Below are 115,343 nucleotides of genomic sequence, written 5' to 3'. Positions count from 1 at the left end.
GCGGCAGCACAGAAAGGTGGCGCGTTTGAGAAGTCTCTGAAATCTAACCGTGTTGCGATGATGCGCCTACGTACAACGATGCAACTTGCACAGAAAAACTTCTTTGATTCGGGATTCGGCAGTCAGTTAACTGACACGTTTAACGGTCTGACAGACGCTATTAATAGCAACCAGGACGCATTTAAAACGCTGGGAGCCATTGCAGGTAAAGTGATTCAAGGTTTCACCGATGCAGGTGACACGGTCTATAACACCTTCATCCTCATTGAAGCGCTGATCAAGAGGTACGCCCCAGGACTATCTAAAACCTTCGAGGGATTCGGCAATACAGCAGCGTATGCAGCAGGTATAGCGATCTTCTCAGGTGCAATCTTCAAGTTAGCTGGTGCTCTTAAATGGCTTGTCAGCTTCGCGAATCCGTTGAAAAGTCTGCTTGGGACACTCGCCAAGGTTGGCGCTCTTGGTGGTATTGCCACACCGGGAACAGATAGCAACAAACCAACAAAAGGCGGTAAACAGGGTTTCTCTATCGGTCTCCCTGCGATCATTGCTGCTGTAAGCCTCAATGACCAACTTGATAAAATTCAGGCTGATCCTGATGCCTTTATAAAGCAAGTGCAGGCGAATAATGACCGACCAACCATGTGGACGGACATTAAAAAGTTTTTTGTTGACCATACACAGGGCTTTACCAATACGTTCACTGGGGCGAATACGCTCCCCGGAGTGTCACCGCTTCCAACGCCAACGTTTACACCGCCAACTCTAGAGAATATTGCACAGCGCCAGCCGTACAATTTTAACGTGAGAGGTGAGGCGAATATAAAATTATCGCCAATCGAGATTAATGTGAACGATGGAAAAATCACCGATCTGGTAGACGCACGGATCATGAGTAACGAGCTAAATAATCAGAACATGATACTCGGAGTTGCCCCGTGAAATTTGTTGCGAATGATTATCATTTATGATAAAATAATAACTTAAGGTGATTATATGCAAATAGCTGATTGCAGTTATGGTATGTGCGTACTACTGCCATTGTCGCTTCCCAACTCCTTAAGGATACAAAGTGGGCTTGTGGATAGCCCCTTTTCTTTTGCTGCTTCTCCACCTCTCAAGGGGAAGGCGATGTCAGGTCGCAGGCAGCAAAATAAAAGTACACCTCGACTAGATCGGGATGCCATTAAATCCGGCGCTCTCCTCGCCGGTCATCTTGTCACGATGGAAACTGACAACAGGTGTGCAATGTTTTGGGTTCCTACTCCTTACCCATTGGACGGCGTTGCACACCTCCCATCTCTCCACTCAGAAATTTCATCTCACCGATGATCCACCAACCGGGCAGGGATATTCCTGTTCCGGGGTCTTTTCTGTCTGGAACACGAAGTGAAAAACATCGCTTCGCGATTAGCAATCAAGATTGCTAACCCGTAAACGGGTGAAAGAAGGCCGCACAGTGCGGCCTCTTTTACGCCTGTAACAAATTCCGGCATATCTGCCGAATAACAATACCTGCCTGTATAGCAGGTGACTAAACAAGGCCGCTTGGCGGTGAACCTTCAGCACCGGAGGTGTTTGCCTGTAGCAAAGGGCATCGCCCCGTAAACCATAGGTTCATCACTTTGTGACCGAATAACTGATGGAGATACAAAAACATGGCTTTTGAATACGAAAGTAAAACCCCACAGGATGTATTGGTTTATACCGACTCTCCTGTTTTCCACAAACGAACTGTGATCCTTGATCTGGCTGCTGACGTGACTTGTGGTGATGTCATCGATCCGACCACAGGCGCGGCTTATGTCGCTGCTGATGGCGATGATTGCGCTGTAGCACTGCAAAATCAGGTCGCTGGTGATGCTCGTAGTCTGGTTATCAGTGACACCCAATGTGTGTTCAATCCGGCGGGGTTGGTTGTGGACACAGCCGCAAAAGATGCTGCTTACGCCGCACTTATCAAACAGGGTAATCGCATTGCCAATGCAAACACCACTATCGCAGCGATCTAATCAAGGAGAGATACCATTATGAAATTGAATGATTTTACTAACCTAAGCGGTCAGTTTGTTAAACCAAGCGGCGAGGGATTCCTTCTGTCCAGCCTGGGCCTGTTTACCAGCCGCCCAAGTGACACGCAGATCATCGCGCTCGATACCCTGGAAGATGTACAGCGCGAAGTAACCAAGTCGGTTGCCCGTTATGGTTCTGAGATGTCCGGTCTGAACTTCCCGAAAGCGGCTAACGTGACCGTTCAGGCTCCGTTACATGTCTACAGCTCCACCATCACCAGCCAGGATTGGCAGGGCAAGCGTCAACCCGGTGAAAACCGTCAAATGACCGCTGAAGATGTTGTGGCGAACCATACCATGAAGCATTACCTGCAAACCCGCCGGGATGTTGAATTCGCCATGGCGCAGAGTCTGCTGCACAACGTAACCGAAGCCACGCACCTACGCGAAGGCCCAACCATCCTTTGGAACGAGTTCTGGGGAATCGAACAGCCTCAGACAACGGTTAAGACAGGTGTTAATGCCAATGTCATCACCGAACTACAGAAAGCAACTACGCTTCTGAAGCAAAAACTTGGTGGTTGGTCATCCAGCATTAAGCAGATTTACCTGCTGGCGAGTCCGAGCCTATTCACTGCAATTCAGGCGAACCCAACCGCATATCAGGCCGCTCTGTTTGGTGCTACGTCCCGCGATATCGTGTTCCCGGATACTCTGGGCGCATATGACCGCTATAACATCGGGCGTGTAACTGTGGTTCAGATTGATGATCCGCTATACGGCATTGCAGACGGGGAAGGTTATATGCTGGCGTCATTCTCCAACATCGTAGAAGGTGACCTGTCACCATACATGACTTACCAGACTCCGGCGAGCCGTCATGCTGAAGTTGCTAATGGTCCGGTTTATCCGTCTTACCATTACGTTCTGCGTGATAAGTTCATGAACTATGAGGTGGTCAGTGAACTATCCCAGATTCAAATTCCTATGCGCCCGGACTTCGTTCTGAAGGTCACTATGGAAGATGCAGCGTAATAAGCATCAGCAGTAATTGGGGGCACATTGCCCCCGCTGCTGGCGAGGCAAAGAAGAGGAGATATATGAAATTACAATTGATAGGCCGCGGAAACCTGCCTTTGCTCACGTTCATTATGGACGGTGGTTCTGATGACTCCATTTTGAATATCAGCGCGTTAAGTCGAAAACTCGGTTGTAGTCGGTCATCATTTATTGACCGTTGTCGTGACTACGGTCTGGACAGTGCAATCAGGTACTACCTTGAAGAGCAAAGAAAAAAGAAATTGAAAGAATAGAAGCCGGGTTAATCCCGGCTTTTTTGCAATATTTCGACGTTAATCAGTGCTGTTAGTGGATCATCTTGGGACAGTTTTTTTTGCAACCCTGCATCATATATGGAGTGGACACTGGCAGTGAGGCAAATACCGTTGGTCAAATCCCATGCTTCTTGATCATTGCACTCTGAAAAAGGTTTGATGTGGCAGGCTTCGAGAGCATATCGGGTTCCAGTTGCTTGGCATCTGTAATTGGCAAGAGCTCTCACGGCGTTTGCCCATTTTGATTGTTGTATCCTTTGTTTCGCCATTACCTTTTTTGTCTTCTCTGATGCTGGCATCTCAAATATTTCTAAAACTTCAGGTATTAATTTTCCACCGCAAAAGTCTCTAGCGGAATCCTCATTTATCGCTTGAAGATGGACGTTTCCCATCAGTGTTAATTCAAGGAAGTATGCAGAGTACCAATGCTCATTGGAGGATTGTAATACACACCAAAAACCATCACGCCTGCCGAAATTACTACTCAGATATAAGCTGATCCAGTCTCCATCAGGATAACGAAGCCGAATAAATCCCTGAAACCTAAAAGCCGTTATACCAGTTTCCAGATCATTGACTGGAACGGTGACTTTTTGGTTGTATAAATCGATCATCCTCTCTGGATACTTACCATAATAAAAAGTATGTGCCACTGGTTACCTCCCTGTTCCGAGTTCACTATATTATACCTTCGTAACTTACCAACTCTACATACTCCGATAGCTCTTTCATCCCCGCGCCCTTGCTATACGTCCTGAAACTCTCTGTTGTGCCCCGCTCATGGCCCACAATCAAGGCCACACGGTCTTCTGGTGTGCCTTGCCGATCAAGTTGACTGATGAACATTCCCCGCAGGCTATGAAAAACTTTCCTTTCTGTACCTTTCTCACCCAACGCCTTACGTTTAGCTCGTGTAAATCGCTGTGTATGCCACGTTGAGCGCTTGCCGTCTGCACGTTCTGTGATGCTGGCATGGTAGAACATAAAGCCGTTGTGGTTGTTCTGGATGAGGTTTTTAACGAGTGTCGTCAACCGGCTATGAATTGGAACCAGGCGAGCCGCATTACGTGTTTTACCTTCCGTCACCTCGAAACACCAAACCCCCTCGACGGTTTTGATATTGCTGATTTGCAATGAACAAATTTCGTTCAGCCTTAAGCCTGTAAACATTGCGACGGTTGCAACAGCTTTCATCTCTTCATCAAGCAGCGCGAGCACCTTAGCCAGTTCATCACAAGTAAACGGCTCGTAGCTTTCCCGATCGTGGCGCACGTCCAGCTTATGACCTGTAAAAACATTCTCTTTAGGGGCATCGTGATAGCGGTTCTGAGCCAGTGCCACAAGTTGTGACAGGCAACCAAGGTAATTAGCCAGTGTTTGGCTGGCTTTCTCCTGCTTGGCTCTGTCTAACCAATCGGTGACCATAGTTCTGTTGATTTCCTGCAACTGGAAATCTTTACGCCGGAAATGAGCCGTGAAGACTTCAACCGCCTTAATGTACTTGCTCAAGGTAGACAGCTTGCGCCTGTCACTGTGTTGGACAATAAATTCATCACGTAACTGGACAAGAGAGGGACATACACGGGCCGTGGCAAAGTTGATCCCATCATTCTGGCTTACATGCTGGTTGATAGAACGAAGTTCCACTAAGACTCGATCAACACAGTTACCCTGTGGTTTTGGCTTAAGTTTGTCCCTGAGAGCAAAAAATTCGTGCATGACTTTGTCACGAATGATTCGTGCCTCTCTGATATCTGCCGTGCCTGTTGTACGCATGAACGCTGTTCTATTCCCAAACAGGGAACGCATATAAGGCGGGATGGTGACTTTAACGGAGTACACCGAAGAGTTTTCTTTAACAAGATACGCATTAGGCTTGTATTTCATCTTTCCCCCGATCTATTATTCAGGGGCAACTGTGATCAGTTGTGTCAGTTTTGCTTTCAGGAGCAGCGCATTCGGCTTGCAAAAACAACAAGTTAACCAACTTGTTGGAATGCCGGAGCGTCGTAGGTTCGACTCCTATTATCGGCACCATTTGAAAGTATTCCTAAGTCTACCGAAACCAACTTAAAGCCTGTACACTGCGGTTTCTGGCGTTATTGCGGTTTGGTATCACATACCTATTGGGCTTGCATGGAAAGCGCATAAAGTCATGAAAGGCCGGTAGATGTCTCACAGCGTTTTTGTCACGTTGCCACTGATTAAAAGTATGCCCACTCCTGTCACCTTTAATTGCCTGGGTTGTCAGACTAATGGTATTAATCTTTCTCATCGTGAAACCCCAGGGTGTTTCACGATGAGCGTACTCCCGCACAAGCCCGCACGAAGCGGGCCGTACAGCACATTACATCACATCTTCAGCAAACGCGGCAGCTGGTTATCCAGCTCAAGCAGGCAGCTCTTCATAAAGCTTTCGGTTTGAGTGGTCACTTTTTGGTAATTATTTGCACTCCAGTCGCTCAGTGGCGCTTCAACAGGCGTAGGGGCGCATTCCGCAATCGTGAATGCAGAGAATATATTTCCGCTTTCCGGGCGTTTATAGAACAGGTTCAGCTGAAAGAGAGGTGGGGTCGCGATGGCGTCTTTATAGATCAGCGCCCAGGTTGCTTTACCAATATAGAGTGGCAGCCTGTAAACGTGGCCATTGCCCTTTTCGTTCAGCCATTTGCTGATGGTTTGTTTTGCTTTAGGGACAAACCAGCTGTTCGCTGGATTTTGCAGGGTTTCAATGGATGTCCCTTTATAGTTCTCTTTATCAAAGTCACCAGAGTTAATGTTACCGGTTAACGCGCCAGGAACAGCAAGCCCCATACCTCTTGCGGCATGCGTCGGGGTCACTTCTCGTAGTGTGTTATCGGCAATACGGTTGTCATTCAGTTCCGGTAGTGCAGAAACGCTTTAAATATCAATTGCCAGAAGACGAACTTTCATTTTCTCTCCATGAGATAATTTTACTCAGATGGCCGCGTGGATGACCCTGAGCAAAAAGGGCCGTTAATATTGCCCGGAGTTGTTGCCAGCCTTCGAAACAGGCTGACAAGTATCCTGATAAACATCGACCACATAGCCCTGTTCTTTAGTCAGCCAGCCATCTTCCTTTGACCCGCATCAATAATGTTGTCCTCTTCAGGGTTTCTGAGACGGCTTATCGCCTTTCGCCATGCTGGCAAAAACCGCGTCCCGGTAGATCCATGCATGAACGAGTGCAGCAGAAAGATGGACCAGCACCACTGCAAAAAGTACCCAGGCCAGAAGACTATGGGCGTCATGGCACCACGCATAAACAGCAGGACTGGCTGGAACGATAGGCGGCAGATTGATTCCCTCAAACATCACGATGGGGACTCCCGCTGCCGACAGCTGTGCCCAACCCAGTAGCGGCATGGTCAGCATTAACGCGTACAGCACCCAGTGCGACGCTTTGGCTGCAAAGACCTGCCATACGGTCAAATCGGCCGGGAGAGGGGGCGTTCGGCTAAACACACGGTTGACCAGACGAATCACCGCCAGCAGTAAAATGGCGATACCCAGCGGCCGGTGCAGGTCAATTAACCAAATCCGATGATGTAATGACGTCATCATGGCAGCGCCGATGAACAGCATGGCCAGGATCATCGCCGCCATCAGCCAGTGCAGGCTTCGTGCCAGGGTGTTGAAATGCTGTGGCGCGTGCTCTCGAATACCTTTATTCGTGTTCATTTAACCTCCTGCTTTTGCACGGCTTCGGTTGCTTTGCCGTAGCCGATTTCCCGCTCACGGCGACTGAACGAGTGCGAATAGGCAGCGGAACGCGCGTTTAAGATGGGATCATTCGATACCGCCACACCCGCAGGAACGATCGAGGGGTCAAAGTTAACGTCGCGGCACGCACCCTGGGATTGCGCTTCAACGCGAGTCACTTCCAGCGTGCCGGCCACGAGCTGCTTACGATCGTTCGGCCAGGGCTGTGAAGGGTCATCCACCGGATCGCCCGGTTGTGCGAGCTGTAGAACGTAATCCCAGTAAAGGGGCTTCTGATCCAGCCTCTGTTGCAGGTTTTCAAACAGGAAGTTGTCATCGGCTTTCTGCCGTTGTTCATCGCTCAACGACATGAAAGGATCGTGCGGGCGCATCATCCAGCGAACCGGTTGTCGATCCCCCTGCGAGTTCACCAGGTAGAAGGCGTTGATGCTGTAAAATGTCGCACCTGCGAAGCTGCCGGGTACGGGTTTTTGTGCCGCCCATTTAAGGTATTTTTCCGCTTCCGGGTACGCTTGCAAAAAGTCTGCGATACGTTTCGGATCCGGCTTGCCGGTGGCCGCGTCAACAGCGGTTGCTTTGCGCAAGGCAAGGAATCCTTCCGGGTTGTGGGTGGCGAAGTAAGGCTCGTTGTTCATCGCCATCCGCCATTGCTGTTTATCGTCCGTCTTCAGCAGCAGTGCCATGCTCAGGGTTTTCGTCGTGCTATCCGGAGCATGGGGATCGCCAGTACCAATGGAGAATCGTCCAACCACGGGAACTTCCTGCTGCGAGAAGAGGCGAGAGGATGACAGCGAAACTGCGGAACCATTCGGAACGAACGTTCCGGCAAAACAGATACCTTTGCCATGTGCGCGGCGAAAGCCTGGCGGAAATGGCGTTGGTGTTTCACCGACCAGTGCCTGACTGACTGTACGTGATCCAAACCATCCTGCTGTCCACGCAAATGCGCCTGCCAGTGTGCCAGCGACAACGGCGATCGACGCCAGCGCTCCCCAGGTTTTTTTGGACCTCAAATCCAGTTTCGACATAGACGTTTTTCCATTGCAAAACAGTAATGCACGCCACGCGCATATTACGTGTGTGCGCAACAGTAATTAAATTAAGGATGAAAGATGAGACGATTATTTTTATCTCATCGCGGCAGGACTAACCCAGTATTAATACCCGTCATGGAGGGTAATAGATTTAACGCGTGCGTCAGACCAGGTTAATTTGATTATATAAGACGTGTGCGTTAACAAAAGAATATCACGAAAAGTTTATCTTTTTTGCCTGGCTTCCGATATAGCGGCCTCACGGCACACATCCTGGACGGTCCGTCCGGCTTCGACGGGCTTCAGACGGCAATGATCTGGTGTTCAGTGAATCGGATCTTGCGCATAGCGATCTCCTCGGAGGGCAGGGGCAGGATTCTTCGAGAGGATTTAGGGAGCAGGCCAGGATATGTGCGGCAGTAAATTGACGCTGCCGCGTAAGGAAGCCTGCATCCCAGTGAATCACACATCTTGTATAAGCTCAAAACTGCATATGGCTGATAAGTCCCCTGTTGCGAGTTTTTGATTACCTTTGTAGATAAGATGTGTCGATTGTCTCCTCGATAATCGTTTCGTATTTTATTTTTGGATCATGCCGTCATGTTTCATTGCGTCTTTCTTCATCATACCGTCATGTTTCATTGCGTCTTTCTGCATCATGCCGTCATGTTGCATTGAATCTTTTTTCATCATACTGTCGTGTTTCATAGCATCTTTCTGCATCATGCCGTCATGTGACATGGTATCAGCCGCAAATGCGGAGCCTGCCATAATGAACATAGAGCTAGCCAGTACTGCGATGATGTGTTTTTTCATTATTTTCTCCTGAATATTACGAGTAGTGATGATAAGTCAAAGTATGTGAAGCTATTTAGCTACCACCAAACCAGTTATATCCCTGGTCCTCCCAATAACCACCAGGAAAGCGGTTTGTAACCTCTATCACTCTGATGTGTTTTGGATTTTTATAGCCTAGCTTGGTGGGGATACGTAATTTAATGGGATAGCCATACTGTGGCGGTAATGTTTTTCCGTCATAACCAAGTGCAAGCAATGTTTGTGGATGAAGGGCTGTTGCCATATCGATGCTAGTGTAATAGTCATCTGCACATTTAAAACTTATATATTTAGCCGAAAGATCGGCACCTATCGCCTTAAGGAAATCCTTGAAGGGCACCCCATCCCAGCGCCCAATAGCACTCCAGCCTTCTACACATATATGCCGTGTTATCTGGCTGACCTGTTTCAAATTATGCAACTGTGGCAACGTCCATGGGCGCTTATCCTGGATTAACCCGGACAGTTCCAGTTGATAACTATCACCATTTATATCCGGAATTTCATCCTCGCCATAAAAAGCATTAAAAGGAAATGGACGGGTAATCTGGCTCTCGTTATAAACGGGGGCTAACCGGGTTTGACTAAACAGCATCCCCTGAAGACGATCATTCATTCGCGACATGCGATTGAGTACTTCCTCCGCCTGACTGTTGTCGCTGAGATCGCAACCGGTCAACAGCGCGATTCCTCCCAACGTCAGCCCCATTTTAATAAAATGTCGACGACTTTCACCTGTCAGGCGATGCTCAAGAATATTTGTTGCTTCGTTTAACAAGTTACTTTTTTCGACTTGAGTGATGCTTTTTTTAATTCTGGACATGATCATCCCTCAGCGACCGCGAATCATAGCAATTAACGTTTTGGGTACCAGCACCACCATCAGCAAGTGGATGGCAATAAAGAACAGAACTAATGACATACAGCTAAAATGAATAAGGCGCGCCTGTTCATACCCGCCCATTAATTCGCGTAACAGAGGGAATTGTACCGACTTCCATATTACCAGCCCTGACAAGACCGTCAAAATACAGAGCAATATGACACCAGAATAAGCGAATTTTTGTATCATGTTGTATTGACTTAATTCCTGGTGACTCAATTTTCCCCGCAGCGTTAGAGTTATATCCTGTAATAATGATTTCAGGGAAAGTGGCCAATACATCCTGTATAGACGGCCCGTACAAATATTACAGATTAAATAGAAGATGCCATTCAACACAAACAGCCACATCGCCGCGAAATGCCATTGCAATGCTCCGCCAAGCCATCCACCCAGGGTTAAATCATCAGGAAAAACAAAATGAAACAGTGGCGATGCATTGTAAATTCGCCACCCACTGGTGATCATAATCAGCATAGCTAATGCGTTGATCCAATGAGAGATTCTCAGCCATAGCGGATGAATGATTTTCAACGGATTCTCTTTAGAATTTGTCATCTCATTCTTGCCTTAATATTCCGGTCTCTGATCTGCCCAATGGCACAATTAACACTTGCTAACCTACCACCTGGTAGGTAGGATGCTTGAATCCTAGTCTGCCTGTCACGGGGTGTCAAGAAGGAAAATGGATAGCGCAGAGATATTCACCGTTAAAATCGGGTGCCTCTATCAGAGATTGATTGATGGAATGTGGTTCGAAGGAAGATGCTGGTAAAGTACAAGCGCACGTTTAACAAGGGCTAACTGCGAGTTGATATATGACGACATACGATAAACTTATCCAACTGGCTGATACCTGTATTCAGCGAGATGGGTTTCATGGCTTCAGCTTTTCTGACCTTGCAGAGGGTGTCGGTATCAGAAAGGCCAGTATTCATCATCACTTCCCGACCAAAATAGACCTTGGGATAGCGTATTGTGAGTATAAAAACGCGCTCTTTATGCAGTTGAATGAACACTTGCAGACGATCCCGGCGGGTAAGCAAAGGCTCACGGGTTATCTTGAGGCCTTTTCAAACTGTGCGAAGCAGGGAGAAATGTGCGGTATCTATGCCATGCTTTCAGACAGCCACACTTTTCCTCCTGAACTACAGCAGGCGGTTGGTCGACTGGTACAAACTGAACTGGATATCCTTGAAGCTTTGCTTCTCTCCGGCGTGAAATGCGGCGACTTAACGTTAAACCGTCTTTCGGCCCAGGAGCAAGCCATTATTGTCAGCACAACGCTCAAAGGTGCATTAATGCTTAATCGCTTACCTCCTCATGATGCATACAGGAAAACGTCAGCCGCCTTGCTAAAAACATTAAGCGCAGGTTCTGAGTAAGACGTTGTTCGTTCAGAAGAATATTTTATTGTCAGCCATAGTAAGGGGATTTAGCGTGAACACCGATAACTTTTATGCGGATCTTTATCGCGATTTTAAGGCCCTGATGTCAGGTGAAACCGATTTTCTCGTCATGATGGCGAATACCAGCGCATTGCTCAATGACCGCCTCAATGACATTAACTGGATTGGATTTTACCTCGTTAAAGGAGACAGGCTTACTCTGGGTCCTTTCCAGGGGAAAATCGCCTGTACGCAAATTCCCTGGGGCGTTGGTGTTTGCGGTAGCGCCATAGCGCAAAACAAAATTCAGCGTATAGATGATGTTCATACCTTCGATGGGCATATTGCCTGCGACACAGCAAGTAATTCGGAACTGGTTCTGCCTATCATTGTTAAGAATCAAAAAGTGGGCGTTCTGGATATCGACAGCCCATCGTTTTCACGTTTTAAAGAAGAAGATGAACAGGGGATGTCTCTGTTAGTGAAGGCGTTTTCAGCATTAGCTGAAGAAACAGATTACATTAAATATTTTAGCACTCATGTAAGCTAAATCGCGAAGAGCATTATATTTTATCCTGAAAGTGTAATTATAAGGCTATAACATTCGAGGAACCTAAGATGAAAAATGTGAAAGTCGTTCTTATTACCGGCGCATTATCAGGTATCGGTAAAGCAACTGCGGAACTCTTTGCAAATAAAGGGTATAAGCTGGTTATTTCTGGCAGGCGTCAATCAGCTGGAGAAGAGCTTGAAAAGCAACTGCAAAAAGTTAATCCACTTACGCGATATAAAAACGCGGATATGAGCAATGAAGAAGATATCAAAGCGCTTATCGACTTTACTGTTGCTGAGTTCGGCTCATTGGATATCGCCATAAATGCTGCAGGTTTAGAAGGTATTCAGCAGAGTATTGTTGACGTGACTATGGATAATATTAAGTCAGTTTTCGATACCAATGTTTATGGTGTGGCAATTGCTATGAAGTATGAAGTTGCCGCAATGCTAGCTGCCAGGAGTGGCAGCATTGTTAACGTTTCCTCTGTCGCTGGACACAAAGGCATGCCGAATTCCAGTGTTTATGCTGCGAGTAAACATGCTGTTGAAGGATTCACAAAATCTGTTGCACTTGAGGTTGCTGCGCAAGGTATTCGAATCAACGCTGTTGCACCAGGGCCGGTTGAAACGCCGATGCTGGATCGTTTTGTCGGAAATGACAAAGAAGCGAAAAATGCATTTATCCAAAGTTTACCCTTTAAAAAGGCTTCTACGACTGAAGAGATCGCGAAGACGATTTTATTTATCGCAGATAGCGAAGTGGATACTCTGGTTGGCCAAATCGTCACTGTCGATAGTGGGTTCACCGCTTAACATTAGAAATATCGTTAAAGCTAAGACGTTGCTTCTTAAGCATTTGATATCATGAATGCAGAGTAAAGCCTTTAGACCCGATTTCCCGGTGTAGGGCGTGCGTATGACACCGGGAAATAATCGTTACGCGCCTTCTTTGTCGCTTCAGAAATGCGTCCCTCAGCCCTGTATAGTCATCTTCGCCTGAAGATATCACCTACCCGGCAGACGCCGGGCAGGCAAAAATTGACTTAAAATAGTAGCGAGTAACTCACACCAAACGTCCGCCCACGACCTTTATAATCGTAGAGTGACGCCGGGCCATATCCCGGGCTGTAGTAGAGTGGCGCGCGCTGACCCCAAACGGTGGTGTAATCACGATCGAAAAGATTCTCCACGCTGAAACTGAGTTTACCCAACGGGAGTTCATAACTACCGAGCAGATCAACGGTGGTGTAACCCTCAATTTTTTCCCCCTGATCGTCGCTCACGTCAAAGGAGGTGGTGCTTTGAACTCGCACGCTCCAGGGTTCGGGGGCCCAACCAATGTAGGCTGTCGCTTTTGATGGACTTGCGACTTTAACATCGTACTTTTCCCAACTCCCGTTTACTTTGGACTCCGTTTTCAGCACGTTGAAGTTCGCGCCAGTACTCCAGTCGGAATTCGGGATAAAGTAGTCGATCGCGCCTTCTACACCGTAAATACGGCGTTTGTCATCGACCACGCTTATGGTCAGATCCTTATTCGCCTGCACGCTCTTATCAGAAATCGAGTAGTAAGCCGCAATTTGCGTGCGCAGGTTATCGCCCGTAAAGCGCCAGCCCAGTTCATAGGAGTCGACCTTCACGCCTTCCAGTTCACTGTCGTCTACATTCACGCTATTGATAAGCGGAAGATGCCCGTCTACTGCGGTTCCATAAGTACCGCGCCCGTAATATTTACCGGGATCAGGCAGTTCCACGCCCTGAGAGAAGTTAAACCACGCCTGCTGCCGTTCGGTCAGGTGAACCAGTAGACCCGCATTAAACAGGAAGTTGTCATAATCCACCGAGCCGCCGGGGATCGCATCAGCAGACTGTGCCTTCCCGGCAGCAATCTGCTGCTGCTGTGCATAGCCGATGAAATCATCAATCTTATTCTCCGTATACTGATAGCGAACGCCGCCGCTGAGTGTGAAGATATCGTTGATGTCGTAGCTCGATTGCAGGAAGGCTGCCAGGTTGGTGATGTCATACCCAGGATAGCGTCCGGTCGTATAAATACGGTTATTATTCATCCCGCCAGACGCATTTGCCTGTGCCAGATCGAAAAACATCTGGTTAGAAGTAAAGCGTTCGTGATCCGCATCCAGCCCGTAGGTGAGCTGCAAGCCGTCCAGCGGTTGGCTGTTCAACGTAAGCTTTGCACCGTACTGGTCCGTGTCCTGCTGCGATGAAGAGAACGCGGTCGCCTGTTTATTGGCATTTACGGTCGGGAATGGATAGAACTTCAGCGACTCATCGCGATAATAGACCTGGCCGACTAACTCCTGACCGAGGAAGTCGCTGTTGGAATATTGCAGACTAATAAGGTGACGTTCTGTTCCAGGAATACGATCTGAACTCAGGCCGCTGCTGACGTAAGGTTTACTGGTGCCGCTAATTGCTGAAAAATCTTTGCCGAGATTCAACCCATAATCGTCGTCACCCTGGCTTTTATAATATTGAGTGATCAACTGAAGTTGTTGGGTATCGTCTATGCTCAGCGTACCGGTGCCCATCACATCCAGTCGGTCAGAATATTGCAGCCCTGTTTGGGTGTTATCGAGTAATGTCGCGTCGCCATTGCCATCAAACCAGCCGCCAAATTTTTGCCAGGCCACCGAGGCGCGCCCTGAGATGCGATCGTTCCCGCCCGAAATAGCGCTGGCAATACGTTCATCGTGATCTTTACTGCTGTTAAAGCCGCTCTTTATCCCGGTCTCAAACTCCATTTGTGTTTCCGGTTGGCCTTTCTTCGTTACGATATTAATAAGGCCGCCAGTACTGCCGCCCCCATAGAGCGCGGTGGCGCCGGAGATGACTTCAACGTGGTCGATATTGAAAGGATCAATTGAGTCCAGCTGGCGGCTGTCAGTGCGCGATGAGTTTAAACGTACGCCATCAATCAGCACGACCAGTGGACGGCCACGCACATTCATACCGTAATTGGTACGACTCTGGCTGCTCACGTCCAGCCCGGGGATCAACTGCGCCAGCGCATCTTTCAGTTCTTTACCGCCCTGAATCTGCTGCTCGAGTTCGGCGTTTTCAATCACCCAGGTCGTTTGGGCCATTTCTGCGACTGTTCGGTTCGCGCGGTTGGCGGAAACGACTAACGTGTCGTCGGCAGTCTGTTGTGCTACAGCGGGGGCCATGATGGCGAGCAGCAGCGGGTTGAGGGTCCAGAGTATCTGTTTTTTGGCTATCATCATTATTCCTTCACGCGGGCAAAAATACCTGCCCAAAGAGACCAGTAGCGAGTGGATGGTGCAGTTGATGGCTGCGGTTTTTGCCTGTTAACGCTGCGTCATGGGAGAAGCCCAGGCAATGTATGAGAATGAGTAAATCGCGTGGGCTGGCGAGGGTTCGAGCGGAGCGCCAGGCCCTGATGCCGGACGGAAGCTGGCCAATAACCCGGTGACGCCGTTGGGCTTTTATCGTGTGTAATAATCAGTAGGGAAGGGGCGCGTTCGCTGAAGTGCGATGTTGTCGTTTCACGAACAGGCTCGTTCAGAGAGCGCTGTAAAACGTTTCTCCGTGTGAGCATGTTCATGGGCAAAGTCATCATCAGGCAGATTCCATATCATGTGATAATGCGAATTTTGCCGATAGCGTTTCTCATTATCAATACCAATTGTTAGTATTGGTAAAAATAATTTTACAAATAAACACAATATGTGAACGTTTACGCAATCTTTTGCGGCGGAGAGTATTGCCGCTCGGTTAAAAAGACTATCAGATGATCGCCAAGGGGGGGACGTCTTAAAGGGAGGGTGTAAGCACGTCCTTGTGCTCAGGTCTCAGGCAAATGAGCGTTTCACTGGCATCCCATTCGCCACAAAATACGCCGCCAGACTCTTCGGCAACGCTTCTCGTCCGCGAATCATATCCGCCATTTTCTCACCAATCATAATGGTCGTGGCGTTCAGATTGCCGGTGATAATCTGCGGCATAATTGACGCATCGACTACGCGTAATCCTTCCAGCCCGTGCACGCGGCCTTCGCCATCCACAACGGACATCTCGTCGTACCCCATTTTGCACGTACCGCATGGGTGGAAGGCGGTTTCGGCGTGATTGCGCACAAACTCATCGAGCTGCTCATCCGTCTGGCATTCCGCGCCGGGGCTGATTTCACGTCCACGGTATTGATCCAGCGCCGGTTGATGCATGATCTCGCGGGTGATGCGAATCGCGTCGCGGAACTCCTGCCAGTCCTGTTCGTGCGACATGTAGTTAAACAAAATCGCCGGATGCTGGTGCGGGTCGCGGGATTTAATCCGCACATGCCCACGGCTTGGCGAGCGCATCGATCCGACATGGCACTGGAAGCCGTGCTCTTTCACTGCGTTCGAGCCGTTATAGTTAATCGCCACTGGCAGGAAATGGTACTGAATGTTCGGCCACGCAAATTCCTCACGGCTGCGAATAAATCCGCCTGCTTCAAAGTGGTTGCTGGCACCAACGCCGGTGCCGCCAAACAGCCATTCCGCACCGATTTTCGGCTGATTCCACCACTGCAGGGCAGGGTAGAGGGAAACCGGTTCTTTGCACTCATATTGCAGATACATCTCCAGGTGATCCTGAAGATTTTCGCCGACGCCAGGTAATTCATGCACCAGCGGAATATCAAACTCCGCCAGCAGTCCAGCGTTGCCGACGCCGGAGCGTTGCAGGATCTGCGGTGAAGCAATCGCGCCTGCACATAACAGCACTTCTTTTTTCGCCGCCGCGCGGGTCGGAATGGTGCTGTCGCCTTCCAGCCACTCGACGCCCACCGCGCGTTTGCCGTCAAAAATGATGTGATCGGTCATGGCGTGAGTTCGAATAGTCAGGTTCGGGCGCGATTTGGCCTGATCGAGATAACCCCGCGCGGTGCTGGCGCGACGGCCCTGTGGCGTGACGGTGCGGTCCATCGGGCCGAAACCTTCCTGCTGATACCCGTTAAGGTCGTCCGTGCGCGGATAACCGGCCTGCACGCCCGCCTCAATCATTGCTTCAAACAGCGGATTGACACCAGGTTTTGAGGTGGTCACGCTTACCGGGCCATCACCGCCGTGGTAGTCGTTCTCGCCCACATCGCGCGTCTCGGCCTTGCGGTAGTAGGGCAGGCAGTCGAGGTAGCTCCAGTTCTCCAGACCGGGTTCTTTCGCCCAGTTATCGAGATCCAGTGCGTTACCACGGATGTAACACATGCCGTTGATCAGTGATGATCCACCAAGCCCTTTGCCGCGTCCGCACTCCATGCGACGGTTGTTCATAAACGGTTCGGGTTCCGTCTCATAGGCCCAGTTATAGCGTTTACCCTGTAGCGGGAACGCCAGCGCAGCGGGCATTTGGGTACGGAAGTCAAAGCGATAGTCCGGGCCGCCCGCTTCAAGCAGCAGCACGGTAGTGTTCGGATCTTCAGTCAGACGTGTCGCGAGGACGTTGCCGGCAGAGCCGGCACCAATAATGATGTAGTCAAATTGCAAATAAACCTCCTGGTTAGAATATGGACTGGAATTTAGCCATCTCAACCTGGATGGACTTCACCTGGGTGTAACTCTGGAGCGTCATCACGCCGTTCTCGCGGCCAATGCCGGAGTGTTTGTAACCGCCAACGGGCATCTCCGCCGGGGATTCGCCCCAGGTGTTGATCCAGCAAATGCCGGCTTCCAGCTGATGAATGACGCGATGCGCGCGGTTCAGGTCCGCCGTCACGATGCCCGCCGCCAGGCCGTAGTCGGTATCATTGGCGCGGCGAATCACTTCGTCCTCAGATTCATAAGTGAGAAGCGACATCACCGGACCGAAGATCTCTTCGCGCACGATGGTCATTTCGTCGCGGCAATCGGTGAACACGGTCGGTGCAACCCATGCGCCGTTATCGAAGCCATCGCCTTTCAATACATCGCCGCCGCACAGTACGCGCGCGCCTTCCTCTTTGCCTTTGGCGATGTAACGCAGCACTTTATCGCGATGCGGGAAGCTGACCAGCGGGCCAAAATTGGTTTGAGGGTCGAAAACGTCGCCCGCGCGAATGCGTTCAACGCGCGTGAGAATCTTTTGCTCAAATGCGACTTTGCATTTCGCCGGAACGAACACGCGGGTGCCGTTGGTACACACTTGGCCGGAGCTGAAGAAGTTCGCCATCATGGCGATATCGGCGGCGAGATCGAGATCCGCATCGTCGAAAACGATCAGCGGCGATTTACCGCCCAGCTCCATGGTCACTTCTTTCAGGGAAGAGGCCGCCGCGTTAGCCATCACCTTTTTGCCGCTGGCGACGCCGCCGGTAAATGACACTTTGGCGATGCCCGGATGCTCGGTCAGATACTGCCCGGTTTCCGCACCTACGCCCGGCAGCACGTTAAATACGCCGTCCGGCAGGCCCGCTTCGCTGTAAATTTCGGCCAGCTTTAACGCGGTAAGCGGGGTAATTTCGCTCGGTTTGAATATCATCGCGTTGCCTGCGGCCAGTGCCGCAGCGGATTTCCACAAAGCAATCTGAATCGGGTAGTTCCATGCGCCAATTCCGGCGACCACGCCCAGCGGTTCACGGCGGGTATAAACAAACGACGTTTCGCGTAGCGGGATCTGGCTGCCTTCCAGCGCCGGGATCAGCCCGGCGTAGTACTCCAGTACGTCCGCGCCGGTAACGATATCGACGGTTGAGGTTTCTGAATACGCCTTCCCGGTGTCGAGGGTTTCCAGTTTAGCGAGTTCGTCATTGCGTTCGCGCAGAATATCAACGGCCCGACGCAGAATGCGCGAGCGTTCCATGGCGGTCATCGCCGCCCAGATTTTTTGCCCTTGTTGGGCACTCTTCACGGCGCGATCGACATCTTCGCGCCCGGCGGCCTGCACGGTTGCCAGCACGTTACCGTTGGCCGGGTTAATGGTCTCGAAGGTGCGACCGCTGGTGGCGGAGGAATAACCACCATGTATATAAAGTTGCTGTTCTGCCATTCGGGACATCACGTCTCCTCGGTTAATCGGTGGGTAAATGCTGAGTAATAAAGTGACGGGTCAGCGAGTGTGCGAGAGGTTTATCCAGCGGTTTACCGCTCAATGCCGCGCGCAGCCATAAACCGTCAATCAGCGCGGCCAGGCCATAACCTGCCTCCTGTGCCTCTTTGCGCGGTAACTCGCGGTGAAATTCGCTCACCAGATTCGACAACAAGCGGCGGCTGCTCACCTGCTGCAAACGGTAAAGCATCGGCTGATGCATACTGCTGGCCCAAAACGCCAGCCAGGCTTTCATCGCAGCATTACTGACCTGAGTCTCATCGAAATTTCCGTCAACAATCGCCTGTAATCGCTGCTCAGGGCTGCCATCCGGTAGCGCGTGTAAGCGGTTCAAGACCGCGTCACGCAGCTGGCTGGTGATATCACGCATGGTTGCTTCCAGCAGACCATTTTTATCTTTGAAATAATGGCTAATGATCCCGGTGGAAACGCCCGCCCGGCGGGCGATCTGCGCGATCGTCGCATCGTGCATACCGACTTCATTTATTGCTTCCAGCGTGGCGTCGATCAGTTGTCTGCGCCGGATCGACTGCATCCCCAATTTGGGCATTTTTGCCACTCCATTCATCAGCGTTGTTTATACATTAAAGCGGTTTTTGATTGGACGTTCAATATAAAATGTGTCTTAATTGTTGCGGATTTTGTTTTTAATAGTTACAAAAACAGTGGGGATACTGGATGACAGACCTTTCACACAGCAGAGAAAAGGACAAAATCAATCCGGTGGTGTTTTACACCTCCGCCGGACTGATTTTGTTGTTTTCCCTGTCGACGATCCTGTTTCGCGACTTCTCGGCCTTGTGGATTGGCCGCACGCTGGACTGGGTTTCTAAAACTTTTGGTTGGTACTATCTGTTAGCGGCAACGCTCTATATTGTCTTTGTGGTCTGCATTGCCTGTTCGCGCTTTGGTTCGGTAAAACTTGGGCCTGAGCAGTCTAAGCCAGAGTTCAGTTTACTGAGCTGGGCGGCGATGCTGTTCGCCGCCGGGATTGGTATTGATCTGATGTTCTTCTCCGTTGCTGAGCCGGTCACGCAGTATATGCAGCCGCCGGAAGGGGCAGGGCAGACGATGGAGGCGGCGCGTCAGGCGATGGTCTGGACGCTGTTCCACTACGGCTTAACCGGCTGGTCGATGTATGCGCTGATGGGCATGGCGCTCGGATACTTCAGCTATCGTTATAATTTGCCGCTCACGATCCGCTCGGCGCTGTATCCGATTTTCGGTAAACGGATCAACGGGCCGATTGGTCACTCGGTGGATATTGCAGCGGTAATCGGCACCATCTTCGGGATTGCCACCACGCTCGGCATTGGCGTGGTGCAGCTTAACTATGGCCTGAGCGTACTGTTTGATATTCCGGATTCAATGGCGGCGAAAGCGGCGCTGATCGCGCTGTCGGTGATCATCGCGACTATCTCGGTGACATCCGGTGTCGACAAAGGCATTCGCGTATTGTCTGAACTCAATGTCGCACTGGCGCTGGGGCTGATCCTGTTCGTGCTGTTTATGGGCGACACCTCGTTCCTGCTCAATGCGCTGGTGCTGAACGTCGGCGATTACGTCAACCGCTTTATGGGCATGACGCTCAACAGTTTCGCCTTTGACCGCCCGGTTGAGTGGATGAATAACTGGACGCTCTTTTTCTGGGCATGGTGGGTGGCCTGGTCGCCGTTTGTCGGCCTGTTCCTGGCGCGTATCTCGCGTGGGCGCACCATTCGCCAGTTCGTGCTGGGGACGTTGATTATTCCGTTTACCTTCACGCTGTTATGGCTCTCGGTGTTCGGCAATAGCGCGCTGTATGAAATCATCCACGGCGGCGCGGCATTTGCCGAGGAAGCGATGGTCCATCCGGAGCGCGGCTTCTACAGCCTGTTGGCGCAGTATCCGGCATTTACCTTTAGCGCCTCGGTTGCCACCATTACGGGTCTGCTGTTCTATGTAACTTCGGCGGATTCCGGGGCGCTGGTGCTGGGGAATTTCACCTCGCAGCTTAAAGATATCAACAGCGACGCGCCGGGCTGGCTGCGTGTCTTCTGGTCGGTGGCGATTGGTCTGCTGACGCTCGGTATGTTAATGACCAACGGAATATCCGCGCTGCAAAACACCACGGTCATCATGGGGCTGCCGTTCAGCTTTGTGATTTTCTTCGTGATGGCGGGATTGTATAAATCTCTGAAGGTAGAAGATTACCGCCGTGAAAGTGCCAACCGTGATACCGCACCGCGACCGCTGGGGCTTCAGGATCGCCTGAGCTGGAAAAAGCGTCTCTCGCGCCTGATGAACTACCCTGGAACGCGTTACACCAAACAGATGATGGAGACGGTCTGTTACCCGGCGATGGAAGAAGTGGCGCAGGAACTGCGACTGCGCGGTGCGTACGTCGAGCTAAAAAGCCTGCCGCCGGAAGAGGGCGAACATCTGGGGCATCTGGATTTGCTGGTGCATATGGGCGAAGAGCAAAACTTTGTCTATCAGATTTGGCCACGGCAATACTCAGTGCCGGGCTTTACCTACCGCGCACGTAGCGGGAAATCGACCTACTACCGGCTGGAAACGTTCTTACTGGAAGGCAGCCAGGGTAACGATCTGATGGACTACAGCAAAGAGCAGGTGATCACCGATATTCTCGATCAGTACGAGCGGCATCTGAACTTTATCCATCTCCATCGTGAAGCGCCGGGTAATAGCGTGATGTTCCCGGATGTGTGAATAAAAAAGCAGGATCATCCGATCCTGCTTTTTTGTCGGGTGGCGCTGCGCTTACCCGACCTACGGATTATCTGCGGTCCGTGAGGCAGACCACCAACAGATCTGATTTTCCATATGTGTGTTGATTTTATTTCCCGTGCGCGTACTCTTATCGGCAATTATCCCGGAGGCACGATGTCACTTACATCCCTTGAGCTTTTCAAAAACCTCTCAGATCACACCCGCTTGAACATTGTGCTTCTTCTTCGTGAAACGGGCGAACTCTGCGTCTGCGATCTCTGCGCTGCGCTGGAACAATCACAGCCGAAAATCTCCCGTCATCTGGCTATGCTGCGTGAAAGCGGTTTGTTGCTGGACCGCAAACAGGGGAAATGGGTGCACTATCGTCTCTCGCCCCATATTCCCGCGTGGGCGGCGCAGGTGATTGAGCATGCCTGGTCAAGCCAGCGCGACGACCTACAACGCATGGCCCAAAAGCTGGATGCTAACGGCGATAAGGCAAGCTGTTGCTAAAAATTTAACTTAACATATCTGTTTTTTCATATGTATTTATTCAGGGAGGTTGTATGTTACTGGCGGGAGCGATTTTTGTCCTGACCATTATTTTGGTTATCTGGCAGCCGAAAGGGTTGGGCATTGGCTGGAGCGCAACGCTTGGTGCGGTGCTGGCGCTGGGGTTTGGCGTGGTGCATTTTGATGATATTCCGGTGGTATGGAATATCGTCTGGAACGCGACGGCGACCTTTATCGCAGTGATTATCATCAGCCTGCTGCTGGATGAGTCGGGCTTCTTTGAATGGGCCGCACTGCATGTATCGCGCTGGGGCAAGGGGCGCGGGCGTCTGTTATTCACCTATATCGTGCTGCTCGGCGCGGCGGTGGCGGCGCTATTCGCCAATGATGGCGCGGCATTAATACTCACGCCTATCGTTATTGCTATGTTGCTGGCGCTCGGGTTCAGCAAAAGTACGACACTGGCATTTGTGATGGCTGCAGGTTTTATCGCTGATACCGCCAGTTTGCCGTTGATCGTCTCTAACCTGGTCAACATCGTTTCCGCCGATTTCTTCCACCTGGGCTTTAGCGACTATGCTTCGGTGATGGTACCGGTCGATATCGCCGCCATTGCCGCCACGCTTGTGATGCTACATCTGTTCTTTCGCAAAGATATTCCGGCTACCTATGATCTTGAACGCCTGAAAGAACCCGCGAAAGCGATTAAAGACGTCGCGACGTTCCGCACGGGGTGGGTCGTTCTGCTTTTGCTGCTGGCGGGTTTTTTTGTGCTGGAGCCGATGGGCATTCCCGTCAGCGCCATTGCGGCCGTTGGGGCGTTAATTCTTCTCGCGGTGGCGAAAAAGGGCCATGCGATTAATACCGGAAAAGTGCTGCGCGGCGCGCCGTGGCAAATCGTGATTTTCTCGCTGGGCATGTATCTGGTGGTCTACGGCTTACGTAACGCGGGGCTGACGGAATACCTTTCTGGCGTATTGAATGTGCTGGCGAATAATGGCCTTTGGGCGGCAACGCTTGGAACAGGTTTTCTGACCGCGTTCCTCTCCTCGGTGATGAACAATATGCCGACGGTGCTGGTCGGTGCGCTTTCTATTGATGGCAGTAGCGCATCCGGTGTCATTAAAGAGGCGATGATTTACGCCCACGTCATTGGTTGCGATCTGGGGCCAAAAATTACCCCCATTGGCAGCCTGGCGACGCTGCTTTGGCTGCACGTTCTTTCGCAAAAAAATATGACGATTAGCTGGGGCTATTATTTCCGCGTCGGGATTATCATGACGTTGCCAGTGCTGTTTGTTACCTTGTCCGCATTGGCATTACGTCTCTCACTCACACTGTAACGAGATACTGAAATGAGCAATATCATCATTTATCACAACCCGGCCTGCGGCACGTCGCGTAATACGCTGGAGATGATCCGTAATAGCGGCACAGAGCCAACCGTTATTCTTTATCTCGAGAATCCCCCTTCGCGTGATGAGCTGAGCAAACTGATTGCCGATATGGGTATCTCCGCGCGGGCGCTGTTACGCCAAAATGTGGAGCCCTATGAAACGTTGGGTTTGGCAGATGAAAGCTTTACTGATGCTGAACTTATGACGTTCATGCTGCAATACCCTATTTTAATCAATCGCCCGATCGTGGTGACTCCGCTGGGAACGCGCCTGTGCCGCCCGTCCGAAACGGTGCTGGATATTTTGCCGGATGCGCAGAAACACGCATTCACTAAAGAGGATGGTGAAAAGGTGGTCGATGAACAGGGTAAGCGCCTGAACCCCTGAATCGTCCGGTTGTGTCGGGTGGCGCTTATTGTAGGGTGGCGCTGCGCTTACTCGACCTACGGATTATCTGCGGTCCGTAGGCCTGATAAGCACAGCGCCATCAGGCAATTACAATGTTCCGGTGCCGCCATCTGAACACCAAACTTGCCCGGAAGCATACGAACACTCGTCGGATGCAAACAACACATACAGCGGCGCAATTTCCACCGGCTGCCCCGGGCGGCCCAGCGGAGAGTCTGCACCGAACTGCTCGACTTTTTCCTGCGGCTGCCCGCCGCTGGTTTGCAATACCGACCAGTACGGCCCGGGCGCTACCGCATTAACCCGTATCCCACGAGGCCCTAATTGCTTAGCCAGCGATTTGGTCAGTGCCACCAGGCACGCTTTGGTTTGCGCATAATCAACCAGGATTGGGCTGGGTTTGTACGCCTGGACGGATGTGGTATTGATGATAGACGCGCCCGCCTTCAGGTGACGAAGTGCGGCTTTGGTCAGCCAGAAAGCCGCGTAAACGTTGGTTTTGAATGTGGCGTCAAACGCTTCGGTGGTGAGATCTTCCAGCGATTCACAATACTGCTGTCGCCCGGCGTTGTTCACCAGAATATCCAGTTTACCCAGTTGCTCTACCGTCTGTTCGATCAGCGAATGACAGAAATTTTCATCCCGCAAATCACCCGGGATCGCCACCGCGTTAACCCCTTCCGCTTTCATGACCTCAATGACGCTTTTGGCATCAGACTCTTCTTCCGGCAGATAATTAATGACGACATTCGCGCCTTCTCGGGCGTAAGCAATGGCTACCGCGCGTCCAATCCCGGAATCACCCCCGGTGATTAATGCACATTTATCCTTCAGACGACCGCTGCCGCGATAACTCTTTTCGCCATGATCGGGCTCCGGGATCATTTTTGAATCCAGACCAGGCGGCTGCTGAGTTTGCGTCTGAAAAGGAGGACGTGGGAATTGAGGGTTGAGTGTGTCGCGATCGGCCATAAATATCTCCTCGCATAATACTTCATGAATGATGTATGTGAGCTGCTCCTTGATAGCAGTACATAAATAACCAGAACTATTAAGCCTATATGAAATCGTTTCAGCAGATATTTAATTGAGATTTTTCTTTGAATCGCAGGTGATATTTAAGCCCCTGCCAGAGGGGCTTAAGAAGATTAATGTGTGCTTACTGGAGCGGCGTCGATTTTAATTCTTAACAGCGAATAGGGTTTCTGGCGCATATCTTTACCCTGATGGAATCCGGGTTGACGATGCAATTGGTTTACCGTGAAGTAGAGATAGCCATCATGCCCGACAGAAAGCGTATCCGGCCACAGAATTTGCGGGCCATGGGCGATGGTTTGCCAGGTACCGTCTTTATCCATTTTACGGATGGCGTTGCGTTCATAATCGCCAGCATAAACCGCCCCGTTAGCATCGCTTTCGAGACCATCTGACGCGCCTTTTTCACCCAGATCCTGCACTGCTGCGGATAATTGCGCCTCGGTAATAGTCGGGTCGCGCAGTAATTCTGTTGAAATGGCATACAGATGGCGCCCTGACAGCGGGCAGTAATAAAGTGTTTTTCCATCCGCGGAAAGGGCAATACCATCCGACGCTACGCTAAATGGCGCGGTAGTACCGTCCGGATGACGCTGAAGCAGCGTTTCACCCTCAACAACCGGCACGAAACCTTTTTCAGGGGAGGTTGAACGATCGCCCGTTAAACGGCGCATCGCTTTGCCGGAATCCAGGTCCACGATAATAATTCCCCCCGTTCCGGATAACGAAGAGTCAGTAATATAAGCGACGCCTGCCTTACCAACACGATAATCAAAACGTACATCATTGATATAGGTTGCGGGCAGAATGACATCAGAATGCAAGACGATCGTTTTAACAATTTTATTGCTCTGTAAATCAATCGCGACAAGTTTCGCACCGCCTTCAACCGGTTTTGAAAATCCGGGGGCAGCTGTATCCAGGACCCACAGTTTTCCCTGACCATCGGCCACGACGCTCTGCACACTCAAGAAATGCTCACCAGGGCGGGCATTATCCGCTTTATTTACTGCGGCATCCGGATAAGCAACCGCTTTGCCGTTTTTGATTTCGGCAACGGTGAAGGGCACATCGTCTCCCCAGCGCGGGAAATTGACAAAAATACGCCCGGTTTCGGTCACGGTGACGCCTGTGGGCATTGCGCCTGTGAATGTTGCGACGACCTCAGGGTGCCCAATAGCGCGATCGGAAGGGAGTTGCGCCAGAGACGTAGATACCGGTACAGACGCGGCGGATGTGCCAAAGGGGGCTGTAACGGAGGCAAAGGTGATTGCCAGTGCGATGAGGGTTTTACGTGATTGAAGGTTATTCATTTTTCCTGCCTGCATAGATTCAGTTGTGACATAACAAACAGGAGAGTAGAGCGTTATTGAAGGAAGAAAAATCCCTCGAAACGAACAGGACTTACATTAAAAAAGCGAAAATACCCGGAATAATCACCCGGAAAATGGATGTACCCCGGCGGTTTATCCCAGACGATGTCAATAAAATAACGATATGTCGTGACATAAAATCTTTAAAACTAGACAGTTGTCGAGTTTTTATCTTAAAGTTTTGTGTTCTCAGCCGGACAAAATTAGTATCCGGTTGCTAAATGGTTAAATAATATTTTGCCTTATGTAAATGACTGACCCGTCTGATAAAGGGCCAGCGTGCATGACGGCGCTTGCAAGCAAGACAACACACCTCTTTTGGGAGAATCTATGCGTTCCTCTGTGAATAATACTGAAAGCCGAACTTTCTTCGGTCATCCTTATCCGCTCGGCTCACTCTTCTTTACGGAGATGTGGGAGCGTTTCTCGTTTTACGGTATTCGCCCGCTGCTGATTCTGTTTATGGCGGCAACCGTTTATGACGGCGGGATGGGGCTGGCGCGTGAAAACGCTTCCGCTATTGTGGGGATCTTCGCCGGGACCATGTACCTGGCGGCACTGCCGGGCGGCTGGCTGGCGGATAACTGGCTTGGTCAGCAAAAAGCAGTCTGGTATGGCTCGATTCTGATCGCGCTGGGTCACCTCTCCATCGCGCTGTCGGCGTTTATGGGGAACAACCTGTTCTTTATCGGCCTGATGTTTATCGTACTGGGTTCCGGCCTGTTCAAAACCTGTATCTCGGTGATGGTCGGCACGCTGTATAAAAAGGGTGATGCGCGTCGTGACGGCGGCTTCTCGCTGTTTTATATGGGCATCAACATGGGCTCGTTTATCGCGCCGCTGATTTCCGGCTGGCTGATTAAGTCACACGGCTGGCACTGGGGCTTTGGTATCGGGGGCATCGGGATGCTGGTGGCGCTGATTATCTTCCGCGTCTTTGCCGTGCCGTCGATGAAGCGTTATGACAGCGAAGTGGGTCTCGACTCCACCTGGAATAACCCGGTAGCGAAGAAAAATGGTGTAGGCGCGTGGTTGCTGGCGCTGGCTGTTGGTGTGGCAATTATCATTACCCTGATTGCGCAAGGCGTCATTGTTATTAATCCGGTCGCGGTCGCCAGCGTGCTGGTGTACGTCATTGCCGCGTCGGTCGCACTCTACTTTATCTATCTGTTTGTCTTTGCCGGCCTGAACCGTAAAGAGCGCGCGCGTCTGCTGGTGTGCTTTATTCTGCTGGTTTCCGCCGCGTTCTTCTGGTCAGCCTTCGAGCAGAAACCGACCTCGTTCAACCTGTTTGCCAACGACTACACCAACCGCATGATCGGCGATTTCGAAATCCCGGCGGTATGGTTCCAGTCAATCAATGCCCTGTTTATCATCCTGCTGGCTCCGGTATTTAGCTGGGCATGGCCGATGCTGGCGCGCAAAAACATCCGTCCGGGCAGTATCACCAAGTTTGTGATTGGTATTCTGTGTGCGGCTGCAGGCTTTGGCCTGATGATGCTGGCGGCGCAGAACGTGCTGAGCAACGGCGGGGCGGGTGTATCGCCTTTCTGGCTGGTAGGCAGTATTCTGATGCTGACGCTGGGTGAACTCTGTCTGAGCCCGATTGGCCTGGCGACCATGACTCTGCTGGCACCGGAAAGAATGCGCGGCCAGATGATGGGGCTGTGGTTCTGTGCCAGTGCGCTGGGTAACCTCGCGGCGGGCCTGATTGGCGGTCATGTGAAGGCCGACCAGCTTGATATGCTGCCAGACCTCTTTGCACGCTGCTCTATCGCGCTGCTGATTTGTGCGGCGGTTCTGATGGTGCTGATCGTGCCAGTACGCCGTATGCTGGCGAATACTCAAGCGCCAAATGAGCAGAAACCAGTAACCAACGCGTAACTATGTCTCTTTGAAAATCGGCGTGTAAGCGCCGATTTTTTTTATTGCAGATGAAAGAACAGTTGCGTCCGTTTACATTGTTGCTTCTTCGCAGGGAAGAACATTCTCGCAGTAAAGCAGAAGATTGTCCTTCGACCAGTAAAAACGCCTGTTTTCATTTAAATCCACAATCCATTTAAATACCCCCGCGTTCGCTAACTCTAAACAATACTGCTCATACGATGTTTTACCCGCGAAGTGTCTTTTCGCCGCCACGCGCGTTAAAAATTTACTGGCGTTGGCGCTTATTTTTATAATCCTTCGGCCTCCTTCAACGGAAACGTAATTATCGGAAGTTGTTATCACTTTAACGTTTCCTGTTGCTACAAAATAGATGTAGTAAGAAACGTTATTACGCCGGAGTTCTGTTGAAAAAGTAAGAAAATCTGACTTGCATCTGACCTGCTCGAAATACGATTTGAGCATCACCCTAAATTCCATCTTGCCCCTGCTTTAAGTTCGTAGTCTTAAGTGTTGTTTAAGTGTTGTGAGTTGTGAAATGATTGATCAGTCAACTAATTAGGATTCTTATAGTTAACGGCGTGCATCTTAAGTGCAATTTAAAGATGGGAATAGCATTTCATTTGTTACTGAATATTGCTAAAAACCCAGGAAAGACGTGCTCTGGCGGTAAGCGTGAGATGGCAAGATTGCGCAAAGTTTCATGCTTTCTGCGCAAACAAATATTTTATTCGAAAGCGAATGTTTCGATGATTCGAAGCTGGCATAAAAGATACTCATTCTCATGGCTAATCAATTACTGGTCATTAATTCGCCGTATTTGGCAATTTGTGCTGTGGGTGAATGTTGTGAAAATAGCATTTTTAGGTGTGTAAATCCTAAATGTGCATTTAAATTTCTGAGTGCAAATTGTAGCGATGAATGTGCTGAAAGCGGCGCTTGATTTTTATAAAAGGTAGGGATAAGAATTTTTCTTCTAAATGGTTTCTTAATGTTATTAATTCAATGTTTGCTTCGTTGTGGCGATGTTGACAGCTTTTTTTGACGATGTGAAACTGGGGCGTCATTTTTATTAACAGGTTAAGTAAGTCGCCGCCTTCTGAGGGGGGGCGTATTGAGCTGAAATAAAAATATCACCTGTCTGGAATGAGTCTTAATACTCGTTCTTTCTTATTATCTTATTTTGATGTGGCGAATTTATAAGATAAATAAGTAAAAGGAATGAATGCATTGCACTGAAATATAACGCTTTTAAGCGTTTACGGCTTCTGCTCGCCTGTCAAAAGGTTAGCCGACTGCTGGTATTGTCTGTGAGAGCACCAAAACAAGGAGTAATAATAATGAATAAGATCTACCGCGTTGTCTGGAATTGCACCTTACGTGTTTATCAGGTTTGCTCGGAGCATACTCGTCGACTGGGTAAAACCGCGTCTGTTCAGCAAGCAGTAACGGTTTCACCCGGATACGCTGCGCTGAGCGTTAAATCTTTTCGTCCTCTGCCACTGCTGGTCATGCTGGCGCTATCCGGCACCGTGCAGGCTGAAGTTCTCACTATCGATAATGGCGATAGTCGTACCTATAGCAATGCGCTGACGGTTGAGGGCGTCGTTGTTGGGAATCAAACTAACGGAACACTGATAATCACTGACGGCGGCAGTATAACCAGTTCGTCGAGAGCATCGGTTATCGGCGCGTATGCAACTGGCGTCGGTACTGCCACCGTACAGGGCTCGGGGATCTGGAATCTGGTCCTGGCCAGGCTCTCAATTGGTGATAGCGGTACCGGCACATTGAATGTACTGAGTGGCGGAACAGTCACCGCAGGTGATACCGACCTGGGTTATCGCACTGGCGGGAACGGAACGTTGCTCGTTGATGGAGCGGGCTCCACCCTTAGCACTGCCGGTATGTATGTTGGTCGGTCTGGCAATGGTGCCATGACGATCCGTAATGAAGGGCGTGTTACCACGACTGAAGATACCATTATTGCCTCTGGTACTGGCGTTGTGGGGGCGGTTGAGGTGTCGAATAATGGTCGTTGGGATCTTATTAACAAGACGGGGCAGTTGCCGAATTTGAATATCGGTTATCACGGTACCGGCACCTTAGACATTAATTCGAACGGCAGCGTGACAACCGGCGTCATGACGCTCGGAAGCTTTGAGGATGGCAAGGGGTGCGCCACCGTATCGGGGAGTGGATCAGTACTCACAACCACCTCCTTGCGCGTCAGTGATTATGGCGAGGGTGAACTGACTATTTCCGATTTCGGCGTTGTCTACAGCAATGGCAACAGCACTATTGCCCGCAGTGCAACGGGAACGGGCACCGTGACGGTATCTACCGGCGGTGAGTGGGAAGTGCTTAATGGCCAGCAGTTATTGGTGGGGCAATCGGGATCCGGGACGCTCAACATTAACAGCGCAGGGAAGGTCATCGCGGGAGATACCTTCATTGGCTCGCGTGCCGACTCGCAGGGCATCGTTACCGTTGACGGCGAAGAATCGAAAATGACCACCGCCGAACTGGTTGTTGCCGATTCTGGAACAGGTAACCTGTCGATCTCCAACCTTGCCGTCGTGCAGAGCACCGGCGCAAGCGCGATCGGGCTTAATGGCGATTCTGTCGGCGTAGTCAGTGTCACAGAGAACGGTCAGTGGAATCTGACCAATAATAGCGGTAGCGCGCAAACGCTGGTCGTCGGCACTGGCGGAAATGGTACGCTGAACATTGCCAGCGGCGGTAAAGTGGATGCCGGAGACGTCTCGCTGGCGCGCTGGGAAATGGCCACGGGGGGAGTGGACGTCAAAGGCGAAGGCTCCCAACTCAATACCGCTGAAATCATCATCGCCGAGAGAGGCGCTGGAACCCTCAATATCAGCGATGCCGCTGAAGTGAACACGTCCTCGACGGCGACCATTGGCGATGTGGGGGACAGTGTCGGCGTAGTGAACGTGGGCACCAAAGGCCAATGGAATGTTGTCTCGGCGGGTAACAGCCCGCAAACCCTGATGATAGGTGACTGGGGGAACGGCACGCTCAATATTGCGAGCGAAGGTACGGTTACCGCAGGCGGTACCACGGTGGGGGTCAATAACACCGGGGTCGGCCTGTTGAATGTGAACGGCGCGGGAGCGGTGATGAACTCTGCTGCTTTACGTGTGGGCCATGCGGGGCAGGGAACCCTGAATATCACCGATGCAGGTGTCGTTAATACCGCTTCTACCGGGCAGGTCGCCACCTATTTTGATGGCACTGGCACGGTCAACGTGAATACCAACGGACAGTGGAACGTCGCGAGTAACTTACAGGTAGGCGTAACGGGCAACGGTACGCTGAATATTGCCTCGGGTGGCCAGGTTAACGGCGAAGATGCGATTAGCGTCGGGACTAACGATCGTGCTTTGGGCCGCGTGAACGTGGATGGAGAAGGTTCACTGCTGCGAGGCACCACCATCGATATCGGCGCACACGGCGATGGCGCAGTGACGCTCAGCAATGAAGGCACGCTGGCGTTGACGAATGGAAGCGTCTTGCTGGGTTTTGCTGAGGGAAGCACTGGCTCGCTCAATATCGGCGCGGCGCACGATGATATCGCGGCGGTAGCCGGGCATCTTATTGGCGCCGACAGCGTGGCATTCGGTGCGGGCAATGGTTCGCTGGTCTTTAATCATACCGATGATTCTGCAACGGGCTATGCCTTTAATCCGTTGATCTCAGGCGAGAGTGGCGCGGTCATTCAGGACGCGGGTCACACCGTCCTTACCGCCGAAAATACCTACGGCGGGCGCACGGAGGTGAACGGCGGCACGCTTACCGTGGCCTCGCACTCCAGCACCGGCAACACCGGGCTGGGCAGCAGCGCGGTGAATATTGCTGATGCGGGTACGCTCTCGGTGACGGGAGCCAGTGAGGCTTCTGGCGGCTATGCCCTGAGCAACGCGCTGACCGGTAACGGCTTGCTGCAGGTTAATCTCGCCAGCGCGGATAACGCCTTCAGCTTTACCGACACCACCGGCAGCGCCTTTACCGGTACGGCAGAGCTTAAAAACAGCATCTTCGATCTTTCCGGCGACAATACTCTGACGCTGGCTCAGGCGACGCTGAAGCTGGATGCGGGCAACACCACCACCGTTGGCGACGGCGCACAACAGATTGGCGGTCTGCATCTCAACGGCGGCAAACTGATTTTCAACACCGAGATACCCGCCAATACCCTGGCGCAGGGCGCGATTCAGACCGGCACGCTGACGGCGGATACGGGCACGGTGCAGGTAACCGTCGCCAGTCCGTGGAACGATCCGGGTGCGATGAACCCGGACACCACGCTGAACTTGCTGGAGCAGGATGACACGGACATAAGCGTACAGCTGGTGCAGGCGCAGGAGGTCACCGGCTCGGGCGGCGCGCTGACCCTGACCGACCAGAACGGTGACGCGGTGGCAGAAAATGAACGCGTCGCCATTGCGCAGAACGGCACGGTAGTGGCGGACGGGGATTACGGTTTCCGCCTGACCACCGCGCCGGGTGATGGTTTGTATGTCAACTACGGCCTGAAGGCGCTGGATATCCACGCCGGGCAAACGCTGGTGCTGGCAGAGCACGCCGGGGCGCAGGGGGCGGCGGCAGATATGTCGGCCGCTATCTCCGGCGAGGGAAATCTTGGCATCAATACCGCCGGGCTGGTGTCCCTGTCGAACGCGAGTAACCGCTACAGCGGCGAAACGCAGGTGCAGGCGGGTACACTGCGCACCGATGCGGACGGCGCGCTGGGCAACACCTCGGCGCTGGTTATCAGTGACGGTGCTATTGCCGACCTGAACGGTACCACGCAGACGGCGGGCAGGCTGAGCGGAGAAACAGGCTCCACGCTGGCGCTCAACGGCGGTAGCCTGACGCTGCAGAACGGCGGCACCAGCCAGGGCAGCCTGACCGGGGCGGGCAATCTCGGCGTGGCGGGCGGCGTGCTGACGATTGACGGGGCGAACGTGGGTCTGAGTGCCACCACCACCATCGAAAGCGCAGCGGAAGTGGTGCTGAACGATGCGCAGGGCGCGGGCAGCGGCAACGTGACTGATGACGGCACCCTGACGCTGAACGGCGTCACCGGGGAGCTGCTCAACAGCCTGAGCGGCGCGGGCATTGTTGACGTGGCGCAGGCCTCGGCTGTGGCGGTTTCCGGCGACAACCAGGGGTTCAGCGGGCAGTTCCGTATCGATGGGAACAGCGCCATGACGATCACGGACGCGGCGAACCTCGGTACGGCGAGCGTGACGGACAACGGCCTGCTGACGGTGGCTACCGACAGCGACTGGACGCTGAGCCATACGGTCTCCGGCAGCGGCAACCTGAACAAACAGGGCAGCGGCACGCTGACGTTAACGGCGGATTCGGCGGGGTACACCGGCACCACGGACATCACCGGCGGCGGGCTGGCGCTCGGCGCGGATGCAGATGGCGCAGTGGCGATGGCGAGCCAGCAGGTGAATATCCACGACGGGGCGATGCTCTCAGGCTTTGGCAGCACGGCGGGGGATATGGATATCCGTCAGGGCGGTACGCTGGCGGTGGCGAATACCACGGTGGGCGGCAATCTGCATAACAGCGGCACGGTGCTGATGAACCAGCCGGGCGCACAGCCGGGCAACCAGCTGGTGGTGAACGGCAACTACACGGGCAATAACGGCCTGATGGCCTTCAATACCGAGCTGGGCGATGACCAGTCGGCCACCGATAAGCTGATGGTGAAGGGCGATACGGCGGGAAATACCCGCGTGCAGGTGAATAATGTCGGCGGCCTTGGGGCGCAGACGACCAACGGTATTGAACTGGTGAACGTGGGCGGTAATTCGGCGGGTAACTTCGCCCTGACCACCGGCACAGTGGAAGCGGGCGCGTGGGTGTATACGCTGGCGAAAGGGCAGGGCGATAACGCCGCAAACTGGTATCTGACCAGTAAGTGGAGCGGCATCACGCCGGTACAGCCGCCGATTGTGGACCCGACCGGGCCATCGGTACTGCGACCGGAAGCGGGGAGCTACATCAGCAACCTGGCGACGGCCAACAGCTTCTTCACGCACCGTCTGCACGACCGTCTGGGCGAGCCGCAGTACACGGAAGGGCTGCATGACGAGGACAGCTTCGCGGGCAGCCTGTGGATGCGTCACGTCGGCGGGCATGAGCGTTCGCAGGCGGGCGATGGCCAGCTGAAAACGCAGAGCAACCGCTACGTGTTACAGGTGGGCGGCGAAGTGGCGCAGTGGAGCACCAGCGGGCAGGACCGTTTCCACCTGGGCGTGATGGGCGGCTACGCCAACGCGCACAGTAACACCCGCAGCGACCGGGCGGGCTATGACTCTGACGGACGCGTCAGCGGCTACAGCGCCGGGGTGTATGGCACGTGGTACCAGAACGAAGCCGACCGCAGCGGGGCGTACGTGGACAGCTGGCTGCTGTACAGCTGGTTCGACAACAGCGTGGAAGCGGATGACCGCGAGCGCGACGACTACCGGTCGAAGGGGCTGACGGCCTCACTGGAAGCGGGCTATACGCTGAAGGCGGGCGAGTTCAGCGGCAGCGCGGGCACGCTGAACAGCTGGTACGTGCAGCCGCAGGCGCAGGTGACATGGATGGGCGTGAAGGATGATGCGCACACCCGTCATGACGGCACGCGCATCCGCAGCGAGGGCGACGGTAATGTGCAGACGCGTCTGGGCGTGAAGACCTTCCTCAACAGCCATCACAAGCAGGATGAAGGGAAAGGTCGCGAGTTCCAGCCGTACATGGAAGCGAACTGGATTTACAACAGTGAAACCTACGGCGTGCGGATGGACGGGGTACGCGTCAGCCGCGACGGCTCGCGCAACCTGGGCGAAGTGCGCACGGGTGTGGAAGGGAAGCTGAGTCAAAACCTGAGCGTGTGGGGCAACGTGGGCGTGCAGATGGGCGACAAGGGCTACAGCGACACCCAGGGGATGCTGGGGGTGAAATACGGCTGGTAAGGCCTTAACACCGTTGCAAATCGGTCCCCTCTCCCACAGGGAGAGGGAGAAAACCGGCGCAGGACTTAACATTGTGCACAATCAGTCCCCTCTCCCTGGAGGGAGAGGGTTAGGGTGAGGGGGAAATGCGCGCGCTGATGCCCTCACCCCGGCCCTCTCCCACAGGGAGAGGGAGAAAACCGCAGCGCCTCCCGGCAATATCACCGCGCTAAAAACACCTGCGGCGCACCGCAGTCGGGATGCGTCCGTACCTGCACCTCGGCGCCGTACCAGCGCGCCAGCGTCTCTGCCTGTAACACCACATCAGGCGTGCCCTGCGAAACAATCATTCCGTCATATAGCAGCACAATTCTGTCTGCCCACAGCGCGGCAAGGTTTAAATCATGCAGCACCACGCACACGTGTAGCTCCCCTTGACGGGTCAGCCGTTTTAGCAACCGCAGCAGATGCTGTTGATGGAACAGATCCAACGCAGAGGTGGGCTCATCTAAAAATAACCAGCCGCGCGGCGAACCCTCACACCATAGCTGTGCGAGCGCGCGCGCCAGTTGTACACGTTGCTGTTCACCGCCAGACAGCGAGGCATAACGCCGTCCCGCCAGCGGCAGACATTCGGTTAGCTGCATCACCTGCTGAATCACGGCGTTTTCCGGCTGCGATGTCCACGGCATGCGTCCCATGCCAATCACCGCTTCAACCGGCCAGTCGAAGCCCATCTGCGTCTGCTGAAGCATCACCGCGCGCAGGCGGGATAGCGTGTTGGCCTCCCAGCTTTCCAGCGTTTTCCCCGCCAGCCAGCGCTCGCCGCCAGCAGGCGCAAGATAACCGGTCAGTAAGCGCAGCAGCGTCGATTTTCCCGCGCCGTTGGGGCCGATGAGCGCCAACAGTTCACCACGTTCGAGGCTGAGTGACACATCACGGATGATCAACCGGTTTGCCACGCGGTAGTGGAGATTTTTTATGCTCAGTGAATCAGCCATGTTGCCCTCCGCGACGGAAAATCAGCCATAAAAACCACGGTGCGCCAAGAATGCTGGTCAGCAGGCCGACCGGCATCTCCGCAGGCGCCACCAGCGTGCGGGCAAACGTATCGGCGATTAGCAGCAGTAAAGCGCCCGCGAGAACCGAACCGGGGATAACAGCACGGTGATCGGCACCCAGCCACATGCGGATTAAGTGCGGCACCACCAGGCCGATAAAGCCAATCACACCGCTCACCGCGACGGCAGCGGCGACCAGCAGGGCGCTGCATACCAGCAACAGTCGTTGAACCGATTGCACGTCCACGCCGAGATAGTGTGTCTCTTCCTCACCGAGCTGGAGCAAGTTCAGCGCAGCGGCGAGACGCCAGATAACAAACACGGTGGGCACCATCAGGGAGGCAACGGTCAGCAGCGTTGACCACTGTGCCTGCCCCAGGCTGCCCATCCCCCACAGGGAAAGTTGGCGCAGTTGCGCATCGTTGCTCACCCACGACAGCACGCCCACCGCCGCGCCGCACAGGGCGTTAATGGCGATGCCGACTAACAACAAGCGCGACAGCGAACTGTCCCGCTGGCGGCTAAGCAGGAAGATAACCACCGTTGCCGCCAGCGCGCCGAAAAAGGCCGCTAACATGGGGGCGTAAAGCATGATCAGCGGCGGCAGCGTCAGCGGTAATACCACCCACAACGCCACCGCCAGCGCCGCGCCGCTACTGATACCGAGCAGGCCCGGATCGGCCAGCGGATTGCGGAATAGCCCCTGCATCACGCAGCCCGCCAGCGACAGCGAGCCGCCCACCACCAGCGCCAGCAGTACGCGCGGCAGGCGAATGGTGAACCAGATTTGCCGCAACGCGTCATCGCTGTTATTCCACAGCAGACTAAGCGGCAGGCGCAACGCGCCAAAACCGCTTGCTGCCAGCGTCCCCACCGTCAGCAGCAGCGCAAGCGTAATGAGGGCGAAGGTGATCCGCCGGGGCATCAGGGCAGCGACTCCGCTTTAGAACGCAACTGCTGAATCGCCTGCGGCGTACGCACGCTAAATCCGAGCAGCGCCATATCATCTACCGCCAGAAGCTGTTTGTGCTTCCCGGCGGGCGTTTGCGCCAGCCCCGGCAACTTCCACAGATTCGCTTCGCCGCCCATCGCTGCTAAACCGTCGGCGGGGATCACCACCAGATCGGCCTGGCTTGCGATCACGCCTTCCTGCGACAGTGGCTGATAGCGGGCAAAGCCCTGCATCGCATTCGTTAACCCGGCAGCGCGAATGGCCGCATCTGCCGCCGTCTGCTGCCCGGCGGCCATTGCGTTCATGCCGCCATGGTTGAGAATAAACAGCACTTTTTTATCGAGCGGCGTGGTGGGCAGCGTGGCAATAGCCTGACGCACGCTATTGCGCAGCGTTTCGCCTTCGGCTTCCTGGTGTGTGGCGCGAGCGATGACCTGCACTTTCTCATCAATCACGCTGAGATCGTTACGGCTCGGCACGCTGATCACCAGCACCTTATTCTGCTCCAACTGTTTGAGCACCAGAGACGGTTGCGCCTGCTGGCTGGCGAGTACCTGCGTTGGGCGCATCGCCAGAATACCTTCTGCATTGAGCTGGCGCAGATAACCCACATCCGGCAGTTTGACCGCCTCCGGCGGCCATTGGCTGGTGCTGTCACGCGCGACAAGCGAAGACTGCGCCCCGAGTGCGTAAACAATCTCGGTCACGTCGCCGCCCAGGGCGACGATCTTCTCCTGCGGAGCTGCCAGCGCCGCGACGGGCAGGGCGACCAGCAGGGCGAGCCATTTTTTCATGCTGCCAGCCCTTCCGCCGTGAGGGCATCAATCTGTTTGCGCCACTGGGACTGTTCCGGCTGGCCTTCGGTACGCTGACCGTAAAGCTGGGCAATCTGCGTGCCGTCGTGGGCGAAAATTTCCAGGCTGGTGACGTGGCCGTCAGCGGTCGGTTTGCGGGTGACCCAGCTTTCGGCAATATGATCTTCCAGCAGATGCAGCGTGAACGCCGGGTTGAAAATGTTCAGCCAGCCTTTCATCGGCACCACTTTTTCCACCACGCCGGTGAAGATTTGCACGCAGCCACGGTTGCCGACAAACACCATAATTTCATTGGCGTCCTGACGCGCGTTATCGAGAATTTGTGCCAGCGCGCTGTTAGGCACTTTGCAGGCAAGATCGTCGCCGACCAGCGAAAATGCCTGCTGACGCGTCAGGTTGTGGCGCTTCAGCAGGGTGAAGAACTGATGCACATCGGTCATCGCACGCCATTCGCTATCAACGGTTGCGGCGTCGGCGTGGCTTTCGCTGGCGGCTTCTTCAGCAGGTTTCAGCACCAGGGTTGTATTGTCGCTAATGATAAAGCGCGCCAGCACATTGGCCCATGCGGTCATGTCGGTGCGCTCGGTGGCGTAGACTTTCAGTAGCGCATCGCCCTGATGGTCAAAGAACTGAATGCTCTGGCGTTCGCCGCGCGCGGTCATCTCTTTGATGTGGAAAACGCTGGCCCACTGGTGCAGGAACAGGCGCAGGTCAAGCGCGCGCGGATTGAGGATCAGCCCCGCATGGCCGCTCAGGTGCTGGTTAGTGAATTCGCCAACCTGCTCGTGCACCGCATATTCGTTACGGCAGATGCACTTGGTTTCGCCAACGGTTTCCAGCGTGGCAAGGATGTCGCGCACGTCGCTGGCAAGACGCACCGCGTCATGGCCCACACGGGCAAAGGTTAACTCTGCCTCGCTGATATTCATTAATGCTGCGATGTCACGCGCGTACTTACCTGGGTTTTGTTCTTTTAGCTCAAGCCAGCGTGTGTAGTGATTCATTGTCTCTTCCTTCCAGATGAAGCCCCGGCGAAGCGGGGCGATGTCGTTACCACTGATAACTTACGAAAATTTTCCCGTTGCGCCCGTCCTGCGGAATCCCCTGCGGCGACCAGTACTCTTTATCGAAGGCGTTACCCAGCACCAGGGTGGTGGTGACGCCTTTCAGCTGTTGCTGGCCTTCATAACTGACGTAGAAGTCGTTAACCGCATAGCCCGGCTGCTTGCTGTAGCTGCTGCTGACGTGGGTGGAGCGATCGGCAAACGTCCCAATCCAGCCGACCGAGAAGCCGCTGTGCGCCACCGGAATATTCAGCTTGCTGGTGACCGTGTCCGGGTTGATGCTGGAGATGTACTCCCCGGTGTCGGTATCTTTCCCGCGCGTGCGGTTGTAGGCCACGTCGAGGCTGAACAGCTCCGCGCTATATTTGGTCATCACGTCCCAGCCCCAGATTTTGGCGTTCGGCACGTTATAGGACATCGTCGTTGCTGCCGCGAAATCGACCGCCGTGGAGATGTAATCCTTCGCTTTGGTATCAAAGTAGCTGGCTTTGAATTCGAGGGAATCGTTGGCCAGCATCAGGTCGTCGAAGCGCAAACCAAAACCGTACTCCTGCGTTTCGTTTGTTTCCGGACGCAGGTTCGGGTTCGGTACCCAGTAGTTAGTGTAGAAGCTACCGATGGAGAAGTGCTTCGAGTCGTTGTACATCTCGCCCATTGTTGGCGCGCGGAAGGCCTGCGCGTAAGAGCCGAACAGCATCAGCCAGTCGGTTGGGTTAACGGTCATCCCGGCGCGGGAAGACCATTTATCGGCATCCACGTCGTCGTAACCGTCGCTGCTGCCGCGATAGTTGTCGTAACGCGTGCCGCCAAGCAGGGTGATGGGCAGATCGCGCAGGGTGATTTCATCCTGCAACCAGCCGGAGCTGAAATCGATTTTCGCTTCCGGGAAGCCGGTGGTGACGCCGCCCGGCTCCTGCTCCTGACGATAGTATTCACCGCCATAGGTCAGCAGGTGAGAGGCGAAAGCGTCGCTGAACAGGCGGCTGCGGTTTTCCACTTTGCCGCCTTTGGTGGTCTGCTTGCGGAATTCACCGGTGTTATCGATGTTTTGCGCGTTAATACGTGCTTCCGACCAGTAGATTCTGGCATCGGCGTTCAGCCAGTCATTGCCCTGCGGCGCGAGTTTGTAAGTGAGCTGCGCATCGCGCTGTATGGTTGAGCGATCAACCATCGGGTTGCTGCTGGTGGAGGCTTCGATGGTCTGCGGGTTTTTCGGTTCCTGCGCTTTGTTGTTGTAGTAGCGGAATGAGCCGCCCAACGTCTGCGCATCGTCGATTTTCCAGCTTCCTTTCGCCAGCATGTTATTGATCGACTCATCGTTTGGCGCCGTTGATCCATCGCCCTGACGCAGATCGCCACGATCGCGACTCGACCACGAGACGATGCCATCAAGCGTATCCGTGCGGCCAAAGGCGCTTGCGCCCATGCCGATGCTGTGATCGCCCGTCGCCCCGGTGCCAAAGACGCGGTATCCGCTGTTCTGGCCATTACGCAGCAGATCTTTCGCATCTACCGTATCGTATGAAATGACTCCGCCCAGCGCGCCGCTGCCATACAGCAGCGCTGACGGGCCGCGTACCACTTCGATACGCTTGATTAACGCCGGGTCAAGGAAAGTGCTGTTGAGGTGGCCGGTATCGGTGCCCTGACGCACGCCATCCACCAGGATCAGCACGCCGCGACGATCGTAGCCGCGCATGTTGACGTCCTGACCGTTGGTGCGGCCTGTGCCGTCAAGCGTAATGCCCGGCACGGTGCGCAGCAGGTCAGCCGCGGAACTGGCGGTTTGATTTTCAGGTTCGGTGGTATCGATGACGCTGACCATCATGGGCGCTTCAAATGCGCTGCGGGCGTTACCGGTGGCGGTTACGGTCATGGTATCGGCGGCGAGGGCAGTACCGGGCAGAATGCCGGCGATGGTCAGGGCCAGCAGCGTCGGGCGCAGCGGGGCGGATTGCGGGCGTAGCATAACAACTCTCCATAAGGAAAATGAAAAATTGCTGGCTGCCTGGGCGTCACCTGGGTGGCTGGCGAAATAGGATGATTTATTTAGTCAGGATCAATTTGCCGGATTGCGTCTGGCGCAGTTGATAATGTTGGCCATTGTGCTCAATCAGCACCGACCCCTCATCGCCGAGCAACGCTTTACTGCTGATCAGACGCTTTTTAGGCGCAGGGGGGTGTGAAGCACTGTGCTCTGTTTGGTTTTCTGCTGTGTTAATCATACCAGGTGCTTCCGTTATGAAAATGATAACTAACTCGATAACGATAATCATTATCAATATGTATTGATTTGTATCAAGCTTTTTTTACGGAAATGAGAGGTTGGGAGGGGAAATGTGCGCGCTGATGCCCTCACCCCGGCCCTCTCCCACAGGGAGAGGGAGAAAACCAGCGCAGGACTTAACACCGTGCACAATCGGTCCCCTCTCCCTTGAGGGAGAGGGAGAAAACCGGCGCAGGATTTAACACTGTGCACAATCAGTCCCCTCTCCCTTGAGGGAGAGGGTTAGGGTGAGGGGGGAGAGCCCGCACCTACATCGCATCAAACATATAACTCACTGACAACCCTACGCCGTAATTGCGCCCCGGTGCCGGTTCGTAATAACGCCCGTTGCTTTCGTTGACGATAACCGAACCCACATACTCTTTATCAAACAGATTATCGACGCGAGTATACACATCCACCACCCAATTATCCGCCACGAACTTATAACCGCTGTTGAGTGCCGTCACCGTGTACGCCGGAGCCTGTTCAGTATTCGCGTCATTGGCCTGAATATCGCTCATATAGCGCATTTCCGCGCCTGCATACCAGCCTTCTTCCGGCACCCAACCCAGTGAAACGTAAGCGCTGTTGCGCGCAATACCCGGAATACGATTGCCGCTTTTAATGGTGCTGCTGGCATCTTCACGGTAGGTTGCATCAAGCCAGGTCCAGGCGAGTTTTGCACGCCACGCGGTGGCAAACTGCTGATCCCACGCCAGCTCTACGCCACGACGGCGCGTTTTCCCGGCATTCTGATAAGAGGTGCGCCCGTTATCGCTGGCGGCCACGACAATTTCATCCTTCGTATCCGTGTTAAAGACGGAAAGACTGGCAAGCCCGGCACCAACCTGCCACTTGCTGCCTGCTTCGACGGTGGTATTGGTTGCAGGTTGTAAGCCAAAGTTGAGCCCGGATTGTCCATCAGGGCGATACGACAATTCATTAATCGTCGGCGTTTCGAAGCCACGACCGGCGGAGAGATAAACGTTCCACGTCGGCGTCATGGCATACTTCAGCGCGGCCGCCGGAAGCCATTTGTGGTAGCTCGCTTCACCGCTGTCGTCGCCATTTTTACCCACCACATAATGGTCATTGGAATCAAACCATACCGAGCTGTAGCGTACTCCCGCATCCAGACTCAGGGCAGAGGTGAGCTGCCAGTTAGTCTGAATGTACGGGTCGAGGTTCCACATCAGGTTACGTTCATTGCGACGCATGTCGCCCTTCGTACCCAGATCGTAATGACCGTTCTGATAGACAAAGTTTTCATACCCTTTGCGCTGCTCGGTCATTGTCTCGTAGTCGAGGCCCGTAGTGATAGAGTAGGGCAGGAAGCCGCTCTCTTCGTGATGCGTCCAGCGGGTATCAATCCCCTGGTAGCGGCGGGTTAAATCAATCACGCCACCCGGATGCGTGTCGCTGCGTTGCTGCACAAAGTAAGGAATAGACTGGTACTGCACGGTTTCACGGATACCGGCCCAGGTCATCACGCTCAGGTCGTCGTGCTCGCCCAATCCTTGTTGATAGCGTAATCCGGCCTGCGTCTGCTTGACGGTTTTGCGCGTGCGGTACTGTTCGCCGCGCGGCGCTTGTGCCGGATTATCTTTCCACTCTTTGCGCGTTAAACCGCCCGGATCGTCCGCGGTGATATCCACGCTGTTGAGCTGCAATGTCAGGCTGCCGGTGTCATTGACCTTCACGCCCAGTTTGGCATTGAGCAGGTTTTTATGTGCGGCGCTGTTATCGCGAAAACCGTGTGTAGAAAACCGGCTGCTGGAGACGGTGTAATTCACGTCGCCTTTCTGCGTACCATCACCCACCGCACCCGTGGCTTTTAACCCGGTGCGCCAGGTACCGAAACTGCCGTAATAGTTGCTGCTTTCAATCGTCGTCGGCTGGCGGCCCGTTTCGGTTTCCACATTCACTACGCCGCCGGAGGCGTTGCCATACAGTGCGGAGAACGGACCGCGTAGCACGTCGATACGTTCAATCGAACCCATATCGATGTTGGAGAGTTGCCCCTGTCCGTCCGGCATGGTCGCCGGAATACCGTCCACGTAAAGCCTGAGTCCACGAATACCGAAGGTCGAGCGTGCGCCAAAGCCGCGAATCGACATCTGTAAATCTTGGGCGAAGTTCTGTCGGTTCTGAATTTGCAGGCCCGGCACATCGGCCAGCCCTTCTGAGAGGTTGATACGCGGTGCGGCGTGGCGGATATCGTCACCGTAATTGACGGAAACGGCAGCAGGCGTATCTAACGCGGAGAGGCCGGACTGGGCCGCTGCGCTGACGATCATGGTTTGTTCACCATCACCGGTTGTCGCGTCCTGCGCGTAAACGTATGAAACCGGAGACAGCACAAACGTAGCCGCCAGCCCGGAGAGGGGCAGAGTTAATTTCATCTGTGTGTTTTTTATAAGAAAGGGAAAAAAATCAGGCGGGCCAATGGACCCGCCTGCAAGCGCATTACTTACCGGTGTATTCGAAGACGATAATCGAACCCGGGTTGCTCAGGTTGTGAGTAGGATGGTTAGACTCATCCATCACATTACCGAAGTTGTCGGTGGCAACATAGATTTTACGCGTATCCGGGCTGACCACCACCATGCGGTAGCGGTTGGCGGTGTGGAAGTATTTCGCCACGTCGCCCTGCACGTCTTTCTTATCGGCGTTCAGCAGAACGCGATAGAGCGCCCCGTTTTTCATCGAGCTGACGATGATGGAGTTACGCCAGCTTTTGATGACGCCATCCGCCGGGTAATACGCTACGCTCGACGGTGCAATAGTCGGCCAACAAATGTACGCAGAATCCGCGCTGCAGCTGGCATCGTTATAGGTGTAGCCTTCTTTGACGGTGAAGAAGGTTTTGATTGGCGCTTTAAAGTCAGCGGCTTTCCATTCAGTCTCTTTCTGCACCGGTACGCCTGCCGGGATATGGTTCGGGTCCCATTTCAGCGACGGGCAGTTTTCAGCTTTCGAGTAGTTTGCGTAAACGTAAGCCTGATCGTCCTGGAAGCCCGCTACGTGCGGCCAACCGTAGTTTCCGCCTGCTTCCAGAATGTTCAGTTCATCGTCAGATGAGGGGCCTTGTTCAGAGGCGTAAAGGGTATCGCCGACAAAGACCAGCCCCTGCGGGTTACGGTGACCGTAAGTGAACAGGTGGCTTTTAATGCCGTGAATGGTCGGGTTATCTTCCGGAATAGAGCCGTCGATATTCAGACGCAGCACTTTACCGGCATAAGCCGCATAATTTTTATTCTTCAGCTCATCCTCAGTTGGAATACGCTGTGCATCAATAGGTTTGCAGAAATTCGCGCCCTGGTTATGCCCTTGTTCACCGATGGTGTAATAGAGTTTACCATCCGGCCCAAAGCGCAGACGCCCACCGTTGTGGTCATTCCCCGCCGGGAAACCGGCCAGGATTTCTTTTTCGTTACCCAGTTTTTGGGTTTTTTCGTCATATTCCAGGCGAACAATTTTGGCATGTTCTTCATTACCGTTCATATAGGTATAAGCGGTATAAACATAATTATCGCCACCCGCTTTCATAAAGTTTGGCGATAATGCCAGACCCAGCACACCTTCGTGTTGCGGGCCGGTATGGACGCCGCTCAGCGTGATAGCGACTTTTTTCTCGCCGGTTTTCGGGTCGATGCGATCGATAGAAGCGGCTTTACGTTCGGTCACCCACAAATAACCATCCGGGCCCCACACCATATCCCACGGCGCATCCAGGCCGCTGATCAGAACGTGTGCGGAAAACGGCTCATTGGCCTGAACTTCCGGATGTTTTGCCGATGATGCATGACTCGTGGTTGCGGCATAGCTGACGCCACACAGGGCAAGCGATAACGCCACTGCCTGGCTGATTCGTTTGGTTTTATTATTAAACATTGCTGGCTCCATACCATAGAAATAGCCTCAGACTTATCCGAGGCTATCGGGATGGAATAACTATTGTCTGTGCGTCACATTTTGTCAAACTGTGACAAGTTGTGTGAAAGGTTATGATTAATGTAACTGTAAGCGCAAAAAAGAATATAGAGTCAATTTCTCCTCTCAATGGATTAGGAATTTTACGAGTCAACGCCGAATATTTTCACAGGATGTCTGGATTGATTGAGGATAACTATTGTTAAGAGGCGAAAAAAAATATTGTCGATATGATATTTAAATTTTTTGACTGAGTTATAAAAATTTTTTATCCATCATTTTAAAAGCCGGGAGGGAATTATCTGAAGAAAAGTTGTCGCTATTTAATATGTATGATAGCTGATGCATTATATTAATGTTAATTGTTTTTTGATTATTTGTAAAATCAAGCGATAAAGCAAAACGCTTTACCGCATGAGATTGTTTAACGTCAAAAAACGCATGAAATTAGTGATGGGTCTGGCGGGGGAGAGAATTGGCGTTGGATTGGCCAGCGGTCAGGGCTTCGATACTCTGCTCTTGCCACAGCAATCCCTGTAGCGCAAACCACGGCATGTTATCAAGCCAGGTCAGATGCTCCTGTGTTTCAATTCCTTCAACGATCACCTGATAATGGTTAGCGCTGAAGTAGTGCAGCAGCGAAGCCATCAGTTGTTGCCCGTTTTTCTTTTCACGCAGATTCCACAGCAAATTTTTATCCATTTTAATAAAACGGAAAGACTGCATCGCCAGTGCGCCAAACCCGGCATAGCCCGCGCCAAAGTCATCCAGCCAGAACGAATATTTATCGCCCAGCGCATCGATGGCCGGCGTGCGTTTGACCAGGGTGCTGGAAAACTCGCTCACCTCAAAATGCAGGCAGCCGATGGTTTTTACGCAATCGGCAATAAAGTCATCGTTCAGCGTATGTAGCGTGGCTTCGTCGACATTAATCGTGACCATCACGTCATTTTGCTGAAACCACCACTGATAGCTTTTCACCAGCGCAATTTGCTCCTGCAAAATGCGCGCGCGAAGCTCATCGGACGCGTCGCTAAAAAACTGTTCTACGGTGATGGCCGCGCTTCCCGGTTCCTGCGTAAACCGGGTTAAGCACTCAACGGCAATCATTTTGCCTGCACGGTCGAACATGGGCTGAAAAACATAGCGCAGTCCGGTTGGCTCGGCGGAGGTCAGCGACATTTTCGTGGAGTGTCCTAGTGTTATTTAAAGGTCACGTCAATATTAGCTGACGCGTTGAATTTGCCCACTTTCGGCGTTGCGCTGAGCCATTTCAGGCTGGCGAGGAAATTACTTTCGACAACGCTGCCGTTCACATAGCCCAGTTCTGTTGGCGTGTTCATGCTAAGCCAGGTGTTCGGCGAGTCGGCGCGGGATAGCAAAATCCCGAAACCGCTGTTCTGTTCCGGCAGAATCAACTGATTATCCTGCGTCGGGTAGGTGGTGCTGAAGTTCGCCATCAGCGTCTGTTTTTCGCAATCCTGCCCCTGGCCGGTCAGATCGGCACGAATGCTGAACGGCACCTGCTTCTCAATCTTACCGACGACCGCGTTACGCGCCGGAATGGCACCAAAGTTTACCGTTTCGCCATTGTTGGCAGAGACGGTAATTTTTGGGCTACAGGAGATGAACCTGATATTGCCAAGCCCGGAAACATAGGCGCGAAAGTTACTGTTTGGCTGATTGTTTAAGCCACCTTCACCATCGACCTGGAACACAGCATATTTACTCTGATCTTTGATAATACCGTCGGCTGGCGGCGGGTTACCGGTGGCCTTGATGTAGATAGCGTAGGAGGCAGTGATGGTTTGCGGAAGTGCAGGAGGCATACACCGTCTTGTTGATGACTGTTGACATACCGTACCCGGACCAATGTCGGTACTTTTGATCTTAGTGGGGTTGATGTCCGAGCCAAGGAACGTCACGCCAACTTCCAGCGAGTTGTGGATAGCCGACATCTTAATATCCGGATCCCACCACAAGTAGGCATCTTCCCCCTGCGGGTGATTGTTTGTATCCGTACATTTAAAGGTCGAGGTAAAAGTCTGTGAGCGCCATAACACGGTACCCGCCGTAAGATTGGCGGTAGAAACGTTGATCTGGTGATCCAATGGGATGATTTGCTCTACACTGCCGTCGCTGGCGCGTTTACAGGTCAGCGCATAGCTGCTGGTGGAGAACAGCGCGGCGGACAAAATCAGCAGAAGCAGCCCGGTGCGCGGCGTGGGGATAAAAATCCGCATGGTAAATATCCTTTAGTTTCGGTTACAGGTGAGAGAGACAACCTGGTAACCACCGGGTTGATCGCGGTCGACAGGAGGCAGTTCAGGTATCGGCAGGGTGCAGGACATGTCATCGTCGTCGCCCCATTTCACCCGCAGACGTTCGCCGCTTTCGATACCGGCAACATAGGCTTCGCCGCGCGTACCGACGACGCCGACGTTAGCGCCCTGCTGGTTAAAGATATTGGCGCCAATCATTGGCGCAGAACCGTCCGCCAGTCTGGCGTGGATGAGCAGGCTGTGACCAAGATGCGTTTCAAACTCGACGCGGCCAATGGCGCGCTGTGTCGGTACGATATCTTTTGCGGCCAGCGGAATTTCCATTCCATTACCAATATCTGCAGTACGCAGTGCGACGCGGTTGTGGCGATACGGCATTGCAGAGGTCAACACCGCATAGCCAAACCGGTCGATTGCCACCCCTGGCTGGTTTTCCAGGCGCACGCCTTGCGCGCCCGGCGCTTTCACCAGCACAAAGGTGTTTTGCAGTGGCTGCGACAGCGTTACACCGCCAGAGTGCGCCACTACACCACCAGAGACGTTGAGGGACGTCTGTTGATAGTTGTTGTTGTAGTTGTAGCCCAGCGCCACATTACCCATGCTGCCCATGTAACCCAGGTTTGCTACGCTGGTGTCGCCGCCATACTGGGAATGACCGCTCTGGACGAAGTAATTCATGCGGTGGTCATCCAGCAGTGTGCCGCTCAGGCCCGCGCTGTAGCCATCGCCGCTCTGTTTACTGTGAGAGGCGTTAAAGGACGCGACGGTTTGGTTATCCGGGCTAAAGATGTTGAACGGAATCGACACGCTGACGTTCACGCTATTGTCGCTGTAGCCATAGTTGCTGCGGCTACTCTGATAGAACACGCTGTAGTTCACCGAATGGAAGCTGGTGTTGATCCCGGTCTGGATAGTGCGGTCATATGACGAGGTGTTCCAGTAGTTCTGGCGGGTGAAAGTGGCATACAACGATGCCCCGGCCACGTGCTGGTTGACGGTCAGTTCGACACGCTGGCGTTTATTGTTATAACGCATCGATTCGTAATAGCGACGGCGTTGGCTCTGCGTTGCCCATGACGGCGCGCCGCTGTTATCGCCTTCCTGATCGTAATATTCCGTCTGGTAAAAACCGTTTTTCCAGTTGGAACGTTCGGTCACCGCATCTGAGAAATCATAGAAGCCGGACGTGGAGTAGCGATAACCGGCAATTTGTAATTCGGTGCCCAGCGCGTTCAGCGATTTCGAATACAGGAAACGTACGCTGGCGCCGCGCTTGCTGTCGCCGGAGGCCAGATCGGTATCGGACCACGACGCGTCAACGGATGCCGCGCCGTACTCGCCCATATTTTTACCGATGCCCAGCACGCCAGAACGGTAGTTTTCAGCCACGATCACCCCACCGTATGGGGTAATGTCCCATCCCGCGCCGTGAGAAATCGTGCCCTGAATAAAGTTCGGCTCATAATCGGTTGTGCCGTCGTGATATTTCCCGGCGGTCACCTGATATTCCCAAATCCCTTCGCGCAGCATGTTCGGTACGGAAGAGTAGGGAAGCGTGAAGTTATGGCGCGTGCCATCGGCCTCAATAACCGTAACGGCCAGGTCGCCGCTCAGGGTACTGGGGTGAATATCTGTCAGCGCAAATGGCCCTGGCGGTACAACGGTGCTGTAGACCGTATAGCCGTTCTGGCGCACTTCCACGCGGGCGTTACTGTTGGCGACGCCGCGTACCACCGGCGCGTAGCCCCGGCGGCTGTCCGGCAGCATCTCTGGCACGCTGGAAAGCTGCGCGCCACGGAACTGGAAGCTATCGAAGACGTTGTTATTGGTGTTGCTCTGACCAATCAGCACGCGGCTACGCCACGGAACGATGTCCGTTTCTGCCCAACTGGATACCGAGTTCCATTGTGCGTTTTGTCCGCTCTCTTTTGAGAGGGTTGAGTTGTTGCGAAAACGCCATGCGCCGATGTTGATACCATTATTCAGCGTCAGGAAAGAGTAATCGCTGTCGCGTTTTGCACCGTTGCTGGTGTAGCGGGAATGGCTGCCGCTGTAGGCGTAGTTGGAGTAGGCGGCATTGATGCCATCGTCATACACCAGAGGAGAAATCATCCCCTGCGGACGCGGTTCAAGTTCGGTTTGCGGCACGGAAATATCCAGTTCCTGCAGTGCCGCATTCCAGCTAACGCTGCTGCCGGGGATCCCTTTGACCAGATCGTAACACGCACTGCTTCCTGCCGTTTCTGGCACCAGAACGCCATACTGACGGAAGCTCTCTGCATCTAAACAAAAATAGCCAGGGGAATTAGGGCTATCTTTTTTGAATTCAACGTCGCGGTGATCGACGCGAACTTTGTTCAGATAAATATCAAAGGGATAGTGACCCGGCAGGATATCATCGCCACTGGATAAACTCTGCACTATCGAGGCATTATCAGCCCCGTGGATAAACGAAGTATTGAACTGTTCTTCCGCATTAACAAACGGCGTCGCCAACAATGGCATTGTTGATACGCAAACGGCGCAACGGATCCGTTGCGCCAGACGTCCTGGTGTTGTCCTTATCTTATGGCTGGCCATTGTGCTGGTCCCTTATTGCAGGCGGATGTCTTTAATTTCCGTGTGTCCGCCAAAATCATTAATAAAGGTAAAAGAGAGCTGATCGGCGATAGACGCGCCTGCCGGTAAGTTGATGCGCATTGAGTCCATCGGGTTGACCATATCGGCATTCACTTTCCAGGTTTTGCTGGCACCATTTTTCAGGGTCAGCGTGCCAAAAGTGATGTGTAGCGGACCGTTATTGGTGACCACCAGTTGATTACCCTGTTTACGCCAGCTCAACGCTTCCACTTCTTTTTGCAGGGTGGTTTTCAGCGTGGTTGGGCGATAAAAAAGTTTCACGCGAGTGCGAATGGCAATTTGCAGCACGTTCTCTTGTTTTGATGCAGGAGGAATTTCCTGAACGTTAATCCAGTACACGGTTTCACGATCAGTTGGCAGACCTGCGCCGGAGTAAATGAAACGCAAAATAGCGTCTTTATTGCCCGCCAGTTTTAATATCGGTGGGATTGCCTGCATCGGTAAATTCTTAGGTGTAGCGGATGAATCTCCGGTATCCAGCCAGGTCTGAACCATCCATGTTTCATCCGTATCGTTGTGAATGGACAGCGCGGCGGATTTTTCATTGCCGTTATAAATCACACGCGTTTGATCGACCTGGATACCCGCAGATGCATCTAATGACGCCAGCAGTAATAAAGCTGCAACTATTTTTTTCATTTACCCGTTCCAGTTATATTAATTAGCCATCCGTGGCTAACATCCGTTATCCGTAATTATTTGTATTCGATGGTGAAAGTTGCGCTGGCGTTTGCAGTACCGGCAGTTACTTTATCCAGGAAGGATTTGTAACGTGCTTTCAGGTTAAAGGTCGCTGTACCGCTGGCATCGCCAGTGGTGGCAACGTTAACCCATGGGGAGCTGGCATCGGCATCCTGGTTAATCGGGATAATTTTTTCGTCATTAGTCAGAATTTCGATACCGACGCCACCTGCCTGGTCAACGGACAGCAGGTTCGGGTTACCCGCAACAGACGGGCCGTCGAAGCGCAGGGAGTAATCACCCGCTTCGCATTTTTCAAGGTTGATGGTGAAGGCTTTAGAGGCGGTGACATCACCTTTGTTGGCAAATGCACTGGTAGGATATTTACCAATGAAAACGTCTTTATTCTGGTCGCCAGAGGTCACAGTACAGGTGGATTCGATAATTTCACCGGTGAAATTGACTTTACCATTTACTGCATAAGCATTCATCGCGGATGCGGAAATAATGAGTGCCGCGATAGGCAGCAATTTCTTATTCATTTTAACTCCATGTATTTTTATGAAAAACGACATAAGTAGTCAGCACTGAAAGTGAATGCAGTGCAGCCAGGCATGCAACCAGCCAGTGCAGGCAAGTTGAGTGCGATGAAATTTACAGCAACACTTTCATTACAAGGATTGTTTTAATATTTTAATGGGTTGTTATTGATAGGTAGAAACAGTTGATTGGAACTCGTATTTATGTCTTATCGGAAAAGCCCTGGATTATTCGTAAGTTAGGCTAAGTCATATCCTAAATGAGAATTGATTATATACCTGTATTAATCAATTAAACCGAATGCATTGATAGTTAAAAGCAATAAGAACAGTTAAGTGATTCTGATAAAATCATCCGCAATATAAATGAAAGACGCTGAGCTCTTTTTTTAGCAAAAAGTGGCATATAGCGTTCACTCCGGCATATGTGTTTTTAAACAATAAATTTACGACTTAACAGCTAATTCACATATTGAGTACAGATAAACGTATTCTGTATTGATCTCGCCAGGCACTATTGCAAAAACTCAGCATATTTATGGAACTCAGCCATTTATGGTTAGAGTGATGTCTGCTTATTCAGCAGTTAGCTTATTGGCATACTTGCGTTAACCCTGTCAGGGTGGTTAAGCGCAGTTTCCTCTGGTCAGAGAATTATGGACGAATCATACGTGAAGCAGGGTTTGTTTGAGAGCGTGGCGATTATTCGCGAGGCTCTCAAAAAAGGATGTCTGGTTGATATCCATAGCAAAAATGCTGACGTGTTTTGCAAAATACAAAAACTGGATGCGTCAGGTTTTTACGTTCCGTGGGACGGCGATGCGCCGGAAACGGAAGAAAATCTTGAGGTCGAAATTTTTGCCGATACCGGCAAATTCGAATTTCATGCCGCAGCTTCCGCGTTTCATCCCCACGAGGGCGAAAACTGGCTGTATATTCACTATCCTGATGCCATTAATGTTACGCAACGCCGAAAGCATCCCCGCTTAACGTTTAGCGATCGCCGTGTTTACACCGCGCAGGGAAAATTTAACGACGGTCTCTATTATCAGTTTCGAATTAAAGATCTGTCGCCGGGTGGCTGCGCGCTGATTGCGGAAGATGGTGAACGCGCCCAGGCGTTAATCAGAACCACGCTGCGTAATATTGAGCTGGATTTTGGCAGCCACGGTACCCTTGTGGCGGATCTCTTTGTGTTGAGCAGCGAAAAAATGGCGGCCTCTGATGATGCGTCCCCTGCCTGGCATCTTTCCTGTCAGTTCAAACGTATCAGCGAACCGATGCGACGCAATCTTGATAGCATTGTGATCAAACTGCTGCTGGAAGAGAAACGCTTACACCGATTATAGCGGCACGCCTTCTCAGGCGGGGCAGCTATATACCTAAAAGGTATCATCTGTTTCTTTATAAGGTATTGGTTTTCAATATAAAAATAACTTATAGATTCTCTTTCTGCTAATAAAACAACAGATGGGGAAGGAGAGATGCATAAAGCGGGCGATGAACTGATCAAAAGCGTGATTGATATCCGCTTCTCGGCGTTGCAGTGGCGGGTTATCGCTCTCTGCTTTCTGGTGGCGCTGTTTGACGGTTTTGATACACAGGCAGTGGCCTTTACCGGGCCTGCGATGATTGATGCCTTCGGCGTGGATGTCAAAAATCTGGCGCCGGTGCTGACGGCGGGTATTGTGGGCATGACGGTAGGCGCGATGCTGCTGGGTATGCTGGGCGACAGAGTCGGCCGACGCATCACGCTGATGGTCTGCGTGCTGATATTCTCCGTCGCCACGCTGCTGACCGCGTGGAGCACCCATCTTGATACCATTTTCATTTTGCGCGTCATTGCCGGGTTTGGCATGGGCGGCGCGACGCCGGTGTTGCTATCGCTGGCGGCGGAATATTCTCCGCATCGCCATCGCGGGCTGGTCACGACCGGCGTGCTGCTGGCGCTTCCCGCAGGCGCCATGTCCGGCGGCCTGCTGGCGGCAGACATGTTGCCGCGTTGGGGGTGGCAGAGTATTTATCTGATGGGCGGCGTCGCACCCCTGTTGTTGCTGGTGGTGATTGTCTTCCTGCTTCCCGATTCGCTGGATTCCCTTTACGCTCGCCGCAACGCGCGCTCGCTGAAAAAAGCCAACGCCATTCTCAGCCGCATCGCCGGACGAGAGGTGCGACTGCCTGATGCCTCAACACAGGATACCGCCGTTACCGCGCGACCTGTTTCGCGTCTCAGCCATCTGTTCAGCGGCTCTCTGCGTTTGATCACCCCAGGCATCTGGAGCGTCTACTTCTTCAACTGGGTAGCGTGGTTTATGTTACTGTCATGGCTGCCGACGCTGCTCAAACAGGCCGGCCTTGCGCCTGCCGATGCGCCCTACGCCTCGGTGACGGTCAATGCCGCGTTTATTGCCTTCGCCCTGCCTTTGTCATGGTTCCTGCCGCGTATCAACACGCTGAAGATCCTCTATCTGATGTTTGCTGTCGGTATCGCCGTTGCGCTGGCATTGAGCGTAGCAATTTCTCAACAGCTTTGGCTGGCCTCATTCCTGCTTATCGCCTTTGCTGGATTTGGCGTCGGTGGACAGCAACTGGCGTTAAATTATCTGGTGGTCGCCACCTATCCCGCTGCCGTCCGCGCGACCGCGATGGGATGGGCGATTGGCATGGGGCGCATGGGGGCGATTATGGGCTCAGCCATCGGCGGGCTTGTGTTGAGTGGTGCAGGGACGGGCGGTTTCTTCCTGGTGCTTATCGTACCGCTGGCGATCGCTTTTGCCAGCCTGTTGCTGCTGCGTCGCCGTTATGTACAGGCGACGGGTCCGCAGGATGAAGTCGCGGTTCACTGACAACTGGCAGGACGCAGCAGATTTCTGCAGCGTCCAACCAGCGGATTGGCCTCATGTTTGCGATAGCTCAGGATAATGGGCGAGGTGACATGAGGCTCTTTCACGGCGACATAGCGCACGCCTTCATGGTTAATTTGCCTTGCCGATTCAGGTACAAGCGCGACGCCTATTCCTGCGGCGACCAGCGCAATGGCCGTTTGCATATCATTTGCCTGCTGGCTCGGGTTGACACACAGACGATGCTGTTCAAAAAGGCGCAGCGTGTGATCCGCATAGCCCGGGCGTGGTTGCGAAGGGTAGAGGATAAACGGCTGCAGGCTCAGCTCGGCCAGGCTTATCGGGTTACCGTTTAGCGCAGGATTGCCCGGCAGTGCAGCCACCAGTGGTTCCTCACGGATCGTGAGCTGTTCAATCTCGCTATCATGCAGATAAATACGACCAAAACCGACGTCAATCCGACCTTTCTTCAGCGCCTCAATTTGCCGCAGCGTCACCATCTCCTGCATCTCAACGGCAATATCATTTTCATTGTGAAGCCGCCGGATAAGCGAGGGTAATTCCCCGTACAGCATGGAAGGCGCAAACCCGATAATTAAACGTGCACGAGACGCATGGGCAATCTGCCGGGTTTGCTGCGCTATCTCTTCCAGTCGGTTAAAGAGCGGCTCGATTTGCTGATACAGATAAACACCCGCTTCGGTCAACGCCAGCGGGCGAGTACGGGTGATGAGCGTGACGTTCAAATGTGATTCCAGCTGCTGGATCTGCCGGCTCAACGGCGGCTGCGCGATATGAAGGTTTTCCGCCGCGCGTGAAAAACTCAGTGTGCGACACACTTCCAGGTAGTAGCGCAAATGGCGCAGTTCCATGCATTCTCCTGCGGTAAAGGGATTGACGAGTGTTTATCTTTTCTTAATGGTGACGATCTACTGTAGTCCATTTTTTGCCGCAAGAGAGCCGTAAGGATAGCAGGCCTCACTGCGTGCTTTAGGTCCCCTCTGAAAATTATGTCTGGAATGTCTTAAACGCCTGGTTTTATCTGGGCTGAAGCCTTTTCTTAGACGTCTAAAATACGTTTTTACTACGTCCGATTGCTCACGATAATTACATATATTGATCGATTTTCCTGAACTATTGTTTAGATTTGTATTCTTTCAAAATTAATAAATTAAGCTAATAAAAGAAAAGTAAAGTATAACTATAAATAACGGTGATTAATTAATTTAATTGTGTTTTTAGTGCTACGAAGATGTTTCTATGACCGAGTGTTGAGAGTGGGGGAATTGCTAATAGTGTCGATCCTTGCTTAAGGATTGCTTTCATAACGTGTTGAAACAGATCTTTTTTTTACTTTAGCGCTTTATGAGGTGAGGGTTGATTTGTGTGATTTAACAATATGCGATCTCATTAACAAAAATCTTACATGGTTAGTGTGGATATAGGGATTTGGTTGTGTTAGATTTTTCTTAAGGAAAATTCTTAATAGAAAAATTTTTCAATTTTGCTGCTAAGTTCTCGGGTTAACCCCATGGTTATAAAGACTATGAATGGAATATTGATCAGTAACGTTAATGATTTCTACGCATAAGCCATCGCAAGATATTGGTTTGGCCTTTGAAATAACGGAAATGTAACCATGGAAAGCAACATGAGTGAAAAGGATGACGTCTCTGAAAATAACAGTCTTATTTCCAATTATTGTTGCGGTATTAGTGATGCAGATCCCCCCGGCGATCTCTGCCCCTGCTCCGGCCTGGGCATCTCGCCCGGATATGGCACAGGCGGCGGCGGTGGACTTGAAAGAGAGCATATTGTTTGCGCTTAATCGCGATCCTTCCGTCAATGAGCAGGCCGCCCAGCTTGGTATAGGAGAGGGCATGGTGGATGAGGCGCGTAGCGCATGGTTTCCTCAGGTCGCGCTGTCTGGCAGCACCGGCCATAGCCGGACGACAGATTCCAGCGGTTCAATGAACAACTCCGCCCAGTGGGGAATGAGCATTACTCAACTGGTATATGATTTCGGTCGTACCAATAGCGCGATTGATAAACAGTCATCACAACGGGATAGCTACCGTTTCCAGTTAATGAGCACCTTTACGAGCGTCGCGGAAGAAACGGCGCTTTCCTACATCGATATTCTGCGTTATCAGGCGCTGATCCGCGTGTCAGAAGAGGGCTGGAAGGCGCTTGATAACGTTCGTCAATTGTCAGAGTACCGCGCAAACGCGGGGCTCAACTCCCGTTCCGAAGTGCTGCAAACCGAAACGCGTATGGCTGGAATGCAGGCAACGCTTGAGCAGTACCGTGCTGGTCTGGAAAGCGCGACGGCGCGCTTCGGCGTGCTGACCGGGATCACCGCAAAAACCTATCGCCCTTTGCCTGAGGCTTTAGCCCTCGAGCAAAAGTCGCTCGCTGAAATTGAATACTCCTACATTCCGGCGGTGATGGCCGCCGAAGCCAGCGAGCAGGCATCACGTTACAACGTCGAGGGTGCAAAATCCGAACACTGGCCGTCGGTGAGTGTTCGTGGCGGACGCACGCGCTATGAATCCAACAACCGCAACTACTGGGATGATCAAATTCAGGTGGTGGTGGATGCGCCTATTTACCAGGGGGGCGCGGTTTCTGCGCGTATCGCTCAGGCGCAGGAAGCGCGGAAAATGGCTTCTTCACGGGTGGATCAGGCAAAGTTTGATGTGCTGCAAAAAGCATCGGTAGCCGCCGCCGATTGGCGTGGTGCGCAGGGGCGTGAAGCTGCTGGCGCATTACAGCACCGCAATGCGATTCGCACCCGTGACGTATACAAGGATGAGTACAAATTAGGCAAACGTAGTCTGAACGATTTGCTCAGCGTTGAGCAGGATGTCTATCAGGCTGCCTACTCGCAAACCCTTGCTGATTTCGATGGCTGGAGCGCGGCGGTGAATTATGCCGCCGCAACAGACAATTTATTACCGTTAGTAGGAATACAAAAACACGTAACCTCGACACTACCGGAACTGAAATAGCCCGCAAAAAATAAATGCGCGCCAGATTGTGAAAAATGGGATTGATTTCTCAGGGCTTCCCTTATTCGCCATCTCAGGAAAACGCAGTTCCGCAGATTACTTATAAAGGAGCCTCCTGTGTCTAAAACGATCAATATCATCGCCCGTAAAACCGCCAGCAAAACTGTTCTCAATAGTGAAGGGAACCTCTCGATTTTGCTGACAGAACCGAGCGTAGTACAGATTCAGGGGGCGCCGGCAAACGTCGAGCGATATGTTCGACAGGGAAAAGACCTGCTCATCTACATGAAAGATGGCTCAGTCATCCGTTGCAGCAACTATTTTTCGTCTTTTGGCGAAGAGGACGGTAAACAGTCTGAACTGGTATTCATGGATGACAATCAGCAACTGACCCATATCACCTTTGCCGAAACGGGTGAAAGTCTGGGGATGGGGCAGGTCGTACTGACACCGCAGGCGACACCGATTGCCAGCATTGAACCGTTTATCGAACAGAGTGCGCTGGATAATCTGCCGTGGGGCTGGATTGCGGGGGGCGTGCTGCTGGGCGGTGGCGTTGGCGCACTGCTGGCAAATGACAGCGGTGGCGGGCATAAGACAACGGTTATTGATAACACCAAACCGGTTGAGACGGCGAAGCCGTCGTTTGTCGTTTCTGACGATCAGGGCGATAAACAGGGTGTACTGAGCAGCAACGCCCTGACGGATGACACCACGCCAACCTTCTCCGGCACAGGGCAGCCGGGGAGTACGATTCAAATCAAAGATGCCAGCGGCAACACCGTCGCCAGTGCGATGGTCAGCAGCGACGGCACCTGGAAAGTGACATTACCGACCCAGAATGCAGGCAAGCATACCTGGAGCGTGGTGCAGATCGACGGCAGCAAAACCACCGATGGCGGCAAAATTACGCTGGAAGTGGTGACGGCGAAGGCCAGTATTACCGCAGACACTGTGAGCGGCGATAACGTTGTCAACGCGACAGAAGCCGCCAGCGCCGTTATCGTTAGTGGGCAATCGAAAGAACTCGCGGCGGGCACGACGCTCACCGTTACGCTGAACGGTAAAACGTACACCACCGAGGTGGGGACGAATGGAAGCTGGCAGGTATCCGTTCCTTCTGCGGATATCGGCAAACTGGCGCAGGGTACGCACCAGGTCAAAGTGACCGGGACCGACAGCACCGGCAACATCATCACTGGCGAACAAACGCTAATGGTCGATACACGTGCGCCGAACACCACCATTGGTAAACTCACCGATGATAACGTCCTGAACAGCGGTGAACTGGCGTCGGCACAAAGCCTGAGCGGCACCACCGATGCCGAAGAAGGCCAAACGGTCACCGTAAATATCGGTGGAAAGAACTGGACCACGACCGTCCAGGCGGGCGGGAAATGGCAGATTTCCATCGATGCCGATGCGCTTGCTACGCTGCCGCAGGGCGCGAATGCCATCACCGTAACGGTCAGCGACAAAGCGGGTAACGAAACCACGACAACGGGCAGCGTGACAATAAGCAGCGTCGGGCCAGCCCTGACGGTGGACAGCCTGACCTCGGATAACGTGCTGAATGCCCAGGAGCAGTCGGAAGTACAGATCCTCAGTGGCACAACCGATGCCGCACCGGGGAGCAAAGTGGAAGTGACCATCAATGGCATAACCATTATCGGCGCTATCTCCAGCGACGGTAAGTGGAGCGCGCCGTTAACGCCTTCGCTGATTAGTCAGCTAGAGCAGGGCCAGCACACGGTCAAGATTACGATAACCGATGCGGCGGGTAACGTCAGCAGCGGTGACCATACCTTCACGATGGCGGCTGAAGCGCCGGTTATCCAGATTGATGATATCAATGGTGCGCAGACGCTGAACGCCGATAGCGTTAGCCAGCCGTTGACCATTTCCGGTACGACTAACCTTGCATTAGGCACCGAATTAACCGTTACCCTGAATGGCCAGGCTTATCAGTCTACCGTTGAAAGCGCGCAGGGTGGGGGCAACTGCTGGTCGGTTATCGTGCCGGTGGAAGACCTTGTATCGCTGGATAACACCACTTACTCCGTGACCGTCGCGGGGACTAACGCGATTGGGAACGCGGTCGAAAACAGCGGTAAGCTGGTGGTGGATACCTTATCGCCGGTCGTGACGCTGAATACCGTCGCCGGCGATAACCTGCTGGGTGTAGACGATGTGGCGCAAAGCCAGTACATCACCGGATCTGTCAGCTATGCGAAACCGGGCGATACCGTCGCCGTCTCGCTGAACGGCATCTTGCTCGGCAACGCGACGGTTAAAAGCGATCTGAGCTGGGAAATGGAGGTGACCTCCGCGCAGTTGCACGCGCTGGGCGACACCGAAGTGAATATCACCGCCACTGTCACCAACTTCAGCGGCAACAGCGCCACGACCCACGGGGCGTTTGTGATCAGCGCAAACCTGCCGGGTCTGGGCGTGGATATCGTCTCCGGCGATGACATCATTAACGCCATCGAACTGAATCAATCACTGACTATCAGCGGTACCAGCAGCCATATTCAGACGGATACAACCGTACAACTGGAGATCAATGGTCAACAGTTTACCGCGCAGATTGGCCCAGGCGGGCGCTGGCAGACGGGCATCAGCAGCGATCAACTGAAATCATTGGTTGAAGGTCAGGACAGCCTGACGATCAACGTCTCTGCCAACGATGGCTTTAACCATGCGACCGGCAGCCATGGTGTGACGGTCGATCTTAACCCGGTCGCTGTCTCCATCAATCCGGCGACGGGCGATGATATGATCAATGCCGCCGAGAAAGGGGCGGGGATCACGCTGGAAGGCCTGACGCAGAACGTAGAAGCGGGCCAGACAGTCGTCATTCGCATTGGCGGTGCAACCCTGACGGCCACGGTAGAAGACGATGGTCGCTGGCATTGCGACGTGCCGGCAAGTGTACTGTCTAACCTCGCGGACGGTGCGGCGGATATTCAGGTGAGCGTCACCAATACCAGCGGCAACACCGCCAGCAGCGGTCGCCAGGTTACTGTCGATACCCAGCCGCCGTCTGTCAGCATTGACTCCCTGACCGATGACAACATTCTTAACGCCGCAGAAGCGAATCACGCCACCGGGCAAATCCTGAGCGGCATCACCTCAGCAGAGCCGGGGCAGACTGTATCCGTACGCCTCAACGGTAAATTGTACTCCGCAGAGGTGGCGGACAACGGTACCTGGAGCGTGACTGTTCCGAGCGCTGATTTAACCGCGCTGGGTCAGGGTGCGCAGAGCGTCACCGTAACCGTACTGGACCGTGCGGGCAACAGTAGCACCACCTCGCAGGACATACTGGTCGATACCCTCGCACCGACGGTGAGCATCGACGCCTTCACCGCCGATAACGTGATAAACCAGGGTGAGCATCAACTGGCGCAGGTGATCTCCGGCTCAAGCACCGGGGGCGTTGCGGGTGACAGCGTGACGGTCACGCTGTATTACGGCACCGGCAGTGATGCGCCGAAAGAAACCTTCACCACCGTACTGGATGCTGCTGGCCGCTGGAGCATTGGCGTCGCCGCTGACAAGCTCCAGGCCCTTACCGCAGGTGACGCGAAAATTACCGCCAGTATTACCGACAAGGCCGGAAACACCGGCGAGAGTGAGAATGTCTTTAGCGTGAGCCTCGCCGCACCGGAAATCGCCATTGATAGCGGTGTGGCGAGCGACGATGTGATTAACGCCATCGAAAAAGGCCAGAGCCTGGCGATGAGCGGTACCAGTAACCAGCCTGGCCGCCAGATAACGGTGACTCTCAACGGGCGTGAATACCAGACTACCGCCGACGCGCAAGGTGACTGGTCGGTCACGATCTCCCCGGCAGATCTCGCCGCGCTGGGCGAAGCGCAATACATCATTAGCGCAAGCGTAACGGATAGCGCAGGCAACAGCACCTCGACCAGCCATAACGTAGTGGTGGATACCGCTGCGCCTCAGGTAGTGATCGGGGGTCTGGATGGAAACGCTGACGGCGTGATTAACGCTAATGAACTGAGCACCGGACAGGTGCTGAAGGGCTATGTCGTTAATGCCGAAGCCGACAGTAAGGTGACGGTGACCGTTGGCGGCATAACGAAAATCGCGACGGTTGATAATAACGGTGAATGGCAGATCGCGTTAACCGCCGATGAACTCACCGCGCTGGGTGACGGCGTGCTGAACTTTACCGCTGAAGTCACCAATGCGCACGGAAACCGTGGTGTTGGTGAATATCAGGCGGAAATCGACGCGAACATTCCAGGTATACGCATTGACACCGTTGCGGGTGACGACGTGGTTAACCTGATTGAACACGGCGCGGCGGTTACGATTGGCGGTACGGTAAGCGGTGTGAACGCGGGGGCGAAGGTAATTGTCACCGTGAACGATAAAGATTACAGCACCAGGCTGAACGATGACGGAACCTGGTCAGTGACGGTATCGGCTGAGGATGTGGCTCGCTGGCCGAACACAGAGGTGAAGATTAACGCGAGCGTTGATGATCTCGCGGGAAATACCGGTTCCTGGCAACATACGATCGATGTGGATCTGGATGCCGTGGCTATCTCAATTGAGAGCGTTACCGCTGATAACGTGATTAACGCCACTGAACAAGGGCTGCCGCTGATCCTGAAGGGAACCACGGAGAGGGTCGAACCGGGCCAGACGGTGACCATTCTGTTTGGCGGTCATCAGTACACCACCACCGTCGATGAAAACGGCGACTGGCGCTACACTCTGTCACCCTCTGACATGGCTTCGCTGCGTGAAGGTGACGCGACGGTGCAGGTCAGCGTGAACAACCAGAACGGCAATCAGGCGCAGAGCGCGCAGGATTACAGGGTTGATCTCAGTGCGCCGACGATAGTGGTGGATGCGGTCACCGGAGATAACGTGATTAACGCGGCGGAAGCCACTGCCGGGTTTACCCTTGAGGGCCAGAGCAATGCGGAGCCGGGCCAGAAAGGCCAGGTAAGCTGGAATGGCAAGTCGTATGACATTGCGATTCAGGCCGATGGGCGCTGGAGCGTCACGGTAGATGCGGCAGATGCAGCCCTGATGCCGCAGGGGGCTCAGCAGGTTACCGTTACGCTGGCGGACAAAGCCGGGAACAGCACAACGATCACGCAAACGCTGCTGGTGGATACGCAAGCGCCTGTTGTCACCATTGATAGCGTCGGCGGCAGCGATAACACACTGAACAGCACCGAACATCGCCAGTCGCAAATTATCAGCGGCAGCGTCACGGGCGCATCGGCGGGGGATATTGTCACCGTTACGGTCGGTACAGGCGTTGACGCCTGGAGCATCACCACCGTGCTGGACGCCACCGGACGCTGGAGCGTCGGGATGCCGGCGGATATCGTCAGTGGGCTTATCGAAGGTGAACACACGGTTTCCGTTGCGGTTACGGATACCGCCGGAAACACCGGCAAGGGTAACCATGATTTTGAGGTCGCCCTGACTGCGCCCGATATTACTATTGATGCAGTGGAGAACAACGGCGTCATTAACGCCCAGATGCGCGGTGAAGGCATCACCATCACCGGTACAAGCAATCAGTATGGCGTTGACATCACCCTGACGCTAAACGGGCAAAATTATACCGTCACAACGGATGAGACGAATGGTCATTGGGAGGTGGATCTGTCACCTGCCGATCTGGCGCTGCTGGGCGAGGCGGGTTATACGCTGGTCGCCAGCGTGACCGACGCGGCGGGTAATACTGCCAGCGCCAACCAGACTATCCTGGTGGATACGGCGGCTCCGGTGCTCATCATCGACGGTCTGCAAAACAATAATGATGATGTTATCAACGAGAACGAACTGGCTGCCGGGCAGAAACTGACAGGCTCCACGCAGAACGTTGAAGCTGATAGCAAAGTGATCATCACCATTGGCGGTCAGGATCATGAGGCGGTCGTGGGCGCGGATGGCCGCTGGGAACTGGATCTCCCGCAGTTGATGCTGGAGGAATTAGGCGATGGACGTCTGACGGCGACCGCCTCTGTCAGCAACGAACATGGCAACAGCACGCAAAGCCAGTATCAGTTCACCATTGATATCGACAAACCGGGCATTCGTATCGACACCGTTTCGGGCGATGACGTTATCAATATCATTGAGCATCAGCAGGATCTGCTGATCAGCGGTACGGCGCAGGGCGCGGAAGCGGGTGCGGATGTGATTGTGACGGTCAACGGCGTTCAGCACACCACCACTCTGCATGCCGATGGTAGCTGGTCAGTCAACGTGGGGGCGCAGGAAGTCTCAGGCTGGAATAGCAGCGAAGTCACCATCGGCGCAAGCGTTGCCAACATCAACGGCAACCAAAGCGCCATTGAGCATAAAGTTGAACTGGATCTCAGTAAAGCGGCCATCACCATCGATCCTGTCACCGCCGATGACGTCCTCAATGTAACCGAGCGCGGCGAACCGTTGTCGCTCGGTGGTGCCGTCTCGGGTATTGAAGACGGTCAGCATGTCACGGTCACCTTCGCGGGCCATCGCTATGATGTTGAAGTGGTTGGCGGTCGCTGGGCGCTGGAGGTTGCAGCGGTGGATATGGGCAGCCTGAAAGAGGGCGATGCCAGCATCAGCGTCAGTACCAGCAATATCAACGGCAACAGCGCATCGGCGGAACGCCAGTTTACGGTTGATTCCACACCGCCGACCCTCAGCATCAACACGGTTGAAGCGGATAACCAGGTTAACGCGCTGGAAGCCGGGGCCGGTTTTGATATTAGCGGTACAACCAACGCTGAAGTGGGCCAGACGGTGAGTGTTAAATGGCTGGGTGAAAACTATACCGCCGGCGTCAAGGCCGATGGCACCTGGCGCGTACACGTCGATGCCGTTCAGGACGTCACGACGCTTGCGCAGGGGCTGCAAACTGTTGAGGTTAGCGTAGAAGATAAAGCGGGCAACAGCACCAGCCAAACCCACAGCGTGAATGTTGATACGCTGGTTCCTGAACTGACCCTCACGCCGGTGACCGGTGATAACAAACTCAACGCCACCGAACTGAAACAGGCGCAGATTATTTCGGGTACCTGTGTGAACGCAGAGCCGGGCGCGGTTGTCACCGTGACCTTTAATAACAAAAGCTACACCACGGTGCTGGACGACAACGGCAACTGGCAGTTGGGCGTTCCGCCAGCAGGCGATCTGATTGCCGGTGATTACCCGCTGGTGGTTACGGTAACCGACAGTGCTGGCAACATCGACACGCTCACCAGCACTGTGCAGGTGGTGCTGGATCTGCCGTTAATCGCGATTAACCAGGTCGCGGTTGATGATGTGGTGAACGATGCGGAGAAAGCCGCAGGGATCACCATTACGGGCAGCAGCAGTCAGCCGGGACGCGACATTCTCGTCAACCTGAACGGCCGCGATTATACCGTTCAGGCAGACACCTATGGCGACTGGCAGGTCACGGTTTCCCCGGCGGATTTAGCCGCGCTGGGCGAAGCGAGCTATACGGTAACCGCCAGCGTCACCGACGAAACGGGCAACCATCAGAGCGCCAGTCGTCCGATCACCGTAGATACCTCTTCGCCGCAGGTCACCATTACGCCGCTGGCGGGTGACGATGTCATTAACCTTGAAGAGAGCGGACAGGATCAGTTCATTAGCGGTACGGCGAAAAATGCCGAAGTGGGCAGCAAAGTGGTGGTGACGCTGGGGGGGCAAACCTTCGAGACGACGGTTGCAGCCGGTGGCGTCTGGACGGTCACTATTCCGAAAGATACCTTTAGCGCCTTTGGCGATGGCCCGTTGACAGCCACCGCGACGGTCACTAACGGTCGCGGCAACAGCGGCAGTGTCGACTACGAATTAAGCATAGATACGGGTGTACCGGGTCTGCGTATCGATACGGTGGCGGGCGATGACGTTATTAACATCCTGGAAGCCCAGAGTGATGTGACGATCAGCGGCACCAGTACGGGCGTGCCAAAAGGGCATGATGTCACGGTAACCCTTACCGGAATGCGTGACGGCGTGGTGGAAACCACCACCTATACCACGCAGGTGAATGCCGATGGTCGCTGGTCAGTGATCGTCCCTGAATCGGATGTCAGCCGTTGGCAAAACGGCGAACTGAGCATTGTCGCCAGTGCTGAAAATATCTCAGGCAATGCTGGCAGCAGTTTTGGTCATCTGGCGCAGGTTGACCTGAATGCGGTCGCGATCAGCATCGATCCGGTGACTGACGATAACGTAATTAACGCTGAAGAGCGCACTGACGGAATCACCCTTACCGGGAAAACCTCCGGCGTTGAAGCAGGGCAGACGGTGACAGTCACTCTTGCCGGGCATCAGTACCAGGTGGCGGTAGAGGGTGACGGAAGCTGGCGTGTTGACGTGCCGGCCACCGATCTGGCGAGTTTGCGTGATGGTTCCGCCAGCGTACAGGTCAGCGTCAGCAACGTGAATGGCAATCAGGCTGATGCAGGCCGCCAGTATGAAGTGGATGTCACTGCGCCTGTATTGAGCGTTTCCGCCGTAGCGGGTGATAACGTCATCAACCTGGTCGAAGCGGAAGGCGGCTTTGTGGTCAGCGGCTTTAGCGATGCCGAGCAAGGGCAAACGGTACAGGTTGAATGGAACGACGCATGGTTTAGCGGCACGGTGGCTGAAAATGGCGCATGGAGCATTACGCTGCCTGCGGCGCAAAGCGCGTTGTCGCAGGGGCTGTTAGAGCTGACGCTTAAAGTCAGCGATCAGGCAGGCAATGAAACCACGATTACGACCGAAGTGAATGTAGATACGCTGCCGCCGGTGATTACCGTGGATAAGATTACCAGTGACAATATCCTCAACGCCACGGAGCATGGTCAGGCACAAATTATTAGCGGTACGTGCAGCAATGCGGAAGCCGGGGCGATTGTGACCGTCACGATTGATGGGAAAAACTACACCACCGCGCTGAACAATGAAGGAAAGTGGAGCATTGGCTTACCGGCTTCTGCGGTTTCCGCACTGAGCGAAGGAAGTAACCCACTGGTGGTCACGGTTTCTGACAAGGCTGGCAACCAGGGCCATCTGGATAGCGCCATCAACGTGAACACCGCACTGCCGAACATCGCTATCAATACGGTGACCAGCGATGACATCATTAACCTGAATGAAAAAGGTCAGGATCTGGCAATCACCGGGACCAGCAACCAGCCGAATCAGACCATTACCGTTACGCTGAACGGCGTGCTTTACACCACGGTTGCAAATAGTGATGGTGACTGGACCGTTAACGTACCGCCTTCAGCGTTGTCGGACCTGGGGGAAGCCAGTTACACCGTGACCGCCAGCGTGACCGACTCGCTGGGCAACCACAATACCGCCAACCACGATGTGCTGGTGGATACCACGTTGCCGCTGCTGACCATCGACACCATCGCCGGTGATAACGTCATTAACGATGACGAAATCAAAACCGAGCAGACCATTAGCGGTCGCGTGGTTAACGCGGAAGCCGGGCAAAAAGTCTATATCGATATCGGACTCAGCGAGCCTCTCGAAGCCCTGGTGCAGGCGAATGGCACATGGTCGGTGAACGTTAGTGCGGATACGTTGCAGAGCATTGGTTATGGCGACCTGACGGTGAAAGCCTGGGTTGATAATCAGAACGGCAACCGGGGCGAGGCCAGCCGTGAGATCCTACTCGATGTCTCTTACCCATCTATTCGCGTCGATACGGTGGCGGGCGATGACGTCATTAACGCCATCGAACTGGGTCATTCCCTGGTGCTTTCCGGCACATCAACCGGGCTGGATAACCTTAAAGGGCTGATAATCGCCATTAATGGCGTGCGCTACGATGCCGCGCTGGATACTAACGGTAACTGGCAGCTTCTCTTCTCGCCGCAAACGATGCAAACCTGGCCGGAAGGCCCTCTGGTCATTGCCGTTAGCGGCACTAACGCCTCGGGTAATGTGCAAAACATTGCGCATACGGTTGAGGTCGATACGCAGGCCGTCGCGGTGTCGGTCAACACGTTGTTCACTGACGACCGTCTGAATGCAACAGAGCAAGGGGCTCCTCAAACGCTGACTGGCGAGACGCGCGGTGTCGAAAGCGGTCGTGATGTCATCATTACGCTGAATGGCAAACAGTATACGGCGACCGTGACTGACGGGGCCTGGAGCCTGACGCTAAGTGATGCAGACCTGGGCGCGCTGCGCGATGGTCAGACAACGGTTCAGGTTTCTGTCTCTAACGCGCACGGCAATACCGCCAGTGCGGAACGCCAGTTCGTGGTCGATACCGAATCCCCGATGCTGACTCTCAACACGATCGCGGGCGATAACATTATCAACAGTACGGAAGCCACTGCGGGTGTCACCCTCAGCGGCACAACGAATGCAGAAGTTGGCCAGACGGTCACCGTATCCGTAGGCAACCAGACGCTGGGAACGGCGCTGGTGCTTGCGGGCGGAGTCTGGAGCCTGGTTGTAGACGCCAGTACACTGAATACTCTGGGGCAGGGTTCACACGATCTGACCATCGCGGTGACGGATAGAGCCGGGAACAGCACCTCGCTGGATCACGGTGTTCTGATTGATACCGCATCCCCAACTATCACTATTGATAGCCTGACCGCCGATAACGTCCTTAACGCGACCGAAGCGGGTCAGGCGCAGGTGATCAGCGGCAGCAGCACGGGGGCGGCAGCCGGAGACAAAGTGGTTGTGACGTTGGGCGATCACACCTATTCGACCATCGTGGATGGCAGCGGACGCTGGAGTGTCGGGGTTAAAGCCAGCGATCTGGCGGCGCTTGATGACGGTGAGCATGTGATTGAGGTGGCGATCACCGATGCCGCAGGTAACGTCGGGACGGGGTCCTTCCCGTTTGCCATTGACACGGCGGCACCGCTTCTGACTATCGGGATGATTGCCGAAAACGATCTCCTGAGCAGCGATGAGCGCGGTACAGACCTCACTGTGTCCGGTACGTCAGATATTCTGACTGCGGGCGTGCAGGTGACCGTTCGTCTGAACGGTAAAACTTACTACGGCGTAACGGAAGCTAACGGAAACTGGTCGGCGATTGTGCCGAAAGAAGACCTTCCGGCGCTGATGGATAACCATCAGTACGATGTGAGCGTGAGCGCGACGGATGCCGCCGGGAATACCGGAAGCGCCAGTCGTCAGTTGGATATTCAGGTTAGCCTGCCACGCATCACCATTGATGCGATTGCAGATGATGATGTGGTGAATAACACGGAAGCGCAGGACGGTATCACCCTGACCGGCTCCACCGATGTTGCCGTGACCGCGGTGACCGTCACCATTGGCGGGCAGACGTTCACAGGCGATCAGGTGGTGCTGACTGACGGCGGTACACGCTGGTCGTTAGCGCTCGACGCTGAGACCCTCGCCGGGTTGGGCGATGGTGCGCTGACGGTCAACGTCACCGCGACGGATGCCAATAACAACCAGGGCGCGGCGGAACGAGAAATGACTATCGACGCCAGCCTGCCGGGGATCCGCTTCAACACGGTTGCAGGTGACGACATCATTAACGCCGCCGAGCTGAATCAGTCTCTGTGGGTGAGCGGAACCAGCGAACATATTGCGAAAGGAACCGCGTTCACCCTGACGCTGACCACAACCAAAGGCGAGATTTTCTCGTCAGATAACGTGCTTATCGGCAACGATGGGCGGTGGATGATTGAGATCCCGGCGGATAAAGTCGCCCTGTTGAGCGATGGCTCTGCGACCCTGACCGCCAGCGGTGAAAATCTTTCCGGTAATTCGATTTCTGTCAGCCACGATGTGGAGGTAGTGACCGCCGGGCCGGCTATCGCGATTGATGCTTTCAGCGACGATAACATTATTAACGCCAGCGAAGCGGCGACGGGCTATGTACTTAGCGGTACCAGTGTGGGGGCTGGGCTGGATAACGAGGTAGTGGTGTATGTCGGTGGACAGCGACTGACGACCACCATTCAAGCAGACGGCACCTGGGAAGTGCCGGTGAATAGCGTGGTGTTTGCCGCCATTAAAGAGGGCAGCGTGGCTGTTGAAGCCAGCGTGACAAACACGCAGGGCAACAGTGCCAGCGCAAGCGGAACTTTCGTTCTCGATACTGCGCCACCGACGCTTTCGGTGAACCCGTTGACCGCCGATAACGTGATCAACGCCAGCGAAGCGAAAGTGGAGCAGGTCCTGAGTGGTTACACCAATGCAGGTGAAGGGCAAATCGTTACCGTGAATTTCGGTAGCGATAGCGTACAGGCCGAGGTCAAAGCCGATGGCACCTGGGAAGTGAACATCCCATCAACGGCGTTCAACAGCAATGGCACCGTGCAGTTTGACGTGAGCGTCAGCGATGTGGCGGGCAACCCAACGCAGATGCAGCACACCGTGGAGGTCGACACGGTTATCCCGCAGGTCACCGTGAACCTGCTGACCGGCGATAACATCATCAACGCCACCGAAAAAGGCCAGGCACTGGTGATTGACGGCGGCAGCACAGACAGCGCAGCGGGCGACACGGTTATCGTGACCCTGAACGGCGTGGAATACCACACCGTGGTGGACAGCAACGGTGAATGGCGCGTGGGCATTCCGGCAAGCGAAGTTGCCAAACTTAGCGAAGGCGACAATAACGTCACGGTCGTGATTGCCGACCGGGCCGGGAACGAACAGACAGTACCCCATGACTTCATCGTCAACACCGGCAAGCCGCAACTGGATATTGATACGCTGGCCGAGGATGGCGTACTCAACGCGACCGAAAAAGGCCAGCCGCTGACTATCAGTGGCACCAGCGATCTGTCAGAAAATACTGAAGTCCTTGTGACGCTGGCGGGGCTGAGCTACACCGCGAAAACAGATTCTGACGGTAAATGGAGCGTTGAGGTGAGCCCAGCCGATCTGGCAACGCTTGGCGAAGCAAACTACACCGTAAGCGCCAGTGCCGTGGCGGGCGATGGTAACAACGTGACCACCACAGAACCGCTGCTGGTTGATACCAAATCGCCTGTGGTGACGGTCTCTATCATCGCCGCTGACGACATCATTAACAGTACCGAAGCGCAAGGCTCGGTGCTGATTGGCGGCAGTGTCACTGGTGCGGCTTCTGGCGATCGCGTCGTGGTCACCCTCAGTGGCCTGGATGCGAAAACCACAACGGTGGATGCCGGAGGTAACTGGAGCATCTCCCTGACGCCAGCAGAACTGGAGACGCTGGGCGATGGGCCGCTGACGGCAGAGGTGGCTGTTACCAATGGCCACGGCAACGTGGGTTCCGGTAGCCGTGATTTCACCCTCGACACAGGCGTACCGGGGATCCGTATCGATGCCCTGACCGGCGATAACATACTGAACATTGCGGAACTGGCGCTGGATGTGTGGGTAACCGGGATGACCTACGGCGTTGAACCGGGCGCGACGGTGAACGTCACTATCGGCGCTGAATCCTGGCAAACGACCGTTAACCCGGACGGCAGTTGGGCGTTCAGCGTCCCACCGAGTGAGGCTGGCGGCTGGAGTGATGAGATTACCGTTGCCGCGTCCGTTCTGGACAACTCAGGTAATTCCGCGGCTATCAAGCAGGATGTGCAGATTGACAAGGCGCCGGTATCGGTAGCGATGGATGTTGTCACCGTCGATAACGTCCTGAACGCCGCAGAAAAAGCGGGCGTCGTGACGCTGAGCGGCACAACCAGCGGTATCGAAAACGGGCAAGTTGTCACCATTACCGTGGGCAATAAGCAGTTTACCGCCACGGTCAATGACAACGCGTGGACCACCACCGTTCCCGCCGGTTCTCTCAGCGCGCTGCGCGACGGCGAGGTGACCGTGCAGTTAAGCGTCAGCACGGCCAGCGGTAATAAAGCGACCAACAGCCATACCTTCGACGTTGACACGCACGCACCGGTGCTGGCTATTGATCCGGTTACGGCTGACAACATTCTCAACAGCACTGAACTTAGCCAGCCGCTGACCTTAACCGGTACCAGCGATGCTATCGGGCAGACGCTCACGCTGACGCTGAACGGCAAACAGCACACCACTACCGTGGGGAGTGATGGTCGCTGGTCGATGAGCGTGAGTGCAGGGGATCTGGATGGCATGAGCGAGGGGCTGAACGACATCACCCTCGTCATTACGGATGCGGCGAACAACCGCACTGAAAGTACCCATTCCGTGCTGGTCGATACGGTTGCGCCAACGCCAACCATCAACACGGTAGCGGGTGATAACAAGATCAACATCACGGAACTGGGCCAGGCGCTGGTGATCAGCGGCGGCGCCACGAACGGCGCGACGGGCGATAAAGTGAGTGTGGTACTGAACGGTAAACCGTACACCACGCAACTGGATGCAAACGGTAACTGGAGTGTTGGTATTCCGGCGGCGGATATGGCCGCGCTGGAAAGTATCCGTTACGAAATTGATGTGACGGTGACCGATAGCGCGGGCAATAGTCAGTCGCTGCAACACACCATTGACGTTGATACCGGCATTCCGACACTACGCTTTGATACCCTGTCCACTGGTGGGGTACTTAACGCCATTGAACAGATGCAGCCTCTGGAGATATCGGGAACCAGCTCACTGGCAGAAAACACGGTGGTCACCGTTACGCTGAACGGGATGAATTATCTGGCGACCGTCGGCGCGGGTGGCGTATGGTCGGTCTCTGTTCCGGCTGATGCGTTGGCGAAACTGGGCGAAGCGGAATATACGCTGACCGCCAGTGCCGCAGGGGATACCGGAAACAGCGTGACGGATACGACGTCGCTGCTGGTGGATACCCGCGCACCGACGGTCACCATTCTGCCGGTGTCCGAAGATGACATTATCGGCATGACCGAAATGGCGGGTGTCGTGACGATTAACGGTACGGTGAGCGGCGCGGCAGAAAATGATGTGGTGACGGTGATTATCGCCGGGCAATCGCATACCACAAACGTGAAGAGTGACGGTACCTGGACGGTTGCGTTGGATGCAGGCGAACTGTCTGCACTGGGCGGCGGGCCGCTGACCATTACCGCGAGCGTCACCAACGGTCATGGCAATATCGGCTCCGGCCAGCACGGAATAATGCTCGACAGCACTGAACCGGGTATTCGTATTGACAGCGTGACCGCGGATAACACCCTGAACCTCGCCGAGCGTGCGTCCGACCTGGTGATCAGCGGGACAACCACCGATGTCGCGACGGGCAGCATTGTGACGGTCAGCGTGAACGGTACCGCCGTGGGAACCGCGGCAACGCGGGCTGACGGTTCGTGGCTGCTGCAACTGACCCCAGATCAGATGGAAAGCTGGAGCGGGGCGTCGATCACTGTGAACGCCAGCGTGGCGAACGTGAGCGGAAATGACGCTGCGATTAACGAGACCGTGGCGCTGGATCTGCGCGAAACCTCCGTTTCTATCAACCCGGTGACGGCTGATAACATGGTAAACGCGACAGAAAAATCAGGCGAAATCGTTCTGACGGGCGACACCACTAACATCGACAACGGGCGTACCGTGACGGTGACGGTAAACGGCAAGCAGTTTACCGGCACGGTGCAGGATAACGCCTGGAGCGTGACGCTGGATGCGGGGGCACTGAATGGGCTTCGCGATGGTGATGCTGTCGTGCAGGTGAGTGTCTCTAACGCCAGCGGCAACAGCACCAGTAACAGCCTGAATTTCGTTATTGATACCACCGCACCGACAGTCTTCATTGATGCGGTCACCGCAGATAACGTGCTTAACAGTACGGAAGCGAGCGGAGAAGTGACGGTGTCGGGCACAACCACGGCGGAAGTGGGTCAGACGGTCACGGTGAATATTGGCGGGGTTGAACAGACCGCGCAGGTGACCGCAGGCGGCATCTGGACGGCTATCTTTGCGGCCGGTGCGCTCAGTAACCTGGCGCAAGGTTTAACCACCATTAACGTTAGCGTGAGCGATAAGGCGGGTAACCCGGCTTCCGGTAACCACACCTTCCTGATTGATACCCAGGCACCGACAGTAGCGGTAAACGATCTGACCGCCGATAACATCATCAACGCGGCGGAAAAAGGCCAGGCGTTGGTGATCAGCGGGACAACTGTTAACGCGAAGGTCGGTGATACGGTGGTGGTGGAGTTTAATGGCAAACCGTACACCACGCAGGTGGATGCCAGCGGTACATGGCGCATTGGGGTCACCGCAGAGGATATGGCGACCCTGGCGAACGGCAGCGGTGAACTGACGGTAACCATTACCGACAGCGCCGGGAACAGTTCGTCCGCCACGAAGGCGTTTGAAGTCGATTTGGGCGTACCGACGCTGACCTTTGATGATATTGCCGAGGACAATGTACTTAACGCCATTGAGCGTGGAACCGATCTGGTCATTAGCGGTAAGAGCAGCGGTCTGGCGGAAGGCGCAATCGTGACCGTCACGCTGGGTGGGCGTGAATATACCGCGCAAACCGACATCAGCGGCAACTGGTCACTGTCGGTCGCACCGTCTGACCTGGCCTTGCTGGGTGACGCGGGCTATACGGTTAGCGCCAGCGCCAGCAGTGCCAACGGTAACCCGGTTTCCGGCAGCACGCAGTTGCAGGTCGATACCCGCCTGCCGGTGGTGCATATCGATTTGGTCGCGGGCGATGACGTGATTAACGTTAGCGAAGCGGGCCAGAATCTGACGATCGCCGGTTCGGTGAGTGGTGCAGCGCCTGGCGATCGCGTGCAGGTGATTGTTGCGGGCAAAACGCACACGACTACTGTTGAGGCGAATGGCCTCTGGTCGGTCACCGTGGAGAGCAGCGATGTTGCCGGTTTTGGTGACGGCCCGCTGACTATCAACGCCAGCGTCGAGAATGCGCACGGGAATACCGGTTCGGACAGCCGTGATATCGCTGTCAATACTGGTACGCCGGGGATCCGCTTCGATACGGTTGCCGGTGATGATGTGATTAACAGCATCGAGCAGGGCCAGGCTCTGGCGGTGACGGGAACCAGTTCCGGGCTGGCAGAAAATGCCATCGTTACCCTGACTGACGGTCAGGGGGGAAGCTGGACCGGAAACGTCAACGCTGACGGTAGCTGGACCGTCTCTGTGCCACAAAATATAGTTGCAGGCTGGAGCGCGGGCACGGTGCAACTGAGCGCCACTGCGGAGAATACCGCCGGGACGTCTTCCACCATGGATCACCAGGTCACGGTGGATGTCGCACCCGTTGCGATCACCATTAATGCCCTCACGGCTGATAACGTGCTGAACGCGATTGAGCGCGGCGAAGCGCTGACGGTGAGTGGCGCAACCAGTAACGTGGAAAGTGGGCAGACGGTCACGGTGATGCTGGCGGGCAAAGCCTGGACCGCACAGGTACAGGATGACGGAAGCTGGCAGTTTAGCGTTCCGGCAGGGTCGTTGAACGCACTGCGCGATGGCGCAGCAAACGCCACCGCCAGCGTCACCAATCAGCATGGCAACAGTGCCAGCACCGAGTGGGCATTCAGCGTCGATGCGTCCGCGCCGACGCTGACAATTGCGGCGGTGACGGCGGATAACGTCCTGAATAAAGCCGAAATTGAAGGCGTAGTCACCCTCAGCGGTACCACCAGCGCTGAGGCGGGCCAGAGCGTTACTGTGCTTATCAATGGCCAGTCTTATGGCGGCCCGGTCACGGTGGACAGCGATGGAAACTGGAGCCTGACGCTCACCAGTGGCGCGCTCGAAGGGCTTCAGTCGGGCAGTGCCAGCGTGACCGTTAGCGTGACCGATAAAGCAGGCAACAGCACTACCGCGACGCATCAACTGACCGTTGATACCGTTGCGCCGACGGTGACCATCGACATGATTTCCGGTGATGACATCATCAACGCCGCAGAGCAGAACCAGGCGCTGGTTGTGACCGGTAGCAGCGTTGGTGGCACCACAGGTGATAGCGTGAGAGTGGAAGTGGGCGGCAACGACTACATCACTCAACTGGATGCGCAGGGGCGCTGGAGCGTGGGCATTCCGGCTGCCGATATGCAGGCGCTGGGTGCGGGTCAGCAGAGCGTAAACGTCTCGATAACCGATAGCGCGGGTAACACCGGCAACGCGTCTCGCCCGGTCGTGGTGGACAATGGTCAGCCATGGCTCAGCTTTGGAGCGATTGCTGGCGATAACGTACTGAACGCCATTGAACAGGGCGTCAACCTGACCCTTAACGGTACCAGCGATGGTCTGGCGGCGGAAACGTGGGTGACGGTCACACTGAACAGCAAAGAGTACCGCACGCAAATTGATACCAGCGGTAACTGGTCGCTGGAAGTAACGCCAGCGGATCTGGCACTGATTGGCGACGGCACGTACACCGTTACGGCAAACGCCAGCAGCGAAGCGGGGAACCCAGCCGCCGGCTCTGCGCAACTGGTTGTAGATACCCGTGCGCCAACCGTCACCATCAACACGATTACCGACGATAACATTCTTAACAAGGATGAATCTGCGCTGGAAATCGTGGTGAGCGGCAAGGTCTCCGGCGCGGCGGAAAACGATATTGTGTACGTTCTGCTGGCAGGGAAAACCTATGAGGCGACCGTTGATGCCAGCCTGAACTGGCAAACGACGATCCCGGCGGGCGAACTCTCCGCCGTTGGTGACACTGACGATCACCGCCAGTGTCACCAACAGCCACGGCAACCTCGGCAGTGCCCAGTATGATTTCATGGTCGACTACAACGAGCCGGGTATCCGCTTTGATATCGTGGCCGGCGACGATGTGATTAACCTCAGCGAACATAATCAGGCGCTGGTGGTGAAAGGCAGCAGTGAAGACCTTCCAGTCGGTACGAAAGTCACGCTGGTTATTGGCACGAATACCTACAGCGGCGTAGTTGCCGCAGATGGTAGCTGGTCAGTGGGTATTGATGCCGACGATGTGAAGACGTGGAGCGAAGGCAAGCTGGAGATGACCGCTAGCGCCAGCAGCGCAGCGGGAAATCCGGTAGAGATTAGCCATGAAGTCACCGTTGACCTCGCGCCTGTCTCTGTCTCGGTGAATAACGTTACCGACGATAACGTGCTTAACGCGCTGGAGATGAAACAGGATCTGACCCTGAGCGGCACCACAACGGGTGTTGAACAGGGGCAAACCGTCACGCTGACCTTTGGTGGCAACGTCTACACCACCACGGTTGGGGCTGATGGCACATGGAGCCAGGTTATTCCTGCGGCTGCGTTGTCTGCCCTGCGTGATGGCACGGCGCAGCTGTCGGTTGAGGTGACCAATAAAGTAGGTAACCCGGCCAGCACCAGCCATGAATATCAGGTGGATACCACTGCACCGCACATCACGCTGAACCCGGTCACGGCGGATAACGTGATTAATATCGCCGAAGCCGAAGCCGGTGTTGCGGTCACGGGCACAACCGACGCCCCGGTGGGGACAACGGTTACCCTGACGCTGAACGGCGTGGATTATCGCGGTAGCGTACTGGCTGACGGTACCTGGCAGGTTGACATGTCTCCTGAGGCACTGGCGACGCTGGCCTCCGGGCAATATACCTGCACGGTGACGATTGCCGATACGGCGGGTAACCCGGCAAGCGTCAGTCAGACTGTCACGATTGATACTCTGCCGCCAGACGTGAGTTTCGATACCACGGCAGGCGACGACGTTATTAACCTGGCGGAGCATGGTCAGGCGCTGGTTGTCAGCGGTACGACGACGGGAACCGTGGCGGGTAACACCGTCACCGTTACCGTGGGCGATTACACCGTCAGTACCGTTGTCGATGCTAACGGCAAATGGAGCATTGGGGTTCCGGCCGATATCGTTTCTGCGCTCAACAACGGTACGGTCGATATCAGTGCGACCGTCACCGACAGCGCGGGCAATGCCACCACGCAGGGCAAAGTGGTCACGGTCAATACCTCGAATATCCTGTTGACGCTGGATACGCCTGCGGTCGATGGCGTGCTGAACGCCAGCGAGCAGGGCAAAACGCTGACGCTGAAAGGGTCGAGCAGCGGCCTGCCGGAAGGCAGCGAAGTGACGATCACCCTGAACGGCAAGCATTACACCGCGACGGTAACGGGCGATCGCTGGACGACGACGATCCCGGCAACCGATTTAGGCTTGCTGACCGATGGTCAGCGTTACACCATTTCGGTGAGCGCTCAGGACAGTGCGGGCAACATCGGCCAGGCAGGTCAAACATTGCTGGTAGACACCACGCCGCCAGAAATTATCATCGCGCCGGTTTCCGGTGACGGCATGCTCAATGCCGCAGAACACGGCCAGGCGCTGGTGATCAGCGGTACGACAACGGCAGAAGCGGGGCGTACCCTGACGCTGACCGTTAACGGTAACAGCTACACCGCGACGGTCAACGCTGACGGTAGCTGGCAGACAACCGTACCGAAAGCCGATGTCGCCCAGATGGGTAACGGCACCATTCAGGTGGATGCGATGGTCAGCGATGCATCCGGCAACCTCGGCAGCAGCAGCGAAACCTTTGTTGTGGATACCGTACCGCCAGTCGTGACGATTAACGTCGTCGCCGGAGATGACCTGGTGAACTCGCCAGAGCAACTGGTGGCGCAGACCGTGAGCGGTAAAGCGGAAGGCGCAGCCGGGCAGACCATCACCGTAGAACTTGCCGGGCGCACCTATACGGCGAAAGTAGCGGCGGATGAAACCTGGGAAGTCACCGTTCCGGCGCTCGATTTTGTCGGCCTGGTGGATGGCAAATACACCATTACTGCCAGCGTGAAAGATGCGGCGGGCAATACCGGAAGTGGTACGCATGAAGTGACGCTGAGCGGCGAAAAACCGGTTATCGCCATTAATACCGTGGCGCAGGATGACGTGATCAACGCCGCTGAACGCGGTCAGAGCCTGACCATCTCCGGTACGACCACGGCGCCGCAGGGCCAGAAAGTGGTGGTGACGCTGAATAACGTCACCTATGAAACCACCGTGCAGGCGGGGGGCATCTGGTCGGTGCTGGTGGGGGCGGTTGCGCTGATGGCGCTGACCGACGGCAATGCTTATGAGATAAAAGCCAGCGTCACTAACGCCATTGGCAACAGCGGTGAAAGCGTCCACGGCATTAGCGTTGACCTCACGCCGCCGCAGATGTCCATTTCAATTGATAGCCTGACCAGCGACAGCGGGTTAGCCAGCAACGACTTTATTACCAACGTGGGTAATATCGTGCTGAACGGTTCGCTTGGCGCAACGCTCGGGGTGGGTGATAAAGCGCAGATCAGCCTCGATGGCGGCATAAGCTGGATTGATCTGGTCGTCAATGGTACGCAGTGGCGTTATGAAGATGGCAGCACGCTTGCCGATGGTACGCACAATTATCAGGTGCGGGTCGTTGATCAGGCGGGTAACGTCGGCGCGACCGACAGCCAGAACGTGGTACTTGACCGCGTAGCACCGGATGCCAGCCAGAGCATCATCATCGACCGTATCTCCAGCGATACGGGGATTGCTGATAATGACTTTATTACTCACAGCACGACTTACTCGCTGGAAGGACGACTGGGCGCAGGGCTGAATGCGGGCGAGCATCTGCAAATTCGCGTTAACGGCGGCGCGTGGGTCGAGCTGGAAGTCAATGGTACCGACTGGATCTACGCCAATGACAAGGCGCTGGCTGATGGAACCTATGCCTATCAGCTACGCGTTATTGACGATGCGGGTAACGTCGGCCAGACCGCCAGCAAAACCGTCACAGTGGACACGGTACGCCCGGATATGGCGAACCAGGTCACTATCACGCATATCTCGGACGACAGTGGCCTGAGCGACAGCGACTTTATTACCAATGATAAAACGCTGACGATCCACGGCTCGCTGGTGAGCACGCTCCAGCCGGGTGAATATGTCCAGATCAGCATGGACGGCGGCGTCACCTGGGTGAATACCATCGCTATCGGGACCTCCTGGTACTACAACGACACGCAGGTTCTGGAGGATGGCAACCATGACTACTGGGTGCGTGTGGTCGATGCGGCAGGTAACGTCGGGACGACAGACAGTGCCACCGTCACCATCGATACGGTGAAACCGGACGATACGAAAACCATTACGGTCGACAGCATCTCTGATGATACCGGGTACAGCGATAGCGACTTCCTGACCAATGACACCTCCATCACGCTGTACGGCACGCTGGGGGCCGAACTGAGCGCGGATGAACGCGCACAGATTAGCCTCGATGGCGGCAAAACCTGGATTGATGTGGTAGTGAACGGCACAAACTGGCGCTACATCGACACCCGCGAGCTGGATGACGGTGAAAACCTGTATCAGCTGCGCGTTGTCGATAACGCCGGAAACGTCGGGCAGACGACGCAGCAGATTGTCACGGTGGATACCAATGCGCCGGGCGGCGTCACCAAAGTGGTGGGTTACATCGATAATACCGGGTCGGATATTGGGAACTTTGGCGCGAATACCGTTACGGATGAACGCTTACCGGTTCTGCGCGGAACGCTGCTTGAGACGTTGAAAACGGGCGAATTTGTCCGGGTTTACGACAGCAATGGCGACTATCTGGGACGCGCCAGTGTGACCGGTACAGAGTGGACGTTTGCGCTGACGGAACCACTGCGCGACGGCCAGACCTACGGCTATCAGGCGGCAGTGGTCGATGCAGCAGGTAACGAAGGCACGCTCTCTGAGGTGATGAACTTTACGGTTGAGCTGCCGATTACCATCAACACCCAGGACACGCTGGATACGACGCCAATTATCAGCGGTACGCTGAACTTTAACCGCTACGCGGACGAGTATCTGGAAGTGACGATTGCCGGTACAACCTACAGCTCACGCACGGGCGATGTGGTGATTGAGCCGAACAAGAACAGTTGGTACGTGCAGTTGAAGGATTTACATGCGCTGAATGTTGACACCTATGACGTCTCTGCCGTGCTGTTCAATAAAGATGGTCAGGAGATCAGCCGGGATAAAACCGGCAGTGAACTGACGGTATCGGCCGCGCCGGTAATAAGCTTTAGCTCTACAGCGGCAACCAGCAGTGACAGTGGTACGGCGATGACCCTCGGTGAGGATGGAACCTGGCGTATTTTGAGCAACTCCACCATCTTTACGCAGAATGGAACCACCTCGTCGACGCTGGGCTCGTTTAATTCCGTATCACTCAGTGGCACAGACCGACAGCAGTCTTCATCGTTTATCGACTTCGATCGCGATGGCCTGATGGATCTATTGGGATCGGATACGGAATACGGTAACGGGCAGCAGTCATTTAAGTACAACAGCGATGGTACCTACACCACATTCCAGGTTGGATCTTATGGTGTATCGGGGCAAACCAATGACGGCAATGCCAATACCTACTCCTGGTGGGCGGGTGTAATAGGCATTGACTTCAACGGTGACGGTTACGTGGATGTGGCCTACGGCGATGGTACGCCAAACGACTCCGAGGCGCGCGGTGGCTATGACTCGCAACTGGTCATGAACACCGACGGTACCATTCTCGGATTCGATAAAACCGGAGCCTATGTCTATACCTCCACGACTCAGGATGGGGTGGCGTCAACCAACAACAACAACGCCCAGCCAAGCCGTGAGCTGTCGGGCGTTGACCTGAATAACGATGGTTATGTTGACCTTGCTTATCACGGTACTGGCGGTTCGAATACCACATCGAAGGGCGGTTCAAGCTCGTCTGACAAGCGTTTGGTGATTGTCAGTAACGGGGTGAATGATGCCGGAAATATGACGCTGACGAATACCCAGATCGTCACAGATGTGTTCTATGGCAATACCGGAACCACGGCCAACCGCTTTACTACCATGATGTGGGCAGATCTTAATGGCGATGGCTTTATGGATCTGTTCATTGGTGGATTGGGTGGACAAGGTGGAAGCTATGGCGCCAATAGCGCTATCTATTACAACGATGGTAAGGGGAATTTGACCCTGGCTTCCAATGGCGTAGGCGCCGGTTACAGTGTGCAAAACTTCGGTGATGAGATCAGCAGCATGACCTCCATCGCCGTTGACTGGAACGGCGACGGCAAAATGGATGTGATTGAAATTGCAGGGGAAAGGGGAAGTACCGCCCTCGGTAACGCCAATAACATCGTCGCTCTGTGGACCAACCAGGGAACGAACGTGACCACCGGACAGGTGAACTGGAGCATGCCGCAGACGCTGTTGCAAAACGCCAACCTGAGCAGCACGTATGTGAGCACCGGTGGGCTGGCGATTGACCTTGACTATGACGGCGACCGCGACCTGGTGGTGTTCAGGGCGCAGGGCGGTGCAACCGCCTATGTCGAAAACAAGAGCGTCATTAAAGATGGCACCAGCATGATCCTGCGTTTGACTGATGCTAACGGCATTAACGTCTTCTACGGCAACACGGTACTGCTGGTGGATGAAGCGACAGGCAAAGTGGTCAGTTCGCAAATCATCAACCCGCAGGGTGGGGTCAACATGAACGACTCGACGGCGCTGGTCTACTTCTACGGGCTGGATGCCAGCAAGTCGTACAGCGCGGTGCTGCTGGCAAACGGTCAGCACTACGGTGGCGTTGAAAACTTCTCCCTTGATAACTCCGGCACATTGACGTCAGTTGCTAACGTTAATAGTACCTGGGCCGGGTTGAAAGCGGTGGAGAAAAACCACGCTTACGTCCTGACTGCTGAAAACGGTGATAAAGCGGCCGACAGTGCGCTGGCGGCTGATGACAATGGTAACACCACCGGGATTCTGGGCACGGGCTACAACGACACGCTGTATGCGACAGCAGGCACGCATGTCTATAACGGCGCGGGCGGCAGCGTGGTGGTCTCCGATGAAAACGTCTGGAGTTCGACAGGCGGTATGGACATCGTTGACTACAAACTGGCGGGTGATACGGCGCTGAAGGTTGACCTGAGTAACGCCAGTGCCCAGGAAACCGGCTTCGGCAAAGCGACCTTCGTCAATATTGAAGGTATCGCGGGCGGTGGCGGCAACGATGTGTTTACCGGTAGCACCGGCGATAACATTTTCGAAGGCCGTGGCGGTGACGACACCTTCAACATCGGCAACGGTGGTCAGGACACGCTGCTCTACAAACTGCTCAATGGTAGTGACGCCACTGGCGGCAACGGTAGCGATGTGGTGAAAGGTTTCACGCTCGGCACCTGGGAAGGGACGGCGGACTCGGATCGCATCGACCTCAGCGACCTGTTGCAGGGCAGTGGCTACACCGCCAATGAAAGCGCGCACTACATCAATGGCATTGCGCAGATGGACGATCCGAACAGCGAACTGTTGAGCTATCTGAAAGTCACCACGGATGGCAGCAACACGCTGATTCAGGTTGACCTGACCGGGCAGGGCGGCGATTACACCACGCTGGTGACGCTGAACGGCGTTCAGACCGACCTCGCGACGCTGCTGGCAAACCATCAGTTAATTGTAGGCTAACCCTTAACAGACCCGTCCGCCGTGTGCGGCGGGTCTTTGCAGTTCTTTTGGCCTGGCGGAGAAATCCTGTCAGGCGTTTTCGTATCTTTACAGCGTGGACGGGATAATGGTTGACGGTTTACCCGGACAAACCACTGGCTCATCCCGCCAGGCTGCCACAGGAAGTGATACACCATGAGAACCCGAACCCAACACGAACCCTGGCTGCTGGCGCTGTTAAGCGTCGCCCGGCACTATCGCCTCGATTTTTCCGAGGAAAATGTGCGGGTTGCCGTGAACCAGGGCACAAACTACTCCGCCCGCGAAATCCAGGAAGACATCGCCCGTCAACTCGGGCTTGGATTACGCTACACACCGCCCGATCTCTCGCTTATCGATCCGTGGCGATTGCCGTTGATTGCTGTACTGGATAATGAGGCTGTGGCAGTAATCTCGCGTATGGATGGCGAGGGCAATTTTATCCTGCTGATGAGCGGCGACGGTGAACAGCAAACGGTGGTCAACCGCGATGAGCTGGCCTCCCGCCTGACGTCGCTGGCAGTGGCGAGGCCGCAGGACACCATTCCTGACGTGCGTGTCGATGAGTACATCAAACCCTATAAGAAAAACTGGTTCTGGCAACTGGCGCTGAAAGACTGGCGGCGCTACAGCGATATTATGCTGGCGGCGCTGGTGGCGAACCTGCTGGCATTGAGCGGCATGATTTTTTCGATGCAGGTCTATGACCGCGTCGTGCCTTCTCAGTCCGAAGCCACGCTGTGGGTACTGTTTGGCGGCGTGATGCTCGCCATCATTTTTGAATTTACCATGCGTATGATCCGCGTGCATATCTCGGATGTGGTGGGAAAACGCGCCGATTTACGCATTTCTGACCGTGTATTCGCCCGTGCGCTGCGTCTGAAAAATAACGCCCGCTCCAAATCGACCGGGACGTTTATTTCCCAGTTGCGCGAACTGGAATCCGTGCGTGAGCTGATCACCTCCACCACCATCAGTACGGTGAGTGACATCCCGTTCTTCCTGCTGTTCGTCTTTATTCTGTGGATGATTGGCGGCCCGCTGGTGTTTGTGGTGCTGCTCGCGATTCCGCTGTTACTTATCCCCGGCATGTTGATCCAGAGGCCGCTATCGAGGCTGGCTAACGACGGCATGCGCGAAAGTGCGATCCGCAACGCCACGCTGGTTGAAGCGGTGCAGGGTATTGAAGATATCAAACTGCTGCGCGCCGAGCGTCGATTCCAGAACCAGTGGAACAACAGTAACGATGTCGCTGCGTCTATCAGCATGAAGCAACGCTGGCTCACGGGGTTGCTAATGACGTGGACACAGGAGGTGCAGTCGATTGTTTATGCGGTGGTCTTGCTGGTGGGCTGTTATCTGGTGATGAGTGGTGATATGACCACCGGTGCGCTGGTGGGGACCTCGATTCTGGCTTCGCGCACGATTGCGCCGCTGGCGCAGATCTCCGGTGTATTGTCGCGCTGGCAGGCGGCGAAAGTGGCGCGTAAAAGTCTCGATGAGTTGATGAAGCGCCCGGTCGATCAGCCGGAGCCGCGCGAGCGCGTGCATCGTACCAATCTGAGCGGCCACTATCTGCTTGATAACGTCGGTTTTTACTACGATGAAGAGGAGAAGGTTAACGTCCTGACGATACCGAAGCTGGAGATAAAATCCGGTGAAAAAGTGGCGATTCTTGGACGAAATGGTTCAGGGAAAAGTACGCTGCTGCAACTGCTCGCCGGAATGCAGGACCCGCAGGCCGGAACAGTTTCACTGGATGATATCAGCCTGCCGTTGCTTGACGTTGCTGATGTGCGGCGTGACATGGCGTTTCTCAGCCAGAATGCGCGACTCTTTTTCGGCTCGGTACGGGAAAACATCACGATGGGCAGGCCGCTGGCCTCCGACGATGATATCCACCGCGCGCTTACGATGAGCGGGGCGCTGGAGTTTGTTCGCCAGCAAAAAAACGGCCTTAACTATCAGATACTGGAAGGTGGTTTTGGCCTCTCGGGTGGGCAGCGTCAGGCTCTCCTTCTGGCGCGCATGCTGATTACGCAGCCAAACATTGTATTGATGGATGAGCCAACGGCCTGGCTGGATGAGATCAGTGAACAGCGGTTGATTGGTTATCTGGAGCAATGGATCGGGCGCCGCACCCTGGTGATCGCCACCCATCGGCTGGCGATCCTCCATCTGGTCGATCGCATTATCGTGCTGGACAAGGGCAAAGTGGTTATGGATGGCCCTCGCGATGTCATTCTCAAACAGCAGCGTCCCGCTGAGGCAGCCACACAGGCGCAACCCGTCCGGCGTGCCACGCTGAATCGCTCAGCCGCTGACAGCAGCAAGGAGGAGACGATATGAGACGTGAAGACCTCTATGATGGGCATTTTAACGAACCTCCTTTGCCGCGTGCGACTGTTGTCGCCTGGGCGCTGGCCTTACTGCTGGGGCTCTTTGTGGTCTGGGCCTGGTTTTTCGAACTCGACGAGGTGACAACCGGTAGCGGAACCGTGGTGCCTTCCTCTCGCGAACAGATCATTCAGTCGCTGGAAGGCGGCATTTTAACGCGACTTAGCGTGAAAGAGGGCGATATCGTTGAGCGCGGGCAGGTGCTGGCGCAGCTCGATCGCACCAAGACGGAATCTGGCGTGCAGGAGAGTTTATCTCGCTACAACGCTGCGCTGGCGCGCGCCGCGCGTTTAAATGCGGAAGTGAACGATACTGCACTGACGTTCCCGGAAGAGTTACAGCAGTATCCTTCGCTGATTGCACAGGAGACGCGTCTGTATGAATCGCGTCGCAGCAGTTTAACAGAAGGCATAAAGGGGCTTCGGGATGGCATCGTGCTGGTCGATCGCGAGCTGGCGATGACTCAACCGTTAATTCGCAAAGGGGCGGCCAGTGATGTGGAAGTGTTGCGTCTGCAACGGCAGAAAAACGATCTCAACAGCCGTATCACCGAAATGAATACGCAATATTATGTTCGCGCGCGTGAGGAATTATCGAAAGCGGAAGAGGAAATTGCCGCCCAGCGCTCCGTCATTCGTGGGCGCACGGATTCGCTCGATCGTCTGGAATTTACCGCGCCGGTTACCGGTATTGTGAAAGATATTGAAGTGACCACTGTCGGAGGCGTTATCCCGCCGAATGGCAAATTAATGAGTATGGTGCCACTTGACGATCAGATGCTGATTGAAGCGCATATTTCACCGCGTGATGTCGCATTTATCCACCCCGGTCAGAAAGCGTTGGTAAAAATTACCGCGTATGATTACTCGATTTATGGTGGTTTAAAAGGTGAGGTGGTCATGATTTCACCTGATACGATCCAGGATGATGTGAAACGCGATGTTTACTATTACCGCGTTTATATTCGTACTGATCACAACTTTGTCGAGAATAAAAACGGCCATAAATCCCCCATTTTTCCCGGCATGATCGCGACGGTAGATATCCGCACCGGCAGTAAAACCGTACTCGATTATTTAATAAAACCGTTTAATAAAGTGCAGGAAGCGCTACGCGAGCGGTGAGGATACCCTCACCCTAACCCTCTCCCTCAGGGAGAGGGAACTGATCGAGCCAATGGTTAAGAATGCGCGGTTTTCCCCCTCTCCCTGAGGGAGAGGGCCGGGGTGAGGGGGGAATGCCCGCAAACGCACCCAATTCCCCATTAATTCCCCTGTTTTTTATTTACCACCTGATAATACCTCCCGAAATTATATTCTATAAATATTCGTGTTTATCGTTTGTTTACTATTTTATTACATGATCGTTTTGCGTTAATAAAATGTTTTATCAGGATTGTCTAATTTCGAATTCATACGCCAAATAAGCCAACTTGATCCGGTTTTTACATTTTGTTACATGTGTCAGCTATTCATTTGTGAATAATTGAATAATGTATAAATCGCTTCGCAAAGAAGCACGTATGAATAGTACTTTTGGACCTTTCATACTCTTAAAATTAAATATAATGATGGTGGCTTAATATGAAAAAAATTCTCGCAGTCGTTATTCCTGCCATTCTGGCCGCAGGCGCAGCACACGCAGCAGAAATCTATAACAAAGACGGTAATAAACTCGATTTATATGGCAAAGTTGACGCTCGCCATATTTTCTCTGACGACAAGGGCGCTGATGGCGATAACACCTATGTTCGTTTCGGTTTCAAAGGGGAAACGCAAATCAATGACCAACTGACCGGTTACGGCCAGTGGGAATACAACATTCAGGGCAACAAAACGGAAGATGGCGCTGACACCGCAACCCGTCTGGCGTTTGCCGGCCTGAACGCGGGCGAATACGGCAGCTTTGATTACGGCCGTAACTACGGCGTTATCTACGACGTAGAAGCCTGGACCGATATGCTGCCGGTCTTCGGCGGTGATTCTTACACCCAGACCGACGGCTTCATGACCGGTCGTGCGAACGGCCTCGCGACTTACCGTAACACCGGCTTCTTCGGCCTGGTTGACGGCCTGAACTTTGCCATCCAGTACCAGGGCAAAAACGGTGGCAGCGGCGAAACTAACAACGGTCGCGATAACGTGCTGAAGCAGAACGGCGAAGGTTGGGGCGGTTCCGTGTCCTACGAATTCGCTGAAGGCTTCGCGGCTTCTGCAGCATACTCCGGTTCTAAGCGTACCGACCAGCAGCAGACACGTACTCAAAACACGGCTGAGAACGCAGAAGCCTGGGCGGGTGGTCTGAAATATGATGCGAACAACCTGTACCTGGCGGCAACCTATGCGGAAACCCGTAACATGACCGGCGGTTCGTATGATTCCAATACCATCGCGTTCGACAAAACTAAAAACATTGAACTGGTTGCTCAGTATCAGTTTGATTTCGGTCTGCGTCCGTCCCTCGCATATCTGCAATCTCGCGGCGACCATAATGGTTCCGGTGATATGGATATCGTGAAATATATCGAAGTGGGTGCGAACTACTACTTCAACAAAAACATGGCCGTCTACGCAGATTATAAAATCAACCTGCTCGACAGCGATAATGCCAATGTTCAGCGTCAGGGTCTGAATACGGATAACCAGGTTGGTATCGGCGCTGTTTACCAGTTCTGATTAGCCTGAATACGCCAGCCTTTACGCTGGCGTAAGCTTTACTACCCTCTATGCCTGTTATTTGCCGGATGGCATTATGCTATCTGGCAAATACTTTTAGCCTTTTTCCTGCTGTCTTTATCTCTGTCATTCCATTATTATTGCGCGTCGAAAAAGTGTGCAGCGCAGGAAAGAGTGAGATTTTGCTAAAGACTTCCCCATTATCGTTAACCCTTTTGATGGGAATGTTCCTGACGGGCTGCCACTCCTCGCTATCCAGTAATCCGGTTGATACGCTGAATAAGACGACGTCACTGCACGCGATCTGCGATGCCCCCTTAGACCGCCAGATAACGCACCTCGCCCGCGACCATTTTGCCCGCCAGCGTTCCACCGCACTGGTGATTGGTGTGATTTCACCCAATCAGCCGCCACAGATCTTCAGCTACGGTTTTACTGATTCAGATAAACGCGTGCCGGTAACCGGCGATACGCTTTTTGCCGTGGGGTCGGTTACCAAAGGCGTAACCGCCGAAATTGCCGCATTACAGGTGCAACAGAATAAGCTCGCATGGCATACAACGCTCCGCGAATTATTTCCATCTGAGAAAGACCTGAGTCCGGACGCGCAAAAAATCACGGTCGAGCAGCTTGCCAGCCATACGGCGGGCCTGCCAAGACAGGCTTATAATTTACCGATGTTAGGTAAACTGGTGCGCTATGTTTTCACCGGCGAACCCTTTTACGATGATCTGGACCGCGGTGAGTATCAGGATTATCTCAGCACCTTCCGCGCGCCGGATAACGTTCAGGTAAATTATTCCAACCTGGGTTACGCCATTTTAGACAGCGCGCTGGAAACCAACGCCTCGCGAACCATTCCCGAAATGGCACAGCAGTCGATTTTTACCCCGCTAAAGATGATGCATACCGGCTATGTGCCGGAAAAACTTCCCGGCTATATTCTGCGCGCGCGTGGTCACGCGGGCGACCAGCCAAAATTCGTCGCCCGTGGAGAAGTGGTGCCGGAGTGGCGCTTCAGCCATGATATGGTCGGCGCGGCATCCATGTGGTCAACGGGCAATGACCTGTTGCGCTATTTGCAGGCACATCTCTCCGGCACGGGTAATGCGCAGTTGAATCTCGCTTTTGCTGATGCCATGACCCTTCGCCGCTTCCAGAACGATGATGACGCCGCGGCCCTGGGCTGGTTGGGTTATTCCGCCTATGGGCAAACCCTGCTCTATCAATCCGGTTTTATAGGTGGTTACAGCAGCTATATCGGCCTGGATAAACGCCACGGCAACGCCATCGTGGTGCTGCAAAACAGTTTTAACTGGCAGAACGATATTGGCCATCGCTTGTTGTTGCGCATGGCGGTTGCCAGCGATCATCCCCGGATCTGTACCGCGCCGTAACCCGCGTGTCCGCTTGTTTAGACCTGGTTTAGCCCGCTTCTGTAACAATCCCTGTAGTAAAAATGGACGACTTCCTTCACGGAATTTGAAGGAAGACTACAAGGGATATTTATGCCAAAAACCATCCGCCACGCCGTATTCAGCTGTGTGCTGATTGCCTGCTCGTTGAGCCCCGCTTTCGCCTCGGCCATTGCCGTTCGCGTTTCTACCGTTGAAAACGTCAGCCATGCCGCCGAGCGCCAGATACCGGGCCGTATCGAAGCGATTCATACCGTTGAGCTGCGCGCGCGCATTGAGGGCGCGATTCACACCATTCATTTCCATGACGGCCAGTATGTGAAGCAGGGCGACCTGTTATTTGAACTGGATGACGCGGAACATCAGGCGGCGTTGCGCTTAGCGCAGGCGGAGCTGAACAGCGCGCAAGCCACGTTACGTCAGGCTCAGCAAGTGCTCAACCGCTATCAAAGCCTGAAAAGCAGCGATGCCATTAGCCGTAACGATGTGGATAACGCTCGCATGCAGCGCGATGTCGCCAGCGCCGCCGTTGCACAGGCCAGCGCACGCGTAGAGGCACGGAAGGTCACGTTGGGCTATACGCGCATCACCTCCCCGGTGAATGGCCGTATCGGTCATACACAATTTCATGTCGGCAGCCTGGTGAGCCCTTCCAGCGGTACGCTGGTTGACGTAGTGCAGCTCGACCCCATTCGCATCGCATTCGCGCTGGAAGAGCAGGTCTTCGCCAGTAAAGTCGATCGTCATGCGGACGTTGGCGCGCTGAAAAAAGCGTGGCTGGCGCAGATTGAGGTGGGCGATGCACGCGAAGACGGCGTGCTGACGTCAGTGGATAATCGTATTGACCCGCGTACCGCCAGCGTCACGCTACGCGCGGAATTTGCCAATCCTCGTCATCGCCTGCTGCCAGGCGGCAGTATTAACGTCTGGCTGCGTCCGCAGGAGGCGCAGCAGGTTGTAATGCTCCCGGCGGCGGCGGTCATGCAGAACGGCGACGGGTTCTACACCTGGGTCATCTCAAAGGAGAATACCGCCGAGAAACGCCCGCTGAAATTAGCCGGGCAGATTGGACAAGCTTATCAGGTGCTGGAAGGTGTGAAAGCCGGTGAGCGCGTGGTGGTCGAGGGTGTGCAGCGCGTGCAGAACGGTGCTGCGGTCCAGGTGCTGAATTAAGGAGCCGCCATGCTGACTTTCTTTATTAAGCGCCCCCGCTTCGCGATGGTGATTGCGCTGGTCATTACCCTGCTGGGCGCGATTGCCCTGAAGATTATTCCGGTGGAGCAGTACCCGCAAATCACGCCGCCGGTGGTTAACGTCAGCGCCAGCTGGCCAGGTGCCAGTGCAACGGATGTTGCCGAAGCGATTGCTACGCCGCTGGAAACCCAGCTAAATGGCGTCGATCATATGCTTTATATGGAATCGACCAGTTCCGATGAGGGGAGCTATAGCCTTAGCATCACCTTCGCCGCCGGAACCGATCCCGATCTCGCCGCGATTGACGTGCAAAACCGTGTCTCGCAGGCGCTGGCGCAACTGCCCGCCGAGGCGCAGCAGAATGGCGTCCAGGTGCGTAAGCGCGCCACCAATCTGATGATGGGCGTAAGTTTATATTCGCCGAATCAATCCCACTCGCCAGAGTTTGTCAGCAATTATGCCAGCACGCAGGTGCGTGAAGCATTGGCGCGTTTGCCGGGTGTTGGACAAGTGCAGATGTTCGGCGCCAGGGATTACAGCATGCGTATCTGGCTGCGTCCGGATCGCATGAATGCACTGAATATTACGACCGATGATATTTCCCAGGCGCTGCGCGAACAAAACGTGCAGGGCGCAGCCGGGCAAATTGGTACGCCGCCGGTCTTTAACGGTCAGCAACAGACCTTGACCATTAAAGGGTTGGGGCGACTGAATGAGGTTGAGGCGTTTCGCCATATCATTGTGCGCACTGGTGAAAACGGCCAGCGCGTGCGGCTGGAAGATGTAGCAACCATCGAACTGGGCGCGCGAAACTATAACGCAGGCGCGCAGCTGAATGGCCACGATTCGGCCTATCTCGGTATTTACCCCACGCCTTCGGCGAATGCGCTTAACGTGGCGGAAAATGTGCGTGCCGAGCTGGAACGGCTGGGGGCGCGTTTCCCGGCGGATTTAACCTATGAAGTGAAATTCGATACCACCCGTTTTGTCGCGGCGACCATTAAAGAAATTGGGGTGTCGCTGGCGCTCACGCTGCTGGCGGTTGTTGTTGTGGTTTCGCTGTTTCTGCAAAGCTGGCGGGCGACACTCATTGTTGCGCTGGCGATCCCTGTCTCGCTGGTGGGGACCTTTGCGGTGCTTTATCTGCTGGGGTATACCGCCAATACATTGAGTTTATTTGCGATCATCCTGGCGCTGACCATGGTGGTGGACGACGCCATTGTGGTCGTCGAAAACGTCGAATCGCTTATGGCAGAAGGCATGAATCGTCGCGACGCCACGGCGAAAGCGTTGCAGCAAATCGCCGGGCCGGTGATCGCCACATCGCTGGTATTGCTGGCGGTATTTGTGCCGGTAGCCTTGCTGCCGGGGATCGTCGGCGAGCTGTATCGTCAGTTTGCCGTCACGCTGTCGGCGGCGGTGGTGTTGTCGAGCCTGGTGGCGCTGACGCTCACGCCCGCCCTGTGCGCATTATTGCTTCGTCCGCGCGCTGAGCGCCCGACGCTGATATTTCGTGGGTTTAATTGTGGGCTGGAAGCCACACGCCGCATTTATGTTCGGTTAGTGGGGCTGTTCAATCTGCGCCCGCTGCTGGCATTGCTGGCGATAGGCATTGCGGCGGCGGTCACTGCGTTTTGTTTCAGCAGCATGCCGAAAGGTTTTCTGCCGCAGGAAGATCAGGGCTACTTCTTTGCCAGCGTGCAGTTACCGGATTCCGCTTCGCTTGAGCGCACGGAGGCGGTAATGGCGCAGGCACGGCAAATTATCGCGGCGAACCCGGCGGTGAGCGACGTTATCCAGGTTTCTGGTTTTAATATTCTCAACGGCACCACCGCATCGAGCGGCGGGTTTATGTCCGTGATGCTGAAAGAGTGGCACGAGCGCGCGCCTCTGGAGGCGGTGATGGCGTCGCTTCAGCAGCAGCTTTTTGCGCTACCGGAAGCGACCATTATGACCTTCGCCCCCGCCACGTTGCCGGGGTTGGGTAATGCATCCGGTTTCGACCTGCGTATTCAGGCGCAGGCCGGACAGTCGCCGAATGAACTGGAGAAAGTGACTCAGCAGGTGCTGCGCAAAGCTAATCAGCATGCGCAACTAAACCGGGTCTTCACCACATGGAGCAGCAACGTGCCGCAGTTGACGCTCACCGTTGACCGCGAGCGCGCGGCGCAGCTGGATGTTCCGGTCTCGCAAATCTTTAATAGCCTGCAAACGGCTTTCGGTGGCACTCGCGCCGGGGATTTCACTATCAACAACCGTTCGTATCACGTGGTGATGCAAAACGAAATGCAGTGGCGTGAACGCGCCGAGCAAATCAGCGAGCTCTACGTTCGCAGCACTGGCGGCGATCGCGTGCGCCTGAGCAACCTCGTGACCATCACGCCAACCGTCGGCGCGCCATTCCTGCAACAGTACAACCAGTTTCCATCGGTGTCGGTGAGCGGATCGGCAGCGGCGGGCGTCAGCAGCAGCACCGCCATGACCGCGATGGCGCAGATTCTGGAAGAATCGCTGCCGGAAGGTTACAGCTACGCCTGGAGCGGAATCTCCTATCAGGAGCAGCAGACGGGAAATCAGGCCATCTGGATTGTGCTGGCGGCGGTGGTGATGGCGTGGCTGTTCCTCGTCGCCCAGTACGAAAGCTGGACGCTGCCGGCAAGCGTCATGCTCTCGGTGTTGGTCGCTATCGGTGGTGCGCTCACCTGGTTGTGGATTGCCGGGTACGCCAACGACGTTTATGTGCAGATTGGTCTGGTATTGTTAATCGCCCTGGCGGCGAAAAACGCCATTCTGATCGTCGAGTTTGCCCGTACGCGGCGGGAAGAAGGGATGTCGATTGTGGATGCCGCGCGCGAAGGCGCGTCACGCCGCTTCCGCGCCGTGATGATGACGGCCGTCTCGTTTATTATTGGCGTCACGCCGATGGTGCTGGCGACAGGGGCCGGAGCGCAAAGCCGCCGCATCATTGGTACTACCGTATTCAGCGGCATGCTGGTGGCGACGGTGGTGGGGATTGTGTTTATCCCTGCGCTGTATGTGCTGTTCCAGCGTTTGCGCGAGTGGGCGCACGGGAAGACTGAGTAGCGTATGTGGCCCGGTCAGCCATGACCGGGCCGTGCGGTTTATTTCCCCACGCGCGCCTGTAAGGCTGCCGGATAACGCTCACCCACGATGCGCACGGTTTCCAGCGCCTGGGTGATTTTTTGCAAATCGTCTGGTGCGAGGACCACTTCTGCAGCCCCCAGGTTTTCCTCCAGACGATGCAGTTTGGTGGTGCCGGGAATCGGCACGATCCACGGTTTTTGCGCCAGCAGCCAGGCGAGGGCGATTTGTGCAGGCGTCACGTTTTGCGCTTTGGACAACACACCGATAAGCCGCACCAGCTGCTCGTTAGCTTCACGCGCCTCGGTGGCAAAACGCGGCACTTTGCTGCGGAAATCGTCATCGCCGAAGATGGTATTGGCGGTGATTGCGCCGGTCAAAAAGCCTTTGCCCAACGGGCTAAACGGCACAAAACCAATCCCCAGTTCTTCCAGTAGCGGCAGAATCGCCTGTTCCGGCTCGCGCCACCACATGGAATATTCACTTTGCAGCGCGGCTACGTGCTGCACCGCATGCGCGCGGCGAATCGTCTCGACACCCGCTTCGGACAAACCAAAGTGTTTTACTTTGCCTTCGGCAATCAAATCTTTCACTACGCCCGCGACATCTTCAATCGGCACTTCCGGGTCAACACGGTGCTGGTAGAGCAGGTCGATAACATCGGTTTTTAGCCGTTTGAGCGAACCTTCAACGGCAACGCGGATGTGTTCCGGGCGGCTGTTGAGGATCTGCTGTTTGTTATCGTCGCCAAAGGTGAAGCCGAATTTGGTGGCGATGACCACCTGGTCGCGAAACGGGGCCAACGCTTCGCCCACCACTTCTTCATTAATATACGGGCCGTAAACTTCTGCGGTATCGAAGAAGGTAACGCCGCGTGAGACGGCGGCGCGAATCAGCTCAATCGCCTGTTTACGATCGGTCGCCGGGCCATAGCCGAAGCTGAGCCCCATGCAGCCGAGACCAAGGGCGGAGACTTCCAGCCCTGACTTGCCAAGTATGCGTTTGTTCATGATTGCGCTCCTGAGGGGGAATTTGCTGTGGTAAGAAGCATAGCGCAACGGGATTCATGTGATTAGACAGGGTTAATCGCTAGAGTTTATGAATCTGGATCATAAATCGCGCAATCAGGCATATCGCGCGCGATTGACCCATGACAAGGCAGCGCTGTTCGTCTGCTCCGTATAATCAGGCCTGTTTGCTCACTGATGGTATGAAAAAATGGCTTATCAACTTAACCTTAACTGGCCGGAGTTTCTTGAGAAATACTGGCAGAAAAAACCTGTTGTACTGAAGAAAGCGTTCGCTGACTTTGTTGATCCGATCACCCCGGATGAACTGGCTGGCCTGGCGATGGAACCCGAAGTCGACAGCCGACTGGTAAGCCATGCCAACGGAAAATGGCAGGCAAGCAATGGCCCGTTTGAGCATTTCGATGGCTTAGGCGAGACGGGCTGGTCGCTGCTGGCGCAGGCTGTGAACCACTGGCACGCGCCATCAGCGGAGCTGGTGCGTCCGTTCCGCGTCCTGCCGGACTGGCGTCTGGACGATTTAATGATCTCCTTCTCTGTACCGGGCGGCGGCGTGGGCCCGCATATCGATCAGTATGATGTGTTTATTATTCAGGGCATGGGCAGCCGTCGCTGGCGCGTGGGCGATAAATTGCCGATGCGTCAGTTCTGCCCGCATCCGGCGCTGCTGCACGTCGATCCGTTTGAGCCGATCATCGATGAAGATCTGGAGCCGGGCGATATTCTCTATATTCCGCCAGGATTCCCGCACGACGGTTTCACCCACGAAACGGCGCTGAACTATTCCGTTGGCTTCCGTGGGCCAAACGGGCGCGATCTGATCAGCAGCTTCGCGGATTACGCGCTGGAAAATGATCTGGGCAGCGAACATTACAGCGATCCGGATCTCACCGTTCGCGAGCACGCTGGCCGCATTGAAGAGTATGAACTTGAGCGCCTGCGCGGAATGATGATCGAGATGATCAGCAAGCCGGACGATTTTAAGCAGTGGTTTGGTAGCTTTGTGACTACTCCGCGTCATGAGCTGGATATCGCCCCGGCAGAACCGCCTTACGAGCCGCAGGAAGTGGTAGACGCGCTGATGGACGGAGAAACGCTGGTGCGTTTGAACGGGCTGCGTGTGCTGAGCGTGAGCGGCAGCGTGTTCGTTAACAGCGAACCGCTGGACGTCAGCGACGCGGCGGCGGCAGATGCGCTCTCCCGCTACACGACGCTTGGCAAGGCTGAGCTGGGTGAGGCGTTAACCAACCCGGTGTTTGCTGAAGAGCTGACGGCTTTGATTAATCAGGGATATTGGTTCTTCGACGAGTAGTGCGCCTTTTCCCCCCTCCCCCTAACCCTCTCCCTCAAGGGAGAGGGGACTGATTGTGCACAGTTGCTAAGCTCTGCATCGGTTTTCTCCCTCTCCCTGTGGGAGAGGGCCGGGGTGAGGGCATCAGCGCGCACATTCCCCCATTTTGCATTTCCCCAACATACGCGGTATAACAACACCTTCATCTGGATGTTTAGATGTCCATACGTTTAGAAGGTCATAATGCAAACAACACAACAACAAGGTGGGCAACTCAAGCGCACCATGAAAACGCGTCACCTGATTATGCTGTCGCTGGGTGGCGTTATTGGCACAGGGCTATTTTTCAACACAGGCTATATCATCTCGACCACTGGCGCGGCGGGTACATTGCTGGCGTATTTGATTGGTGCGCTGGTCGTCTGGCTAGTGATGCAGTGCCTTGGCGAACTCTCCGTCGCAATGCCGGAAACCGGCGCATTTCATGTTTACGCTTCACGCTATCTCGGCCCGGCCACCGGTTATACCGTTGCCTGGCTTTACTGGCTCACCTGGACGGTGGCGCTGGGGTCCAGCTTTACTGCCGCCGGGTTCTGTATGCAGTACTGGTTCCCGCAGGTACCCATCTGGGTGTGGTGTCTGGTGTTTTGTGTGCTGATTTACGGCCTGAACGTTATCTCTACGCGCTTTTTTGCGGAAGGTGAATTCTGGTTCTCGATGGTTAAAGTCATCACCATCATTGCCTTTATTATCCTGGGCGGCGCGGCTATCTTCGGTTTTATTCCAATGCAGGACGGTTCACCCGCGCCTGGGCTGCATAATCTCACCGCAGAAGGCTGGTTCCCGCACGGTGGATTACCCATCCTCATGACCATGGTGGCGGTAAACTTTGCCTTCTCTGGCACTGAGCTTATCGGCATCGCCGCCGGGGAAACGGAAAACCCGCACAAAGTGATCCCGGTAGCCATTCGCACTACCATCGCCCGCTTAATCATCTTCTTTATCGGTACCGTTTTTGTGCTGGCGGCGCTGATCCCCATGCAGCAGGCGGGCGTAGAGAAAAGCCCGTTTGTGCTGGTCTTCGAAAAAGTGGGCATTCCGTATGCGGCAGATATCTTTAATTTTGTCATTCTGACGGCGATTCTGTCGGCAGCGAACTCGGGGCTTTATGCGTCCGGGCGCATGTTGTGGTCGCTTTCGAATGAGCGTACGTTGCCGCACTGTTTTTCTCGCGTCAGCAAAAATGGCGCGCCGCTGGTGGCGCTTTCGGTCAGTATGCTGGGCGGCGTGCTGGCGCTCTTTTCCAGCATCATCGCGCCGGATACGGTATTTGTCGCCCTGTCGGCGATTTCCGGGTTTGCCGTCGTGGCGGTATGGCTCAGCATTTGTGCCTCGCACTTTGTCTTCCGTCGCAGACATCTGCAGCAGGGCCGGGCGCTAAGCGAACTGCAGTACCGCGCGCCGTGGTATCCGCTGGTGCCGGTGCTGGGCTTTATCCTTTGCCTGGTTGCCTGCGTGGGCCTGGCATTTGACCCGAGCCAGCGCATCGCGCTCTATTGCGGTTTGCCGTTTGTTGCACTGTGTTATGGTGCTTATTATTTAACGCGTTCCCGTCAGCCTGTTCAGGAGATCCCACATGTCGCAGAGTAATCCATTAACCGCCATTCTCGACGCTGAGCCGTTTGTGTTGCTGGATGGCGCGATGGCCACCGAACTGGAAGGGCGCGGTTGTAATCTGGCTGATAACCTGTGGTCGGCGAAAGTGTTGATGGAAAATCCAACGCTGATTCGCGATGTGCATCTCGACTATTTCCGCGCCGGGGCGCGGGTGGCGATCACTGCCAGCTATCAGGCAACACCTGCGGGTTTTGCAGCGCGTGGGCTGGATGAAGCGCAGTCTCGTGCGTTGATTGCCCGCAGCGTTGCGCTGGCGCAAGAAGCGCGAGAGTTATATCAGACGGAAAATTCGCAGGCGGGCACATTGCTGGTGGCCGGCTCGGTTGGGCCGTATGGCGCGTATCTGGCTGATGGGTCGGAATATCGTGGTGATTATCAGCGCAGTGCGGAAGAATTTCAGGCATTCCATCGCCCCCGTGTAGAGACGTTGCTGGAGGCGGGGGCCGATTTGCTGGCCTGCGAAACGCTGCCGTCATTTGCGGAGATTTCGGCGCTGGCGGAACTGCTCACGGCATACCCGACGGCGCGCGCCTGGTTCTCGTTTACCCTGCGCGATGCACAGCACCTCAGCGATGGTACGCCGCTGCACGACGTGATCGCCACGCTGGCCCCTTACCCGCAGGTGATTGCGGTAGGCATTAACTGTATCGCGCTGGAAAATACCAATGACGCCCTATGTCATCTGCATAGCCTGACACCGCTGCCGCTGGTAGTGTATCCGAATTCTGGCGAGCACTACGATGCCGTGAGTAAAACCTGGCACCACCACGGCGAGGCGTGCGATACCTTGGCGCACCATTTACCGCAGTGGCAGGCGGCGGGCGCGCGGTTAATTGGCGGTTGCTGCCGGACGACGCCTGCGGATATTGCGGCATTGAAACGCCTTCGTTAGCCCTTGTCGGATGGCGTCGCCGCCATCCGATATGTTCCTTCCTCATATCTTATCTATCTAATCCCACTTTTTTTCTAAAAACGAAAAGGCATTAACAAGACGTTTTAATTCCTTTAACAAAATTCCGCGCCCGGAAATACTGCTCCCATAACAAGACACAGAGGGAGCAGACAATGGCTATTTCATCGCGTATTTCACTCTTCGCCGCCGCAGCACTGATCGCATTTCAGGCGCAGGCCGTGGACGTTACCATCGCATACCAGACTTCCGCCGAACCGGCGAAAGTCGCGCAGGCGGATGACACCTTCAGCAAACTGAGTGGTGCAAAACCAGACTGGCGCAAGTTCGACAGCGGCGCGAGCATCGTTCGCGCGCTGGCCTCTGGCGATGTTCAGATTGGCAACCTGGGTTCCAGCCCGCTCGCGGTGGCCGCCAGTCAGCAGGTGCCGATTGAAGTGTTCCTGCTCGCCTCGCAGCTCGGTAATTCCGAAGCGCTGGTGGTGAAGAAAAACATCACCAAACCAGAAGATTTAATCGGTAAACGTATTGCCGTGCCGTTTATCTCCACCACTCACTACAGCCTGCTGGCTGCGCTGAAACACTGGGGCATTAAGCCTGGGCAGGTACAAATTCTTAACCTTCAACCACCGGCGATTATTGCCGCCTGGCAGCGCGGTGATATCGATGGCGCATACGTCTGGGCGCCTGCGGTGAACGAGCTGGAAAAAGACGGTACGGTGCTGACCGATTCCGAAAAAGTAGGCCAGTGGGGGTCGCCAACGCTTGATGTATGGGTCGTGCGTAAAGACTTCGCCGAGAAGCATCCTGACGTGGTGCGCGCCTTCGCGAAAAGCGCCATTGATGCCCAGCGCGGCTATATCGACAACCCGGAAGCCTGGCTGAAACAGCCGGATAACATCAGCAAACTGGCGCGCTTAAGCGGAGTGCCGGAAAGCGATGTTCCGGGGCTGGTGAAGGGCAATACCTATCTGACCGCCGACCAGCAGGTGAAGGAGCTGAACGGCCCGGTTAATAAGGCGATTATCGACACCGCCGAGTTCCTCAAAGCGCAGGGTAAAGTGCCTGCGGCGGCGACGGATTACAGCCAGTACGTAACCGATCGCTTTGTGAAATAAGGAGCCTGTGATGCTGCAACTCTCTCATCTTTATGCCGATTACGGTGGCAAACCGGCGCTGGAGGATATCAACCTCACACTGGACAGCGGTGAACTGCTGGTGGTGCTCGGCCCGTCAGGATGTGGCAAAACCACGCTGCTGAACCTGATTGCCGGATTTGTCCCGTATCAGCAGGGCAGCATCACGCTGGGTGGAAAACGTGTAGAAGGACCGGGTGCAGAGCGCGGGGTGGTTTTCCAGAACGAAGGGTTGCTGCCGTGGCGTAACGTGCAGGATAACATCGCGTTGGGTCTTCAACTGAACGGAATGGCGAAGGCGCAGCGGCTGGAAATCGCCCGAGAAATGCTGAAGAAAGTCGGGCTGGAAGGGGCGGGAAAACGCTTTATCTGGCAGCTTTCGGGGGGACAACGCCAGCGAGTGGGGATCGCCCGGGCGCTGGCCGCGAATCCGCAACTGCTGTTGCTGGATGAACCGTTCGGGGCGCTGGATGCCTTTACCCGTGAACAGATGCAAACACTGCTGCTGAAGCTGTGGAATGACACCGGCAAGCAGGTCATGCTGATTACGCACGATATCGAAGAAGCGGTCTTTTTGGCGACCGAGCTGGTGCTACTTTCGCCGGGGCCGGGCAGGGTGATGGAGCGTCTGCCGCTGGAATTTGCGCGTCGTTATGTCGCCGGGGAGTCCTGTCGCAGCATTAAATCTGACCCGCAGTTTATCGCCATGCGCGAGTACGTACTGAGTCGCGTATTTGAACAACGGGAGGCCTTCTCATGAGCGTCGTTGCTAATGATAAACCGCGCCTGAAAACGGTGAAGTGGCGCTGGCCGCTTTCCCGCCAGATAACCCTAAGCCTGGCGACGCTGCTGGTGCTGTTGACGGTGTGGTGGGGCGTGGCTGCCCTGCAACTTATCAGCCCGCTGTTTCTGCCGCCGCCGGGGCAGGTACTGCAAAAACTGATAGCCATTGCCGGGCCGCAGGGCTTTATGGATGCCACGCTGTGGCAGCACCTTTCGGCGAGCCTGGCCCGTATTCTGGTCGCGCTGCTGGCAGCCGTATTGATTGGGGTTCCTGTGGGGATCGCGATGGGTCTGAACGCCACGGTGCGCGGCATTCTGGACCCGATCATTGAACTTTACCGTCCGGTGCCACCGCTCGCTTATTTGCCGTTGATGGTTATCTGGTTCGGTATTGGGGAAACTTCGAAGATCTTGCTGATCTACCTGGCGATTTTCGCACCCGTTGCGATGTCAGCGCTGGCAGGGGTCAAGAGCGCGCAGCAGGTACGCATTCGGGCTGCGCAGTCTCTGGGTGCCAGCCGTCGCCAGGTGCTGTGGTATGTGATTCTGCCTGGTGCGCTGCCGGAAATCCTCACCGGGTTGCGTATTGGCCTGGGCGTAGGCTGGTCGACGCTGGTCGCGGCTGAACTGATCGCCGCGACGCGGGGGTTAGGTTTTATGGTGCAATCGGCTGGTGAGTTTTTAGCGACCGACGTCGTGCTGGCAGGCATTGCGGTGATTGCGATTATCGCGTTTGTTTTAGAGCTGGGGCTGCGCGCATTGCAGCGTCGTCTGACGCCCTGGCATGGAGAAGTGCAATGAGTGAACGTCTGACTGTTACCCCGCTGGGGCCATATATTGGTGCAGAAATTAGCGGCGTGGATTTAACTCGCCCGCTGAACGATAACCAGTTTGAGCAGCTTTATCATGCGATGCTGCGCCATCAGGTCATTTTCCTGCGTAATCAGGTGATTACCCCTGAGCTACAGCGTGACCTGGCATTGCGATTTGGCGATCTGCATATTCACCCGGTATATCCTCATGCGCCTGGCGTAGAGGAAATTATCGTTCTGGATACGCATGACAATAATCCACCGGATAATGATAACTGGCACACCGATGTGACGTTTATCGACACGCCGCCTGCGGGCGCGATCCTGGCGTCAAAAGAGCTACCCTCCACCGGGGGCGATACGCTATGGACCAGCGGCATTGCGGCGTGGGAGGCGCTTTCTGAGCCGTTCCGTAAACTGTTAAGCGGCTTGCAGGCGGAGCACGATTTCAAGAAATCATTCCAGGAATACAAATATCGCAAAACAGAAGAAGAACATCAGCGCTGGCTGGAAGCAGTGGCCAAACACCCCCCGCTGCTGCATCCGGTGGTGCGCACGCATCCGGTAACCGGTAAGCAGGCGTTGTTTGTTAATGAAGGTTTTACGACGCGAATTGTCGATGTCTCGGAGAAAGAGAGCGAGGCGCTGCTGAACTTCTTGTTTGCGCACGTCACGAAACCGGAGTTTCAGGTACGCTGGCGCTGGCAGCCGAACGATGTGGCCATTTGGGATAACCGTGTTACGCAGCACTATGCCAATGCCGATTATTTGCCGCAGCGACGCATTATGCACCGTGCGACGATTCTGGGGGATAAGCCGTTTTACCGTGCTTGATGGGGGATATGTGCGGGCTGATGCCCTCACCCCGGCCCTCTCCCACAGGGAGAGGGAGAAAACCGGTCCCCTCTCCCTTGAGGGAGAGGGTTAGGGCGAGGGGGATAAAAAGCATCCGCTATCGCAGAATTTTCTTCTCTGCCAAATCCAGCGCAAAGTAGCTAAAGATAAGATCCGCTCCTGCACGCTTGATCGCGCCCAGGCTTTCCAGCACCACTTTCTCTTCATCAATCGCACCCGCCTGCGCGGCGAATTTGATCATCGCGTACTCACCGCTCACCTGATACGCGCCAATCGGCAACTCAGTGCGTTCACGGATATCGCGCAAAATGTCCAGATACGGACCCGCCGGTTTCACCATCAGACAATCCGCACCTTGCGCTTCATCCAGTAGTGATTCTCGTATTGCCTCACGGCGGTTCATCGGATTCATCTGATAGGTTTTACGGTCGCCTTTCAGCGCCGTACCCGCCGCTTCGCGGAATGGGCCATAAAACGAAGAGGCGAACTTGGTGGAGTAGGACATGATCGCGGTATCGGTAAAACCTGCGGCATCCAGCGCCTGGCGAATGGCCTGAACCTGACCATCCATTGCCGCAGACGGTGCGATAAAGTCAGCACCCGCAGCCGCGGCGACAACGGCTTGTTTACCCAGGTTCAGCAGGGTGGCATCGTTATCCACGCCGTGATCGCACAGCACGCCGCAGTGGCCGTGAGAGGTGTATTCGCAGAAGCAGGTGTCGGACATGACAATCATTTCCGGCACGGCGTCTTTACAGATACGCGACATGCGCGCCACCAGGCCGTCTTCCTTCCAGGCATCGCTACCGGTAGCATCCGTGTGGTGCGAGATGCCGAAGGTCATTACTGAGCGGATACCCGCATTCGCGATACGCTCGATTTCACGGGCGAGATGTTTCTCCGGGATGCGCATCACGCCAGGCATGGCGTCGATGGCCTTGTAGTCGTTGATCTCTTCTTCAACAAAAATCGGCAACACCAGGTCGTTTAAGCTCAGTGTTGTCTCTTCAAACATAGCCCGCAGCGCAGGTGAGCGGCGCAGACGGCGTGGGCGAGTGATTAAATCGGTCATGATTTGCCTGATGTTTGTGGAACAGACGTCCATTGTAACCGAATCATCAAGGCGATGTTTTACTAAAGTTGTGCTTATAAAGGGGGAGGTTGGCGCAGGGAGACGCAGAGGACTTCAGGGAATTCTTAAATTATTGTCGATGATAGATTGGGTGGGTAATTTGGTTATTTTTATATATAACTGACCGTTTTATTTTTGCATTAATCATAGATGCTGATTTTATTTTTTATTGCGGTTTATGTTTATATTTATTCAATAAGTTAGATAAATGGTTTTTTCAAATATTGAAAATGAATGATTTTTGTTTTTAGTGTCTTTTTACTTTTTTGTAGGGAATGTCGGGCTGTTGTTAGGTGTTGATATTGTTGGTTTTATTTTTTGTTTTGGTGGGCTTCAATCACTCAATTAAGTTGTCCGAATACAGACATTAAGTAAAGATTAATTGAACCTTTTATCCGGTGCGTCGCATAATTACACCCGCAACAATACTCATATTGCATTGTTAATTGATGGACCAACGAATATACGTCCCTGAGGAGGGATGACAAATGCACTCCTGGAAAAAGAAACTTGTAGTATCACAATTAGCATTGGCTTGCACTTTGGCAATCGCCTCTCAGGCAAATGCTACCGCATATGACACTTTTGGGTTCCATGATGATGCGCTGACTCCGTACAGCGAATTCAATGACTGGACCTCTTTAGATCACGACTATGTTTCCTACAGCGGTTATGTTTATAACAATGCTGCTGAAGGTAATTACGACACCACCTTCAACGGTGATACTGTAAATGGTGTAATCTCTACTTATTATCTGAATCGCGATTACACCGATGCTGCTAATACTCTGAGCCTTTCTAACACAACCGTTCACGGTATGATCACTTCTTACCGTCCGGGTCATTTTGACACTGCTGGTACCTTCTATACTTGGGGTGAAGCGGTTGATCACGACTGGGTTGATGGCGATACCTTCACTCTGAATATCGCTAACACGACCATCGATGATGACTACGAAGGTCTGTACTATACCGATACTTGGGTTGATGCAGATGGCAAAGCCTACGATAACTTCCCATACGAAGGTAAATACGATACTGCTGGCTTTGGTACCGCAGTTACTCTGAATGTGGAAAGTGATATCAACATCACTGCTAACTCCCACGTTGCGGGTATTACCATGATTCAGGGTGATACTACTCACTCTGACGTAACTTATGATGGCTCTCACCAGTGGGATAACAACATCAAAGTTACTGATTCAACTGTAACTTCTGGTTCATTGACCGATCTTGAAGATGATGGTCACTTTGGTGATTCCGGTGAGCCGAGTGATTACGGTAGTACTGCTGATGTAGGTATTAATAATGATGCTGCATTAGTCTTCTCTGACAACGCAGGTTCTGACTACCGTATGGTCAACAATGTTGAGTTTGATAACTCCACATTGATGGGCGATGTGTACTTTGACAGCACCTTCAATAGCAACTTTGATAAGAATGGTCATCTGGTTGATAACTCTACAACCGTGTATACCAACGCAGGCTGGGCAGACGACAACCAAAACGTTGATCACCTGACGCTGACTCTGGATCACAGCAAATGGGTCGGTGCTGCATGGATCGATTACGAACAAGTTGTTCCAGCTAACTTCTATGATGTTGCTGCAAACAGCCTGGCACCAGAATCTTCATCTGTTGATTACTGGAACCGTGTTAACTCTGCTGACAACTTCCAGAGCGGCATCTTTGATGTTGTGCTGAATAATGGCTCTGAGTGGGATACGACTAAAGATTCCCGCATTGATAGCCTGACTGTTAATAGCGGTTCCCAGGTGAACGTATCTAGTTCTACTGTAACTTCCGATACCATTGCGCTGAACAACGGTTCTTCCATGAATATCGGTGAAGGTGGTTATGTTGATACCGATCATCTGACCATTAACACATACAGTACCGTTAATCTGGATGCCTCTACCGGTTGGTCTACTGATGCAGCTCTGTACGCTAACACCATCACTGTGACTAACGGCGGTGTGCTGGATGTGAAAGTTGATCAGTATGATGCTAATCCGTTCCAGACTGATACTTTGGAACTGACCAGTGGTAATCGTGCTGACAACAACGGCAACGTATACTCTGGTGTATTCGATATCCATAGCAGCGACTATGTGCTGAACGCTGACCTGGTCAACGACCGTACTAACGATACCAGCAAAGCAAACTATGGTTACGGTACTATCGCTATGAACTCTGACGGTCACCTGACTGTTAATGGTAATGGCGATATCAACAACGCTGACGAAATGGATAACAGTGCTGTTGACAACGTAGCTGCTGCAACCGGTAACTACAAAGTTCGTATCGACAACGCTACAGGTAAAGGTTCTATCGCAGACTACAAAGGCAACGAGCTGGTTTATGTCAACGACAAAAACAGCACCGCGACCTTCTCTGCTGCCAACAAAGCTGACCTGGGTGCATACACCTATCAGGCACAGCAGAAAGGTAACACTGTTGTTCTGCAACAGATGGAGCTGACCGACTACGCAAACATGGCGCTGAGCATCCCGTCTGCTAACACCAACACCTGGAATATGCAGCAGGATACCCTGAACAACCGCCTGAACACCTCTCGTCATGGTTTTGACGATAACGGTGGCGCGTGGGTGAGCTACTTCGGTGGCAACTTCAACGGCGACAACGGCACTATCAACTATGACCAGGACGTCAACGGCATCATGGTCGGTGTTGATAGCAAAATCGACGGTAACAACGCTAAATGGATCGTCGGTGCTGCAGCTGCCTTCGCGAAAGGCGACATGAATGACCGTACTGGTCAGGTGGATCAAGACAGCCAGTCTGCCTATGTCTACTCTTCTGCACGCTTCGCGAACAACGTCTTTGTTGATGGCAACTTAAGCTACAGCCGCTTCAACAACGACCTGAGCGCAACCATGAGCAATGGCGACTATGTTGATGGCGACACTACTGCCGATGCATGGGGCTTTGGCTTGAAACTGGGCTACGACTGGAAAATCAACGACGCTGGCTACGTAACACCGTACGGCGCAATTTCTGGTCTGTTCCAGTCTGGCGACAGCTACAGCCTGAGCAACGGTATGGATGTTGGCGGTCAGGACTACGACAGCCTGCGTTATGAACTGGGCGTTGATGCTGGTTACACCTTCAACTACGGTGACCAGGCTCTGACTCCTTACTTCAAACTGGCTTATGTGTATGACGATTCCAACAACGATACCAACGTCAATGGCGACAACATTGATAACGGTGTTGAAGGTTCCGCTGTACGCGTAGGCGTGGGCAGCCAGTTCAGCTTCACCAAAAACTTCAGCGCTTACACCGGTGTAAACTACCTCGGCGGCGGCGATGTTGATCAGGATTGGGGCGCAAACGCGGGTGTTAAATACACCTGGTAATGGCTCTTCGGTAAACAGGGAAGGTGATTTCCCTGTTTAACTGAACGTTACTCATGCCCGTCATTGCTATGGCGGGCATTTTTACATGGATGGTAGAAAATGCCTGCATTGAGTAAACCGCTGAGCGAATTTGTTACTCTTGATAAGCACTTATCTCCTCGCGGTATCCATTTCGATTTACCGGCAGGTTCCACTATTTTGCCGGAAGACAAAAAGACAGAAAACCATACCCTCGTGATTACCCAGGGTTCGATTTCTATCAGGCGCAATTCGGGTAGTATCATGTTCGGCATGTTGCAGAGCCCGGCGATTTTTGGTCTGGTCGGCGCCATCATGAAGATCCAGCAGAATTACACCATTACCACCGAAAGCGATTGTCGCGGCTATTATCTCCCCGCGCAGGACACGCTGCATTGCCTGACACGCTATCAACTTTGGCGTGAAGCGCTCTATTGGCTGACGTGGCAACATCGCATGCTGGAAGTGCGTGATGCGCAGCTTATTGGCTCCAGCAATTATCAACAAATCCGCAGCACGCTGCTGGTGATGGCAAAGTGGAACGATAATCTGCGTGCCAGAGTTGGCGTGATGAAGTTTATCCAGCACAGAACGAATATTTCGCGCTCGGTGATTGCCGAAGTGCTCTCGGCGCTGCGCCAGGGAAATTATATCCAGATGGAAAAGGGCAAACTCGTCAGCATCACGCGTTTGCCCAACGACTATTAAGAAACAGGTACCGCCAGTGGCTGATTGCCGCTTAACTCAGTTACCAGATTATTGATTCCGTCGCTCATATTGACGAATCGGGTAAGTGGAGAACGGGTAACGACCACAAATGCGCCCACGTTTTCCTGCGGAATCATTGCCATATAGGTAATGAACCCGCCGCCGCCGCCCGTCTTCTGAATAATCCCTGGGCGGCCATTTTTCGGCGACATATAGACCCATCCCAGACCCAGTGCGTCTGCTTTGCCCGGCACATCCATACCGACTACACGAGTAAGCTGACTACGTTGATAAATCAGCGTCTGCATCCTGTCCGCCTGATTACTGCGATGATAGAAATCAGAAGAGAGATACTGCTGCATCCAGCGCATCATATCGCCAGGCGTGGAATAAACTCCGCCGCTACCGACTGCGGCCAGCGTATTATTACACGGGCTGGCGCCTTTCTCGGCCACCATCAAACGACGGCACTGATCTGGCGACGGCGTAAAGGTGGTGTCTTTCATGCCCAGCGGGCGGCTGATTTGCTCTTCAAACAGCTGTGAATAGGGTTTACCCGCGGCATTGCCCAGCGCATCGGCCAGCAGATCGAAAGCCAGGTTGGAGTAGCTGGCTTGCGTTCCGGGTGCGGATTTCAGCGTCGCGTTATTAAGGTAAGACCAGCGTTGTGACTGGGTAGGCCAGACAAACACCGGTCGATGCGCCGCGCCACCCGGCTGTTCGCGTGGCAGCGAGCTGGTGTGCGTGGCGAGATTCACCAGGCGAATCGGTGATCCCTGATAGGTTGGCACATGTGCGCCTGGCGGAGCGTATTTGCTTAACGGGTCGTCAAGCTTCACCACGCCCTGATCGAGCAGTTTCACCAACATCTCGCTGGTCATCAGCTTGGTCAGTGACGCAATACGAATCACTGAATCTAACTGTGGATGCACGTTGTTGCCTGGACGAGTTTCGCCAAAGCTGCGGAAGACGCGCTGGTTGCCATCGATAACCACCAGTGCCATCCCCGTAGCGCCGCTGCCGTAGAAGATATGGTTAGCGTAGCGGTCGACAATATCGGAAGCAAAAACGGGATCGGCGATCGGCTGAGCCGCCTGGACCGATGTCAATGACGCCACGCAGAGCGCGGCAGAAAAAAGCAGACTACGTTTCAACGAAGGCATCCATAAATAAAAATGGGAGAACAGTGCGTATTTATACTACTTACACTGTGAATCGGCACCTGATACGGCGCCACTAATCGCTATCATAGCGGGAAAAACGTAACGGTGAGTAACCGTGGTTGTGAAACTTTGTATTGAAGACACACTTTTGTGATCCGTCGCGTATGATAGATGCGATGAATATTCCATTTGTGTCGCGGAATACGGTTAAAACGTGAATCAAACCTTCCTGGAAGCCTCGTTACAACTGAAATATCGTTGAGGCGATTTTGCACCTTTTGCCGGCGAACTAAGCGCCTGTTTATCGGTCTCATTGTGCGGTTATCTTTCGTTTTTACGTGGTATCCCTTTGGTTGCAGTACATGCTGCGACAGGACTTGTGTTGTACACAGCAAACGCCAGAACCATAAGAAGTTAGCAGGAGAGCACTATGTTTAAGTCTTTTTTCCCTAAGCCGGGGCCCTTTTTTCTCTCGGCATTTATTTGGGCGTTGATTGCCGTTATTTTCTGGCAAGCAGGTGGTGGAAGCTGGCTACTGAACCTGGTTCATGCGTCGAAAGATGTCCCAATTAGCGCAGCCCGCTTCTGGTCGTTGAACTATCTGGTTTTCTACGCGTTCTACGCCGTTTGCGTCGGGCTTTTCGCGCTCTACTGGTTTGTGCGCAGCCCGCATCGCTGGCAATACTGGTCGGTACTGGGTACCGCGCTGATTATTTTCGTCACCTGGTTTTTGGTGGAAGTGGGCGTGGCGGTCAACGCCTGGTATGCCCCGTTCTGGGACCTCATCCAGCAGGCGCTGACCTCGCCCAATAAAGTTTCCATCAATCAGCTCTATCACGAAGTCGGGATTTTCCTCGGTATTGCTCTGATTGCCGTTACCGTCGGCGTGCTGAATAACTTCTTTGTCAGCCACTACGTTTTCCGCTGGCGCACGGCGATGAACGAACACTATATGGCGCACTGGGATCACCTGCGTCATATCGAAGGTGCGGCACAGCGTGTGCAGGAAGACACCATGCGTTTTGCCTCCACGCTTGAAGATATGGGCACCAGCTTTATCAACGCCATCATGACGCTGATTGCCTTCCTGCCGGTACTGGTTACGCTCTCGGCCCACGTGCCGTCGTTGCCAATTTTGGGCAGCATTCCCTATGGTCTGGTGATTGCCGCGATTATCTGGTCGCTGATGGGGACCGGGCTGCTGGCGATTGTCGGTATCAAACTTCCAGGTCTGGAATTCAAAAACCAGCGTGTGGAAGCAGCGTACCGTAAAGAGCTGGTCTACGGGGAAGATGACGAAACCCGCGCCACGCCGCCAACAGTGCGCGAACTGTTCAGCGCTGTGCGTCGTAACTACTTCCGTCTCTATTTCCACTATATGTATTTCAACATTGCCCGTATCCTGTATCTTCAGGTCGATAACGTTTTCGGTTTATTCCTGTTGTTCCCTTCGATTGCGGCTGGTGCAATCACGCTGGGCCTGATGCAGCAGATCCTCAACGTATTCGGTCAGGTACGCGGCTCGTTCCAGTATCTGATTAGCTCCTGGACGACGCTGGTGGAATTGATGTCCATCTACAAACGTCTGCGCAGCTTCGAACACCAGTTGGATGACAAAGATCTCCAGGAAGTGACCCACACATTCAGTTAATTTCTACAAGGAAGCACGATGACGCCAGTATCACGTTATGTCTCACTCCCGTTAACGTTGCTGGCGGGGCTGGTATTAAGCGCCTGTACCAGCCAACAGGCGCCAACGTTGAAGAAAGGGGAAAAGCCCGTTGACGTGGCGTCGGTGGTGCGGCAAAAAATACCGGCCAGCGTAAAGGACCGGGAAGCCTGGGCGCAGGCGCTGGCAAAAACCTTCGAAAGCCAAAAGCTGGCACCGACAAAAGAGAATATCTGTTCGGTGCTGGCGGTGGCGCAGCAGGAATCCAATTATCAAGCGGACCCCGCCGTACCGGGGCTGAGTAAAATCGCCTGGCAGGAAATTGATCGCCGCGCTGAACGCATGCATGTGCCGTTGTTCCTCGTCCACACTGCCCTCAAAATCACCTCGCCAAACGGTAAAAGCTACAGCGAACGGCTGGATAACGTGAAAACGGAAAAACAGCTGAGCGCGATTTTTGACGACTTTATCAATATGGTGCCCATGGGGCAGACGCTGTTTGGCTCGCTGAATCCGGTACATACGGGCGGCCCAATGCAGGTGAGTATTGCCTTTGCCGAGGCGCATACGCGCGGTTATCCGTGGAAAATGGACGGCACCGTACGTCAGGAAGTCTTCAGCCTGCGCGGCGGGCTGTGGTTTGGCACGTACCATCTGCTGAACTATCCGGCCAATTACACGGCCCCAATTTACCGATTCGCAGACTTTAACGCAGGCTGGTATGCCAGCCGTAATGCGGCGTTCCAGTATGCGGTCAGTAAAGCGACCGGCGTTAAGCTGGCGCTGGATGGCGATTTGATCCGCTATGACAGTGATGACGCAGGGAAAACCGAGCTGGCAGTGCGCAAGCTGGCAGGCAAACTTTCGCTGAGCGATGACGAAATCCATCGCCAGTTGAAGAAGGGCGACAGCCTGGCATTTGAAGAGACCGAACTCTACAAAGGCGTGTATAAAATAGCGCAGCAGAAAACCGGCAAAACGCTGGTGAAAGAGATGTTACCTGGGATTCAGTTAGAGAGCCCGAAGATCACGCGCAATCTCACCACGGCGTGGTTCGCGAAGCGCGTAGACGATCGTCGGGCGAAGTGTATGGCGAACTAAGATTAGCGCTGGCGACGCCAGCGCATCACGAGCGCCACGAAGCCTAGAATCGCACAGCCACCCAAAAACGGCACCAGGCCAAACAGGGTACCGACGGCCAGCCCCATTTCTACACGCGGGCGGCCCGTATCCTGCATCTGCATCAAATGCTCATATACGCCAGGCGCATGCACCAATAGGTTTAGCAACTGTGCACCAGCCCAAAAGCAGAGCAGAACAAACACCGCATAGGCGACGTTGCCCGGCGCAGAAGATGCGCTTTTTTTCCCATTCAGGATGAGCTTAGAGAAGGCGAAATCTGTCATAAAGACCTCCCGGACTTCATTACATGACCGTGATACTGGCATGAGTGTGACAGCCTTCTTCGTAGGGCAGTATAAGAATTATGGTAATTTCGGTTAAGGATTCGTCCTGGATTGCCGGGAGTCGTGCGGCGATCACAAATCCAGAGTGTAAACATTTTGCTAACATTAAATAATTGCTGTTCACACCACAGACCCGCAGCCTGGGATGTGTGAAGATGAATTTTTTATCTTCGGAGCCGTTATGAAGCTGCCTGCAAAAATTCGCCGTGACTGGCACTACTATGCGTTCGCTATTGGTCTGATTTTTATTCTCAACGGCGTAGTTGGCTTGCTGGGTTTTGAAGCGAAAGGCTGGCAAACCTACGTGGTTGGGATGGTGACGTGGGTAATTAGCTTCTGGCTGGCGGGGTTAATTATTCGCCGCCGCCCGGAAGGCGACGGCGTGGAAGAGAGGGTGAATTAAGCCTCTTTTACATCGTGGTTTTAAGGGCGCTATCGGCCTGATGGCGCTCCAGTGCCAGTTCAATTAAACGTGTGATCAGCGACGTGTAATCCAGCCCGCTTGCCTGCCACAGTTTTGGGTACATGCTGATGTTGGTGAAACCCGGTAGCGTATTGATTTCGTTGATCACAACTTCATTCTCCGCCGTCAGGAACACATCGACACGCGCCATCCCGCTGCAACCCAGCGTCTGATACGCCTGCACCGCCACATCGCGGATTTTGTCGTTGATCTCTGCCGGTATCGCCGCCGGAACCACCACTTTCGCGCCGTTATCATCAATGTATTTGGTGTCGTAGGCATAAAATTCGCTGTTCAGCACAATTTCGCCACAGGTACTGGCCTGCGGTTCATCATTGCCCAGCACTGCGCATTCGATCTCGCGGCCTTTAATACCCTGCTCAACCACCACTTTGTGGTCAAACTCGAATGCCAGCGCCACGGCCTGCTGATATTGCGCTTCGCTGTTGACCTTGCTGACGCCAACGGAGGAACCCTGATTAGCAGGTTTCACAAACAGCGGCAGGCCCAGCTTCGCTTCTACTTCCGCAAACGAAATACGGTGACGGTTGCTGCGCGTCAGGGTAATAAACGGCGCGATGGCAAGCCCGGCGTCGCGTAGCAGGCGCTTGGTGACGTCTTTGTCCATGCAGGCGGCAGAACTGAGTACATCGGAACCCACAAACGGTAGATTCGCTACACGCAGCATACCCTGCAGGGAGCCATCTTCGCCGAGCGTGCCGTGAACAATCGGAAAAATAACGTCAATGGCGCCCAGCGGTTGACCGCTTTCTGCGTTGATCAACTGCTGCGAGGTTTTCCCTGGAATTTGCGCCAGCGTCACATCAGAGTGGCGAAGGGCGATTTTTGCCGGGTCCTGCGCATTCAGCAAATAGTTTTGCGCATCGTTTATGTGCCACTGCCCCTGCTTATCAATGCCCAGCAGTACTACGTCAAAGCGTGTTTTATCAATGGCTTCAACGATATTCTTAGCCGATTGCAGCGACACTTCGTGCTCTGCTGATTTCCCGCCGAAAACAATCCCAACCCGCAACTTCGCCATCTTTAATTCCATCCGTTCCAAACGCAAAACACATAACATACCACGTGATTTCCGGGCTATCTGCCATAATCTTTAACTTTATTGCAGGCAGGAGAGCCGATGAAAATCACGCGCTGGCTGGTATTTGTGGGGGTTATCGCTATTGGCTATGGTGGCTATCAGATGCTGCCATCCTGGTACAATCCATTTACACCATTAATGCTTAACGATCCGCCCGGTCTGGTGACGCGCTGGAAGCTCAAAGCGATAACGGATGCGCAGTGTCAGACGCTGCTGGCCGAGGCAAATCAGCAAAACCTTATCAGTACGCAGAGCGTGGCGCCGAGCGGCGGCGCATGTCCGCTCACGGATGTGGTACAGGTGCGTGATTTTGGCACGGTGAAACTCAGCAATCGCTTTCTCGCCAGTTGCCGCCTGGCGCTGAGCAGTGCGTTGTATGTGGAACAACAGGTAAAGCCGCTTTCGCGTCGAATGCTGAACAGCGAAGTGACGCGCATTGACCACCTGGGGAGTTTTGCCTGCCGCAATATCTATCATCGCGCCGACGGCCCGCTGAGCGAACATGCCACCGCAAATGCGCTGGATATCAGCGGCTTTCGTTTGCAGAATGGCAAACAGATTAGCGTGCTGAAAGGCTGGGCGCACCCGCAGAACCAACCGTTTCTGCAAACGCTGTTGGCGAATAGCTGCCAGTATTACGGTAATGGGCTTGGGCCCAACTACAATGCGGCGCATGCCAATCATTTTCATCTCGGCATGCGCGGCTACGGGCTTTGTCGCTAAGCATAACTCTCTTTTTGCTGGAAATTAAAACGTGAGATCGTTCACAGAAAATAGCAAATCAATGATAAAACCCTAAACTCACCGCGACCGCATCTCTGACAATACCGACTGCCATACAACTTGCTACCCTGTGCACTTGTCCGCATAAGTGAACGAAAACGCGTAGTTATGGAATCCTGGAAGGTTAATCTCATCTCTGTCTGGTTCGGCTGCTTCTTTACCGGCCTCGCAATCAGTCAAATACTGCCCTTTTTGCCGCTCTACGTGGCGCAGTTGGGCGTCACGTCTCATGAATCGCTCTCGATGTGGTCAGGGCTAACGTTCAGTATCACTTTTCTGGTTTCGGCGATTGTCTCGCCCATGTGGGGGAGCCTGGCGGATCGCAAAGGGCGCAAATTGATGCTCCTGCGCGCGTCGTTGGGTATGGCGATTGCCATTTTGCTGCAAGCCTTTGCCACCAACGTTTGGCAACTGTTTATTCTGCGCGGTGTGATGGGGCTGACGTCGGGGTATATCCCGAACGCGATGGCGCTGGTGGCCTCGCAGGTGCCGCGCGAACGCAGCGGCTGGGCGCTGAGTACGCTCTCTACCGCGCAGATAAGCGGTGTCATTGGCGGCCCACTGCTAGGCGGTTTTCTGGCGGATCACATGGGTCTGCGGATGGTCTTTTACATCACCGCGTTTTTGCTGATGATTAGCTTTCTCGTCACGCTGTTTTTAATCAAGGAAGGCGTGCGTCCGCAAACCAGCAAATCAGAGCGCCTGAGTGGCAAAGCCGTATTCGCTTCGCTGCCGTATCCGGGGCTGGTGATCAGCCTGTTTGTCACCACCATGGTGATTCAACTGTGTAACGGATCGATTGGCCCGATTCTGGCGTTGTTTATTAAATCGATGACGCCGGACAGTAACAACATCGCTTTCCTGAGCGGGATGATCGCCGCCGTACCGGGCGTCTCGGCGCTGATCTCCGCGCCACGGCTTGGCAAGCTGGGCGATCGAATCGGCACCGAGCGTATTCTGTTGGCGACGCTGTGCTTTGCGGTGGTGCTGTTCTTCGCCATGTCGTTTGTTACCACACCGTTCCAGCTTGGCGTGCTGCGCTTTCTACTTGGCTTTGCCGACGGCGCGATGCTTCCGGCGGTACAGACGCTGCTGCTCAAGTACATCAGCGAACGCGTGACCGGGCGAATTTTCGGCTACAACCAGTCGTTTATGTATTTGGGCAACGTTGCCGGGCCGCTGATCGGGGCGTCTGTTTCTGCCATGGCGGGCTTCCGCTGGGTGTTTGTGGCGACAGCGATTATTGTGCTGATCAATATCTGGCAACTGGTGGTGATGCTGCGACGCAGTAAAGACAACCCTCACCCCGGCCCTCTCCCTGAGGGAGAGGGTGAAAAGCGAGCACAACCGGTTCCCTCTCCCTCAGGGAGAGGGTTAGGGTGAGGGTGTCTGCATCAGCCGCTAAACACATTCCCCGCGCCTGGCGCGGTTTTCAGCACCCACACACGGCCATAGTGATTATACCAGCCTGCGCGGTGTCCGGCATCCGGGCCAATTCCCTGATAGATATCAAAGTGTTGGCCTTTAATCGCCCC

At 54.3% G+C, this 115,343-nt stretch carries 73 protein-coding genes and 1 pseudogene (1 of these 74 running past the window's edge); 38 read left to right on the top strand and 36 right to left on the bottom strand.

From position 1 onward, the window contains the following. From F0Q32_RS14255 to F0Q32_RS14240, 4 genes are all read left to right on the top strand, one after another. A protein-coding gene (locus F0Q32_RS14255; RefSeq protein ID WP_149463604.1) for a tape measure protein crosses the window boundary here: on the top strand, window positions 1-942 show its end. 1,221 nt of this gene lie to the left of the window's left edge; the window shows 942 of its 2,163 coding nt (coding positions 1,222-2,163); its start codon lies off the left edge, out of view; the stop codon is at window positions 940-942. Window positions 943-1,658: 716 nt separating this feature from the next. Further along, the gene (locus F0Q32_RS14250; RefSeq protein WP_149463603.1) at window positions 1,659-2,012 is read left to right on the top strand and encodes a hypothetical protein; all 354 of its coding nucleotides are present in this window, start codon (window positions 1,659-1,661) and stop codon (window positions 2,010-2,012) included. An 18-nt stretch (window positions 2,013-2,030) separates the two neighbouring features. Continuing rightward, window positions 2,031-3,047: a major capsid protein gene (locus F0Q32_RS14245; RefSeq protein ID WP_149463602.1), complete on the top strand. Its 1,017-nt coding sequence runs from the start codon at window positions 2,031-2,033 to the stop codon at window positions 3,045-3,047. A 65-nt stretch (window positions 3,048-3,112) separates the two neighbouring features. Further along, window positions 3,113-3,325, top strand: a complete 213-nt coding sequence (locus F0Q32_RS14240; RefSeq protein ID WP_149463601.1) for a hypothetical protein — start codon at window positions 3,113-3,115, stop codon at window positions 3,323-3,325. 8 nt (window positions 3,326-3,333) lie between these two features. Here the strand turns inward: F0Q32_RS14240 and F0Q32_RS14235 are convergent, their stop codons facing one another. The 9 genes and pseudogenes from F0Q32_RS14235 to F0Q32_RS14195 form a co-directional block, all read right to left on the bottom strand. Beyond that, window positions 3,334-3,999: an HNH endonuclease signature motif containing protein gene (locus F0Q32_RS14235; RefSeq protein ID WP_149463600.1), complete on the bottom strand. Its 666-nt coding sequence runs from the start codon at window positions 3,997-3,999 to the stop codon at window positions 3,334-3,336. Window positions 4,000-4,024: 25 nt separating this feature from the next. Then, on the bottom strand, window positions 4,025-5,233 hold the full coding sequence (locus F0Q32_RS14230; RefSeq protein ID WP_149463599.1) for a site-specific integrase: 1,209 nt from the start codon (window positions 5,231-5,233) through the stop codon (window positions 4,025-4,027). A gap of 465 nt (window positions 5,234-5,698) precedes the next feature. Next, on the bottom strand, window positions 5,699-6,160 hold the full coding sequence (locus tag F0Q32_RS14225) for a hypothetical protein (protein ID WP_255475353.1): 462 nt from the start codon (window positions 6,158-6,160) through the stop codon (window positions 5,699-5,701). 315 nt (window positions 6,161-6,475) lie between these two features. After that, complete coding sequence (locus tag F0Q32_RS14220; protein ID WP_149463598.1) at window positions 6,476-7,048, bottom strand: cytochrome b; 573 nt, start codon at window positions 7,046-7,048, stop codon at window positions 6,476-6,478. After that, window positions 7,045-8,118, bottom strand: coding sequence for a catalase family peroxidase (locus F0Q32_RS14215; protein WP_149463597.1), 1,074 nt, complete (start codon window positions 8,116-8,118; stop codon window positions 7,045-7,047). Before F0Q32_RS14215 ends, F0Q32_RS14220 begins: the two co-directional genes overlap by 4 nt. A 246-nt stretch (window positions 8,119-8,364) precedes the next feature. Further along, a pseudogene (locus F0Q32_RS14210) lies at window positions 8,365-8,471 on the bottom strand (transposase); the annotation flags it as partial. A gap of 232 nt (window positions 8,472-8,703) precedes the next feature. Next, the gene (locus tag F0Q32_RS14205; protein ID WP_149463596.1) at window positions 8,704-8,940 is read right to left on the bottom strand and encodes a pentapeptide MXKDX repeat protein; all 237 of its coding nucleotides are present in this window, start codon (window positions 8,938-8,940) and stop codon (window positions 8,704-8,706) included. A 55-nt stretch (window positions 8,941-8,995) separates the two neighbouring features. Beyond that, window positions 8,996-9,784 (bottom strand): molybdopterin-dependent oxidoreductase, encoded by a 789-nt coding sequence (locus F0Q32_RS14200; protein ID WP_149463595.1) that lies wholly within the window; start codon window positions 9,782-9,784, stop codon window positions 8,996-8,998. Between the two features lie 9 nt (window positions 9,785-9,793). Beyond that, window positions 9,794-10,402 (bottom strand): cytochrome b/b6 domain-containing protein, encoded by a 609-nt coding sequence (locus F0Q32_RS14195; RefSeq protein WP_149463594.1) that lies wholly within the window; start codon window positions 10,400-10,402, stop codon window positions 9,794-9,796. A gap of 260 nt (window positions 10,403-10,662) precedes the next feature. On the opposite strand from F0Q32_RS14195, the gene F0Q32_RS14190 reads away from it, so the two are divergent. The 3 genes from F0Q32_RS14190 (at window position 10,663) to F0Q32_RS14180 (ending at window position 12,600) form a co-directional block, all read left to right on the top strand. Further along, window positions 10,663-11,229: a TetR/AcrR family transcriptional regulator gene (locus tag F0Q32_RS14190; RefSeq protein WP_149463593.1), complete on the top strand. Its 567-nt coding sequence runs from the start codon at window positions 10,663-10,665 to the stop codon at window positions 11,227-11,229. Window positions 11,230-11,284: 55 nt separating this feature from the next. Then, entirely contained in the window at window positions 11,285-11,782 is a 498-nt protein-coding gene (locus F0Q32_RS14185; RefSeq protein ID WP_149463592.1) for a GAF domain-containing protein, read from the top strand. Between the two features lie 68 nt (window positions 11,783-11,850). Continuing rightward, window positions 11,851-12,600, top strand: coding sequence for an SDR family NAD(P)-dependent oxidoreductase (locus tag F0Q32_RS14180; protein ID WP_149463591.1), 750 nt, complete (start codon window positions 11,851-11,853; stop codon window positions 12,598-12,600). Between the two features lie 230 nt (window positions 12,601-12,830). Here the strand turns inward: F0Q32_RS14180 and iutA are convergent, their stop codons facing one another. The 4 genes from iutA to betI form a co-directional block, all read right to left on the bottom strand. After that, window positions 12,831-15,032: a ferric aerobactin receptor IutA gene (gene iutA, locus F0Q32_RS14175; protein ID WP_149463590.1), complete on the bottom strand. Its 2,202-nt coding sequence runs from the start codon at window positions 15,030-15,032 to the stop codon at window positions 12,831-12,833. A gap of 588 nt (window positions 15,033-15,620) precedes the next feature. After that, window positions 15,621-17,294 (bottom strand): choline dehydrogenase, encoded by a 1,674-nt coding sequence (gene betA, locus F0Q32_RS14165; RefSeq protein WP_149463588.1) that lies wholly within the window; start codon window positions 17,292-17,294, stop codon window positions 15,621-15,623. Between the two features lie 13 nt (window positions 17,295-17,307). Then, on the bottom strand, window positions 17,308-18,780 hold the full coding sequence (gene betB, locus F0Q32_RS14160) for a betaine-aldehyde dehydrogenase (protein WP_149463587.1): 1,473 nt from the start codon (window positions 18,778-18,780) through the stop codon (window positions 17,308-17,310). A 13-nt stretch (window positions 18,781-18,793) separates the two neighbouring features. Then, window positions 18,794-19,381 carry a transcriptional regulator BetI gene (gene betI, locus F0Q32_RS14155; protein WP_001355152.1) on the bottom strand — a complete coding sequence of 196 codons (588 nt, stop codon included), beginning with the start codon at window positions 19,379-19,381 and terminating at the stop codon, window positions 18,794-18,796. A gap of 128 nt (window positions 19,382-19,509) precedes the next feature. Between betI and betT the strand changes: the two genes are divergently transcribed. The 4 genes from betT to arsC all read left to right on the top strand — a co-directional run bounded on the left by betT (window position 19,510) and on the right by arsC (window position 23,840). Beyond that, window positions 19,510-21,543 (top strand): choline BCCT transporter BetT, encoded by a 2,034-nt coding sequence (gene betT, locus F0Q32_RS14150; RefSeq protein WP_149463586.1) that lies wholly within the window; start codon window positions 19,510-19,512, stop codon window positions 21,541-21,543. A 174-nt stretch (window positions 21,544-21,717) separates the two neighbouring features. Continuing rightward, on the top strand, window positions 21,718-22,056 hold the full coding sequence (locus F0Q32_RS14145) for a metalloregulator ArsR/SmtB family transcription factor (RefSeq protein WP_149463585.1): 339 nt from the start codon (window positions 21,718-21,720) through the stop codon (window positions 22,054-22,056). A 53-nt stretch (window positions 22,057-22,109) separates the two neighbouring features. Further along, entirely contained in the window at window positions 22,110-23,399 is a 1,290-nt protein-coding gene (locus tag F0Q32_RS14140) for an arsenic transporter (RefSeq protein WP_149463584.1), read from the top strand. Window positions 23,400-23,411: 12 nt separating this feature from the next. After that, window positions 23,412-23,840 carry a glutaredoxin-dependent arsenate reductase gene (gene arsC / locus F0Q32_RS14135; protein ID WP_149463583.1) on the top strand — a complete coding sequence of 143 codons (429 nt, stop codon included), beginning with the start codon at window positions 23,412-23,414 and terminating at the stop codon, window positions 23,838-23,840. A 108-nt stretch (window positions 23,841-23,948) separates the two neighbouring features. Here the strand turns inward: arsC and F0Q32_RS14130 are convergent, their stop codons facing one another. Together F0Q32_RS14130 and F0Q32_RS14125 are read right to left on the bottom strand one after the other, a co-directional pair. Beyond that, the gene (locus F0Q32_RS14130) at window positions 23,949-24,833 is read right to left on the bottom strand and encodes an SDR family oxidoreductase (RefSeq protein ID WP_149463582.1); all 885 of its coding nucleotides are present in this window, start codon (window positions 24,831-24,833) and stop codon (window positions 23,949-23,951) included. A 176-nt stretch (window positions 24,834-25,009) separates the two neighbouring features. Next, window positions 25,010-26,209 carry an L-dopachrome tautomerase-related protein gene (locus F0Q32_RS14125; RefSeq protein WP_149463581.1) on the bottom strand — a complete coding sequence of 400 codons (1,200 nt, stop codon included), beginning with the start codon at window positions 26,207-26,209 and terminating at the stop codon, window positions 25,010-25,012. A 390-nt stretch (window positions 26,210-26,599) separates the two neighbouring features. Between F0Q32_RS14125 and F0Q32_RS14120 the strand changes: the two genes are divergently transcribed. Beyond that, entirely contained in the window at window positions 26,600-28,153 is a 1,554-nt protein-coding gene (locus F0Q32_RS14120; protein WP_149463580.1) for a peptide MFS transporter, read from the top strand. A gap of 72 nt (window positions 28,154-28,225) precedes the next feature. On the opposite strand, the gene F0Q32_RS14115 is transcribed toward F0Q32_RS14120, so the two are convergent. Next, the gene (locus F0Q32_RS14115) at window positions 28,226-28,633 is read right to left on the bottom strand and encodes a DUF1398 family protein (protein WP_149463579.1); all 408 of its coding nucleotides are present in this window, start codon (window positions 28,631-28,633) and stop codon (window positions 28,226-28,228) included. An 860-nt stretch (window positions 28,634-29,493) separates the two neighbouring features. Here F0Q32_RS14115 and F0Q32_RS14110 point away from each other — a divergent pair. Continuing rightward, window positions 29,494-35,154: an autotransporter outer membrane beta-barrel domain-containing protein gene (locus tag F0Q32_RS14110; RefSeq protein ID WP_149463578.1), complete on the top strand. Its 5,661-nt coding sequence runs from the start codon at window positions 29,494-29,496 to the stop codon at window positions 35,152-35,154. Window positions 35,155-35,354: 200 nt separating this feature from the next. Here F0Q32_RS14110 and F0Q32_RS14105 read toward each other — a convergent pair whose 3' ends face one another. From F0Q32_RS14105 to F0Q32_RS14045, 13 genes are all read right to left on the bottom strand, one after another. Continuing rightward, a complete protein-coding gene (locus F0Q32_RS14105) occupies window positions 35,355-36,134 on the bottom strand; it encodes a heme ABC transporter ATP-binding protein (RefSeq protein ID WP_149463577.1) in 780 nt (259 codons plus the stop codon). Further along, window positions 36,127-37,119, bottom strand: a complete 993-nt coding sequence (locus F0Q32_RS14100) for an iron ABC transporter permease (RefSeq protein WP_149463576.1) — start codon at window positions 37,117-37,119, stop codon at window positions 36,127-36,129. The genes F0Q32_RS14105 and F0Q32_RS14100 overlap by 8 nt, the downstream gene beginning before the upstream one ends. Next, entirely contained in the window at window positions 37,119-37,940 is an 822-nt protein-coding gene (locus tag F0Q32_RS14095; RefSeq protein ID WP_149463575.1) for a hemin ABC transporter substrate-binding protein, read from the bottom strand. Before F0Q32_RS14095 ends, F0Q32_RS14100 begins: the two co-directional genes overlap by 1 nt. Continuing rightward, window positions 37,937-38,965: a hematinate-forming heme oxygenase ChuS gene (gene chuS, locus F0Q32_RS14090; protein ID WP_149463574.1), complete on the bottom strand. Its 1,029-nt coding sequence runs from the start codon at window positions 38,963-38,965 to the stop codon at window positions 37,937-37,939. Before chuS ends, F0Q32_RS14095 begins: the two co-directional genes overlap by 4 nt. 46 nt (window positions 38,966-39,011) lie before the next feature. Next, a complete protein-coding gene (locus tag F0Q32_RS14085; RefSeq protein ID WP_149463573.1) occupies window positions 39,012-40,994 on the bottom strand; it encodes a TonB-dependent hemoglobin/transferrin/lactoferrin family receptor in 1,983 nt (660 codons plus the stop codon). Between the two features lie 76 nt (window positions 40,995-41,070). Continuing rightward, window positions 41,071-41,250 (bottom strand): hemin uptake protein HemP, encoded by a 180-nt coding sequence (hemP, locus tag F0Q32_RS14080; protein ID WP_149463572.1) that lies wholly within the window; start codon window positions 41,248-41,250, stop codon window positions 41,071-41,073. 310 nt (window positions 41,251-41,560) lie between these two features. Then, entirely contained in the window at window positions 41,561-43,696 is a 2,136-nt protein-coding gene (gene pqqU, locus F0Q32_RS14075) for a TonB-dependent receptor PqqU (RefSeq protein WP_149463571.1), read from the bottom strand. 64 nt (window positions 43,697-43,760) lie between these two features. Continuing rightward, window positions 43,761-45,188 (bottom strand): glucose/sorbosone family PQQ-dependent dehydrogenase, encoded by a 1,428-nt coding sequence (locus F0Q32_RS14070; RefSeq protein WP_149463570.1) that lies wholly within the window; start codon window positions 45,186-45,188, stop codon window positions 43,761-43,763. Between the two features lie 486 nt (window positions 45,189-45,674). Further along, window positions 45,675-46,409, bottom strand: coding sequence for an EAL domain-containing protein (locus F0Q32_RS14065; RefSeq protein ID WP_149463569.1), 735 nt, complete (start codon window positions 46,407-46,409; stop codon window positions 45,675-45,677). Between the two features lie 20 nt (window positions 46,410-46,429). Continuing rightward, a complete protein-coding gene (locus F0Q32_RS14060; RefSeq protein ID WP_149463568.1) occupies window positions 46,430-47,470 on the bottom strand; it encodes a fimbrial protein in 1,041 nt (346 codons plus the stop codon). Between the two features lie 12 nt (window positions 47,471-47,482). Further along, the gene (locus tag F0Q32_RS14055) at window positions 47,483-50,089 is read right to left on the bottom strand and encodes a fimbria/pilus outer membrane usher protein (protein ID WP_188016867.1); all 2,607 of its coding nucleotides are present in this window, start codon (window positions 50,087-50,089) and stop codon (window positions 47,483-47,485) included. Between the two features lie 12 nt (window positions 50,090-50,101). Further along, window positions 50,102-50,788 carry a molecular chaperone gene (locus F0Q32_RS14050; RefSeq protein ID WP_149463567.1) on the bottom strand — a complete coding sequence of 229 codons (687 nt, stop codon included), beginning with the start codon at window positions 50,786-50,788 and terminating at the stop codon, window positions 50,102-50,104. A gap of 56 nt (window positions 50,789-50,844) precedes the next feature. After that, the gene (locus F0Q32_RS14045; protein WP_149463566.1) at window positions 50,845-51,372 is read right to left on the bottom strand and encodes a fimbrial protein; all 528 of its coding nucleotides are present in this window, start codon (window positions 51,370-51,372) and stop codon (window positions 50,845-50,847) included. Window positions 51,373-52,025: 653 nt separating this feature from the next. Here F0Q32_RS14045 and F0Q32_RS14040 point away from each other — a divergent pair. After that, window positions 52,026-52,718 (top strand): flagellar brake protein, encoded by a 693-nt coding sequence (locus F0Q32_RS14040; protein WP_149463565.1) that lies wholly within the window; start codon window positions 52,026-52,028, stop codon window positions 52,716-52,718. Between the two features lie 135 nt (window positions 52,719-52,853). After that, on the top strand, window positions 52,854-54,215 hold the full coding sequence (locus tag F0Q32_RS14035) for an MFS transporter (protein ID WP_149463564.1): 1,362 nt from the start codon (window positions 52,854-52,856) through the stop codon (window positions 54,213-54,215). Here F0Q32_RS14035 and F0Q32_RS14030 read toward each other — a convergent pair. Beyond that, complete coding sequence (locus tag F0Q32_RS14030; protein WP_149463563.1) at window positions 54,209-55,084, bottom strand: LysR family transcriptional regulator; 876 nt, start codon at window positions 55,082-55,084, stop codon at window positions 54,209-54,211. The two genes, F0Q32_RS14035 and F0Q32_RS14030, sit on opposite strands and share 7 nt — an antisense overlap. An 846-nt stretch (window positions 55,085-55,930) precedes the next feature. Here F0Q32_RS14030 and F0Q32_RS14025 point away from each other — a divergent pair. The 9 genes from F0Q32_RS14025 to F0Q32_RS13985 all read left to right on the top strand — a co-directional run bounded on the left by F0Q32_RS14025 (window position 55,931) and on the right by F0Q32_RS13985 (window position 93,414). After that, window positions 55,931-57,223, top strand: coding sequence for a TolC family outer membrane protein (locus tag F0Q32_RS14025; protein WP_370516882.1), 1,293 nt, complete (start codon window positions 55,931-55,933; stop codon window positions 57,221-57,223). A gap of 117 nt (window positions 57,224-57,340) precedes the next feature. Continuing rightward, entirely contained in the window at window positions 57,341-75,889 is an 18,549-nt protein-coding gene (locus F0Q32_RS14020; protein ID WP_149463561.1) for an Ig-like domain-containing protein, read from the top strand. Beyond that, the gene (locus F0Q32_RS14015; protein WP_149463560.1) at window positions 75,825-82,631 is read left to right on the top strand and encodes an Ig-like domain-containing protein; all 6,807 of its coding nucleotides are present in this window, start codon (window positions 75,825-75,827) and stop codon (window positions 82,629-82,631) included. Before F0Q32_RS14020 ends, F0Q32_RS14015 begins: the two co-directional genes overlap by 65 nt. 174 nt (window positions 82,632-82,805) lie before the next feature. Beyond that, window positions 82,806-84,998, top strand: coding sequence for a type I secretion system permease/ATPase (locus tag F0Q32_RS14010; protein WP_149463559.1), 2,193 nt, complete (start codon window positions 82,806-82,808; stop codon window positions 84,996-84,998). Continuing rightward, window positions 84,995-86,170: an HlyD family efflux transporter periplasmic adaptor subunit gene (locus F0Q32_RS14005; RefSeq protein WP_149463558.1), complete on the top strand. Its 1,176-nt coding sequence runs from the start codon at window positions 84,995-84,997 to the stop codon at window positions 86,168-86,170. The genes F0Q32_RS14010 and F0Q32_RS14005 overlap by 4 nt, the downstream gene beginning before the upstream one ends. 459 nt (window positions 86,171-86,629) lie before the next feature. Next, window positions 86,630-87,721, top strand: coding sequence for a porin OmpC (ompC, locus tag F0Q32_RS14000; protein WP_149463557.1), 1,092 nt, complete (start codon window positions 86,630-86,632; stop codon window positions 87,719-87,721). A gap of 182 nt (window positions 87,722-87,903) precedes the next feature. After that, complete coding sequence (locus tag F0Q32_RS13995) at window positions 87,904-89,118, top strand: serine hydrolase (RefSeq protein WP_255475348.1); 1,215 nt, start codon at window positions 87,904-87,906, stop codon at window positions 89,116-89,118. A 111-nt stretch (window positions 89,119-89,229) separates the two neighbouring features. After that, complete coding sequence (locus F0Q32_RS13990) at window positions 89,230-90,309, top strand: efflux RND transporter periplasmic adaptor subunit (protein WP_149463555.1); 1,080 nt, start codon at window positions 89,230-89,232, stop codon at window positions 90,307-90,309. A gap of 9 nt (window positions 90,310-90,318) precedes the next feature. Next, window positions 90,319-93,414, top strand: a complete 3,096-nt coding sequence (locus F0Q32_RS13985) for an efflux RND transporter permease subunit (protein ID WP_149463554.1) — start codon at window positions 90,319-90,321, stop codon at window positions 93,412-93,414. Window positions 93,415-93,452: 38 nt separating this feature from the next. On the opposite strand, the gene F0Q32_RS13980 is transcribed toward F0Q32_RS13985, so the two are convergent. Further along, window positions 93,453-94,442, bottom strand: coding sequence for an aldo/keto reductase (locus tag F0Q32_RS13980; RefSeq protein ID WP_149463553.1), 990 nt, complete (start codon window positions 94,440-94,442; stop codon window positions 93,453-93,455). Window positions 94,443-94,650: 208 nt separating this feature from the next. On the opposite strand from F0Q32_RS13980, the gene F0Q32_RS13975 reads away from it, so the two are divergent. The 7 genes from F0Q32_RS13975 to tauD all read left to right on the top strand — a co-directional run bounded on the left by F0Q32_RS13975 (window position 94,651) and on the right by tauD (window position 101,903). Continuing rightward, window positions 94,651-95,772 (top strand): cupin domain-containing protein, encoded by a 1,122-nt coding sequence (locus F0Q32_RS13975; protein WP_149463552.1) that lies wholly within the window; start codon window positions 94,651-94,653, stop codon window positions 95,770-95,772. Window positions 95,773-95,994: 222 nt separating this feature from the next. Continuing rightward, on the top strand, window positions 95,995-97,401 hold the full coding sequence (mmuP, locus tag F0Q32_RS13970) for an S-methylmethionine permease (RefSeq protein ID WP_149463551.1): 1,407 nt from the start codon (window positions 95,995-95,997) through the stop codon (window positions 97,399-97,401). Then, window positions 97,388-98,320, top strand: a complete 933-nt coding sequence (gene mmuM, locus F0Q32_RS13965; protein WP_149463550.1) for a homocysteine S-methyltransferase — start codon at window positions 97,388-97,390, stop codon at window positions 98,318-98,320. The genes mmuP and mmuM overlap by 14 nt, the downstream gene beginning before the upstream one ends. Before the next feature lie 173 nt (window positions 98,321-98,493). Next, on the top strand, window positions 98,494-99,456 hold the full coding sequence (gene tauA, locus F0Q32_RS13960; protein WP_149463549.1) for a taurine ABC transporter substrate-binding protein: 963 nt from the start codon (window positions 98,494-98,496) through the stop codon (window positions 99,454-99,456). Between the two features lie 10 nt (window positions 99,457-99,466). Beyond that, entirely contained in the window at window positions 99,467-100,234 is a 768-nt protein-coding gene (tauB, locus tag F0Q32_RS13955; RefSeq protein WP_149463548.1) for a taurine ABC transporter ATP-binding subunit, read from the top strand. Then, a complete protein-coding gene (tauC, locus tag F0Q32_RS13950; protein ID WP_149463547.1) occupies window positions 100,231-101,058 on the top strand; it encodes a taurine ABC transporter permease TauC in 828 nt (275 codons plus the stop codon). The genes tauB and tauC overlap by 4 nt, the downstream gene beginning before the upstream one ends. Then, on the top strand, window positions 101,055-101,903 hold the full coding sequence (gene tauD, locus F0Q32_RS13945) for a taurine dioxygenase (RefSeq protein WP_149463546.1): 849 nt from the start codon (window positions 101,055-101,057) through the stop codon (window positions 101,901-101,903). Before tauC ends, tauD begins: the two co-directional genes overlap by 4 nt. 118 nt (window positions 101,904-102,021) lie before the next feature. Here the strand turns inward: tauD and hemB are convergent, their stop codons facing one another. Next, window positions 102,022-102,996 (bottom strand): porphobilinogen synthase, encoded by a 975-nt coding sequence (gene hemB, locus F0Q32_RS13940; RefSeq protein WP_015965655.1) that lies wholly within the window; start codon window positions 102,994-102,996, stop codon window positions 102,022-102,024. 548 nt (window positions 102,997-103,544) lie between these two features. On the opposite strand from hemB, the gene F0Q32_RS13935 reads away from it, so the two are divergent. Both F0Q32_RS13935 and F0Q32_RS13930 read left to right on the top strand, forming a co-directional pair. After that, window positions 103,545-106,436, top strand: coding sequence for an autotransporter outer membrane beta-barrel domain-containing protein (locus F0Q32_RS13935; RefSeq protein WP_149463545.1), 2,892 nt, complete (start codon window positions 103,545-103,547; stop codon window positions 106,434-106,436). A 99-nt stretch (window positions 106,437-106,535) separates the two neighbouring features. Beyond that, window positions 106,536-107,162: a helix-turn-helix domain-containing protein gene (locus tag F0Q32_RS13930; protein ID WP_149463544.1), complete on the top strand. Its 627-nt coding sequence runs from the start codon at window positions 106,536-106,538 to the stop codon at window positions 107,160-107,162. Here F0Q32_RS13930 and ampH read toward each other — a convergent pair. Continuing rightward, entirely contained in the window at window positions 107,159-108,316 is a 1,158-nt protein-coding gene (ampH, locus tag F0Q32_RS13925; RefSeq protein WP_149463543.1) for a D-alanyl-D-alanine-carboxypeptidase/endopeptidase AmpH, read from the bottom strand. The genes F0Q32_RS13930 and ampH overlap by 4 nt on opposite strands. 439 nt (window positions 108,317-108,755) lie before the next feature. Here ampH and sbmA point away from each other — a divergent pair, with 439 nt between their 5' ends. Both sbmA and F0Q32_RS13915 read left to right on the top strand, forming a co-directional pair. After that, window positions 108,756-109,976, top strand: coding sequence for a peptide antibiotic transporter SbmA (gene sbmA / locus F0Q32_RS13920; RefSeq protein WP_015965651.1), 1,221 nt, complete (start codon window positions 108,756-108,758; stop codon window positions 109,974-109,976). Window positions 109,977-109,994: 18 nt separating this feature from the next. Beyond that, on the top strand, window positions 109,995-111,095 hold the full coding sequence (locus F0Q32_RS13915; protein ID WP_149463542.1) for a DUF1615 domain-containing protein: 1,101 nt from the start codon (window positions 109,995-109,997) through the stop codon (window positions 111,093-111,095). 2 nt (window positions 111,096-111,097) lie between these two features. On the opposite strand, the gene F0Q32_RS13910 is transcribed toward F0Q32_RS13915, so the two are convergent. Continuing rightward, window positions 111,098-111,400 carry a DUF2755 family protein gene (locus F0Q32_RS13910; RefSeq protein ID WP_149463541.1) on the bottom strand — a complete coding sequence of 101 codons (303 nt, stop codon included), beginning with the start codon at window positions 111,398-111,400 and terminating at the stop codon, window positions 111,098-111,100. Between the two features lie 241 nt (window positions 111,401-111,641). On the opposite strand from F0Q32_RS13910, the gene F0Q32_RS13905 reads away from it, so the two are divergent. Beyond that, window positions 111,642-111,863 carry a DUF2754 family protein gene (locus tag F0Q32_RS13905; RefSeq protein ID WP_149463540.1) on the top strand — a complete coding sequence of 74 codons (222 nt, stop codon included), beginning with the start codon at window positions 111,642-111,644 and terminating at the stop codon, window positions 111,861-111,863. Between the two features lie 7 nt (window positions 111,864-111,870). Here the strand turns inward: F0Q32_RS13905 and ddlA are convergent, their stop codons facing one another. Continuing rightward, window positions 111,871-112,965 (bottom strand): D-alanine--D-alanine ligase, encoded by a 1,095-nt coding sequence (ddlA, locus tag F0Q32_RS13900; protein ID WP_149463539.1) that lies wholly within the window; start codon window positions 112,963-112,965, stop codon window positions 111,871-111,873. A gap of 99 nt (window positions 112,966-113,064) precedes the next feature. On the opposite strand from ddlA, the gene F0Q32_RS13895 reads away from it, so the two are divergent. Further along, a complete protein-coding gene (locus F0Q32_RS13895; protein WP_149463538.1) occupies window positions 113,065-113,748 on the top strand; it encodes an extensin family protein in 684 nt (227 codons plus the stop codon). 168 nt (window positions 113,749-113,916) lie between these two features. Beyond that, window positions 113,917-115,191 (top strand): multidrug efflux MFS transporter, encoded by a 1,275-nt coding sequence (locus F0Q32_RS13890; RefSeq protein ID WP_149463537.1) that lies wholly within the window; start codon window positions 113,917-113,919, stop codon window positions 115,189-115,191. Between the two features lie 11 nt (window positions 115,192-115,202). Here the strand turns inward: F0Q32_RS13890 and F0Q32_RS13885 are convergent. After that, window positions 115,203-115,343, bottom strand: a 141-nt coding sequence (locus tag F0Q32_RS13885; protein ID WP_255475354.1) for a 3D domain-containing protein, incomplete at its 5' end; no start/stop codon positions are given.

It is taken from the genome of Pseudocitrobacter sp. 73, assembly GCF_008369545.1.
Lineage (GTDB): Bacteria > Pseudomonadota > Gammaproteobacteria > Enterobacterales > Enterobacteriaceae > Pseudocitrobacter > Pseudocitrobacter vendiensis.
Note: the sequence above shows the minus strand (reverse complement) of the source record. Positions and strands in the feature narration are given on the sequence as shown.

Excerpts from the sequence above, each read along its gene's own strand:
- F0Q32_RS14120 (WP_149463580.1), top strand. The coding sequence starts at position 26,600 with ATGCGTTCCTCTGTGAATAATACTGAAAGCCGAACTTTCTTCGGTCAT.
- F0Q32_RS14205 (WP_149463596.1), bottom strand. The coding sequence starts at position 8,940 with ATGAAAAAACACATCATCGCAGTACTGGCTAGCTCTATGTTCATTATG.
- F0Q32_RS14180 (WP_149463591.1), top strand. The coding sequence starts at position 11,851 with ATGAAAAATGTGAAAGTCGTTCTTATTACCGGCGCATTATCAGGTATC.
- F0Q32_RS14035 (WP_149463564.1), top strand. The coding sequence starts at position 52,854 with ATGCATAAAGCGGGCGATGAACTGATCAAAAGCGTGATTGATATCCGC.
- F0Q32_RS14115 (WP_149463579.1), bottom strand. The coding sequence starts at position 28,633 with ATGGAATTTAGGGTGATGCTCAAATCGTATTTCGAGCAGGTCAGATGC.
- F0Q32_RS13930 (WP_149463544.1), top strand. The coding sequence starts at position 106,536 with ATGCCTGCATTGAGTAAACCGCTGAGCGAATTTGTTACTCTTGATAAG.
- tauC (WP_149463547.1), top strand. The coding sequence starts at position 100,231 with ATGAGCGTCGTTGCTAATGATAAACCGCGCCTGAAAACGGTGAAGTGG.
- F0Q32_RS13915 (WP_149463542.1), top strand. The coding sequence starts at position 109,995 with ATGACGCCAGTATCACGTTATGTCTCACTCCCGTTAACGTTGCTGGCG.
- F0Q32_RS14220 (WP_149463598.1), bottom strand. The coding sequence starts at position 7,048 with ATGAACACGAATAAAGGTATTCGAGAGCACGCGCCACAGCATTTCAAC.
- pqqU (WP_149463571.1), bottom strand. The coding sequence starts at position 43,696 with ATGAAATTAACTCTGCCCCTCTCCGGGCTGGCGGCTACGTTTGTGCTG.
- F0Q32_RS14230 (WP_149463599.1), bottom strand. The coding sequence starts at position 5,233 with ATGAAATACAAGCCTAATGCGTATCTTGTTAAAGAAAACTCTTCGGTG.
- F0Q32_RS14050 (WP_149463567.1), bottom strand. The coding sequence starts at position 50,788 with ATGAAAAAAATAGTTGCAGCTTTATTACTGCTGGCGTCATTAGATGCA.
- F0Q32_RS14065 (WP_149463569.1), bottom strand. The coding sequence starts at position 46,409 with ATGTCGCTGACCTCCGCCGAGCCAACCGGACTGCGCTATGTTTTTCAG.
- F0Q32_RS14225 (WP_255475353.1), bottom strand. The coding sequence starts at position 6,160 with ATGGGGCTTGCTGTTCCTGGCGCGTTAACCGGTAACATTAACTCTGGT.
- hemB (WP_015965655.1), bottom strand. The coding sequence starts at position 102,996 with ATGACCGATTTAATCACTCGCCCACGCCGTCTGCGCCGCTCACCTGCG.
- F0Q32_RS13910 (WP_149463541.1), bottom strand. The coding sequence starts at position 111,400 with ATGACAGATTTCGCCTTCTCTAAGCTCATCCTGAATGGGAAAAAAAGC.
- chuS (WP_149463574.1), bottom strand. The coding sequence starts at position 38,965 with ATGAATCACTACACACGCTGGCTTGAGCTAAAAGAACAAAACCCAGGT.
- F0Q32_RS14095 (WP_149463575.1), bottom strand. The coding sequence starts at position 37,940 with ATGAAAAAATGGCTCGCCCTGCTGGTCGCCCTGCCCGTCGCGGCGCTG.
- hemP (WP_149463572.1), bottom strand. The coding sequence starts at position 41,250 with ATGATTAACACAGCAGAAAACCAAACAGAGCACAGTGCTTCACACCCC.
- tauB (WP_149463548.1), top strand. The coding sequence starts at position 99,467 with ATGCTGCAACTCTCTCATCTTTATGCCGATTACGGTGGCAAACCGGCG.
- F0Q32_RS14240 (WP_149463601.1), top strand. The coding sequence starts at position 3,113 with ATGAAATTACAATTGATAGGCCGCGGAAACCTGCCTTTGCTCACGTTC.
- tauD (WP_149463546.1), top strand. The coding sequence starts at position 101,055 with ATGAGTGAACGTCTGACTGTTACCCCGCTGGGGCCATATATTGGTGCA.
- F0Q32_RS14040 (WP_149463565.1), top strand. The coding sequence starts at position 52,026 with ATGGACGAATCATACGTGAAGCAGGGTTTGTTTGAGAGCGTGGCGATT.
- tauA (WP_149463549.1), top strand. The coding sequence starts at position 98,494 with ATGGCTATTTCATCGCGTATTTCACTCTTCGCCGCCGCAGCACTGATC.
- ompC (WP_149463557.1), top strand. The coding sequence starts at position 86,630 with ATGAAAAAAATTCTCGCAGTCGTTATTCCTGCCATTCTGGCCGCAGGC.
- F0Q32_RS13905 (WP_149463540.1), top strand. The coding sequence starts at position 111,642 with ATGAAGCTGCCTGCAAAAATTCGCCGTGACTGGCACTACTATGCGTTC.
- betT (WP_149463586.1), top strand. The coding sequence starts at position 19,510 with ATGACAGACCTTTCACACAGCAGAGAAAAGGACAAAATCAATCCGGTG.
- mmuP (WP_149463551.1), top strand. The coding sequence starts at position 95,995 with ATGCAAACAACACAACAACAAGGTGGGCAACTCAAGCGCACCATGAAA.
- F0Q32_RS14215 (WP_149463597.1), bottom strand. The coding sequence starts at position 8,118 with ATGTCGAAACTGGATTTGAGGTCCAAAAAAACCTGGGGAGCGCTGGCG.
- mmuM (WP_149463550.1), top strand. The coding sequence starts at position 97,388 with ATGTCGCAGAGTAATCCATTAACCGCCATTCTCGACGCTGAGCCGTTT.
- F0Q32_RS14125 (WP_149463581.1), bottom strand. The coding sequence starts at position 26,209 with ATGAATAACCTTCAATCACGTAAAACCCTCATCGCACTGGCAATCACC.
- F0Q32_RS14195 (WP_149463594.1), bottom strand. The coding sequence starts at position 10,402 with ATGACAAATTCTAAAGAGAATCCGTTGAAAATCATTCATCCGCTATGG.
- F0Q32_RS14190 (WP_149463593.1), top strand. The coding sequence starts at position 10,663 with ATGACGACATACGATAAACTTATCCAACTGGCTGATACCTGTATTCAG.
- F0Q32_RS13935 (WP_149463545.1), top strand. The coding sequence starts at position 103,545 with ATGCACTCCTGGAAAAAGAAACTTGTAGTATCACAATTAGCATTGGCT.
- F0Q32_RS14245 (WP_149463602.1), top strand. The coding sequence starts at position 2,031 with ATGAAATTGAATGATTTTACTAACCTAAGCGGTCAGTTTGTTAAACCA.
- F0Q32_RS14200 (WP_149463595.1), bottom strand. The coding sequence starts at position 9,784 with ATGTCCAGAATTAAAAAAAGCATCACTCAAGTCGAAAAAAGTAACTTG.
- F0Q32_RS13975 (WP_149463552.1), top strand. The coding sequence starts at position 94,651 with ATGGCTTATCAACTTAACCTTAACTGGCCGGAGTTTCTTGAGAAATAC.
- F0Q32_RS14055 (WP_188016867.1), bottom strand. The coding sequence starts at position 50,089 with ATGGCCAGCCATAAGATAAGGACAACACCAGGACGTCTGGCGCAACGG.
- F0Q32_RS14110 (WP_149463578.1), top strand. The coding sequence starts at position 29,494 with ATGAATAAGATCTACCGCGTTGTCTGGAATTGCACCTTACGTGTTTAT.
- F0Q32_RS14045 (WP_149463566.1), bottom strand. The coding sequence starts at position 51,372 with ATGAATAAGAAATTGCTGCCTATCGCGGCACTCATTATTTCCGCATCC.
- F0Q32_RS13985 (WP_149463554.1), top strand. The coding sequence starts at position 90,319 with ATGCTGACTTTCTTTATTAAGCGCCCCCGCTTCGCGATGGTGATTGCG.
- F0Q32_RS13990 (WP_149463555.1), top strand. The coding sequence starts at position 89,230 with ATGCCAAAAACCATCCGCCACGCCGTATTCAGCTGTGTGCTGATTGCC.
- F0Q32_RS14070 (WP_149463570.1), bottom strand. The coding sequence starts at position 45,188 with ATGTTTAATAATAAAACCAAACGAATCAGCCAGGCAGTGGCGTTATCG.
- F0Q32_RS14140 (WP_149463584.1), top strand. The coding sequence starts at position 22,110 with ATGTTACTGGCGGGAGCGATTTTTGTCCTGACCATTATTTTGGTTATC.
- arsC (WP_149463583.1), top strand. The coding sequence starts at position 23,412 with ATGAGCAATATCATCATTTATCACAACCCGGCCTGCGGCACGTCGCGT.
- F0Q32_RS13890 (WP_149463537.1), top strand. The coding sequence starts at position 113,917 with ATGGAATCCTGGAAGGTTAATCTCATCTCTGTCTGGTTCGGCTGCTTC.
- F0Q32_RS13980 (WP_149463553.1), bottom strand. The coding sequence starts at position 94,442 with ATGAACAAACGCATACTTGGCAAGTCAGGGCTGGAAGTCTCCGCCCTT.
- F0Q32_RS14250 (WP_149463603.1), top strand. The coding sequence starts at position 1,659 with ATGGCTTTTGAATACGAAAGTAAAACCCCACAGGATGTATTGGTTTAT.
- F0Q32_RS14010 (WP_149463559.1), top strand. The coding sequence starts at position 82,806 with ATGAGAACCCGAACCCAACACGAACCCTGGCTGCTGGCGCTGTTAAGC.
- F0Q32_RS14130 (WP_149463582.1), bottom strand. The coding sequence starts at position 24,833 with ATGGCCGATCGCGACACACTCAACCCTCAATTCCCACGTCCTCCTTTT.
- F0Q32_RS14005 (WP_149463558.1), top strand. The coding sequence starts at position 84,995 with ATGAGACGTGAAGACCTCTATGATGGGCATTTTAACGAACCTCCTTTG.
- betI (WP_001355152.1), bottom strand. The coding sequence starts at position 19,381 with ATGCCCAAATTGGGGATGCAGTCGATCCGGCGCAGACAACTGATCGAC.
- F0Q32_RS14085 (WP_149463573.1), bottom strand. The coding sequence starts at position 40,994 with ATGCTACGCCCGCAATCCGCCCCGCTGCGCCCGACGCTGCTGGCCCTG.
- F0Q32_RS14145 (WP_149463585.1), top strand. The coding sequence starts at position 21,718 with ATGTCACTTACATCCCTTGAGCTTTTCAAAAACCTCTCAGATCACACC.
- F0Q32_RS14060 (WP_149463568.1), bottom strand. The coding sequence starts at position 47,470 with ATGCGGATTTTTATCCCCACGCCGCGCACCGGGCTGCTTCTGCTGATT.
- F0Q32_RS13895 (WP_149463538.1), top strand. The coding sequence starts at position 113,065 with ATGAAAATCACGCGCTGGCTGGTATTTGTGGGGGTTATCGCTATTGGC.
- F0Q32_RS14105 (WP_149463577.1), bottom strand. The coding sequence starts at position 36,134 with ATGGCTGATTCACTGAGCATAAAAAATCTCCACTACCGCGTGGCAAAC.
- ddlA (WP_149463539.1), bottom strand. The coding sequence starts at position 112,965 with ATGGCGAAGTTGCGGGTTGGGATTGTTTTCGGCGGGAAATCAGCAGAG.
- F0Q32_RS14025 (WP_370516882.1), top strand. The coding sequence starts at position 55,931 with ATGCAGATCCCCCCGGCGATCTCTGCCCCTGCTCCGGCCTGGGCATCT.
- iutA (WP_149463590.1), bottom strand. The coding sequence starts at position 15,032 with ATGATGATAGCCAAAAAACAGATACTCTGGACCCTCAACCCGCTGCTG.
- sbmA (WP_015965651.1), top strand. The coding sequence starts at position 108,756 with ATGTTTAAGTCTTTTTTCCCTAAGCCGGGGCCCTTTTTTCTCTCGGCA.
- F0Q32_RS14100 (WP_149463576.1), bottom strand. The coding sequence starts at position 37,119 with ATGCCCCGGCGGATCACCTTCGCCCTCATTACGCTTGCGCTGCTGCTG.
- F0Q32_RS14030 (WP_149463563.1), bottom strand. The coding sequence starts at position 55,084 with ATGGAACTGCGCCATTTGCGCTACTACCTGGAAGTGTGTCGCACACTG.
- betB (WP_149463587.1), bottom strand. The coding sequence starts at position 18,780 with ATGTCCCGAATGGCAGAACAGCAACTTTATATACATGGTGGTTATTCC.